98 protein-coding genes and 5 tRNA genes (2 of these 103 cut by a window edge) are annotated in these 115,343 nt (G+C 61.3%); 66 read left to right on the forward strand and 37 right to left on the reverse strand.

The genetic code is table 11. The features are described 5' to 3' along the window. From tssI to DESUT3_RS00520, 11 genes are all read left to right on the forward strand, one after another. Positions 1-1,030 carry the 3' end of a type VI secretion system tip protein TssI/VgrG gene (gene tssI, locus DESUT3_RS00470; protein ID WP_221250508.1) on the forward strand. Its footprint begins 2,219 nt before the window's first position, so 1,030 of the gene's 3,249 nt are visible here — the last part of the coding sequence; its start codon lies off the left edge, out of view; its stop codon occupies positions 1,028-1,030. 82 nt (positions 1,031-1,112) lie between these two features. Continuing rightward, positions 1,113-1,778, forward strand: a complete 666-nt coding sequence (locus DESUT3_RS00475; RefSeq protein ID WP_221250509.1) for an ankyrin repeat domain-containing protein — start codon at positions 1,113-1,115, stop codon at positions 1,776-1,778. 55 nt (positions 1,779-1,833) lie between these two features. Further along, complete coding sequence (locus DESUT3_RS00480) at positions 1,834-3,906, forward strand: type VI secretion system Vgr family protein (protein WP_221250510.1); 2,073 nt, start codon at positions 1,834-1,836, stop codon at positions 3,904-3,906. 214 nt (positions 3,907-4,120) lie between these two features. Beyond that, the gene (locus tag DESUT3_RS00485) at positions 4,121-4,558 is read left to right on the forward strand and encodes a hypothetical protein (RefSeq protein WP_221250511.1); all 438 of its coding nucleotides are present in this window, start codon (positions 4,121-4,123) and stop codon (positions 4,556-4,558) included. A gap of 7 nt (positions 4,559-4,565) precedes the next feature. Next, positions 4,566-5,831 (forward strand): hypothetical protein, encoded by a 1,266-nt coding sequence (locus DESUT3_RS00490; protein WP_221250512.1) that lies wholly within the window; start codon positions 4,566-4,568, stop codon positions 5,829-5,831. Then, positions 5,824-6,861 (forward strand): DUF2169 family type VI secretion system accessory protein, encoded by a 1,038-nt coding sequence (locus DESUT3_RS00495; RefSeq protein WP_221250513.1) that lies wholly within the window; start codon positions 5,824-5,826, stop codon positions 6,859-6,861. The genes DESUT3_RS00490 and DESUT3_RS00495 overlap by 8 nt, the downstream gene beginning before the upstream one ends. Continuing rightward, a complete protein-coding gene (locus DESUT3_RS00500) occupies positions 6,858-8,030 on the forward strand; it encodes a hypothetical protein (protein ID WP_221250514.1) in 1,173 nt (390 codons plus the stop codon). The genes DESUT3_RS00495 and DESUT3_RS00500 overlap by 4 nt, the downstream gene beginning before the upstream one ends. A 108-nt stretch (positions 8,031-8,138) precedes the next feature. Beyond that, positions 8,139-8,510, forward strand: a complete 372-nt coding sequence (locus tag DESUT3_RS00505) for a GxxExxY protein (protein WP_221252421.1) — start codon at positions 8,139-8,141, stop codon at positions 8,508-8,510. A 71-nt stretch (positions 8,511-8,581) separates the two neighbouring features. Then, on the forward strand, positions 8,582-9,130 hold the full coding sequence (locus tag DESUT3_RS00510) for a DUF4150 domain-containing protein (protein ID WP_221250515.1): 549 nt from the start codon (positions 8,582-8,584) through the stop codon (positions 9,128-9,130). Beyond that, positions 9,127-12,180 (forward strand): toxin VasX, encoded by a 3,054-nt coding sequence (locus DESUT3_RS00515; RefSeq protein ID WP_221250516.1) that lies wholly within the window; start codon positions 9,127-9,129, stop codon positions 12,178-12,180. The genes DESUT3_RS00510 and DESUT3_RS00515 overlap by 4 nt, the downstream gene beginning before the upstream one ends. Then, positions 12,177-12,926 carry an Asp23/Gls24 family envelope stress response protein gene (locus tag DESUT3_RS00520; protein WP_221250517.1) on the forward strand — a complete coding sequence of 250 codons (750 nt, stop codon included), beginning with the start codon at positions 12,177-12,179 and terminating at the stop codon, positions 12,924-12,926. Before DESUT3_RS00515 ends, DESUT3_RS00520 begins: the two co-directional genes overlap by 4 nt. 128 nt (positions 12,927-13,054) lie before the next feature. Here DESUT3_RS00520 and DESUT3_RS00525 read toward each other — a convergent pair whose 3' ends face one another. Further along, a complete protein-coding gene (locus DESUT3_RS00525; RefSeq protein WP_221250518.1) occupies positions 13,055-13,282 on the reverse strand; it encodes a hypothetical protein in 228 nt (75 codons plus the stop codon). A 142-nt stretch (positions 13,283-13,424) separates the two neighbouring features. Between DESUT3_RS00525 and DESUT3_RS00530 the strand changes: the two genes are divergently transcribed. The 3 genes from DESUT3_RS00530 to DESUT3_RS00540 all read left to right on the forward strand — a co-directional run bounded on the left by DESUT3_RS00530 (position 13,425) and on the right by DESUT3_RS00540 (position 15,063). Further along, positions 13,425-14,369, forward strand: coding sequence for a DUF1848 domain-containing protein (locus tag DESUT3_RS00530; RefSeq protein WP_221250519.1), 945 nt, complete (start codon positions 13,425-13,427; stop codon positions 14,367-14,369). A gap of 144 nt (positions 14,370-14,513) precedes the next feature. Further along, complete coding sequence (locus DESUT3_RS00535) at positions 14,514-14,720, forward strand: hypothetical protein (protein ID WP_221250520.1); 207 nt, start codon at positions 14,514-14,516, stop codon at positions 14,718-14,720. Between the two features lie 154 nt (positions 14,721-14,874). Then, positions 14,875-15,063 carry a hypothetical protein gene (locus DESUT3_RS00540; protein WP_221250521.1) on the forward strand — a complete coding sequence of 63 codons (189 nt, stop codon included), beginning with the start codon at positions 14,875-14,877 and terminating at the stop codon, positions 15,061-15,063. A gap of 69 nt (positions 15,064-15,132) precedes the next feature. On the opposite strand, the gene DESUT3_RS00545 is transcribed toward DESUT3_RS00540, so the two are convergent. Both DESUT3_RS00545 and DESUT3_RS00550 read right to left on the reverse strand, forming a co-directional pair. After that, positions 15,133-15,858: a 16S rRNA (uracil(1498)-N(3))-methyltransferase gene (locus DESUT3_RS00545; RefSeq protein ID WP_221250522.1), complete on the reverse strand. Its 726-nt coding sequence runs from the start codon at positions 15,856-15,858 to the stop codon at positions 15,133-15,135. A gap of 29 nt (positions 15,859-15,887) precedes the next feature. After that, positions 15,888-16,289, reverse strand: coding sequence for an acyl-CoA thioesterase (locus tag DESUT3_RS00550; protein WP_225911583.1), 402 nt, complete (start codon positions 16,287-16,289; stop codon positions 15,888-15,890). 162 nt (positions 16,290-16,451) lie between these two features. Here DESUT3_RS00550 and DESUT3_RS00555 point away from each other — a divergent pair, with 162 nt between their 5' ends. The 3 genes from DESUT3_RS00555 to DESUT3_RS00565 all read left to right on the forward strand — a co-directional run bounded on the left by DESUT3_RS00555 (position 16,452) and on the right by DESUT3_RS00565 (position 19,017). Further along, positions 16,452-16,964 carry a hypothetical protein gene (locus DESUT3_RS00555; RefSeq protein WP_221250524.1) on the forward strand — a complete coding sequence of 171 codons (513 nt, stop codon included), beginning with the start codon at positions 16,452-16,454 and terminating at the stop codon, positions 16,962-16,964. A 133-nt stretch (positions 16,965-17,097) separates the two neighbouring features. Continuing rightward, positions 17,098-17,700 (forward strand): transcriptional repressor LexA, encoded by a 603-nt coding sequence (gene lexA / locus DESUT3_RS00560; protein WP_221250525.1) that lies wholly within the window; start codon positions 17,098-17,100, stop codon positions 17,698-17,700. A gap of 90 nt (positions 17,701-17,790) precedes the next feature. Further along, positions 17,791-19,017 (forward strand): DNA polymerase Y family protein, encoded by a 1,227-nt coding sequence (locus DESUT3_RS00565; protein WP_221250526.1) that lies wholly within the window; start codon positions 17,791-17,793, stop codon positions 19,015-19,017. A 5-nt stretch (positions 19,018-19,022) separates the two neighbouring features. Here the strand turns inward: DESUT3_RS00565 and DESUT3_RS21270 are convergent, their stop codons facing one another. Then, on the reverse strand, positions 19,023-19,511 hold the full coding sequence (locus DESUT3_RS21270; protein ID WP_404827023.1) for a hypothetical protein: 489 nt from the start codon (positions 19,509-19,511) through the stop codon (positions 19,023-19,025). On the opposite strand from DESUT3_RS21270, the gene DESUT3_RS00570 reads away from it, so the two are divergent. Next, positions 19,485-22,493, forward strand: a complete 3,009-nt coding sequence (locus DESUT3_RS00570; RefSeq protein WP_221250527.1) for a DNA polymerase III subunit alpha — start codon at positions 19,485-19,487, stop codon at positions 22,491-22,493. The two genes, DESUT3_RS21270 and DESUT3_RS00570, sit on opposite strands and share 27 nt — an antisense overlap. 51 nt (positions 22,494-22,544) lie before the next feature. Here the strand turns inward: DESUT3_RS00570 and DESUT3_RS00575 are convergent, their stop codons facing one another. The 9 genes from DESUT3_RS00575 to DESUT3_RS00615 form a co-directional block, all read right to left on the reverse strand. Beyond that, positions 22,545-23,726, reverse strand: a complete 1,182-nt coding sequence (locus DESUT3_RS00575) for a rhodanese-like domain-containing protein (protein ID WP_221250528.1) — start codon at positions 23,724-23,726, stop codon at positions 22,545-22,547. A 244-nt stretch (positions 23,727-23,970) separates the two neighbouring features. Beyond that, entirely contained in the window at positions 23,971-25,764 is a 1,794-nt protein-coding gene (locus DESUT3_RS00580) for an FG-GAP repeat domain-containing protein (protein ID WP_221250529.1), read from the reverse strand. 128 nt (positions 25,765-25,892) lie between these two features. Beyond that, positions 25,893-27,176 carry an alginate export family protein gene (locus DESUT3_RS00585; RefSeq protein ID WP_221250530.1) on the reverse strand — a complete coding sequence of 428 codons (1,284 nt, stop codon included), beginning with the start codon at positions 27,174-27,176 and terminating at the stop codon, positions 25,893-25,895. Positions 27,177-27,257: 81 nt separating this feature from the next. Next, positions 27,258-27,404 carry a YgdI/YgdR family lipoprotein gene (locus DESUT3_RS00590; RefSeq protein ID WP_221250531.1) on the reverse strand — a complete coding sequence of 49 codons (147 nt, stop codon included), beginning with the start codon at positions 27,402-27,404 and terminating at the stop codon, positions 27,258-27,260. Between the two features lie 348 nt (positions 27,405-27,752). After that, complete coding sequence (locus DESUT3_RS00595; protein ID WP_221250532.1) at positions 27,753-28,250, reverse strand: peroxiredoxin family protein; 498 nt, start codon at positions 28,248-28,250, stop codon at positions 27,753-27,755. A 225-nt stretch (positions 28,251-28,475) separates the two neighbouring features. After that, a complete protein-coding gene (gene mce / locus DESUT3_RS00600) occupies positions 28,476-28,883 on the reverse strand; it encodes a methylmalonyl-CoA epimerase (RefSeq protein WP_221250533.1) in 408 nt (135 codons plus the stop codon). Between the two features lie 62 nt (positions 28,884-28,945). Then, positions 28,946-29,926, reverse strand: a complete 981-nt coding sequence (gene meaB / locus DESUT3_RS00605; RefSeq protein WP_221250534.1) for a methylmalonyl Co-A mutase-associated GTPase MeaB — start codon at positions 29,924-29,926, stop codon at positions 28,946-28,948. 162 nt (positions 29,927-30,088) lie between these two features. After that, entirely contained in the window at positions 30,089-32,233 is a 2,145-nt protein-coding gene (scpA, locus tag DESUT3_RS00610; protein ID WP_221250535.1) for a methylmalonyl-CoA mutase, read from the reverse strand. A 162-nt stretch (positions 32,234-32,395) separates the two neighbouring features. Beyond that, entirely contained in the window at positions 32,396-32,956 is a 561-nt protein-coding gene (locus DESUT3_RS00615; RefSeq protein ID WP_221250536.1) for a helix-turn-helix domain-containing protein, read from the reverse strand. A gap of 635 nt (positions 32,957-33,591) precedes the next feature. Here DESUT3_RS00615 and DESUT3_RS00620 point away from each other — a divergent pair. The 4 genes from DESUT3_RS00620 to DESUT3_RS00635 all read left to right on the forward strand — a co-directional run bounded on the left by DESUT3_RS00620 (position 33,592) and on the right by DESUT3_RS00635 (position 36,957). Beyond that, complete coding sequence (locus DESUT3_RS00620; protein WP_221250537.1) at positions 33,592-34,674, forward strand: hypothetical protein; 1,083 nt, start codon at positions 33,592-33,594, stop codon at positions 34,672-34,674. A 97-nt stretch (positions 34,675-34,771) separates the two neighbouring features. After that, positions 34,772-35,518 (forward strand): futalosine hydrolase, encoded by a 747-nt coding sequence (gene mqnB, locus DESUT3_RS00625; RefSeq protein WP_221250538.1) that lies wholly within the window; start codon positions 34,772-34,774, stop codon positions 35,516-35,518. Beyond that, positions 35,515-36,351, forward strand: coding sequence for a menaquinone biosynthesis family protein (locus DESUT3_RS00630; protein ID WP_221250539.1), 837 nt, complete (start codon positions 35,515-35,517; stop codon positions 36,349-36,351). Before mqnB ends, DESUT3_RS00630 begins: the two co-directional genes overlap by 4 nt. A gap of 393 nt (positions 36,352-36,744) precedes the next feature. After that, positions 36,745-36,957 carry a hypothetical protein gene (locus tag DESUT3_RS00635; protein ID WP_221250540.1) on the forward strand — a complete coding sequence of 71 codons (213 nt, stop codon included), beginning with the start codon at positions 36,745-36,747 and terminating at the stop codon, positions 36,955-36,957. 119 nt (positions 36,958-37,076) lie between these two features. Here the strand turns inward: DESUT3_RS00635 and DESUT3_RS00640 are convergent, their stop codons facing one another. The 8 genes from DESUT3_RS00640 to DESUT3_RS00675 all read right to left on the reverse strand — a co-directional run bounded on the left by DESUT3_RS00640 (position 37,077) and on the right by DESUT3_RS00675 (position 49,105). Further along, positions 37,077-39,953 carry a biotin/lipoyl-containing protein gene (locus DESUT3_RS00640; protein WP_221252422.1) on the reverse strand — a complete coding sequence of 959 codons (2,877 nt, stop codon included), beginning with the start codon at positions 39,951-39,953 and terminating at the stop codon, positions 37,077-37,079. A 60-nt stretch (positions 39,954-40,013) separates the two neighbouring features. Further along, on the reverse strand, positions 40,014-41,738 hold the full coding sequence (locus tag DESUT3_RS00645; protein ID WP_221250541.1) for an acyl-CoA carboxylase subunit beta: 1,725 nt from the start codon (positions 41,736-41,738) through the stop codon (positions 40,014-40,016). A 535-nt stretch (positions 41,739-42,273) separates the two neighbouring features. Next, positions 42,274-43,866 (reverse strand): phosphoglycerate dehydrogenase, encoded by a 1,593-nt coding sequence (gene serA, locus DESUT3_RS00650; RefSeq protein WP_221250542.1) that lies wholly within the window; start codon positions 43,864-43,866, stop codon positions 42,274-42,276. Between the two features lie 119 nt (positions 43,867-43,985). After that, complete coding sequence (locus DESUT3_RS00655; protein WP_225911584.1) at positions 43,986-44,315, reverse strand: hypothetical protein; 330 nt, start codon at positions 44,313-44,315, stop codon at positions 43,986-43,988. A gap of 24 nt (positions 44,316-44,339) precedes the next feature. Further along, complete coding sequence (aroF, locus tag DESUT3_RS00660) at positions 44,340-45,359, reverse strand: 3-deoxy-7-phosphoheptulonate synthase (RefSeq protein WP_221250543.1); 1,020 nt, start codon at positions 45,357-45,359, stop codon at positions 44,340-44,342. A gap of 330 nt (positions 45,360-45,689) precedes the next feature. After that, positions 45,690-47,138, reverse strand: a complete 1,449-nt coding sequence (locus DESUT3_RS00665) for an alpha,alpha-trehalose-phosphate synthase (UDP-forming) (RefSeq protein ID WP_221250544.1) — start codon at positions 47,136-47,138, stop codon at positions 45,690-45,692. Positions 47,139-47,156: 18 nt separating this feature from the next. Next, complete coding sequence (locus DESUT3_RS00670; protein ID WP_221250545.1) at positions 47,157-48,425, reverse strand: glycosyltransferase; 1,269 nt, start codon at positions 48,423-48,425, stop codon at positions 47,157-47,159. Further along, positions 48,422-49,105 carry a DUF5752 family protein gene (locus DESUT3_RS00675; RefSeq protein ID WP_221250546.1) on the reverse strand — a complete coding sequence of 228 codons (684 nt, stop codon included), beginning with the start codon at positions 49,103-49,105 and terminating at the stop codon, positions 48,422-48,424. Before DESUT3_RS00675 ends, DESUT3_RS00670 begins: the two co-directional genes overlap by 4 nt. Before the next feature lie 205 nt (positions 49,106-49,310). Between DESUT3_RS00675 and DESUT3_RS00680 the strand changes: the two genes are divergently transcribed. From DESUT3_RS00680 to DESUT3_RS00745, 14 genes are all read left to right on the forward strand, one after another. After that, positions 49,311-49,386 (forward strand) — tRNA-Phe (locus DESUT3_RS00680). Between the two features lie 306 nt (positions 49,387-49,692). Continuing rightward, positions 49,693-50,757, forward strand: coding sequence for a tyrosine-type recombinase/integrase (locus DESUT3_RS00685; RefSeq protein WP_221250547.1), 1,065 nt, complete (start codon positions 49,693-49,695; stop codon positions 50,755-50,757). A gap of 4 nt (positions 50,758-50,761) precedes the next feature. Beyond that, positions 50,762-51,949, forward strand: coding sequence for a hypothetical protein (locus tag DESUT3_RS00690; RefSeq protein WP_221250548.1), 1,188 nt, complete (start codon positions 50,762-50,764; stop codon positions 51,947-51,949). 168 nt (positions 51,950-52,117) lie between these two features. Further along, a complete protein-coding gene (locus tag DESUT3_RS00695) occupies positions 52,118-52,351 on the forward strand; it encodes a hypothetical protein (RefSeq protein ID WP_225911585.1) in 234 nt (77 codons plus the stop codon). A 2-nt stretch (positions 52,352-52,353) separates the two neighbouring features. Beyond that, entirely contained in the window at positions 52,354-54,231 is a 1,878-nt protein-coding gene (locus DESUT3_RS00700; protein ID WP_221250549.1) for a DUF927 domain-containing protein, read from the forward strand. A gap of 595 nt (positions 54,232-54,826) precedes the next feature. Next, positions 54,827-55,147 carry a BRO-N domain-containing protein gene (locus tag DESUT3_RS00705; protein ID WP_221250550.1) on the forward strand — a complete coding sequence of 107 codons (321 nt, stop codon included), beginning with the start codon at positions 54,827-54,829 and terminating at the stop codon, positions 55,145-55,147. A gap of 122 nt (positions 55,148-55,269) precedes the next feature. Beyond that, a complete protein-coding gene (locus DESUT3_RS00710; protein WP_221250551.1) occupies positions 55,270-56,181 on the forward strand; it encodes an ArdC family protein in 912 nt (303 codons plus the stop codon). 89 nt (positions 56,182-56,270) lie between these two features. Continuing rightward, a complete protein-coding gene (locus DESUT3_RS00715) occupies positions 56,271-56,762 on the forward strand; it encodes a JAB domain-containing protein (protein ID WP_221250552.1) in 492 nt (163 codons plus the stop codon). Positions 56,763-57,247: 485 nt separating this feature from the next. Beyond that, positions 57,248-57,442: a ribbon-helix-helix domain-containing protein gene (locus DESUT3_RS00720; protein WP_221250553.1), complete on the forward strand. Its 195-nt coding sequence runs from the start codon at positions 57,248-57,250 to the stop codon at positions 57,440-57,442. 30 nt (positions 57,443-57,472) lie between these two features. After that, a complete protein-coding gene (locus DESUT3_RS21275) occupies positions 57,473-57,877 on the forward strand; it encodes a very short patch repair endonuclease (protein WP_221250554.1) in 405 nt (134 codons plus the stop codon). Between the two features lie 310 nt (positions 57,878-58,187). Continuing rightward, complete coding sequence (locus DESUT3_RS00730) at positions 58,188-59,273, forward strand: DNA cytosine methyltransferase (protein ID WP_221250555.1); 1,086 nt, start codon at positions 58,188-58,190, stop codon at positions 59,271-59,273. Between the two features lie 15 nt (positions 59,274-59,288). Then, on the forward strand, positions 59,289-60,431 hold the full coding sequence (locus DESUT3_RS00735; RefSeq protein ID WP_221250556.1) for a DNA cytosine methyltransferase: 1,143 nt from the start codon (positions 59,289-59,291) through the stop codon (positions 60,429-60,431). A gap of 15 nt (positions 60,432-60,446) precedes the next feature. Then, on the forward strand, positions 60,447-62,183 hold the full coding sequence (locus tag DESUT3_RS00740; RefSeq protein WP_221250557.1) for an McrB family protein: 1,737 nt from the start codon (positions 60,447-60,449) through the stop codon (positions 62,181-62,183). Between the two features lie 36 nt (positions 62,184-62,219). Next, the gene (locus DESUT3_RS00745) at positions 62,220-64,559 is read left to right on the forward strand and encodes a restriction endonuclease-like protein (protein WP_221250558.1); all 2,340 of its coding nucleotides are present in this window, start codon (positions 62,220-62,222) and stop codon (positions 64,557-64,559) included. Positions 64,560-64,894: 335 nt separating this feature from the next. On the opposite strand, the gene DESUT3_RS00750 is transcribed toward DESUT3_RS00745, so the two are convergent. Further along, positions 64,895-65,248, reverse strand: a complete 354-nt coding sequence (locus DESUT3_RS00750) for a winged helix-turn-helix transcriptional regulator (RefSeq protein ID WP_221250559.1) — start codon at positions 65,246-65,248, stop codon at positions 64,895-64,897. Between the two features lie 223 nt (positions 65,249-65,471). On the opposite strand from DESUT3_RS00750, the gene DESUT3_RS00755 reads away from it, so the two are divergent. The 5 genes from DESUT3_RS00755 (at position 65,472) to DESUT3_RS00775 (ending at position 72,776) form a co-directional block, all read left to right on the forward strand. Next, positions 65,472-66,473, forward strand: a complete 1,002-nt coding sequence (locus DESUT3_RS00755) for a YhdH/YhfP family quinone oxidoreductase (protein WP_221250560.1) — start codon at positions 65,472-65,474, stop codon at positions 66,471-66,473. 134 nt (positions 66,474-66,607) lie between these two features. Continuing rightward, entirely contained in the window at positions 66,608-67,777 is a 1,170-nt protein-coding gene (gene sucC, locus DESUT3_RS00760) for an ADP-forming succinate--CoA ligase subunit beta (protein ID WP_221250561.1), read from the forward strand. A gap of 78 nt (positions 67,778-67,855) precedes the next feature. Next, positions 67,856-68,725, forward strand: a complete 870-nt coding sequence (gene sucD, locus DESUT3_RS00765) for a succinate--CoA ligase subunit alpha (protein ID WP_221250562.1) — start codon at positions 67,856-67,858, stop codon at positions 68,723-68,725. Positions 68,726-69,049: 324 nt separating this feature from the next. Then, complete coding sequence (locus DESUT3_RS00770; RefSeq protein ID WP_221250563.1) at positions 69,050-71,032, forward strand: hydantoinase/oxoprolinase family protein; 1,983 nt, start codon at positions 69,050-69,052, stop codon at positions 71,030-71,032. 169 nt (positions 71,033-71,201) lie between these two features. Continuing rightward, positions 71,202-72,776: a hydantoinase B/oxoprolinase family protein gene (locus DESUT3_RS00775; protein WP_221250564.1), complete on the forward strand. Its 1,575-nt coding sequence runs from the start codon at positions 71,202-71,204 to the stop codon at positions 72,774-72,776. 99 nt (positions 72,777-72,875) lie between these two features. Here the strand turns inward: DESUT3_RS00775 and DESUT3_RS00780 are convergent, their stop codons facing one another. Beyond that, positions 72,876-73,025: a hypothetical protein gene (locus tag DESUT3_RS00780; RefSeq protein WP_221250565.1), complete on the reverse strand. Its 150-nt coding sequence runs from the start codon at positions 73,023-73,025 to the stop codon at positions 72,876-72,878. 83 nt (positions 73,026-73,108) lie between these two features. On the opposite strand from DESUT3_RS00780, the gene DESUT3_RS00785 reads away from it, so the two are divergent. From DESUT3_RS00785 to DESUT3_RS00805, 5 genes are all read left to right on the forward strand, one after another. After that, positions 73,109-74,485 (forward strand): UbiD family decarboxylase, encoded by a 1,377-nt coding sequence (locus DESUT3_RS00785; protein WP_221250566.1) that lies wholly within the window; start codon positions 73,109-73,111, stop codon positions 74,483-74,485. Positions 74,486-74,505: 20 nt separating this feature from the next. Further along, on the forward strand, positions 74,506-76,305 hold the full coding sequence (gene recQ / locus DESUT3_RS00790) for a DNA helicase RecQ (RefSeq protein ID WP_221250567.1): 1,800 nt from the start codon (positions 74,506-74,508) through the stop codon (positions 76,303-76,305). Between the two features lie 72 nt (positions 76,306-76,377). After that, entirely contained in the window at positions 76,378-76,782 is a 405-nt protein-coding gene (locus DESUT3_RS00795) for a bacteriohemerythrin (RefSeq protein WP_221250568.1), read from the forward strand. A 163-nt stretch (positions 76,783-76,945) separates the two neighbouring features. Further along, a complete protein-coding gene (locus DESUT3_RS00800) occupies positions 76,946-77,527 on the forward strand; it encodes a Slp family lipoprotein (protein WP_221250569.1) in 582 nt (193 codons plus the stop codon). 20 nt (positions 77,528-77,547) lie between these two features. Then, complete coding sequence (locus DESUT3_RS00805) at positions 77,548-78,354, forward strand: transglutaminase-like domain-containing protein (RefSeq protein ID WP_221250570.1); 807 nt, start codon at positions 77,548-77,550, stop codon at positions 78,352-78,354. Between the two features lie 39 nt (positions 78,355-78,393). Here the strand turns inward: DESUT3_RS00805 and DESUT3_RS00810 are convergent, their stop codons facing one another. The 5 genes from DESUT3_RS00810 to DESUT3_RS00830 form a co-directional block, all read right to left on the reverse strand. Beyond that, positions 78,394-80,583 carry a sensor histidine kinase gene (locus DESUT3_RS00810; RefSeq protein ID WP_221250571.1) on the reverse strand — a complete coding sequence of 730 codons (2,190 nt, stop codon included), beginning with the start codon at positions 80,581-80,583 and terminating at the stop codon, positions 78,394-78,396. Between the two features lie 104 nt (positions 80,584-80,687). Beyond that, positions 80,688-81,980, reverse strand: a complete 1,293-nt coding sequence (locus tag DESUT3_RS00815; protein ID WP_225911586.1) for a GGDEF domain-containing response regulator — start codon at positions 81,978-81,980, stop codon at positions 80,688-80,690. A gap of 81 nt (positions 81,981-82,061) precedes the next feature. Next, positions 82,062-82,514 carry a response regulator gene (locus DESUT3_RS00820; protein ID WP_221250573.1) on the reverse strand — a complete coding sequence of 151 codons (453 nt, stop codon included), beginning with the start codon at positions 82,512-82,514 and terminating at the stop codon, positions 82,062-82,064. 273 nt (positions 82,515-82,787) lie between these two features. Then, complete coding sequence (locus DESUT3_RS00825) at positions 82,788-83,243, reverse strand: YqaA family protein (protein WP_221250574.1); 456 nt, start codon at positions 83,241-83,243, stop codon at positions 82,788-82,790. Between the two features lie 49 nt (positions 83,244-83,292). Beyond that, on the reverse strand, positions 83,293-83,661 hold the full coding sequence (locus DESUT3_RS00830; protein WP_221250575.1) for a DnaJ family domain-containing protein: 369 nt from the start codon (positions 83,659-83,661) through the stop codon (positions 83,293-83,295). A 205-nt stretch (positions 83,662-83,866) separates the two neighbouring features. Here DESUT3_RS00830 and DESUT3_RS00835 point away from each other — a divergent pair, with 205 nt between their 5' ends. The 8 genes from DESUT3_RS00835 to DESUT3_RS00870 all read left to right on the forward strand — a co-directional run bounded on the left by DESUT3_RS00835 (position 83,867) and on the right by DESUT3_RS00870 (position 92,245). After that, a complete protein-coding gene (locus DESUT3_RS00835) occupies positions 83,867-84,742 on the forward strand; it encodes a UbiA-like polyprenyltransferase (RefSeq protein WP_221250576.1) in 876 nt (291 codons plus the stop codon). A 241-nt stretch (positions 84,743-84,983) separates the two neighbouring features. Beyond that, entirely contained in the window at positions 84,984-85,583 is a 600-nt protein-coding gene (locus tag DESUT3_RS00840; RefSeq protein WP_221250577.1) for a UbiX family flavin prenyltransferase, read from the forward strand. Between the two features lie 27 nt (positions 85,584-85,610). Next, on the forward strand, positions 85,611-86,690 hold the full coding sequence (mqnE, locus tag DESUT3_RS00845) for an aminofutalosine synthase MqnE (protein WP_221250578.1): 1,080 nt from the start codon (positions 85,611-85,613) through the stop codon (positions 86,688-86,690). Between the two features lie 95 nt (positions 86,691-86,785). After that, positions 86,786-87,850 (forward strand): cyclic dehypoxanthinyl futalosine synthase, encoded by a 1,065-nt coding sequence (mqnC, locus tag DESUT3_RS00850; RefSeq protein ID WP_221250579.1) that lies wholly within the window; start codon positions 86,786-86,788, stop codon positions 87,848-87,850. A gap of 25 nt (positions 87,851-87,875) precedes the next feature. Next, positions 87,876-88,448, forward strand: a complete 573-nt coding sequence (locus tag DESUT3_RS00855) for a hypothetical protein (protein WP_221250580.1) — start codon at positions 87,876-87,878, stop codon at positions 88,446-88,448. Between the two features lie 258 nt (positions 88,449-88,706). Beyond that, positions 88,707-89,750: a histidinol-phosphate transaminase gene (gene hisC / locus DESUT3_RS00860; RefSeq protein WP_221250581.1), complete on the forward strand. Its 1,044-nt coding sequence runs from the start codon at positions 88,707-88,709 to the stop codon at positions 89,748-89,750. 118 nt (positions 89,751-89,868) lie between these two features. Further along, positions 89,869-90,966, forward strand: coding sequence for an A/G-specific adenine glycosylase (gene mutY, locus DESUT3_RS00865; RefSeq protein WP_221250582.1), 1,098 nt, complete (start codon positions 89,869-89,871; stop codon positions 90,964-90,966). Positions 90,967-91,117: 151 nt separating this feature from the next. After that, complete coding sequence (locus DESUT3_RS00870; RefSeq protein WP_221250583.1) at positions 91,118-92,245, forward strand: ribonuclease D; 1,128 nt, start codon at positions 91,118-91,120, stop codon at positions 92,243-92,245. Between the two features lie 53 nt (positions 92,246-92,298). On the opposite strand, the gene DESUT3_RS00875 is transcribed toward DESUT3_RS00870, so the two are convergent. Continuing rightward, positions 92,299-93,705 carry a class II fumarate hydratase gene (locus DESUT3_RS00875; RefSeq protein WP_221250584.1) on the reverse strand — a complete coding sequence of 469 codons (1,407 nt, stop codon included), beginning with the start codon at positions 93,703-93,705 and terminating at the stop codon, positions 92,299-92,301. A gap of 180 nt (positions 93,706-93,885) precedes the next feature. Between DESUT3_RS00875 and DESUT3_RS00880 the strand changes: the two genes are divergently transcribed. From DESUT3_RS00880 to DESUT3_RS00935, 12 genes are all read left to right on the forward strand, one after another. Then, positions 93,886-94,758: an EamA family transporter gene (locus DESUT3_RS00880; RefSeq protein WP_221250585.1), complete on the forward strand. Its 873-nt coding sequence runs from the start codon at positions 93,886-93,888 to the stop codon at positions 94,756-94,758. Between the two features lie 120 nt (positions 94,759-94,878). Further along, a complete protein-coding gene (locus DESUT3_RS00885) occupies positions 94,879-95,460 on the forward strand; it encodes an HD domain-containing protein (protein ID WP_221250586.1) in 582 nt (193 codons plus the stop codon). A gap of 57 nt (positions 95,461-95,517) precedes the next feature. After that, the gene (locus DESUT3_RS00890) at positions 95,518-98,232 is read left to right on the forward strand and encodes a type VI secretion system Vgr family protein (protein WP_225911587.1); all 2,715 of its coding nucleotides are present in this window, start codon (positions 95,518-95,520) and stop codon (positions 98,230-98,232) included. Then, a complete protein-coding gene (locus DESUT3_RS00895) occupies positions 98,225-99,751 on the forward strand; it encodes an alpha/beta hydrolase (protein ID WP_221250588.1) in 1,527 nt (508 codons plus the stop codon). The genes DESUT3_RS00890 and DESUT3_RS00895 overlap by 8 nt, the downstream gene beginning before the upstream one ends. A 1-nt stretch (position 99,752) precedes the next feature. Beyond that, positions 99,753-100,937: a WD40 repeat domain-containing protein gene (locus DESUT3_RS00900; RefSeq protein WP_221250589.1), complete on the forward strand. Its 1,185-nt coding sequence runs from the start codon at positions 99,753-99,755 to the stop codon at positions 100,935-100,937. Positions 100,938-100,987: 50 nt separating this feature from the next. After that, positions 100,988-102,562, forward strand: coding sequence for a YiiX/YebB-like N1pC/P60 family cysteine hydrolase (locus DESUT3_RS00905; RefSeq protein WP_221250590.1), 1,575 nt, complete (start codon positions 100,988-100,990; stop codon positions 102,560-102,562). A 114-nt stretch (positions 102,563-102,676) separates the two neighbouring features. Continuing rightward, positions 102,677-103,948: a serine--tRNA ligase gene (serS, locus tag DESUT3_RS00910; RefSeq protein ID WP_221250591.1), complete on the forward strand. Its 1,272-nt coding sequence runs from the start codon at positions 102,677-102,679 to the stop codon at positions 103,946-103,948. Between the two features lie 12 nt (positions 103,949-103,960). After that, positions 103,961-104,046: transfer RNA gene (locus tag DESUT3_RS00915), tRNA-Ser, on the forward strand. A 78-nt stretch (positions 104,047-104,124) separates the two neighbouring features. Continuing rightward, positions 104,125-104,218 (forward strand) — tRNA-Ser (locus DESUT3_RS00920). Positions 104,219-104,462: 244 nt separating this feature from the next. Then, positions 104,463-104,539, forward strand: a tRNA-Arg gene (locus DESUT3_RS00925). A 17-nt stretch (positions 104,540-104,556) separates the two neighbouring features. Continuing rightward, complete coding sequence (tadA, locus tag DESUT3_RS00930; RefSeq protein WP_225911588.1) at positions 104,557-105,051, forward strand: tRNA adenosine(34) deaminase TadA; 495 nt, start codon at positions 104,557-104,559, stop codon at positions 105,049-105,051. Between the two features lie 5 nt (positions 105,052-105,056). Continuing rightward, a tRNA-Ser gene (locus tag DESUT3_RS00935) sits at positions 105,057-105,144 on the forward strand. 100 nt (positions 105,145-105,244) lie between these two features. Here the strand turns inward: DESUT3_RS00935 and DESUT3_RS00940 are convergent. The 8 genes from DESUT3_RS00940 to DESUT3_RS00975 all read right to left on the reverse strand — a co-directional run. Further along, the gene (locus tag DESUT3_RS00940) at positions 105,245-105,619 is read right to left on the reverse strand and encodes a hypothetical protein (protein WP_221250593.1); all 375 of its coding nucleotides are present in this window, start codon (positions 105,617-105,619) and stop codon (positions 105,245-105,247) included. Between the two features lie 42 nt (positions 105,620-105,661). Continuing rightward, the gene (locus DESUT3_RS00945) at positions 105,662-106,228 is read right to left on the reverse strand and encodes a response regulator (protein ID WP_221250594.1); all 567 of its coding nucleotides are present in this window, start codon (positions 106,226-106,228) and stop codon (positions 105,662-105,664) included. Between the two features lie 53 nt (positions 106,229-106,281). Further along, complete coding sequence (locus DESUT3_RS00950) at positions 106,282-107,601, reverse strand: HD domain-containing phosphohydrolase (RefSeq protein ID WP_221250595.1); 1,320 nt, start codon at positions 107,599-107,601, stop codon at positions 106,282-106,284. Between the two features lie 31 nt (positions 107,602-107,632). Beyond that, positions 107,633-109,279 (reverse strand): PAS domain-containing sensor histidine kinase, encoded by a 1,647-nt coding sequence (locus tag DESUT3_RS00955; RefSeq protein ID WP_221250596.1) that lies wholly within the window; start codon positions 109,277-109,279, stop codon positions 107,633-107,635. Further along, a complete protein-coding gene (locus DESUT3_RS00960; protein ID WP_221250597.1) occupies positions 109,276-109,416 on the reverse strand; it encodes a hypothetical protein in 141 nt (46 codons plus the stop codon). Before DESUT3_RS00960 ends, DESUT3_RS00955 begins: the two co-directional genes overlap by 4 nt. Beyond that, positions 109,413-110,549, reverse strand: coding sequence for an HD domain-containing phosphohydrolase (locus DESUT3_RS00965; RefSeq protein WP_221250598.1), 1,137 nt, complete (start codon positions 110,547-110,549; stop codon positions 109,413-109,415). The genes DESUT3_RS00960 and DESUT3_RS00965 overlap by 4 nt, the downstream gene beginning before the upstream one ends. Positions 110,550-110,597: 48 nt before the next feature. Continuing rightward, a complete protein-coding gene (locus DESUT3_RS21065) occupies positions 110,598-111,848 on the reverse strand; it encodes a response regulator (RefSeq protein ID WP_264082180.1) in 1,251 nt (416 codons plus the stop codon). Between the two features lie 73 nt (positions 111,849-111,921). Beyond that, positions 111,922-115,343, reverse strand: partial view of a PAS domain S-box protein gene (locus DESUT3_RS00975; protein ID WP_221250599.1) — the 3' portion only. Its footprint extends 10 nt past the window's final position; the window shows 3,422 of its 3,432 coding nt (coding positions 11-3,432); its start codon lies off the right edge, out of view; the stop codon is at positions 111,922-111,924.

The raw sequence follows: 115,343 nt of genomic DNA on the forward strand, positions 1-115,343 counted from the left end.
CGGCAGAATGGCCGTCGGAGAGCCGAGTGGTATTTCTGGCCCTGCATCATTTTCATCTCGGGCGCAGGAACTGGAGGCCAAAAAGCAACGTTTGGCGGAGCGACAAGCGTTGATACAAAAAGGCCGGGAAAAAACCAAAAACCTATCCGGGAAGGACAAAGAAAAACTTCAGGCTGCAACTGACAGGCTGGACCTTAACAACCGCGCCGTGGAGCGTGCCAGACTCGCCGATGACGTGTACAACGCGCCAGGCGAGAAGGAGCCACCAATTGGATGGAAACGCTCTAGCAACAACCCCGATGATTTGCCGGAGTCGTTAAAAGATGCGGTTTGGGAGGATCCCGATTCGGGGTTCCGGGCCGCCTTTTACGAATCCGATATTGACGGGAGTAAGGTTCTTGCTTTTCGGGGTACCGCCGACAAGGCTGGGTGGAAAAACAACCTCGCGCAGGGCCTTGGTTTTGAGTCAGTGCAATATGAGCGGTCTATAATGCTTGCATCAGACATTGAAAATGCTTATCCGAACGGTTTTGAAATCTCTGGGCATTCCTTGGGCGGTGGCCTGACCTCTGCCGCCAGTATTGTCACAGGGGCAAAGGGATTCAGTTTCAACGCCGCCGGCCTGCATCCAAATACTATAAAAGATTATGGGCTGACACGTTCAGCAGGAGAAAAATTAATCGATACCTACCAAGTCAGAGGCGAGGTCCTTACCTCTGCCCAAAGCCCGCTAGTCAATGCTTTCGCAACTCCTCTGGGAACAGGTGTTCGTTATCTCCGCCAAGCCAATCCCGTGAGTCTCTACAAGGCCGCCACAGGAGCGAAGTCTCTTAACTTGCAGCCTGTTTGGGTTTACGATGCCGTGGGAGAAACACATGAACTTCCGGCGGTTGATGAGAATGGACAGTCGCAGTCAATATTTAAGGCCGGCCCGGTCACTCGTCACGGCATGGAAAATGTCATTAATGGAATCGAAAAACAGAAAACGGATGATAAAAATGCGATTGAGATGGCCCTCAAATCAACTTAATTGTTTCAAGTGGTTTGCTCAATTATTAGCGATCATGATAATGGTGTTGTTCGGTTGTGACGACGGATATGGAGTAAATAAAATGCGTGTAGAAGATTTTTTCAACGACCCGCAAGTCCTGCTGATGATTAAAGTTGCCGAAAAAGGGGATGTTACCAAGCTTAAAAAACTCGTAGATGAGGGTGTTGATCCGAATACCTTTGGCAACGAGGGGATGACAGTGCTCATGTGGGAATTGGGGCAGCAAAACAAAAAAGCCATGAAGGCCCTTCTTGCTGTCGGAGCCGACCCGAATTTAACCGATTCAACAGGGGATTCGCCGATGTCTATGGTCGCTGCCGCCAAAGACACTGAGTTGATGAAAGTGTTATTGGAAGGCGGGGGAGATCCTGATGTAAAAAATCGTTTAGGAGAGCCAGCACTGTTTATTGCGGTTGGGCCGCGACGTCTTGCAAATGTCAAAACGCTGCTTGATTTCGGTGCGGATATCAATGCTACGGACAGAATGGGTGCTACCCCCATTCTGAAGGCAGCCACTCTAAACCAATTTGAAATTGTTGCCTACTTACTAGAGCGAGGGGCTGATTACAAAAAGGCGAATGCTACTGGTGCCACATTAGCCTGGCGGGTCCAGAAAAGCCGTGTTGACCCGAGTCTTCCCCATTATAAATGGCGCGAAAAAGTAATCAAAATGCTTGAAGAGCGAGGGGTAAAATTCCCTGTTCCGCATCCTGCGGAGTCAAAATAGCTGGTTGCGACATACAGAGAAATATAGGACATCGAAATTCAAGCATGGTTCATATATGAACTCCTTTTTGGGGAATTCAAATATTTTCTTCAATTCGGCCAACCGCAGCCAGTTCGCCTTCCGCGTGCAGGGGGTGCCGGACGAGACGTTCTCCGTCAAGAGTTTCACGGGACAGGAGCACGCCCTCTCCGAGGACTACCTGTTTCAGGTGGTTTTGCAGGCCGAGGTGCCGCTGGATCCCGGCCACTGCGTCGGTCGAAGCGCGGTGCTGGAGCTGGATTGGGGCGGGGAACCGGTATTCGTCCACGGCGTGGTCAGCGAGTTCAGCCTGGCCGGGGCGCTGCCCGGCGGCGGGTATGAGTACTTGGCGAACCTGGCCTCTCCCCTTTTTCCCCTGAAACCCTCGCGCAGCAATCGGGTGTTCCTCAACAAATCGACTCCGCAGATCATCGATGAGGTGCTGCTCGGTGTCGGCATGCCAGCCGCCGGGTTTGCACAATCCCTGAAAGGCACCTACCGGCAGCGCGAATACACCGTCCAATACGACGAAAGCGACTACGACTTTCTGCGCCGGTTGATCGATGCCGAGGGGATCTTCTTCCGCTTCGAATCCTCCCGGGAATGCGCCAAGGTCATTTTTCACGACAGCGTCGAGGCGCTGCCCAGCCTGAGGGGGGGCGGGGAGTTGCTCTATCAGGAGCAGACCGGTGCGGTGCGCAGCCTGGAGACGATCTTCGCATTCCGGCCGCGGGCCAGGCTGCTGGCCGGCGAAGTGAATCTGCGCGACTACAACTACCGTCGGCCCGCAGAGATTCTGGATGCCCACGGCGGCAGCGATGCCCGAGGCAAGGGCGCGGAGGATCGTCACGGCGAGAACGTCAAGAGCATGGAGGAGGGGGAGCGGATCGCCCGCATCCGCCAGCAGGCCAACGACTGGCAGCGCGAAACCTTCGTCGCCGAATCGGACTGCCGGGGCGTGGCGCCGGGGAAAAAAATTACCCTGTGCGGCTATCCCGAACCGGCCTGCAACGGCGAGTACCTGATCATCGAGGTCGAGCACCAGGGGGACCAGGGGACCGGTTTCGCCTTCGGCGGGCAGGCCAAGGGGATGAGCTACCGCAACAAGATGCTGCTGATCCGCGCGGGGATCCCCTTTCGCAGGCCGCTGCCCGCGCCGCGCCGGGTGCATGGCACCTTCACCGCCCGCATCGAGTCGAGCGGTGGCGAGTACGCCCACCTCGACGAGCAGGGTCGTTACCGGGTGCGGGTAGACTTTGACCGCGCCCATACCCCGGCGGCCGAGGCCAGCCATCCGGTCAGGCTGCTGCAGCCCTACGGCGGCAACAACTACGGCTGGCACCACCCGCTGCACGCCGGCACCGAGGTGGCCTTGAGCTGCATCAACGGCGACCTGGATCGCCCGGTCATCCTCGGGGTGCTCTCCAACCCGGACACCCCCGCGACCGTGAACAGCTCCAATCCCAGCCAGAACATCCTGCGCACCCGGGGAGGCAACGAACTGCTTCTGGACGACCGCAAGGGGGGGGAGAAAGTCGAGCTGTTCACCAAGGAGCGCAAGAACATCCTCTCCCTCGATGCCCACGGCGAGGGGCACCTGCTGCGCCTGGCCACCGAGGAAGGCGAGATGGAGGTGCTGGCAGGCAAGACCCTGCTGATCGAATCCGGCGACACCCAAACCCTGGAGGCCGGCAACGATCACCTGGTGACGGTGGAAAAGGCCCAGCGGCTGCTGACCCGAAAGGGGTCCATCGAGGCCAAGGCCGCAACCGACCTGCGTATGCGTGCCGGCGAACACATCCTGATGCAGGCCGAGACCGCCAACCTGGAGATGAGCGCCGGCGCCGACCTGCAGGCCGAGGTGGGAGATTCCCTGTCGGCGGCGGTGAACGGCGAGAACCTGGAGATTCTCGTCGGCCAGGGCGAAATCAGCATGCAGGCGGCGGGGGCCATCACCGTCGCCGGGCAGGGAGGCGGCACCCTGCACATCGGGCAGGGAAGCGGCGCGATCGAGATTAGCTCCGGCGGCGACCTGGCCCTGGAGGCACCGAAACTGCAGATCAACGCCACCACCATCACCATCAAGGGTGGCAGCATGGGGAACAATTAGGTTGTGGAAACCGTAAAGCATCTGGCCACGGATCAAATCTGATCAAATCGGATTTTAAGGCTAAAAAAATTCTGGTTGAATAGCCGGAAGGTTATGCCCTCAATAAGCTATGCCTTTGACCTATCAGAGTTTATCCGATCTTATCCGTGGCTAATTGAAGTCTTTGGTTCGATTGTCCGGGGAAGCTTATTCCCATAGGAAAACGGAAAAATCTATGAGCAACGTTACCAGCATCTATCGAGGAGCGCTCCCGGCGCCCGAACAGAACTGCATCGCCACTGTGGTCGAAGTGAAAGGGGGGGAAGCCGTCAGTGTCACCGGCCTGCCCGGCAGCATTGAACCTGTGGCTGTAAGCGGCCATTTCAGCGAGGTACCGCCCCTCAAGGCGGGCGACCGGGTGGCGGTGATGCTCACCGGCGCCGGGCCCATCGTCATGGCGCGCCTCAGGGCCAGGGGGGAGCAGCCCGGGCCGCGGATCGAGGACGAGGAAGGGCAGCTGGTGCTCGATGCGGAAAAAGGGATCCGCCTGCAGTGCGGCGAGAGCCGCATCGAGTTGACCCCCGACGGGCGTATCTGGGTGGACGGCAGGGAGATCTACAGCGTCGCCGCCGGCAGGATGCGCCTGCAGGGCGCCGTCATCGAGCTGAACTGATTATTCCATGCAGGTATTTTTCGCCCAGACCCACCGCGACGGCGCGGGCCTGCTGTTCCGCCAACGCAGCCAGTGGCTGGCCGCCGCAGAGGCCGACGCCGAGGCCCTCGGTCGGTTGGAGCAGCGGCTGCGTCTGCACCTGCACGTGCTGGCGCGTCTGCCCAACCATGAGACCGAACCGCGCCGGGCGCCTGAGGCCTTCGTCTCTCTGGCCGCGTGCCTCAGTTCCCCCGATTCCGAAGTGCGCGAGGCCGCCCGCCGCCAGGCCGGCGAGTGGCTGCTCGCTGGCGGACCTGCCGGCGAGGGGGCGTTTGCGGCGCTGGCCCTGTTTCCCCTCTCGGGCCAGGACGAAACCCTGCTTGGGCTATATCAGCGGTACGCCGCGCTGCGCCCGATCCTCTTCGAGCTCTGGCGTGCCCAGGGCGCGCAGGTGCCCCCTGCCCTATTCAACAATGCCGAGCTGCTGGGGCGCAGCCCCGAGCTGCAGCGGGCGGCGCTGGCCTATGCCGCGGACCAGCAGAAAATAGGCGTCGAGCTGTTTCGCGCCTATTACCGTCACCTGCTCGGCCGCACCCTGCCCAACCGGTTTCCCGCCGGGGTGATGGGCCTGGCCCTGTGGGGAGGGATGGTTCGCCGCGACCCGGAAGCACTGTCGGCCTTGCGTCGGGGTATCGAGCTGGCGACCGAACCTGCCGAGCGAGATACGCTGTTGCGACTCGCCGCCCTCAGCGGCGATTCCGAGCTTTTGCCCGTGCTGCGCAGCCACCTGCAGCAGAGCCCGGAGGGCGGCTGCCGACTCCTTGCTCTGCACGGCAGCCGGGAAGCGGCCCGCGAGCTGAGCGTCCTGCTGCAGCAGCCGCGTTTCATGGAGCCGGCGGCCCAGGCCTGGGAGCAGCTGACGGGACATCCCCTGCCGCTTCAGCCCAGGCTCAGGTTGATCGAGGGGAAAGGCGGCGGAGGCTCGACCCACAGCGTTTCGGCGACCGAGGCAGCCGGAAGGTGGCTGGAGGAAAACCAGAGCACATGGGCGCCGTCCGGGCGGATCTGCCGGGGAAGGCCCCTGCGCCAGGAATCCCTGGTCGAGTTGGCCCTGGAGCGGGTCGGCCGGCACCATCGGGACCGGTTCGACCTGCTTGCCCTGGAGCTGGGGCGCCCGCTGGGGATTCAACCGGAAAACTGGATGGCCGAGCGCCGCGAGCGACTGGGGAAATTGAAAATGTCCACGGGGCAAAGCGCCCCTGCCGCCACCCGGGAGGGACGCAGCCATGCTTGAGCTGGACAACCGATCCGGGTGGGCGGCTGGCCTTTATCCCGGCTGGAGCCGGGACGGCCGGCGGCAGATGACCGTGGTGGTCAAGGCGGCCTTCCGGTTTGAGGAGAACGGGCGCCTCGCCCCCTGCGAGGCGCCGCCCGCCATCGAAGAGGCGGATCGTTACTGGAGCGAGCCGGGGCGCTCGAGCCTGGCCGCCGCCTGCGAAACCGTCCCCTTCAAGGCCGGTGGCGAGCTGCTGGTCAGCGGCACCGCCCGTCCGGCCAGGGCCGGGGCGACGGTCATGGAGGTCGCGGTCGGTCTGCGCCGGGCTGACGACAGATTCTGGGAAAAAAAACTGCGGGTGTTCGGTCCGCGGCGCTGGGAAAAGGGCCTTCTCGGCATCTCGGCCAGCCATCCCGGGCCGCTGCAGCCGCTCCCCCTGCGCTACGAGAGCGCCTATGGCGGCATCGACCCGAACCACGAAGAGCAGCTCTACGAACTCAATCCGGCGGGCCAGGGTTACAGCCAGAAGGGGTGGCGGGTCAAGGGGATGGCGCTGCCGCAGATCGAGATCGGGCCCAGGTTCATCAGCGCGCCGACCAGTCGGCAGACGCCGGCGGGCTTCGGGCCCATCGCCCCGTTCTGGAAGCCGCGGCTGTCGCTCTTCGACAAGCTCGACCTCGAAGCCGTCGCCTGGGGCGGCTGCCCTTTCCCTCTCGAGGTGGCGCCCGAACTGTACAACGCGGCCCCGCCGGATCAGCGCTTCGACGGGCCGTTTTCCGGCGGCGAGGCCCTGCACCTCAAGGGATTGGTGGAGGGCGCCCCGCCCGAGGGGATCCTGGTTCAGGTGCCGCGGATCCTCCCCGATCTGCGGCTGGCGGTGGATGGGCGAACCGAGGCCCTGCGGGCGGCCTGCGACACCCTGCTGGTCGATACCGATGCCCGGCAGCTCTGCCTGCTCTGGCGCTCCGGCATCCCCTGGGAGCTAGGCGACAAGCGCAGCGGCTGGGTGATCCTGCGCGATCCCGAACGGCAGGAGGATGCGGCATGATCTGGCCGAAAAAGTCCAGCGTTGCGGCGCCCCAACCCGGGACTTCGACGGCCGCCGGTCCTTTTCCGGAAATCTGGGTGACCGGGATCGGCTTGATCTGCCTTGCCGGGGATCAGCCCTTCGCTCTGCTCGGCGCGGTGGGCAGCCCGCTCTCCGGCGCCCGCCCCGATCCGTTGATCAGCGTACCGGCAGTGGGGCAGGCGGGCGAACAGGCGGTTCTGACCGCTCCGATCGCTGCCCTGGAGGGGCTCGGCCACCCCGGCGAGCGGATGCAACTGCTGGCCGAAACCGCCCTTTCCCAGGTCCTCGCCGCCCTGCCGGCTGCAATTGACCGGGAGCAGACGCTGGTGGTGACCCTGGTGCCGGAGAAGACGGCTGCCCGCGGCTCGGCCTTGAACCCGGAGCAATTGGAGATTGCGGCAAAGGCGCTGGGGCTTGAAACCGCCCAGTTCCGCTTTGTCGAGGCCAACCAGGGGGGCGCGGCGTCGTTGGCCGAGGCCTGCCGAGGGCTGGCCGAGGGCACCTGGCAGACGGTGCTTTTCGGCGGCGTCGACTCGCTGGTCGATGCTGTGACCTGCACCGAGTTGGCCCTGGCCGGGCGGATCATGACGGTGGGCGGCGCGGAAGGGCTGGTCCCCGGCGAAGGGGCTGCCTACCTGGTGTTGCAGGCCCCCGGCAATACCCGGAAAGATCCCGCTCCGCCGGTTCGGGCCAGCATCAAAGGCGTCGCCCAGGCCCCCGAGCCCCATGCCGGAGATGCCGGCAGCCGCCGCATGACCGGGTTGGCGACCGCCGCCGAGCAGGTTCTGGATCAGGCCGGCCTGGGCAGGCATGCCCTGGGAGGCGTGGTTGTCCCTTTCGGCGGCGACACCGCCGGGGCGCTTGAGTGGCACCAGGCAACGCAGAAACTCTGGCCGCCTAACGGCAAGGCCGCCTCGCAAGACGGACCAGCGCTGCGGCAAGCCGAACCGCCAGCGCCGCCGGAAGAACTGCAGCCCCATCTCGCCCTGGGCAGCCTGGGGGCCGCGGCCCTGCCGATCAACATCGCCCTGGCCTGCGCCCGCTTCGAATTCAAGCACCCGAAGCTGGGCAGCATCCTGGTCTGCGAGGCTGGGGATGGGCCTTTTCGCGGGGCGGTTTTGCTTCAAACTTGGAAGGAAAAACGTTAAACCACGAAGGACACGAAGAGCACGAAGGAAAACCCAATTTCTAAGATTTTCTTCGTGTCCTTCGTGCTCTTCGTGGTGAAAGATTTTGGATTTAATAAAGGGCACGAAATGGAATTCGATCATCTTTCCAATAAGGTCATCGGCTGCGCTCTGGAGGTCCATAGAGCCTTAGGACCGGGACTGCTTGAGTCGACTTACGAGCAATGCCTTGCCCGGGAACTGATTCTGACCAAGGTGCCTTTCAGACTCCAGCACTCACTCCCCGTAGAATACAAAGGGGTGAAGCTCGATTGCGGGTACAGGGTGGATGTTCTGGTGGATGATAAGCTGATTGTTGAATTGAAGAGTGTTGAAAAGATTTCAGGAATCCACGAAGCACAACTTCTCACCTATATGAAACTTGCCCAGGTTGATGTTGGTCTGCTGATTAATTTCAACGAAGTCGTTCTAAAAAAAGGAATCAAGAGATTTGTCCTTTGATCTTTCTTCGTGCCCTTCGTGTACTTCGTGGTGAATCGCTTTTGGGGATTTCCACGCTTTGAGGAAATGAAATGAGCAATGTCCTGATCAACGGCCGCACCGCCGTCCACGCCGGCAGCGGCGGCACCCTGACCACCGTCGACGTCTGCTGGACCAAGGTCGGCAAGCCGGTCGTCCCCATCCCCTACACCAACATCGCCAGATCGGGCGACGCGGCCAAGACCGCCGGCAGCGTCCTGGTCAACGGCCAGCCCGTTTGCACCAAGTCCTCGATTTTCTCCAAAAGCACCGGCGATGAGCCCGGCGACCGCAAGGGGATCAGCTCGGGCACCATCCAGGGCAAGGCCGAGTTCATCACGGCCTCCTCCAACGTCTTCATCGAAGGGGTTCCCGCGGCCCGGCAGGGTGACCTGATGGTCTCCAACAACAAGAACACCGCCCCTGTCCCCCTGATGCAGGCTGGAGCGGGCAAACTGCCGGCGGGTGCGCTGGAGGGGGCTGATGAGACCGCCGGCGAAGATCTGCCCGACGCCGTAGAGTGGGAAGTCGCCGGCGACGAGATGCATTTCGTCAAAGGGCTGTTCGAGGGTGGAGAGTCCGATGGGGAGGGCGAGGCATGACCGGCAACCCGCAGCAGCTTGCCCCAAACCGCATTAACAAGCCCGTCGACAGCACCGAAAACCAGCAAGCCGGGCATAGAGAGGTTGTATTTTCGGTAGCGCCTGGCGAGAAAAAATTCTGGCTCAAGCTGCAGGACTCCCGCCATACTTGGAACAACATTCCCCTGGGCACGGTCAGCTCTTCCGCCAAAAGAAAGCATCCGAAAGGGGCCAACGTGCTGGTCCCGGTCATCCCCCTGCGTTACACCACCCCTGATGGCGACTCCCAGCAGTCGGTCACCCTTCGACCAGGCTGGCTCTATGTGTTCCGCAACGGCACGCTGTGGCGCGAGCTCGAAGTCGCCGACGGTGGCCACATGCGCGACGTCAATCTGCAGTACTACAAAAGCAAGGATGAGCGCGAAGCTACAGGTTATTTCGACAGCCGGGTCCTGGTGCCCTACAAGGTGTTCGGCGAAATTCAGACCATCGAGATGGCCTTCTCCGAGGTCCAGTGGAGCCGGGCGCGCATCGAAAAGCTGCAGGAAGATGCAGAGATTCGCCGGCAGCGGATGCAGGAGATCGACCTTTCCGGCTACGACACCAGGTTCGAGCCGAAGCTGCCCGAGGGGAACAAGGCACGAGTCGAGAACGTCGTCCACGCGCCGCAGCTCTACCATCTGGCGCTGCAGCGGCAGAGCAATATTCCGGTGGTTTATCTGCATGATCCGTTGGGGGTGGCGACCGCCCTGGCCGAGGCCCATGAGGCGGATTGGGCGGATATGGAAATCCTGCTCGAGTCGCTGCGCTCGGGAGTACGCCCAGCCGAATTGGAAAAACGCGCCCAGCAGGGGAACAGGGCCGCTGAACTCACGCCGGAGGAGAACGAGGCCCGGCGGCAGGTTGCGGCCCAGTTCGAAGTGGCGCTCCTGATGCAGCAGATCGGTTTCGCCTCGCCGGATAACCGCAAAAGGTACGGCGCCCATCTCAATCAGGAGCACCTGGATGTATTGCTTGGTGCAAAGGAACGCGAGAAGCAGCGTGGCCTCATAGCACGAAGCAAGCAAACCCTTGCAGAGTTCCTGTCGCGCGATCCTTACCAGCAGGCGCTCGAGGACTATCTGGAGAACCTTCCCGCCCGGGTAATCTCGGGCAAAGGGGTGGCCCTCTACCATGGCCGTTTTCTCGACCGTCCCGCCACGGCTCTGGACGCCCGGCTCGACCGGCCTGATGCTCGGCAGCCAACCCATGCGGATGCCGGCACGGCTTATATCGACGCTCTGCAAAATGGGGAAATTACCGCGGCCCGACTTCTCGACCAAGATGCCGAGGTGTTGTGCAGCCAGCAGAAAAACCGGGGCGCCGCTGCAGCGGCAAGCGTGCAGCACCTGCAGGATCCGGCAGCGCCTCTGGGACTGCGGCTCAAGGCCGTCATCGAAGACCAGAACGTACCGATTGCCATCAAGGCCGGAACCATCGGTGCCGCTCTGGTCGAAACCTTCGCCACCCGCACCACCTCGGAAATCGCCACCCTGGAATGGTTGGCACAGCGCATCAACACCATCAAAGTGCCGGGTTTTCCCGAATTCGTGGTTGCCGAGCAGAGCTTCCCCGACCTGGAAATCCCCGAGGGGTACCGTCCGGTCGAAGGCGGCACAAGCTTCCGTTTGCAAGAGGCCGTCACGGCGGGGACCCTTGCCGCCAAGCACGCCAAGACCCTCGTTTATCCCGGCACCGGAGGCTACCGCGCGGTGGTCTCTGGGCGGAGCCTGCGGATACTGCCTGTCGAATACCGGAGGGTGGATGTCGTCGTCCGACAGATCATCGCTCGCGAAGTTAAAGCGCCCCTGGCCAAGGTGGCGGCCCGGTTTCAGAGTTCCCTGGCCCGGGCCGGGGCCGTCAAGCCACTGTTCCTGGCCCTGGAGCTGGTCAACCTGCAAAGTGCCTGGCGGCAGGTGCTCGATGAATCGAAAAGCCTCGGCAGCTTCGGCATCAAGGGGATCAACCTCGCGGGCGCTGCCGGCAGCGCGGCAGAGCAATTGGCCGAGCTGAGCAATTTGTGGCTGCGGGTTGTGGGGAAGGAGGAGAGCGGGCGGTTGTTGCGGCTGGCGAGGACCGGCAAGTTCGTTGGGAATGCGGCGGCGGGGGTTTTGAATTCCTGGGACAGCATTACGAATTTTTCCGAAAAAGACAATGACGCCGGTCTTGCCTACTTGATAGGTGCAGTTGCTGCGGTTGGTGCTCTGACTTTAACTGGTCTGGGGTGGGCTCTCCTGTTCGCCACTGCAGGCATAGGTTCTGTGGTTGCCGGTGGTCTCCTGGAGGACGATCCCCTGGAGCGGTTTGCAAAAAACGGCCCTTTGAGCCGGGTTGCACCTCAAGGAAAGGACCTCTGGGCACAGATTCGAACAGGCGCCGAAACTCTGGTTGTCACCGACCATTTTGCCAAAGAGTGGGTCGATTGGACGACTATCCGGAAGGCGCTGATCGACGACTATCTTTACGCATTCCAGGCCGAGTTGTGGGCACGACGCGAGAGGGTCAGGCTGCCGGCGAAAGATCTGAACGGCGATGGAGGCATCGATTGGAAAGAAAAAACACTGGCCTTCTCGGCCAATACGTTTACTGAATTCTCCCGCGGCACAGGCGTGCAAGTTAAAATCACCCTGCCACCGTTCATCCCCTATCTCAGCGACATGGATTTCCAGTGCCGCTACTATCCAAAAGGTTTCGGTGGCCCCATGATTCTTCTAACCCAACCAGCTCATGTCGGGCAAACGATGGCTGACGACGGAGGCAAAATTGAAACCGTTCTGCTGGATTACCAACTTGATGAAGAGTTGGTTCGGCAACAGGAAACGACCGGGGAATTTCTTTTTCTCAGTCGAATTTGCTCCAGCAGGTATACAGGGCGTTTTTACCCCGCCCCTGCCGAACACGGAGAATTCCGTTATTTGGGCGTGCGACGAGCGGCCATGCAACTAGACGGGCAGGATATCACCACGAAAATACGAAAAATCGGCACTATCGCTGAACTGGAACGAAAGGACTTCTGGGAGGACAAGGCATGAGCTTCCTTGAATTCATACATCGCTACATGAGGGTACTTGACCGAGTCCGTAGCACCAAGGAATGGCTGTCTCCCAGTTATTTCAGTGAGAAGCCTCATGTTATCACGCTGGGGTTCGCCAAGAGTTCAGAAGTAATTCAACTCGACAATAACCGTTTCGTCCACGATGTAACTGAACCTCTTTGGGGAGTGCTGTTGTGGGCAGGAATCGCCGTCTTCATTCTTGCTGTTGGAATCATTCCAGGGGTTTGGGTTCTGTTTTCGGATTTTTATGGATTTGGAAGTGACCTTCCCAATAATTATGAAATTTGGGTCATTGTTATATGCAGCCTGTTTATTCTTGGGATGTCTCTACTCGCCCTCCCACCCTGCATCCTCGCCTTCGTCTATCTCTTCAAGCGCCCCAAAGAGCGCCTGATGATCTTCGACCGGGAAAACGGTACGGTAACCCTGCCGCCACGCTTCTGGGGCGAGCACGAAGTCGTGCCCTTCCACGAACTCAAGGTCAAGCGCATCCGCAACCTTGGCTCGATCGTCAATTTTTATGTCCTTGCCGCCTTTCGTCCCAGCGACGGTCAGGCCATCGAATTCGGTCTGGTGCAGGACAATTGGAAGGACTGGGCTTTCTACTGCTGGTACATGGACAAGAGCCGCCCGTTGCCGCCGGGGAAGGTCTTCGACCCCTACCGGGAGCGCGACGAGGCGCGAAGGCTCAGTTCCCGGGAGAGGCAGGCGCTTGCGAGTTAAACGCGGTGAATTCGATGACTGCTGAGGGGTTAGAAACCCATCCGACTGATCCGTCAGATCGGACCGATCGGTCGGAGCATTTGAAAAACACCAGGGGCGTTCCCCCCCCCTACCAGCCCAAACCCATCTCAAAGACAAAACCAGCCGTTTTTCTTTTTATCGAAACAGATGGTATAGAGTTGGTTGTCGTCCCCCTTGATCTTGAAAAAGTGTTTTTTCCCGGAACCCTCTCCCTCCACCCAGTTTTCAACAGTCTCCATCACTTCGATGGTTTTCCCTTCAAGGTCGAATTCCCGCGGACAGGTATCGTCAGTGAATCCCGGAAACCTGTGGACGCATATTTTCTTTTCAGCCATGACTGCTCCTCTCTGACGATATTGAATCCCGAATTCGGTCCAGGCAGTAATTATGGACCGTTCTGAACGGCCCAGTGCATGTATTGATAATATCCTAAAAATTGGTCGTGCGAATTTTTTGCCCGGGGTGTTTAATAGCGGGATGAAGCAAATCGTCTCCGTCAGCCGGCGTTCCGACATCCCCGCATTTTACGCGGACTGGTTCATGAACCGGATTCGGGAAGGCTTCGCCTGGGTACCCAACCCCTTCAACCCAGCGCAGATCTCCGCGGTCAGCCTGCATCCTCAAAAGGTCGCCTGCCTGGTGTTCTGGACCAGAGATCCCCGGCCGCTGCTGGCGCACCTGGAAGAGCTCGACCGGCGGGGCCAGCGCTACTATTTTCAGGTCACGCTGACCGGACTTCCGGATTTTCTGGAGCCGGGAGTGCCGCGAAGCGCCGAACTCGTAGCCGCTATTCGCGCCCTCAGCCGCCGCCTGGGGAGCGAGCGGGTGATCTGGCGCTTTGACCCGATCGTGCTTTGGGAAGCCGCATCCGAAGAGCGAAGCATTCAAAGCTTCGCCCGCCTGGCCGGGGCGCTGAGGGGGTATGTGCAGCGGTGCGTCTTCAGCTTCGCCCACTACTACCGGCAGGTCAAAACCCGCCTCGAAAGGGCCCCGGACACAACGAATTTGCGTTTTCTTGATCCGGGGGAGCTGTCGCCGAAGCAGGCCGGACTGCTGAAAGGACGGGTCGGTGCGGCGCTGGCGGATGAGGCGGCCAAGAACGGGATGGAGCTGTTCGCCTGCGCGGAAAAGGTGGATCTGCGCCCCTTCGGCATCCGCTCGGCGCGGTGCATCGACGGGGAGCTGATCCGCCAGTTGTTTGGTCTGGAGCTAGTGCAGCGCAAAGATCCGGGACAGCGCCCGGAGTGCGGGTGTCTGCAGAGTGTCGACATCGGCATCTACGGCAGTTGCCGACACGGTTGTCTGTATTGCTACGCCGCTGTCGACCGGGCCCTGGCGGGCGGCAAGGCGCACGATCCCCGCAGCCCGTTGCTCTTGGGGGAGGCGGAAAGGCGCAGGGATGGCCAGATGAGCCTTTTCTGAAGCATCCCCCCCCCTCCAAGGCTTGCCCAACAGCAAGCCACCAGGAGGCCGGCTCCGCCTCGCGTTGCTCTCCGGATTGGCTGACGGGTACAATAGCAGCAGGAAGAACATCGGCAAAACACACATTTTCTCAAGGAGAGAGTCATGAAAGACGCCGAATTCGAAGTAATGTGCCTCTCCCTGCAAAAAGGCCAAGAGCACTTCGTGGAGAACCTGCAAAACCACCACGCCGGGAAGTTGATCGCCTGCCATGGCAACCAGGTGGAGGTGGATATTTTCGGCAAGCGGGAAACCTGGAGCAGAGGCGAATGCCGGGAGTTCCCAAGGCCCGATTTCGATTATCACGACTGACGTGAGTTTGCCGCCGCAGCCGGGTTCGGGAGCATGGCGCCGAGCGAGGGGCAGGTGGCGTTGCGGCGAGGTGAATCCGCAGTTGGGCGTGCTAAAATTATTTCAGGACGTGGACGGAAGATACCCTTCCCGCGCCCGAAAGGAAAGGGGGCTGATGATGAGAACCCAGGAATACCAAAACATGTGCCAGGCGATCGGCACTGGAAAAGAGAAATTCGTGAAGCACGTCGTCACCCACCAGATCGGCAAGGTCCTGGCCTGCCACGAAGGGGAGTTCGAGGTGGATGTTGCCGGCGAGCACAAGACCTGGATCAAGGAGAACTGCAAAGAGGAGTCCCACTGATCAGGGATACGGCCGAGGGCGCACTTGAGATGAAAGATCCCCGGAAGGGGGTGCTTTGTTGCCGCTGGCTCAAGCTGCGGATCCCGGGGGTTTCAACCGCGACACCAGCACCGGCACCGCGGTTTCGACGCGCAGGATGCGCTCGCCCAGAGAAACCGGGGTGAAGCCGCCGGCCTGCAGCAGTTCGACCTCGTAGGGGATAAAGCCCCCCTCGGGGCCGATGGCCAGGGTCACCGGGCCCGCAACGCCGGGCGGGCAGGGTTGTTCGGCAACCGGGTGAGCGACCAGCGGCAGGGTGTCGCGGATCAGCTGCGGCAGTTCGTCCTCGACAAAGGGCTTGAAGCGCGGCCGCAGATGAACCTGGGGCATGAGGGTGTCGCGGGCTTGCTCCAGGCCGAGCACCAGGTGCTCCCGCAGCTTTTCCGGCTGCAGCAGCGGGCTGCCCCAGAAGCTTTTTTCGACCCGGTAGCTGTTGACCAGGTAGATCTGCTTCACCCCCAGGGAGGTGACGGCCTGCAGCACCCGCTTGAGCATCTTCGGGCGTGGCAGCGCCAGCACCAGGCAAAGCAACAGCGGCCGCGGCGGCTCCTGGTCGAGGCGCACCTCGAGCAGCAGCTGTTCGTCGCTCAGTTCCACCACCCGCCCCTCGCCCATGCGGCCGCCGACCCTGCCCACCCGCAGCAGATCGCCGACCCCGGCGCGGTGCACGGCGCGCACATGCTGCAGCCGCCGGCCGGTCAGCCGCACCCGCTGCTCCGCAACAAAATCCTCGTCAAACAGCAGAATCAGGTTCATCAGCTCGGGCTATTCATGAATAATCCGGGTTAACGGCTCAAGGCCTCTTCGATCTGTTTCGGCAGCTTGGGCCGGCCCCGCTCGTTGAGCGCGGTGCCGATGACCTTGGCCTGCAGGACCAGTTCCTCGTCCGGGTGCCGGTAGATGTCCTGGAAAAAGGCGAAGCGCATTTTCGAGATCCGCTCCAGGCGGGTGGCGACCCGGAAGCGGTCGCCGCTGCGCAGGGGGCGCTTGTAGTCGAGCTCGGCGCGCACCACCACCAGGTTGACCTGCTGCCGGGTCAGTTCGGCGAAATCGAGCCCCAGCTGTTTGATGAACTCGTGGCGGGTGTGTTCGAGATAGTTCTGGTAGACCGCGTTGTTGACCACCCCCTGCATGTCGCATTCGTAGTCGCGGACCTGGAATTCCAGCGTGAAATCGTAGTCGGTCACGGGTTTTTGCCTCCTCGGGTGATGCGGGACGCCCCCAAAATAACGGAAAAGGCCGCGGGGCACAACCGGCATCGGGTTTTCCGGCCCACCGCTTGCATCTTCTTTCTTGGCCCGTAAGTGTCCTTGTGTTGAATCAATGGGAAAACCGCGGCTGGAGGAACCATGAACATCGACGAGTTCTGCCAGAAACTGGAAACGCAGCTGGCGGCCAAACCGGCCGGCGAGGAGCGGCTCAAGGCGGTCGCCCAGGCGCTCAGCCAGGCGTTTCGCGTCACGGTCGACGAGGTTGCGGTCTTTGTGCTCGATGCCGAGACGCAGGTGCTGCGTTTTCGGTGGCCGCTCAAGCTGAAGACCTCCGGGCTGGTCCCCCTCTCCTCCGCCGAGTCCCTGGTGGCGCGCACCGCCCGGGAGAACAAGGCGTTTCTCAACAACCGCTTCGCTTCGGCCGCGCATACCTCGATCTTCGAGCACTTCCGGCTCGGTTCGGAGGAGGGCGGCAGGCCCCTGCCGATCCAGAAGATCATCAGCGCGCCCCTGGCGGCGGACGGCGGGATCCGCGGCGTTGTCCAGGTCTGCCGCAAGGGGGCCGATGCGGCGGCCGCCGGCGGCGATTTCGGCAAGCCCGAGTTGTCCGCCCTGGTCAAGATCGCGCGGGTGGTTGCCCGGCATATCTGACTCTTATCGACAGCCCCGTTTTGCGACGGGGCTTTTTTGCGTGCTTGACATACGCAAAACTTACGCATATAAGTTCAGTGAGGAGTGAGGAGTGAGGAGTGAGGAGTGAGGAGTGAGGAGTGAGGAGTAGCCCGTGAGTCCGTTGACGCCGAAACAGAAGAAGATACTCGATTTCATCGAGGGGCACATCGAGCGGGAGGGGTATCCGCCGTCGCAGCAGGAGATTGCCGCCGCCTTCGGCTTCCGCTCCCTCGGCACGGTGCAGAACTACCTGGTGCGCCTCGAGCGGGAAGGGGCCCTGGCCCGGGACTGGAACGCCCGGCGCGGCATGCGGGTGATGCGCCCGGTGAGCCGGGGGCTTGAGCTGCCGCTGGTCGGCACGGTGGCGGCGGGCCGGCCCATCGAAGCCATCGAAACGCCCGACACCCTGGAAGTCCCCGCCTCCATGGTCGGCCGCGGCGAGAATTTCGTGCTGCGGGTCAAGGGCGACTCGATGATCGGCGACGGCATCCTCGACGGCGACTACGTGGTGGTGCGCAAAACCGCCGCCGCCGACAACGGCCAGACCGTGGTCGCTCTCATCGCCGGCGAGGCGACCGTCAAGCGGCTTTACCGCAAGGGTGAACGAATCGAACTCCACCCTGCCAATCCAACGATGCAGCCGATTGTCGTCGAAGATGAAGAGTCGTTTCGCATCGAGGGAGTTGTGGTGGGGGTCATTCGCCATTGCTTGTAAACCAGTGACGAGTAATGAGTGATAAGTGATGAGTAACATCGGAACTGGCTTTTACTAATTACTGATCACTGATTACTCATTACTTGCCTTATGAACCGCGACATACTTCACTTCACCATCCCCGACTTCCCCATAGCCGTCGCCCGCGTCATCGACGCCACACTGCGCGAGCGCCCGCTGGCGGTGGTGCCGGGCAACTCGGGCCGGGCCCTGCTGCAATCGGTCTCCGCCGAGGCCCGGGCCGAAGGAGTGCGCGAGGGGATGCCGGTCTACCGCGCGCAGCGCTGCTGCCCGGGGTTGCGGCTGCTCACCCCCGACCCGGCGCGAGTGGGCCGGGCGATGCAGGCCCTGGTGGAGCTGACCCGCGGCTACACGCCGCTCTGGGAGCCGGAGCAGGGCGGCCAGCTCTACCTCGATTTGACCGGCTGCGGGCGGCTGTTTGGTCCCGGGCGCGACGTGGCGGCGCGGCTCGAAAAGGAAGTGGCCGCCCGGCTGCGGCTGCACGGCGCGGTGGGGGTGGCCGGCAACAAGCTGGTCTCGCGCATCGCCTCCCATTACCTGCGCCGCCCCGGGGTCTGCGACGTGCTGCGCGGCAGCGAGCGCAGCTTCATCGGGCCGCTGGCGGTTTCGGTGCTGCCGGGCATCGGCGCCACCCGCGAAGAACTGCTGCTGCTCGAGCTAAATCTGCGCCGGGTGGAGGAGCTGGCTGCCCTCTCCCTGCCCCAGCTGCGGCTGGTCTTCGGCGCCTTCGCGCCGCTGGCGCGGCAGCGGGCGCAGGGGGTCGACCCTTCGCCGGTGCAGCCGCCGCGCCGCCGCCCCGAGGTGGCGGAGGAGACATTTCTCGCCGAGGAGGAGAACGACGACGCGGTGCTGCTTGCCGAGCTCTGCCGGCTGGTGGAGGGGTGCGGGCTGCGCCTGCGGCAACTCGGTCGGGGGGCGCGGCAATTGGTCTTCTCCCTGCACTATGCCGATGGGGTCAATGAGCGGCGAACTGCTGCGTTGGCTGCGCCGGAAAACCAGGATCTCGCCTTGCTGGCGGCGGCCGAGGGGCTGTTCTTTCAGGCTTGCCAGCGGCGGGTGCGGGTCAAGGGGATGAAGCTGGTCTGCCGGCAGCTCTCTGAGGCGAGTGCGCAGTTGGAGCTGTTCGGTTGCGGCGGGGCAGCGGCTTCGGCGCAAGATGAGGCCTTGCAGCGGGCGCTTGATGCGCTTCGGGAGCGGCATGGGATGGGGGTGGTGCGGAGGGGGCGGAGCCTTCCTGGGCTGCCGGAAATGGCTGAAAGGCAAAACCTTAGGAGACCGCAGGGGCACGGTCTCTGAAAACCTCAGGACCGCGGGGTCGCGGCCCCGCTCGCCGCCCAAACTTTTGTTCGCCCAAAAGTTTGGATCAAAAGGGCGCCCCCGTTGCCCCCGCCCGCCTGCGGCGGGTTCCCTCCGCTGCGCAGACGTTTCGCGGACGGGCAAAAGGGCAAACACATAGGTTTGCCCCTACAAAAAATTTGCCCGTCTTTTTCGCAAAACGTCCACTTCGCTCCGGCGGGGGCAAAGGGGGATACTTTTACTGACCACTGACCACTGACCACTGACCACTGACCACTGACCACTGACCACTGACCACTGACCACTGACCACTGACCACTGACCACTGACCACTGACCACTGACCACTGACCACTGACCACTGACCACTGACCACTGACCACTGACCACTGACCACTGACCACTGACCACTGACCACTGACCACTGACCACTGACCACTGACCACTGACCACTGACCACTGACCACCATGCCCTTCACCCATCTCCACACCCATTCCACTTTCTCCCCCGGCTGGGGAGTGCGTACGCCGGCGGAGCTGTGTGCGCGGGCGCGGGGGTTGGGGATGACGCACCTGGCGTTGACCGACCGCAACGGGCTTTACGGCATTCCGCTGTTTCTGGAGGCGGCGGCGGAGCACGGCATCCGGCCGCTGATCGGCGCCGAGGCGGTGACGGCGCGGCACCGGGCGGTGCTGCTGGCGCGGGATGCCGAGGGGTACGCCAATCTCTGCCGGTTGCTCTCCGAGTTGCACTGTCGCGAGGGCTTCGAGCTGCCTGCCGGCCTGCGCCGCTTCCGCGGCGGGCTGGTGGTGCTCAGCGACGATGCGGAGCTGCTCGGCGCGCTGTGCCGCGACGAGCGCGAGGGGCTCTACGCCGAGCTGTCGCCGGGGCATAATCTGCACCGCGCCCTGGCCTGCGCGCGGCAGCTGCGGCTGCCGCCGGTGGCGACCAGCCGGGCGACCCTGCTCGAGCCGGACGATCTGGAACTGCACCGGGTACTGCGGGCCATCCAGCTCAACACCAAGCTTTGCCGGCTGGAGGCCGAGGCGGTCGCCCGCCCCTGGGACCTGCTGCTTGCCGAGTCCGAACTGGCCGACCACTTTCCCCACTGCCCCGAGGCGCTGGAGAACACCGCGCACATCGCCGAGCTCTGCCAGAGCGACTGGGACTTTTCCGCCACCATCTTCCCCGCTTTCCGCGGCCTCGGCGAGGCCGAGGCCTTCGCCGCGTTGGAGCGGCGCGCCCGCGCCGGGGCGCTGCGGCGCTACGGGGGCATCGACGGGCGGGTCGAGGCGCGGCTGGGCAAGGAGCTCGGCATCATCCGCACCAAGGGCTTCGCCCACTACTTTCTGGTGGTGGAGGAGCTCGCCGCCCAGTCGCCGCGCACCTGCGGCCGGGGCAGCGCGGCGGCCTCGCTGGTCGCCTACTGCCTGGGGATCACCCACGTCGACCCGATCCGCCACAACCTCTTCTTCGAGCGTTTCCTCAACCCCGGGCGCATCGACCCGCCGGACATCGACATCGACTTCCCCTGGGACGAGCGCGACGCCGTGCTCGACTTCGCCTTCGCCCGCTACGGCAGTCGCCGCGCCGCCATGGTCGCCAACCAGATCGGCTTCAAGGGGCGCGCGGCGCTGCGCGAGGTGGCCAAGGTCTACGGCATGCCCGAAGGGGAGATCAAGACGATGACCTCGCGCATCTCCGGCTACTGGAAAGCCGAGCAGAGCGCCCGGGCGGTGGAGGAGCATCCGCTTTTCGAGGGGGAGGCGCTCAGCGAGGACTGGCGCAGCATCCTCGCCGTCGCCCGGCGCCTCTCCGGGCACCTCCGCCATCTCTCGCTGCACTGCGGCGGGCTGGTGGTGGTCCCCGACGAGATCCGCCGCTACGTCCCCGTCGAGGTCGCCGCCAAAGGGCTGCCGGTCATCCAGTGGGAGAAGGACCAGGCAGAAAGCGCCGGACTGGTGAAGATCGACATCCTCGGCAACCGCTCGCTGGCGGTGATCCGCGACGCTCTCGCCGCCATTCAGGCCAACACGGGGCGGGAGATCGACTACGCCAGCTGGGATCCCCTCGCCGACGAGGCGACCAAGGCGCTTTTGCGCTCGGGGCGGACCATGGGTTGCTTCTACATCGAGTCGCCGGCCACCCGGCAGCTGCTGCAGAAGATGTGGGGCGATCCGCCCGACCCGCGCACCCTGCATTGCGACGTCTTCGAGCACCTGGTGATGGCCTCGTCCATCATTCGGCCGGCGGCCAACAACTTCATCCGCGAGTTCGTCGCCCGCATGCGCGGCAAGCCCTGGCAGGCCCTGCACCCGCGGCTCGACGCGGTGCTCGCCGAGACCTACGGCATCGCCGTCTACCAGGAGCAGATCACCCAGATGGCCATGGCGCTGGCGGGATTTTCCGCCTTCGACGGCGACCAGCTGCGCAAGATCATCAGCAAGAAACACAAGGGGAAGAAGCTCGAGGACTACCGGCGGATGTTCTTCGCCGGCGCCGCCGAGAACGGCATCGGCGAAGAGATCGTCGCCAAGGCCTGGGCGCAGATCCTCTCCTTCGGCGGTTACTCCTTCTGCAAGCCCCACTCGGCCTCCTACGCCCTGGTCAGCTGCAAGTCGGCCTGGCTGCGCAGCCACTACCCCGCCGAATTCATCGCCGCGGTCATCTCCAACCAGGGGGGCTTCTACTCGCCGCTGGCCTACCTCTCCGAGGCGCGGCGCATGGGTCTGCAGGTGCTGGCGCCCGACATCAACGCCAGCGAGCGCGCCTACAGCGGCCGCGAGCGGGAGGTGCGGGTCGGGCTGATGCAGCTGCAGGGGCTCACCCGCAAGGGGCTCGACGAGCTGCTGCGCGAACGACAGCGAGGCGGCCCTTACCGGGATTTCCAGGAGTTTCTGCGCCGCACCCGCCTCGATCCGGCCGACATCCGCCTGCTGATCAAGGCCGGCTGCTTCGACGCCCTGGAGGGGAAGCAGAAACGCCCGCGGCTGCTTTGGGAGCTGCTCAGCCGCGAGGCTCCCGCCGCGCAGGCGACCGGTTCGCTGTTCGAGGCGGCGCGCCCGGCGCTCCCCTCCCCGCCCGGCTACGACGACGCCACCGTGCTGCGCCAGGAGCTGGAGACCCTCGGCATGCTGGTCTCCTGCCACCCGCTGGTCCCCTACCGGCGGCAGCTGGGCGCCTTGCGGCGCATCGAGGCGGCGCAACTCGGCAACTGGGTCGGGCGCTACGTCACCCTGGTCGGCTGGTGGGTGACGGGCAAGGTGGTGCAGACCCACCGCGGCGAGCCGATGGAGTTCATCAGCTTCGAGGACACCAGCGCCAGCTTCGACACCACCTTCTTCCCCCGCGCCTACACCCGCTTCTGCCGCAAGCTCTCGCGGGCCCGGCCCTATGTACTCAAGGGAAAGGTGGACGAGGAGTTCGGCGTGGCGACCCTCAACGTGGAGTGGGTGGGGTTTCTGGACGAGGAGTGAAAAAAGCCCCCTCGATGGCGAGGGGGCTTTTGAGTCTGTGACCTGAGCAGGCTAGTCAGCGACGAAGGAGCCGTCGGGCAAGTAGTCGACCACGCAGTCGAGGTACTGCAGGCGCTTTTTGTTGGGGTAGTCCGATTCGCCGAGGATGGCGTAGTAGGCGCTGGCGCTGCGGGCTCCGGTGGAGCAGACCAAGACCACCCGTTTGTCGGTGGCCAGTTGGGCCACGGCCTCCCTGGTTTTGAAGATGAAATCCTCGTCGTAGATATTGATCGACCCGGGGATGTGTCCTTCACCGAACTCCTTGGGGGCGCGCACGTCGATGACCTGGATCTTGCCCTTCTGCAGCAACTGCTTGAATTCGGCGGCGGCGATAGCCTCGGGCAGTGCCCCTTCTTCCTTGGGCGCCGCCTTGGTGACCGCACCGCTCGGCTCATCCCCCCACAGGGGCAAACCGGCTTCCTGCCAGGCCGGTTCGCCGGCGGCGAAGACCGAAACATTCTTATAGCCAAGCTCCAGGGCAAGTTTCGCCGATTCGTGGCTCAATTCGCACTTGTAGCCGCCGCAGTAGAAAATGACCGGAAGGTCTTTATCCGTGGGGAGCAGGCCTTTCTTCAAATCGAATTCGGCTTTGGGGATGGAGACGGCGCCGGGGATGAAGGCCTTGTTGTATTTGACCGCGGGGCGCGAATCGACCAGCAGGAAGGGCTTGTCGCTCCCCTGGGTGACCAGTTTCTCCACGTAAGGCAGTTCGGTGACGGCGTAGTTGCCGGCTTCGGTCCAGCCCGGCATCCCCTCGTACCAGACCTTGAGGTTGCTGAAACCGTTCTGCCTGGCGATTTCCGCCGATTCGGGGCTGAGCGCGCAGTGCAGGCCACCGCAGTAGAAGATGATGGTCTCGTCTTTGGGCAGTTTGTCGAGGTTCTGCGACAACAGCGGTTTGGGGATGCTGACGGCGTGGGGGACGTGGCCTTCCTGGTACTTGACCTCCGGACGGGCATCGACCAGAAAGAAGTGGCCCAATTCCGGCCCGAGGGCGACCAAATGCATTACCTCTGCCGTGGTGATGCGCAAGGCGGGGTCCTGCTCCACGGCCTTTTCGATTTTTCCCGGGGCCTGGGCCGTGGCCTGCCCGGCAGGATCTGCCGGTGGCTGGGGTTGAACGGCCGCGCTGCAGCCAGCGGCCAAAAGAGCCAAGAGAAACATGGCTTTCTGCAAAGCAAAACGTCCGATCATGTCGCGCGCCTCCTGGGTTCAGGGTTCAGGGCGTCCCTCCTCAAGCTTCCAAAAGCTAATCGGCAGGTACAGTACAAAACCACATAACAAACCGGGGAAAGACAAGTCGGATTCTACGTGAGAAGTGACTTAATGTAAATCGGTTTGGATTGCAGAAACCGAAAAAAATTCCGAAGGGCAGGCAAAAAACAGCCCGACATAAGCCGGGCTGTTTTTCGAAGCTTTTGACCGGGGATCGAAGCGGTCAATTCAACTCGTAGCCGATCAGGACCGAACGGCCCTTGGAGGAAATCCCTTCCCGAGAGAAGACCACACCGGTCAGGACCTCAAGTTTGCCGTCGTTGTCGTAGTCGGCGAGCCGGAAGTCGGCCATGTAGCCTTCCTGGGGCTGGGTGTGCCAGGCCTCGCGCAGGGTGTGGCCGTCCCAGGCCATGGCCACCAGGCGGCTTTTCTTGTATTGGCGGCTCTGGCCGAAGAGGCGCGATCCCTCGTTGGCCGGAACCAGGATCTCGCCTTGGGGGCCGGGTTCGATGCGCACCTGGGGGAACACGTTGCGGGTGTTGATCAGGGTTTCGGAGCGCAGCGTGGGATCAGGTCGCTCGATGAAGGCCTCGCTTCCGCCGAAGCGCTCTTCACCCTCCCAGAGAAGGTCCCCGACGGTGGTGAGAACCTGCAGCCGGTCGCGCTCGGTGAGATGAGCCAGGATCTTCTTGCCCCCTGCCGGTGGCATGGGGAGGAACCCGAACAGGTTGGCTTTGGAAGGCAGGTCGACGGCTGCGCCCTCGCCCGGTTCCCCGCCGGCGTTCACCACGCGGAAGACGGAGCCGTAAAAGTCGTTCTTCCCCGGGCCCATTCGCTGGCCGAGCAACACCCGCCCTTCGCCGGGAAGGGTGACGGCCCTGAAGTACATGGAAATGCCGCTCTTCGCCACCCGGTAGGCCCCACCCTGGTGGCCGACGACCAGAGAGGCCAGATTTCCCCCTCCGCTGGCGGTGACATACAGTTCGCTGCGGCCGTCCTGGTCCAGGTCGACTCCGTCAAGGGAGATGGCCTTCTGGGCGAAACCCAGATCCACCTGGGCAATGCTCTGATACTGGCCGCCGCTGTTTCGCCCGATTTCGATCCGGTGGGGGAAGGCGGTGGCGATTTCCAGTTGGCCGTCGCCATCGAGGTCGGCAGCTTCCACGCCGACGACCTGGTCCGTGAATTCGGGACCGTACCAGAGCCCCTCGGGAGCCTCGGCCTTCTGCCGGACGATGGCGCCTGCGGCTGGAGCGGCGGAGATGGCGGGTGCCGGGGCCGGACGGACGATGGCGCCGGGCTGGAGTGCGGAAACCGGGCCGGGGCCGGCCGCAGGCGCGGCGGATGGGGCCTGAACCGTCGGCTGCGGGGCAGTCTGGGGAGCCGCTGTTGCCACGAGCGAACTCGGTGCCGGATAGGCCTGCAGCACCTGGAATCCGGGCCCGCGAACGCTAAGCTCGTTGTATTGCAGGACGAAAATCAGCAGTGGGCCTCCCTGCGCTGGGGCGCTCGGGGTCTGCGGGCGGTTAAGCTGGGCGGAGCTGTAGTCCTGCCAGTCGAGGGTCGGCAGGGCGGCCTTCAGATCGGCAAAGAAGGCCTCTCCTTTCCCGGTGTAGTCCCAGAAGGTGGCGGAGATGTTTTCGAAGCGCCGGACGGCGTCGCCGCGTTCGATGCTGGTGGCCTCGGTGATTGCCCTGGCATAGGAGTATCCCGACTTGATGCGGGTGACCTGGAGGATCCCCTTGACCTCGTCGAGGGTGCCGAGCATCTCGCCGGTGATGGGGTGCACTACCTTGTCCCCGGGGCGAACCACCGCGATCAGGTCGCCGGTGCGCAGGCCCTTGGAGGCGTCCAGGTCGATGAGGTATCCCTCCTGCTGTACCGGCATGACTATCACGCCGGCTACGGGCTTAAAGTCCCGTGCCACGTCCTCGGCAACCCCGGCATGGGCGGCCAGGGGGAGGAAAACCATGCTCAGGGCAAGGACCAACCGTCTGCAAAAACCGAAAAACTTCACAGGCCAAACCTCCTGGCAAAAGGAGCGGATAAGGGTTGGGTTGCGGGAACAACCCCGTTAAGGAAAAAAAAGAGGCCGGGCACAGGGCCCGGCCATGAAATTAGCATAATCAGCTTGGTTCGGCAATCTTAGAACTTGTAGGTCAGAGCGGTACCGACCTTCCAAGCGTCGTCTTCCGAAGCAGCATCCGCAGCAGCGATAGCAGCGGCGAGGTTGCTGCCGTCGGCCAGCAGGGTGGCGTCGAAGGCTTTGGCCTGAGCGAACTCCTCGTCAACGAAGAGGTAGCCGCCGCCCAGGGTCAGGGACAGGCCCTTCATGAAGTTCCAGTTGTAGTAGGCGTCGACCTCGTGGCCGAAGGTGATGGTGTCAGGCACCCGGAAAGCACCGTCCTCGGCGGACTCGGCATAGATGTAGGCGAAATCCATGCTGTGCTTGTCGTTGAACTTGAGGCCGGCGGTGAGTTTGCCGTAGAGCCAGTTCATGGCGGTGTCGCTGACAGCCTGGGCGCCGATGGTGCCGCGGCCGTCGAACTTGCCGCCGGTCAGGACTTCGGCGAAGTTGTTGTAGTTGCTGACGTCGACGAACTGGCCGTCGGCGGAGTCGCTGTCGCCCATGTAGCCGATTTCGGCACCGAAGGTGGCCATCCCGGCCGCCAGGCTGGCGTTGGCGAAGCCGACGTAACCATTCCCATCAGTGTTGCCGTCTTTCCAGTCGTTGGCGATCAGGGTAACGCCCAGACCCACGGGGCCTGCTTTGCCGTCGACACTGAAGCCGACGTAGCCGACGCGGTCGGAGTCCTGGCGGTCCCAGTAGCCGATGAAGGGAACGACCGACCAGCCGCCAGCAGCGAAGTCCATCTGAACGCTGTAGTAGTCGCCGTCGGCGCTGTCGTCGAACTTGTCGCCTTCTTCGGTCTTCAGCCAGTACAGGGCCAGGTTGCCGTTGACGCCGGGGAGGGCCTTGATGACCTTGAGGCCGGCGCCGTCGTCGCCGATGATGTAGCCACGGCCCTGATCCCAGCCCTGGGTACCGGCGATGAACTTGGTGTCGAGTTCGGGAACATTGAAGTCGAGGTAGACATGCTTGATCTCGATGGCGCCGGTAGCGTCGGCCCCGACCGCACCGACGTCGCCGCCGGAGCGCTTACCGAAGGGGCTTCTACCCCAGACGTTGTCGACCTCGATGGCGAAAACGGCTTTCACGTTTTCGGTGAGGGCGGCGTTGGTCCAGAGGCGGAAACGCTGGTCGACGCCGCGGGCGTTGTCGTCCGTCACGTCAGTAGCATCCAGATTGTCGTAGGCAATGCCGCGGGCCTGGAAGAAGCCCTTGAAGTCGGCGTCGATGGCGAGCGCCGGGGTCGCCATTGCGGCGGTAGCCAGCAACGCAACCAGAATCTTGGTAAATTTACTCACTTTTGCCTCCTGAATGAAAAATAAAGATGTGTTTCTCTGCTGCGGCTTGGTCCCTGCCGCCGAGGGCGTCAACTTGCGTGATTAGTTGCCCGGAGTAGCGGGAACTTCGAACTCGTACCCGCAGGCGGGGCACTTCACGCGAGCTTTGTCACCACCTTTCGTGGTGGCGCAGGCCGACAGGGAAAGAGCCAGCATGGAAACCAGAACCAGAGTGATCAGCTTTTTCATCCTTTCACCTCCTTCCATTCAAAAAATGAGTCGGAACAAGTGGCCTTAGAGCAAGACCGATTACCTGACATCATGTAACAGACAGCCAACTGCGCTGTTTTTCTGTCTACAACAACAGTGCCGACTTTTAAAAATTCGGGCAAAAAAAAATCTCGAAGCTAACCTGTTGAAATCACATGGAATTGAAAAATGTATCGCAAATACCGAATATTTTAATGAATCCGTAAGCCTGTGGACTCTTTGCCACAGTGTAGCCTTTGCGCAACGCTAAAACAGCCACTCACTCTATGAACAACCGCCAATAAAATTGCAGTCCGTTTACCAATTGTCAACAAAAAAGCGGGTCCGTCAGTTGCTGCCTGCCGCAAGTTTCTCGATGCGCCGGGTAAGGTCGTAGGCGGTGATCAGGCTGCCGTCGCGTTGGATCTTGAAATCCTGGTCGATGAGCAGCACCCTGGGGATCAGGTACACGTTGTAGGCTTTGCGGGCAGGCCCGTTATCGATGAGTTTGACGATGGGCACCGTGGATTCCTGCCCCTTGAAGTACTCACGGATCATTTCCTCGGAGTCCTGGAGGAAAACTTCGACGACGGCGACATTGTTCTTTTCCAGGTCGTCCGCTGCCTGGCGGAACTCATTCGACTGCTGCTTGCAGGTCGGGCACCAGGTGGTGGCCAGTTTGAGCAGGATGATCTGGCCCTTGAAGTCAGAGAGCCTGACCTTCTTTCCTTCGAGCGAAGGCAGTTCGAAATCGGGAGCGGCGGTGCCTTTTTCCAGGGCGAGGGACAGCGGGGGCAGGGCGAGTATCGAGAGGAGGGTGAGGAGGGCGAGCGCGGTTTTTTTCATCTTGATTCCTCCGTGGTCAAGCAGAACTGGAAAGTCTATCGAATCCAGTCTAGCAATCCCCCCTGCCAAGTCAAGCCCGCCAGACATCACCCTGTTTTATTTTTGAGTGATCTCAGTATATTTTTTCCTGACAGGCTGTCAAGGCAAAAAAATAATGAAAGATTTAATTGTCTGAAAACAAATATGAAAGCTCCAAGCAGCAGACAAACAAACAGCGTTTTGCAGCTAGTGGTCTGCAGCTTGGCACAGCTCGGTAAGAACCCCGCCGGTTGCCTTGGGGTGGAGAAAGGCAATCAGGCTGTTGTGGGCGCCGCGCCGGGGTTTTTCATCGATCAGGCGCACGCCATCGGCTTTGAGCTGCTCCAGGGCCCGTTCGAGATCCTCGACCTGGTAGGCGAGGTGATGAATGCCCTCGCCATTTTTTTCCAGAAATTTGGCCACCGGAGAATCTGCTGAAGTGGGTTCGAGCAATTCGATGCGGGATTCGCCGATGGCGAGGAAGGCCACACGGACTTTCTGTTCGGCGACTTCTTCGGTTCCCTCGAAAGTCATGCCGAAAACGTCCCGGTAGAGGGGGAGAGCAGTCTCGAGACTTTTTACCGCGATACCGATGTGATTGATTTTTCTGGTCATGGTGTCCCCTTTTTGTAAGCAAACGGTTAGGTTGGGATTAAAATTTCCAGGCCCCATGATTTTCAATGCCCTCTTTTGAAGACCTCGATGAGGCGCCGGGAGGCGGCCCCCGGGGTTGTGATCCCCTGCGCCACTGCCTGCTGCATCTGGGTGAGCAGGGCGGCGACGTTCCGATCGTGCATAAACAGATCTTTCAGATCGTTCATGGTCAGGGTCCACATCCAGTCGGTGGCCTGCAGGCGGCGTTTCTGTTCGAATTCGCCGCTGGCCTTCATCGCCTGGGTGAAATCGTGCACGGTCTGCCAGGCTTCGGCGATCCCCTGCTTGTGCAGGGCACTGCAGAGCCGAACCGGTACCTGCCAATTGGTGCTCTTGGGTTTGAGCAGGTGCAGGGCGTTGAGGTACTGCTGTCGGGCCAGTTCGGCCTTGGGGCGATTGTCCCCTTCGGCCTTGTTGATGAAGATGGCGTCGGCGATCTCCATGACCCCTTTTTTGATCCCCTGCAGCTCGTCGCCGGCTCCCGGCAGCTGCAGCAGCATGAAGAAATCGACCATGGAGGCGACGGTGATCTCCGATTGGCCGACGCCGACGGTCTCGACGATGATCACATCGTAGCCGGCGGCCTCGCAGACGAGCATGGTTTCGCGGGTCTTGCGGGCGACCCCGCCGAGGGTGTCTCCGGAGGGGGAGGGGCGGATGAAGGCGTTGGGGTCGCGGGAAAGAGCCTCCATGCGGGTCTTGTCGCCGAGGATGCTGCCCCCCGAGAGCTGCGAAGTGGGGTCGACGGCGAGTACCGCCACCTTGTGGCCGAGGCCTGTCAGGTGCAGGCCGAGGGCCTCGATGATGGTGCTCTTGCCGGCGCCGGGGACGCCGGAGATGCCGAGGCGGATGGAGTTGCCCGAGGCGGGCAGCAGTTCGTCGAGCAGGGTGGTGGCGGCGACCGAGTGGTCGATATTGCGGCTCTCGACCAGGGTGATGGCCTTGGCCAGGGCGCGCAGCTGACCTTTTTTGACCCCCTCGGCGATGTCGTGGAGTTTGATCATAAAGTCAAGGTCTCTGAACCGGAAAGGGGCGGGTCTTAAACCCGCCCCTTCCTAACGAATGCATTGTAGGGGCGATCCTTGTGATCGCCCGTTGTCTCCCGTTGATTTCCCCCTGTCGGAAAGGGGGAGGGCACATGCCGCGGGCGAATAATGTATTCGCCCCTACGAGCGTTTTTCCTCGATCGCCTCGAGGGTCTCGCCGGCCGAGATGGTGATCGGGGTGCCCGGTCCGAAGATGCGGGAGGCGCCGGCGGCGTAGAGGGCCTCGTAGTCCTGGCGGGGGATGACCCCGCCGCAGACGATGACGATGTCCTCGGCGCCGAGTTTTTTCAGTTCGGCGGCGAGCTGCGGCACCAGGGTCTTGTGCCCGGCGGCGAGGCTGGATACGCCGACCACGTGGACGTCGTTCTCCACGGCCATCTTGGCGGCCTCTTCCGGCGTCTGGAAGAGCGGGCCCACATCGACGTCGAAGCCGACGTCGGCGTAGGCGGTGGCCACCACCTTGGCGCCGCGATCGTGGCCGTCCTGGCCCATCTTGGCGATGAGGATGCGCGGGCGGCGTCCCTCGCCGGCGGCGAAGGCGTCGATGCGCTTTTTCAGTTCGGCGAAGTCCTTGTCCGATTCCACCACGGATCCGTAAGCTCCCGAGACCAGCTTGATTTCCGCCCGGTGGCGGCCGAAGACCTTCTCCATGGCATCGGAGATCTCACCCACCGAGGCGCGCTGGCGTGCGGCTTCGACACAGAGGCCGAGCAGGTTCTCCTTGCCATTCTGGCATGCCGCGGTGATGGCGGCAAGCGCCTTTTGGCAGGCGGCTTCGTCGCGGCCGGCGCGCATCTTCTGGAGCCGGGCGATCTGCGACTCGCGCACCACGGTGTTGTCGATGTCGAGGGTCTCGATGGGATCTTCCTTGGCCAGCTTGTACTTGTTGACGCCGACGATGACGTCGCGCCCCGAATCGATGGCGGCCTGCTTCTTGGCGGCCGACTCCTCGATGCGCAGCTTGGGCATCCCCGACTCGATGGCCTTGGTCATGCCGCCGAGGGCATCGATCTCGTCCAGAATCTTCTGTGCCTCCTCGATCAGCGAAGCGGTCAGCGACTCGACGTAGTAGGAGCCGCCCAGAGGATCGACGACCTTGGTGATGCCGGTCTCCTCCTGGATGATCAGCTGGGTGTTGCGGGCGATGCGCGCCGACTGGTCGGTGGGCAGGGCGATCGCCTCGTCCAGAGCGTTGGTGTGCAGCGACTGGGTGCCGCCGAGCACCGCGGCCAGCGCCTCGAGGGTGGTGCGGATGACGTTGTTGTAGGGGTCCTGCTCGGTGAGGCTCCACCCCGAGGTCTGGCAGTGGGTGCGCAGCATCAGCGACTTGGGGTTCTTCGGGTTGAAGCGGCTGATCAGCTTCGCCCAGAGGAAGCGGGCGGCGCGCAGCTTGGCGGCTTCCATGAAGAAGTTCATGCCGATGCCGAAGAAGAAGGAGAGCCGCGGCGCGAAGGCGTCGATGTCGAGCCCGCGGGCCAGGGCGGCCTTGACGTACTCGAGGCCGTCGGCCAGGGTGAAGGCCAGCTCGAGCGCCGCATTGGCGCCGGCCTCCTGGATGTGGTAGCCGGAGATGGAGATCGAGTTGAAGCGCGGCATGTACTTGCTGGTGTAGTCGATGATGTCGGAGATGATCCGCATCGAAGGCTCGGGCGGGTAGATGTAGGTGTTGCGGACCATGAACTCCTTGAGGATGTCGTTCTGGATGGTCCCGGCGAGCTGCTCCTGTTTGACCCCTTGCTCCTCGGCGGCGACGATGTAGTTGGCCATGATCGGCAGCACCGCGCCGTTCATGGTCATCGACACCGAGACCTGGTCGAGGGGGATGCTGTCGAAGAGGATCTTCATGTCCTCCACCGAGTCGATGGCCACCCCGGCCTTGCCGACGTCGCCGACCACTCGCGGGTGGTCAGAATCGTAGCCGCGGTGGGTGGCCAGGTCGAAGGCGACTGAAAGCCCCTGCTGGCCGGCGGCGAGGTTGCGCTTGTAGAAGGCGTTGGACTCCTCGGCGGTGGAAAAGCCGGCGTACTGGCGCACCGTCCAGGGGCGGCCGGCGTACATGGACGCCATCGGCCCGCGCACGAAGGGGGCGATGCCCGGCAGGGTGTCGGCGGTCTCCAGGTTTTCGGTGTCGGCCCGGGTGTAGAGGGGCTTGACCTGGATCCCCTCGGGGGTGTCCCAGTTCAGCCGGGAGAGGTCGTCGGACTTGATTTCCTTCCGGACCAGCGACTCCCAGTCGGGCAGAGCTTTTTTCTTGAAATCACTCATAGTTTGACCCTCGTTTGCTGAGCTTCACGTTGTTGTCCCGGCCTGGCCTACGGCCCGCCGGAAGCCTCGAAAATCAAGGGAGGACCGACCCGTCCGGGCGATCCTCTTCGCTGCCTGTCCGGTGAATCACTGTCCGCTGCTGGCCAGCCCGCCCGCCGCGCTTCAGCGGGTGACCACCGCCAAGACCTGGACCTCCTCGCCGTCGTAGGAGAGCAGGCGGTGGCGCAGGGAGGAGTCGAAATAGACCGCATCCCCCTCCTCGAGAATCAGCCGTTCCTCGTCGAGCAGCACCTCGGCGCGGCCTTTGAGGATCAACAGGAACTCCTCGCCGTCATGATTGTAGAGGGTTTCCTCGCCGGCACGTTCGGAGACCGTCACCATGAACGGTTCCATCTTCTTGTTGCGCTTGCGGAAGGAGAGCGCCTCGTAGGTGTAGCCGTGGCCGGTGCCGGCCTTGGAGATGACCCGGCTGACCACCCGCCGTTCGCCGCGCTTGACGACCTCGAACTTGCGCTCCTCCTCCTCGTCCTCGAAAAAGTGCCCCATCTTCACGTCGAAAAAACGCGCGATCTTGGAGAGGGTGGCGATGGGAGGGGAGACGTTGTTGTTTTCGATCTGCGAAATCAGCGCCGGGGAAAAGCCGGTTTCGCGGGCCACGTCCTGCAGGGTGAGTTTGCGGGCCTTGCGCAATTTTTTGATTTTCGACCCGATGTTGAAATCCATATGCCAGCTCTGGTAAAAAATAAAAAATAGTTTTATTGAGAGTTGGATATATACAGAATCTCGTTGGTTTGTCAATAAGAATAATTTATTTTCGATAAAAAGAACACCCTAAATTTTAGGCTCACTGTCTGGGCTGGTTTTCCTCCTGCCGGGTGAAAATCAGGAGATGGGACAGGTTTTTTTCCAGAGTCAAATTTCGTTTTAAATCGGAAATTATCCGGCCGACTCCGAACAGCATCCCTGGGACTTTTTCCGGGGGGAGTGCGCTGCAGCTCTGATATGTCGTCATCGCCCTCCTGCGCCTGCCCCCCGTATTGACTTTTCCGGCCAAATCCACTAGGTTCTACCCTGTACGAAATTCTGCCGCACGGGCAGGGGCAGGGTACTTAGGACATGACCCGGCTCATCCGGCCACGCCCGTGAATCCCTTTTATTAGGAGCCTCTTGCAAAAGTCGAAATCTATTGCGATCGGCTGCCAACGCCCTGCGCGGCGTCTTGGTCGAAAAATCGTCCTCTATGTGGCTATTGCCACGCTTCCGGCGATTTTGCTCCTCATCCTTGCGCAGAACGTTTTCGCTTGATCTCATATCAAATGACAATTCCGACTTTTGCAAACGGCTCAAAGGATCGCTGCTTGTCCAGAAAAAACTTTGATTTTCCATTGGGGATTCGCCTCTGGCCAAACGAGGGCCAGGGACGCACCCGCCGCATTGCCGAAGGTTATAGCTTCTCTCCCCTGGAGAATTCCACCGACTCCTTCCGCTTCAGTGCCATGGTTGGCTCCCACAAGGTCGAGCCCCTGTTTCGCTCCATGGCGCAGAGCCTGCCCGAAGAGTCGTTCTTCATCCTCGAGTTCTATCAGGAGGAGATGCAGGCCCAGGCGGACGAACAGCCCTCGCCCGTCATCTATTACTCGCCCTACCTGGAGACCTCCGAGATCCTGGATACCATCGCTCCGTACCTGCCGCGCCTGATTCACGACGGCTTTGTCGGTTTCGGCCTGGCCAACAACCGGGCGGGGATGGAAATTTTTTATTCGGAAGAAAAGGTCTTCACCTGTTTCACCGGGAACCACATCCGAGCCATGGATCTTTTCTCCCGCAACGGTCTGCGGCACAACCCCGAGCAGCTGTTCCCCACCGATTTCGGCCATGACCACCTTTCGCTGCTCTGCCACGCTCGCGGCACCCTTCCCGAGCCTTTCCGCTCGATGGGCGAAGTCGAGCTCGATTATGATAATTTCTGTGCCGATTTGACGGATCTGCTCGACATGTATCCGGTGGAGGATAATCTGTCCTTCTTCCTGTCCAAGAAGGAGCAGGACCTGATCGAGGAGCGGCTTCTCTCCCACGAGGAGTTTTCCCTGTTCGCCGAGGAGGATTTCGGCAGTCTCCTGCTCGACTGGAACGACTTCGTCGGCGAATGCGAGACGGGCTTCACCGGGGACCTCTGGGAATACCGGGAGGGACTCAAGCTGCGGGACATGATCCAGTTCGTCATCGAGGGGATTTCCTCTGCGCTGCAGCACAAGATCCTCGACATCATCGCCGATGCGGACGCCAAGCTGCAGAAAAACCTGGTCGACCGGCGCAAGCGGCTCGATCCGCCCCTGGCCCTTCCGGCCAGCCAGGAGCGGTTCTGGTACGCCGGCATGGTCCGCAATCAGGGGGCCGACCTGCGCCGCGATCTCATCCGGGTCGGATGGTACAAGCCCTGAAAAACCTGTTCGACGTTCGCTGTTCCGCGTTCGCGGTTGAAAATTCTTGAACCCGGAACACCGAACCTCGAGCCTCCAACCCCGAACTTCTCCCCCCATGCTCGCTCTTATCGCCGCCGTACCGATGGAAACCGAACTGCTGCGTCAGCAGCTGTTTCCCTGCGAGGTGCGTGAATGCGGCCGCCGCGAACTGCTGCAGGGGCGGCTTTCCGGCCGGCCGGTAGCACTGCTGCACAGCGGGGTCGGCAAGGCCGGCGCCGCCGCGGCGACCCAAGCGCTTCTCGAAAAGCTGCGCCCCGCAGCGGTGATCAACTTCGGCTGCGGCGGGGCCTATCCCGGCAGCGGGCTGCGGGTGGGCGACCTGGCCCTGGCCAACGAAGAGGTGTTCGGCGATGAGGGGGTGATCGCTCCCGCGGGGTTTCTGGACATGGAGCAGCTAGGGTTTCCCCTGCTGGAAAAAGGCGGGCGTCGGCTGTTCAACCGTTTTCCCGTCGATGGCCAGCTGCTCGGGTCCGCCAGGCGCCTGCTGGCCGACTTCGCTCTGGCCCAGGGGTGCAAAATGGCGGTGGGGCCGCTGGTGACCGTATCGAGCTGCTCGGGACTAGAGCGGCTGGGCTGGGAGCTGGCCGAGCGCACCGGCGGGATCTGCGAAAACATGGAAGGCGCCGCCGTGGCCCAGCAGTGCGCGTTGTATGACACTCCGCTGGTCGCTCTGCGCGGCATTTCCAACCTGGTGGAAGATCGGGACATGAAGCGCTGGGATCTCAAGCTGGCGGCCCGCAATGCCCAGTTGGCCGTCCAGACCCTGCTCGCACACTGGCCCCTGGTCAAGGAGACGGCATGACGCGGACCCTGAGCCTGGGCTATTCCCCCTGCCCCAACGACACCTTTATCTTCTATGCCCTCGTCCACGGCCGGATTCCCCTGGAGGGTATTCAATTGCGGGAGCGCCTTGAGGATGTCGAGACTCTTAACCGCCTGGCCCTCGATGCGGTGCTCGACCTGACCAAGATCTCCTATCACGCCCTGGGGCATCTGCGCCGGGACTACGCCCTGCTGCGCAGCGGCGGTGCCCTCGGCCGGGGCTGCGGGCCGCTGGTCGTCACCCGCCAGGCCGCTTCCATGGAGGCGCTGCGCGGCTGCACAATTGCCATCCCGGGGGAGTTGACCACCGCCAACCTGCTGCTTCAGCTCTACGGCGCCGGCTACGAGAACACTTCGATCATGCCCTTCGACCGGATCATGGCAGCGGTGCAGCGCGGGGAGGTGGATGCCGGGGTGATCATCCACGAGTCGCGCTTTACCTTCCCCTCCTACGGGCTGGTTCAGGTGGCGGACCTGGGAGCCTGGTGGGAGCGGGAAACGGGTCATCCCATCCCCCTGGGCGGAATCCTGGCCCGGCGCTCCCTCGGCCCCGAGCTGATCTCCCGCATCGACGGCGCCATCCGGAGCAGCATCGAGTATGCCTTTGCCCACCCCGAAGAAACCAAAGGCTATATCAAGCGCCACTCCCAGGAGCTGTCCGATCCGGTGATCGAAAGCCATATCGGGCTGTATGTCAACGAGTTTTCCCTCGATCTCGGTGTCGCTGGCCAGGCGGCGATCGAAGAGCTGTTTCAGCGTGCCGAGCGGCGCGGCATCATCCCCTCCTGCCAGTTGCCCCTGTTTGTCGATTGACCCCCCGAAACCGCCGTTCCGGCGTACACTCCCCCTGAAAACTTCTGTTTGGCAAGGCCTTGTTGCATTTTTTTGCAATTTTTTTTCCTGGCCTGCCCATCAACCCCGGCAGAATGGCTGGGTTGGACCTGATTCATTTAAAATATCGGTATATTCCTGGCCGTGGAATTAACTTGAATAATTTCAAGGCATTGTCGCTTGGAAAGCCGGGTTGAAAAAATATAATTTAGTGACATTTTAAACTTTCGGTATGCAGAGCAAAACAGGCCCGACGTGTAACATATTGTTTTATAATAGGAAATCAGAATTTTTTTGTTGCTGCCAAAATTTCAGACGGTATACTGACTACGCTTAGTGTTAGTTTTGACCATATCGGGGGAAAGGAGAATCGCCATGAGGTGCCCTGTCTGCAAAAGCCATAAAATTTCGGGAATGGATCTTTACACCGAGGGATTCGCAGAAAACCTTAACGAGTGTTCGATCTGCGGAACTCTCTGGTCGGTGAACCACGGCATGATGGAAGTGGTTCGGGACGCTCAGGACAAATCGTTTCTGGGAGCCATCACCGAATGTGTTGAAGGCGACGATTACTGCCTGGTAGCCTGATACCCGCCCCGGCTGAAACCGCCACAACCGTCGAAAAAAGCGCTGCAACGCAAAAGCCCTGCCGGGTTACGGCAGGGCTTTTGCGTTTTGCGGTAAAGCGGATTTTTTCCCCTGAATGCTTACAGAATCGCCTCAAGGTACTTGCCGGTGGTCTCGCGCTTCATCTTTTCCAGCTCCTTGGGATCGACCTCGACGAACTTCTCGTCCGGGGTGACCTTGAAGATCGGCTGGCCCTTCTGCACGATGATCCCCTCGGTGCCGTCGATGAGGATCTTGTCGACGGTCCCGGAGAATGGGGCGGGGACCTTGTTGAACATCTTCATGACTTCGAGGATGAACAGGGGCTGGCCCTTTTCGAAGTGCTCTCCTTCCTTGACGAAGGCGGGTAGCCCCGGGGCCTCCTGGGCGTAATACATGCCGCCGCCCGGGGTGACGATCTCGTCGGCCTTGGTGGCCGGCGGCGGCACCAGCACCTTCTTCATGGCCGCTTGCAGGTCGGGGTCGGTCAGGTAGCCGGGGATGGTGACCTCGAGGTCGTCCTCGACGCGGAAATCAAAGAACTCGGTGCGGTCGGCGATCAGGAACAGGATGCCGAACAGTTCGTTGCCGATCTCGTAGCCCTGGTGGGCCGCCTGGATCTTTTCCCAGGTCTCCTTGTCGAAGCCCCCCTGGGGCTTGTCCTTGCCGAGCATGTCGTTGAGCTTGGCGTAGTCTTCCTTGGCCAGGCCGAACTTCTCGCGCAGGTCGGCGTAGAACTGCAGGGCGTTCTGCAGCAGTTCGTTGTCGTGCGACCAGATCACCTCGGCGGAAGGGCGCGCCGGGTCGAAGCTCATGTTCAGGTACTCGTAGGTCTCCTCGAGCACCACCAGCGGGTTGCGCAGCCAGACCAGTTTGCCTTTTTCGAGCTTGAAGTTCTTCTTGTTGATGCTCAGCCAGCCGGCAAGCAGGTGGGGATCCTTGAGCAGAACCTCCATCGGCCGGGTCAGCAGGGTCCCTTTGCGGTCGAGAATCTCCGAGACGCTCTTGGCGACCTCGGGATCGCCGGCGTAGAGCTTGGCGAAGTGCTTTTTCATCGCCAGGAAGGCGAAGACTACGTCGAGCTTGTTGGCCTCTTCCTTGAGCTTGCCGACCAGGGTCAGGTAGGGGACGACGAAGCGGGTGGTCGGCTTGGCCATGACGTTCTGGCCGAGGAACCAGTTGACCAGCCCGTAATGGAACTCGAGGTTGGTGGCCAGGTTGGTGCCGCGCAGCACGGTGGAGCGCAGGACCTTGGCCAAGTGGTTGTAGCTATCGAGGCGGTCCTCACCCTTGGTGAGCAGCAGGGCGATGTTGGAGTCGTAGGCCCCGGCCAGGGTGTAGCGCATGAACAGCCCGGTGTCGGGGTTGGGGATGCAGATCCCCTGGTCGTCGCGGATCTCGCCCTCGATGGGGGTGGACCAGTAGCGGATCACCCCGCCGGCGCTCGGCGAAAGGGAGCAGTCGGTGGCGTTGAGACGGGCCTCGGCGCCGGCGCCGAAACGGGCAATCCGCTCGGGGCGGGGCAGGCGCTCTTTGTGCAGAGCGAGCAGGGCCATGGCCTCGACCAGCGACTCGACGACGAAGAAGTCGTTCTTGTCCTTGGGGTTGGTGAACTTGAGGCTGTAGACCAACTCGGTGACCCGGTGCTCGACCTGGATGCGAGTGTTGACCTCCATGAAGTAGTGGCGGTCGCGGTCGACGATGCACTCGAAGGTCGAGGCCGAGTCGAGGCCGACGGCCTTGCCGAAGCGCTCGGACTCCTCCTCCATGCGCTTGAGGACCTTGAGGTCGGACTCCAGCGCCTTGACCTGGGCCTTGAGCCCGGCCTTCTTGGCTTGGTCGATCTCGTGGGCGAGCCCTTCCTGGGTGACGGAGATCTCGAGCAGCTTCTGCTCGTGCATCTGCAGCGAGCAGTCGCGGCCGCCCAGGGCGATGCACCAGTCGCCGTTGCCGAGCAGCTGGATCTCGTTGTGGCGGGTCTGCTCGATGTTGAGCTCGATCAGCACGTTCTTGTTGTCGCCGACGCCGGTGGCCTTGACCTCGCCAAGCACCTCGCGCACCAGGCCCGGGGCGTTGGCGGCGGCTTTCTCGATATCGGCGGCGCTGGGGTTTTTCTTGGTCAGCAGCGAGGCGCCGAGGATGCGCTGGCCTTTGCCGCCGCCGCCACCGATGGCCTTGAGGCGGATGCGGCTGCCCGGGTAGTTTTTGAACATCTCGGCGCATTCGGTCTTGACCTGCTGGCAGAGCTCCTCGATGGAGAACAGGTCGAGGCCCTTTTCGTAGGAGGCCATGAGGATCTTGTCGGCCAGCTCCTCGAGGGAGAGCTTCTTGTTGTCGAGGACCTTTTTGTCGACCTTCAGCCCCTCGGCCTTGACCACCGCCACCAGCGCCTCGCGGCTGGGGTGCTTCTTGATCAGGGTGCGGGCGGTGACGTTGTCGATGCCCGGGGTGACCGAAACGTTGACCGTGAGCGCGGTGCGCTTGGCCTCGTCCTTTTTACCGGCGCCGCGCTGGGTGGCCGAGCAGGGACCGATGAACTTGAGACCGGCCTTTTCGATGGCGGCGACGAACTCGTCATCCTCGGCCATGAAGCCGTAGCCGGCGAAGATCGAGTCGTAGCCGTTGTCCTTGGCGATCTGGATGATCTGGCCGATGCGCTCGACGCGCTCTTCCTTGCTGGCCCCGGTGTAGTCGGGCACCCGGTGCACGCGGTTGTTGTCGGTGAGCTTGCGCAGCTCGGGCGACAGGGCGTTGGGATAGACGATGGAGTCCTTTTCCGAGAGCAGGATCCCGTAGTGGCTGATCCCCATCTCTTCGTAGACGGTCATCGCCTCCATGCGGATCGGCCCGCGGCAGACGATCAGCGGCTTGAGCTCCACGCAGGAGAAGGAGCGGACCCACTCGGAGGAGGACAGGCCCAAGCGGCGATCGCGGTGGATCAGCGGATTGTTGCTGTACAGGTCGGTGGTCTGTGCCATGGGTTTTATCTCCAGATCGAAATCTTTATTCGCCTTCATTCAATTAACTCCTCCAGCCGATTAATGGAATTCGCGCTGCACCGCCTGCCAGGCGCAGGGCTTGTAGTGGCGCAGCAGGAAGTTCATGTTTTTGCCGAGCACCTCGCGCAGGTCGGTCGGCATGACGATGGAGGAGATGGAGCCCAGCGCGAGACCTTCCTTGGGATTCATCAGTTCCTTCTCGTAGCGCAGGTTGAGAGCGCCCTCCTCGGCCTTGAGCCACTCGGCGGCCTCCTTCTCGGCGTCCTTTTTGGCGTCCACCCCGTCCATGCCGGCGGCGATGCGCTCGGCGGCGCCTTTCTTGACCATGTCGGCCACGGTGCCGCGGATCTTGCGCAGCTCGTTCTTGTAGACGAACTCCTTGCCGGCCGGGCCCATGACCGCCAGGCGGGTGGTGGGCAGGGCCAGCACCAGGTCGGCGCCGGTGGGGTAGTTGTTGTAAGAGGCGTAGGCGCCGCCGAAGGCGTTGCGCAGGATCAGCAGGATGCGCGGGGTGCGCACGTCGACGATCGAGTCGAGCATCGAGCGGCCGGCCTGGACGATGCCGCGGGCTTCCTGCTCGCGACCGGGGAGGAAGCCGGTGGTGTCTTCCATGAAGATCAGCGGGATGTTGTAGATGTTGCAGAAACGCACGAAGCGGGCGATCTTCAGCGCCGAGTCGCAGTCGATCTGGCCCGAGGCGACCGCCGAGTTGTTGGCGACGAAACCGACCACGTTGCCGCCGAGGCGGCCGAAGGCGGTGATCGCCTCGCGGGCGCGGGTCGGCTGGATTTCGAAATAGTCGCCGTGGTCGCAGATCTGCTGGATGATGATCGAGACGTCGAAGGGGGTGTTGAACCCGGTCGGCGAGTTGAAGGCCTTTTTCAGCAGGGTGTTGATCTCCCAGGTCTTGCGGTCGAGCGGATCGCTGGTCTCCTGGAAGGGGGCCATGCTGAAGTTGTTGTCGGGGATGTAGCTGAGCAGGCGCACCGCGGTGCGCAGGGCGGCGGTTTCATCGGCCACGGCCAGGTCGGTGACGCCCGAGGCGCTGTGGACCTTGGGGCCGCCGAGCTCCTCGGGGGTGATGTCCTCGCCGAGCACCGACTTGACCACGCCGGGGCCGGTCAGGCCGAAGAAGGTGTCCTCGGGCTGGATGACGAAGCTGCCCTGGCGCGGCAGGTAGGAGCCGCCGCCGGCGTTGAAGCCGAACATGCACATGATCGAGGGGACCACGCCGCTGATCTTGCGCAAGGCGGTAAAGGCCTCGGCGTAGCCGTCGAGGCCGCCGACCCCGGCGGGGACGAAGGCGCCGGCCGAGTCGTTCATGCCGATCAGCGGGATCCCCTTCTCGCCGGCCATGTACATGAGACGGGCCAGCTTCTGGCCGTTGGTGGCGTCGATGGAACCGGCGCGCACGGTGAAGTCATGGCCGTAGAGGGCCACGTCGCGGCCGTTGACGTTGAGGATGCCGGTGACCAGCGAGGCGCCGTCGAGGTTCTTGCCCCAGTTCTGGAACAGGATGTTCGGCTCGCTCTCGGTGAGGACCTTGATCCGCTCCCAGACGGTCATGCGGTTCTTGAAGTGCTGCTTCTCGATCTGGCTGACCTGGACCGATTTGATCGGGCGCTCGATCAGGTCGTGGCCTTCCTTCATGACTTCTTCATACGGGCCGGTCTTGCCGGCGATCTCCCCGGGAATGGTGAATTCGACTTTTTCTGCTGTGGCCAAAGGGTTCTTCAGTGATGGTTTAATCGTTTTTTTGGACATCTCGCGTATCCCTCTGATGAGTGAGAATTGGTCTCCCGGAAAGCGGCGTCAGGCACCGTCGACCGCTCTGCCTGATGACTGCAACAGCTTGCTGTGAAGGCGAAAAAGCTTAAAACGATGTTTCTCGAGCACCCCGCTACAAAACAAAAATCTCATCAAATTGTCAAGCAAATTTTTTATTTAGGATAAAAAACAACAGATGTCTCGAAAGACATTTTTGACTGCTACCGAAACCACTTAGCTATCTCGGCAAGTTCCCCGGGGTTTCCGGGAAGGCCTTGGAAGCGCCGCTGGATGAATCGCATATCCCGGTGAATTCAGAAATAAAATCGGGTTTTGTGAATCAAGCTGAGGCGGGCGGGGCGAAGGGGCGGGGGGCGCCGGCCGGGGCGCGGCCGCGCCCCGGCGCCGATGAACGGCGGCTTAGATAATTCTGGGTAAAATTTTTCCCGGGGCGGGGACAGGGCGAAAAAAACAGGGGCGCCGGAGGGCGCCCCTGGGGGGTGTGGCGGGAATCGGCTTGGCGAGCGGGAGGCTACCCTCGCATGTGGACCGCTTTGATGAAGTGGGCGTCCACCGCCTCGGCAAGGCGCCTGATGGTCGCCTCGTCCGCGGGGGTGTCGAGGGAGAGTACCACCATGGCCTCGCCGGCCTTGGCGCGACGCCCGAGGTTGAGCGAGCCGATGTTGATGCCCGCTTCGCCGAGGATGGTGCCGATTTTGCCGATCAGCCCCGGGCGGTCGGCGTAGGTGATCACCAGCATGTGCTCCTCGGGGGAGAAGTCGGTGAGGAAGTCGCGCATCTTGACGATCTTGGGGATCCCCTCGAACATGGTCCCGGCGATGGTGCGCTTGCCCTCGGGGGTCTCGAGCACCAGGGTGACCATGTTGGAGAAGGACTCGGATTCGGTGGTGCGCACCTCCTCGACGACCATCCCCTTGTTGCGGGCGACCAGGCGCGCATTGACCATGTTGACCTCCTGGTCGGTATGGCGGCCGAGCAGGGCGGCCAGGCCGCAGACGGTCAGGGGGGCACAGTCGAAGCGGGCCAGCTTGCCGTTGTAGGCGAAGGTGACCTTGCTGGGGTTGGAGGGGGCCAGCTGGGAGACGAATTCGCCGATCTTGCTGACCAGGCCCATGAAGGGGCGCATGTGCTCCATCAGGTCGGGGTCGAACTTGGGGATGTTGACCGCGCTCTCCATCGGCAACCCGTCGAGATAGTGGATGATCTCGCGGCCGACATCCACCGCCACGTTCTTCTGCGCTTCGAAGGTGTTGGCGCCCAGGTGCGGGGTGACCACCATGCGCGGGTGGGCGATGAGCTTTTTCAGGGTGTCGGTGGCCGGCGGTTCCTCGCTCCAGACGTCGAAGGCGGCCCCGGCGGCCTTGCCGCTTTCCAGGGCGGCGAGCATCGCCTCTTCGTTGATGATGCCGCCGCGGGCGCAGTTGATGAGGATCACTCCGTCCTTCATCCTGTCGAAGTGCGCGGCGTTGATCAGGTCGCGGGTCTCCTCGTTGAGCGGCGTGTGCACGGTGATGATGTCCGAGTAGCGCACGATGTCCTCCAGGGGAACCAGGCGCACCCCCAGGTCTTCGGCCCGCTTTTCGGCGATGTAGGGGTCGCAGGCGATCACCTCGGCTTCGAAGGCCTTGGCGCGCAGAGCGACCCGGCCGCCGACCTTGCCCAGGCCGATGACGCCGATGGTCTTGCCCTTGAGCTCGTAACCGGTGAAGGGGGCGCGTTTCCATTCGCCGCTCTTGAGGCTGGAATTGGCAATCGTCACCTTGCGGCACAGCGACAGCAGAATCGCCAGGGTGTGCTCGGCCGCCGAGTTGACGTTGCCGAAGGGGGCGTTGACCACGATGATCCCCTTGTTGCTGGCGGCCTCGACGTCGACATTGTCGATGCCGACCCCGGCGCGGGCGACGATCTTCAGCCCGTGGGCGTGGTCGAGCAGGGCCTGGTCGACGCGGGTGCCGCTGCGGGTGATGATCGCCTCGTAGCCGCCGACCAGCTTGTGCAGCTCATCGACCGGCAGGCCGAGCTTGATGTCGAGTTCGATGCGGGGATCGTTGAGCAGGGGCTGCAGCCCCTCCTGGGAAATTTCATCGGTGACGAGAACTTTCATCGGCATTCCTTCCCTTGCCTGGTTTTGCTGGGCCTGTTCGGACCCTGGGGGCGAAAAAACGTTAGAGTCTAAACCGTACGTAACGGACTGTCAACGCCGTATACCCGCTGGCCTCCGGGTTACTTGACCACCTTGAGACGCCCTGGCCGGGGTGGCTCGGCGGGGGCCTGGGGTTCGGGGTCGGGGGCGTCCTCCTCCATGCCGAGGCTGGGCAGGGTGCCGGCCTCGACCATCCTCGCCACCGAGTCGGCGATGGCCAGACACTGCTTCATGCAGACCTTGCGTGCCGGGCAGCCGGAGCAGTCGGCCTGCCCGCCGGCGACCCGCAGGGCATGGATGACCAGATCGACACTCATGGGATGGTTCAGGGGGATGAAGAACATCGGAAACTCCTGTTCGAGGTTCGACGTTCGCAGTTCGACGTTGCGAGGCGTTTTAACCTCGAACATCGAACTGCGAACCGCGAACGGCTTTTACAAGCTCTTGCCCGCCACCTTGGCGAACTCGGCGAGTTTTTTCATCATGGCGGCGAATTCCGCCGGGCGCAGGGACTGGGGCCCGTCGCTGGCGGCCTTTTCCGGGTGGGGGTGCACCTCGACGATCAGCCCGTCGCAGCCGGCAGCCACCGCAGCGTAGCTCATGGAGGGGACCAGGTGGGCGTGCCCGGTGGCGTGGGAGGGGTCGATGATCACCGGCAGGTGGGTCTGCCCCTTGAGCACCGGCACCGCCGAGATGTCCAGGGTGTTGCGGGTGGCGGTCTCGAAGGTGCGGATGCCGCGCTCGCAGAGCATCACCCGGCGGTTGCCCTCGGCCAGGATGTACTCGGCGCTCATCAGGAACTCCTGGATGGTGGTGGCCATGCCGCGCTTGAGCAGCACCGGCTTGTCGAGCTGGCCGAGCATCTTGAGCAGGGCGAAGTTCTGCACGTTGCGCGCCCCGACCTGCATGATGTCGGCATAGCGGGCCACCAGCTCCACGTCGCGGGGATTGACCACCTCGGTGATGATCGGCAGCCCGGTGGCCTCCCGGGCCAGGGCCAGCAGCTTGAGCCCCTCTTCTTCCATCCCCTGGAAGGAGTAGGGGCTGGTGCGGGGCTTGAAGGCGCCGCCGCGCAGCACCGTCGCCCCGGACTGCTTGACCGCGTGGGCGGTCTCCAGAATCTGCTCCTCGCTCTCCACCGAGCACGGCCCGGCCATGACCACCATCTTGTCGCCGCCGACCTGCAGCCCCGGGGCGATCTCCACCACGCTCGGCTCGGGTTTCACCTCGCGGCTGGCCAGCTTGTAGGGCTTGAGGATGGGGACCACGTTCTCCACCCCGGGCATCGATTCGAGCGACTGCAGCACCGACTTGCCCCGCTCGTCGCCCACCGCGCCGATGACGTTGCGGGTTTCGCCGTGGATCACGTGGGGCTTGTAGCCCAGCTCGCGGATACGTTTTTTGACTTCAGCCAGTTGCTCTTTGCTCGCGCCCTGCATCATAACGATGATCATGCCTTGTTCTCCCTTTTGATCGATAGAGGTTAACCGCGAAAAACGATGAAGGCCGCCCGGAGTTTCCCGACGGCCTTTTTATCGATCAAAAACGAAAGACCATGGGCGATCCGGAAACGGTCTGCCCATGGTCCCTGGTCTGTTTATCGGTGGCTTGCTACGCCAACAGACCTTCACCCCAGGCAGACGGCCTAAAATAAAAGCCGAACCAGAAGTAAAAGCTGCTGAAGATGGCAAAGCGTGCGAACATCGGAGGGTCTCCCAAAGAAACTTCCTCTCTATTAGCAAAGATAAAGATAAATAGCAAGAAAATAATTGAAATTCCCACCCTCAGGGAAGCTGCGTCCCGGTGCTCAGAGCGCCGAGGAAACTGCGCACCCAGTGGTGCACGTCGTAGCGGCGCACCTGGGTGCGCAGCATCCCCATGCGCCGTCGCCGCTCCTCGCCGGGCATGGTGAAGGCCCGGTGCATGGCGTCCGCGGTCCCCTCCACGTCGTAGGGGTTGACCAGCAGGGCGTGCTTGCCGAGCTGGTCGGCGGCCCCGGCGAACTCGCTGAGGATCAGCACCCCGTTGTTCTCCACCGAGGCGGCGCAGTATTCCTTGGCCACCAGGTTCATGCCGTCGCGCAGCGGAGTCACCAGGGCGATTTCCGAGGTGCGGTAATGGGCCAGCAGCTGGGTTCTCTCCAGGCTGCGGAAAACGTAATGGATGGGGATCCATCCGGGTTCGCCGAAGCGGGAATTGATCCGCCCCGAGAGCCGGTCGAGGGTTTGCTTGAGGTCCTGATAGTCGGGGACCTGGGTGCGGCTGGGCACCACCACCTGCAGCAGGCTGATGTTGCGGTGCAGGTCGGGGTACTTCTCCAGCGCCCGTTCGAAGGCCCGGAAACGCTCGGGGATCCCCTTGGTGTAGTCGAGCCGGTCGACGCCGAGCATCACCTGGCGTCCTTCGAGGTTCTCGTGCAGGTACCAGGCGGCATCGGCCACCTCCTGGGATCGGGCGGCATCGTTGAACTCGGCGAAATCGATACTGATGGGGAAATGCCCCACCCGCACGATCCGCCCCTGGTAGCGGATCAGGGTCTGCGCGCGCTGGCGGCGCTCGACCTGCAACTCGGGGATCAGGGCGATGGCGCTGTTGACGAAGTTGCGCCGGTCGCGCAGGGTCTGGAAACCGACCAGGTCGTAGGCCAGCAGGGCGGTGAGGATCTCGCGGTTCCAGGGCAGGCGGCGGAACAGGTCGTGGGTGGGGAAGGGGATGTGCAGGAAAAAGGCCAGCTTCTGGCGCAGTCCCAGCTCGCGCAGCTGGGCGCCGACCATGATCAGCTGGTAGTCCTGGACCCAGACCAGGTCGTCTTCGCCGGTGCGCGAGGCCACCACGTCGGCGAAGCGGCGGTTGACCTCCAGGTAGGTCTGCCAGTCATCGCCGCGGAAGCGGCAGTTGCCGAGCAGGTCGTGAAACAGCGGCCAGAGCGCCGAGTTGGAAAACCCCCGGTAGTAGCGCTCTTCCTCCTCCTCGCTCAAGGGGACCGCGGCCAGCCGGTAGCCCTGCTCGCGGCCGAAGTTGTCGAACAGCTCATCGAGGGGCGGCCCTTCGCCGCACCCCGGCCAGCCGATCCACAACCCCTGGCGCGCCTTGATCACCGGCGCCAGGGCCGTCACCAGCCCGCCGGATCCCGGCTTGATCCGCCACTGGCCGGCCTCTTCGCCGACCGCGATGGGCAGGCGGTTGGAGACCACCACCAGGCGCTTGTCGTCGCTTTGCGTTTTTTCCGTCATCTTGTCGCCTTCCGTCGGTTACATCCCCACCTCGATGCGCTCCTGGCTGCCGTGCAGCAGACCGACCATCAGGGTCAGGTACTCGCGCAGGTGGCGGGTGATCAGGTAGTTTTCCCAGATGAAGCGGCGGGCCCGCTCGCCCATCGCCTTGAGCAGCTCGCGGCGGTGCAGCAGGTAGCGGATGCGCAGCGCCGCCCCTTCGGGCGAGCGCACCAGGAAGCCGGTGTAGTGGTTGACCACCTGCAGGCGGATGCCGCCGGTGTCGCCGCCGATCACCGGCTTGCCCTTCCACATCCCCTCGGCCACGGTCAGGCCGAACCCCTCGCGCAGCGATTTCTGCAGCACGATGTCACTGGCCCGCTGCAGGGCGTTGATGGTGCGGTGGGCGTCGGCGGGCAGCTGCAGCACGTGGATGCGCGCATCACCCTCGGCGGCCTGGCGCACTTCGCCGAGCACCGCCTCGCCCTCCGGGTCGTCGCTGGCGCCGCCGCCGGCCAGCACCAACTGCAGCGGCACCAGCCGGCTTGCCAGCCGGTAGGACTCGATCACCCCCAGCGGGTCCTTGAAGCGATCGAAGCGCGAAACCTGCAGCACCATCGGCAGCTGCGGGTCGAGGCCGAAGCCGGTACAGGTCTGCTGCACCTCGCTGGCGGTCAGGTCGCGGTTCTTTTCGCTGAGCGGGTCGATGCTCGGGGCGATGATGTACTGGGGGTGGGGCAGGGGCTGGGCGAACTCGGGGAGCGAGAAGATGCTCGAGTCGTAGGGGGTGACCCATTTTTTCAGGTGCTTCCAGACCGGCCGGTGGGGGTGGCTGACGTCGATGTGGCAGCGCCAGATCCATTTGCCCTTGCGGTTGGGGCAAAACGCGAGCAGGGGGGCCGGCTGCGGGTCGTGGATGACGACGAAGTCGGCCTCCTCCAGGCTCTGGCGCAGCGCCTCAGCGTTGTCGCGGTTGGTCTGCTCGTAGGCCTGCAGCGCCTGTTCGGGGAGGTTTTGTGGCAGCCCCTGCAGGGCGTTGTGAAAGCCCTTGGTGCAGCGGTAGAAGGGGGCATCGCCGGAGATGGTTTCCCAGCGCGCCTCGATGCCGAAGGCCTGCTTGAGCGGGACCAGCTTGCGCAGAATCTCGGCCACCCCACCCCCCTCGCGGGTGGAGTTGACGTGCACCACCCGCGCTCCCTTGAGCGGAGCGGCCAACTGCTCCAGGTGATGGATGACGCCGCGCCCGGTGACCGCGGTGTAGGCGTCGATCAGCTCCCGGCCGCCCGTCTCTTCCCGCGTGGGGTTCATGCCCGAACCTCGAAATATTCCTGAAAGACCTCGCTGAGGATCTGGCGGATCTCCTTCAGCGAGGAGAAGTAGGGATCGACGCTGCGCAGCTGCCCGACCAGCGGCTGGTAGGCGGCGCCGAAACCCTCCAGCCAGGCGCTGAAATCGTCGCAGCGCTGCGCGGTGCGTTTGCGGGCGTCGATGAAGTGATAGTAGATGCTGCCGGTGGACAGTGACGGCAGGTAGGGGACCAGCCCCTCGGGGGTGCGAAAGTGCAGCCCGGAATCGAAGACCACGATCTGCGAGTGCAGAAAATGAAACTGCTGATCCGCCCTGGCCCAGGGGACCAGCTCGCTCTCCTCCAGGCGCTGTTCGACGATCTCGATCAGCTCCTGGCGCAGCGCCTCGAGGTCGTCGAAATCGGTGGGGCTGATCACGCTGAGCTGCTCGGCCAGGCGTTTTTCGTGCAGGCCGTGGTAGGTCCAGGAGGCGAAGTCGCTGTTGTACTCCGGTTCGTCGAACTGGGGCCGCAGCAGCCGACCCCAGAAATGGTGGTAGATGCTACCGGCCGGAACCCGCTGCAGCCCGTCGCGAAACTCGCGCAGGTTCTGGGCCTTGATGCCGGTGGCGATGGTAATCAGGGCGCAATCCCTGACCGCGAAGGGGATGGCATCGTTATGCGGGGAGCCCGGCTGCTCCATCCGATCCTCTTTTCCGACAGCAATTTCACCTTAATCCACCGGGCGGGAGTCCATCGCTGCGCCCGAATCCATGGGTTTACTTATAACACAGCCTAATCCGACCCGCAAAAAACCGGGTGCCGTTCCCGGCTGCGGGCCCCATTTGGTAGGCCATTATTTTTTCTTGACATCACCTGGCGCTTCCGTTATAAACGGGGCTCTCTTCGCCCAGATAGCTCAGTCGGTAGAGCAGAGGACTGAAAATCCTCGTGTCGGCAGTTCGATTCTGTCTCTGGGCACCATAAGAAACAAGGGGTTACGTCACTGGCGTAGCCCCTTTTTCTTTTCTTGGCACACTCCTGGTACACTCACCAACAAACAACCCCCGCAAACCACAACAATCATGGGAGTTTCAACCGCAGGCTTTTAAAGGGCTTCGCGGTCTTTTTTTGTCCTCTCACTGTACCGCCAGTGTACCATTCTGCATGCATCCCAATGCAAGCAATCAACAATACACAACAATCTGCAATAGACACGGTGAATTATAGTCATCGTTGATATTTCAGAAGCATTTCTGTATGCTCACCCAATCGCACAGGAGGTGAATTATGGCTGTCATCCAGGAGCGCAAAACCAAGGACGGGAAAATCAAGTATCGCGTGCTTGTCCGCATGAAGGGGTGCCCTCCCCAGTCGGCAACCTTTACCCGCAAAACTGATGCTAAGAAATGGGCTCAGGACACCGAATCTGCTATCCGTGACGGGCGACACTTCAAAACAGCAGAAGCCAAAAAGCACACCCTCGGAGAGCTAATCGACCGCTACCTGAGGGATGTCCTGCCCCACAAATCGTCAATCATGTCGAAGCAGAAGGTTCAGTATGAATGGTGGAAAGAGCAGCTAGGGTACAGCTTGCTGTCTGACTTGACGCCTGCCCTGGTTACTGAGTACCGGGATAAGCTTCTCAGGACACCGACTCCTACTGGAGACCAGCGTAGCCCTGCAACCGTGAACCGGTACATGGCTGCGCTATCTCATGCGCTAAATGTTGCCGTTAAGGAGTGGGGCTGGATTGAAGATTCGCCTATGCGGAAGATCAGCAAGCTGCGGGAGTCAAAAGGTGTGGTTCGCTATCTGGACGATGATGAGCGTGAAAGGCTGCTCAAGGCTTGCCAGAAGAGCGACAACAAGCAGCTCTATACTGTAGTGGTGCTTGCTCTTTCTACGGGGGCTCGAAAGATGGAGATCCTTGGGCTTACGTGGAAGGATGTGGATCTCAACGCGGGGGTGATCCGGTTGACCAAGACCAAAAACGGCGAGTGCAGAGTTCTGCCGTTACGTGGCCACGCAAAGGAGCTTGTCGTTGAGCTATCCAAGGTGCGCAGACTTGACACTGCACTTTTGTTCCCTGGAAACAATCCGAAATCACCGATGGAGATCCGGAAGCCCTGGGTTGCTGCTTTAGAGCAGGCGAGTATTGAAGATTTTCGCTTCCATGACCTGCGACACACAGCGGCCTCGTACCTTGCCATGAACGGTGCGACTTTGGCAGAGATTGCAGAGGTCTTAGGGCATAAGACCTTGGCCATGGTAAAGCGCTACTCGCATCTGTCAGAGGCACATACTGCAGGTGTTGTTGAGAGAATGAACGAGAAGATTTTTGGGGAGGGGTAAGCCTGTGAACAAGCAATACGCTGCCCCCTTGGAGGGCGCAATGAATCAACAATTTTGGTCATTTGACGAGATTGTTGAAGTTGCAACGAGCAATTGCCCTGAGGGGTCGGCAGGAAACACTGAGTACGATATTTCAAAATTCAAGGCAACTGTCGCCGATACTGTTCTCAAGGCAGCAAGGGACGGAAGGATAGCTCGCATAAAAGCGAACAAGCGCGGGGTCCTTTTTGACCCGGACAACCCAAATCACGAGATGCTGGCCAATTTGGGCCGCGGGGCTTTTCCCTTGGCGATGCTGGCATTTTTTTACCTGCTTGCCGAAATGGCCCCCGACGGTTTTCTGAAAGAGGGAATCTCGCCAGTTAAAGCGGCATTTGTTACCGTTACGTTGCCTTTGGGCTTCTTTTTCCTAGTGCCACCTTTCATCAGCATTTGGTTTACCCTTCAAAGCAGGCGGGCCAAGACACCTGGTGCAAAGCTGAAGCACACCATGAATTTGGCAGATTTCCATGGTGCAAGAGAAGACCTGTATGACTCGGACAACGCCATTTGCTTCCTTAACCAGCAGTTTAAGTTGAATATTCCGAGAGACCCCTTCCGGGCCTGGTCCGATCCATTCTTTAGGCGCAACGGGGATATCTGGATTGTCGGCTTTGAGGGCAAACAAGTTCTCCTGAGATCCGACAAGAAGACCCAAGACAGAAATGAGCGAATAGCCCATCTTCTGCGGGCTCCGTTCAAGGACTTCCCATGTGAGCAACTGGTTTCAAAGGGCTTGCCAGAAACGGACATGCCCCTGCATGAAAAAGACGTTGATGATGGATTTTCTCAACTCAAAAGCAACATAGGGGAAAGGGGGTTGACCCTCTCGCAAGTAGAAGCTGCCGCCAAAGAGTTGCAGGCTAGGGTTGAGAGGGCTCAGTCCGAGGGGAACATCGAACTCCTGGACGAACTGAAGGGACAACACCAACACCTTACGCGCTACCTCGAGGAAAGCAGAAAGGGAAAGCCCGACAGGAGCGCAGGCATTCGAGCACGGGATTCTCTTAAGAAGAACAAGGAGGCATTGGTAAAAGATGTCCTCGGGCGAAACCCTGAACTCGGAGAACATTTAAAAAATTACATCAATTTTTCTGGCACATCAGTAAGCTACAGGCCACCAGATGACGTGACCTGGGACATTGAATTTTAAAAACAGGGCTTGCCTTAGGGCGGGCCCTTTTTTTCTGAAAAAACAGCAAGATAAGGGTTAATTCCCCCCAAGGGACAGGTTCCTTCCCCCCTTTAGGGAGTGAACGCGGACAGGTCGAATCGGTTGATCGACCCACCCCGCAAAACCACTTTCCTAAAGGAGTTCACAATGTCAGAAACAATGCAGATTGAAGAAAGTCATGCCCCTCAGTCCCGTTTGATTCCTGTTGCAAAATGGAATGACTACCACCCCTGGCCACCCCAGGGCGGTCTCCGTTACCTCATCTTCCACGAAAAGACCAACGGCTTTGACTCCGTGGTTATTCGCATTGGCCGCGCTGTCCTGATCGACGAGGAAGCCTTCTTTGTCTGGGCACGCTCTCATCGGAAAGGGGGCAAGTAGCCATGAGCAATCATGACGAAAAAGCGTTGATGGTTTCGTGTGGTGCTATTCCTGAGCAAGCAGAGCTTGTGAATCAAATCGATTCGGAGGAATACGAATACATGGAAGAAGAAATTATCAGCGAAGATCCGTGGGAGGCGACTCGCACGTTCACCTCCCCCCTGACAGGACACAGCTTTGAGTTGAACCCTCAGGGCGTTTACTGGGTGCACAACAAAAAAGTGGTCAGCGAGTGGGAGGATGTCACGGAACCCCTCTGCGGTCCCTTGCGGGTTCTCGGAGTTGCACGCGACAGCGAGAACCGTGGCTGGAGCATCCTTCTGTTGGTCAAAGACCCTGAAGGCTTCGAGCACCCGCTTACCATTCGGAAAGACCAACTTGATGGCGAAACCATCACTCAGGCGCTGCGCTCCGCTGGCCTTACTGTTGTCGCCAGCTACAAGGCAAAAGAAATGCTGGTGACCTTTCTTCAGGAGTGTCCGCCCGAAGAGGAAAACCCGTTCAGGCTTACTGACAAAACAGGCTGGCATGACAAGGCATTTATTCTGCCTGACGGCAGAACTCTCGGACACGCTGAAGAAAACTACATCCTGACGAAAGGCAAACCGAAAGACCGGATGACCTTCACGCCATCGGGAAGGCATCAGGACTGGATCGATAATGTCAGCTATCTTTGCAACGGCAACGGTCGCCTTCTCTTTGCGGTGTCGGTTGCGTTTGTCGCGCCACTCTTGAGGTTGACGGGGAGTGAAGGCGGTGGATTCAACTTCGTTGGCGACAGCAGTACCGGCAAGTCGACGGCAATCACGGTCGGGGCTTCCGCCTACGGCCATCCCAAGCATTATGTTCAAAGCTGGCGAGCCACAAGTAACGGCCTGGAGTTTCTAGCCCAGCGGCACAACGACATGCTCATGGCGATCGATGAGATGGGACAAATGGCACCAAAAGAGATCGGTGAAGCTGCATATATGCTGGCTAACGGGCAAGGCAAGCAACGGATGAGTTCGTCAGTCGATATGCGCGACCGGCTGGAATGGACGACAATGATTCTCTCCTCGGGGGAGATTACCTTGGCAGAACACATGAGCGAGGGCGGCAAGAAAACCAAGGCGGGCCAGGAAGTCCGCCTGGCAGACATCCCTGCCGATGCGGGCAAGGGTCACGGACTCTTTGAAGAGCTGCACCACTGCACCAACGGTGCTGACTTTTCAAATACGTTGAAAGAAAACGCGCTCAAATATCACGGAACGGCCGTCCCCCTCTTTCTGCGTGGCATTACAACCAACATGGAGGGTTTTCACGAAGGCTATCGGCAAATCAAGGAAAGGTTCCTTGAAGAAAGCATGCCGACCGGATCGAGCAGTCAGGTGCGACGCCTGGCGGAAAAAATGGCCCTGATTGCTGCAGCTGGCGAGTTCGCTACCCATCTCGGCATTACCGGCTGGACTGAGACTGATGCTACCTGGGCGGCGGTAAAGTGCTTTGGAGACTGGATCAAGCTTCGCGGCGGAACGGATCGTCAGGAGGTTAATCAGATCATCAACCAAGCACGCAGCTTTATCGAGCGGCACGGCGATGCGCGGTTTGTCGAGATGAACTGGAACGGGAACCGGTATCTGGTAGATGAGGCGCGGACGGTTCACAATCGCGCTGGGTACAAACGCACCAAAGATGGCGAGACCGACTACCTGATCATGCCTTCGGCGTTCAATGAAGAAATCTGTGAAGGAATCAGTCGGGTGTCAGCCGTAAAGGTTCTGATCGATGCCGGCATTCTCATCCCGGGCAAAGGGGGGAACGCGACCACGACTCACCGGGTGCCAGATGTCGGGGTCATGAAGCTCTACCACTTCTCCGGGACTGTTCTTGCCGAGGAGTAGTGCTATTTTTGAGGTAACGAAGGTAACAGGGTAACGGTTGAAGCGAAGGCCGATTTAATGGGCTTTCGTAATCGCCACAAAGGTAACATCGATAGACGGAAAGGGTAACGGGGTTACGGCAAAAACGTAACCTTGTTGCCCTTTTGTCGTTTGGGGGAGCTGATGTGGGGTAACAAAAAATAGATCAGTTTTTCGGCGGGTTGCCGCTGCTGTTACCGCGCAACCGATGTTACCCAGAAAATAGGGGCAAGGTGTCAGGCGCGAGCAGAGACGCAAAAAATACAAAGTGTGAAAAGTGCAAACACTCTGAAAAACGGGGTTAAAAACCCCTTCTCATATAGCTCCAAAACCAAGCGAAAACAGCCATAAAGCAACGTGAAAACGTGATGTTACAGCCGCCTGGGCGTATGCAAAACACTCTGAAGTCGTGGTGCTATTTTCGGGCCCCAAAGATACCCACCCTGGCTTGTGTAAATGGCCAGAACTAAAGTCAAAATCACTTGGAGAGGGGAAAACAGAATAGGTAATCGGAGAATCGGTTCTGTGCCTATTTCCAACCCCAGGGGTCAAATCTGAAGAAAGGAGGATAACAGTCATGAATATTGAACAGTTAACAGGTATCGACATGAACCTCGTTGAACAGGTCGTTCACGAAGGTCGTCGCTACTACAAAGCCAAGGACATTTGCGGATTCCTCGGGATGCGCAATCCGAGCTATGCCATGCGCTACCTGAAGCCTGAAGAAAAAATCAAGGCCCGAAGCAACAATGGTGTTCGGAATTTCAGCATGTGGTTTGTGTCCGAATCTGGTGTCTACAAGCTGGTCCTGAAAAGCCGCTCACGTCGGGCTGCAAGGATTCGTAATCTTATCTGCGAAAGTCTGCTGCCGCAGATGACGGCAATGCGCACAAGTTAGGGCAGCAAGCATTGCCCATGAACCAATGAGGCGGACATCCCAGGCGGGGTGTTCCGCCTTTTTTTCTTTCTGCGCTGGCCAGCGTGTAACCAACACCCTAACCGCAGAAAGGAAGAATCACCATGAGTGCCTACGTGCAAAAGAGGCTGGATGCGATCGTCGCAGGGTTTGTCGAACAGCTTGAAAACGGGACTGCGCCCTGGATTAAGCCCTATGCCGGTGACGGAGCACTGCAGCTCCCCAAAAACCGATTGACCCGCAGGCCCTACAAAGGATTGAACGTGCTAATCCTGTGGGACGCTATGCTCAAGAACGGCTGGAGTGAGCCCTATTTCCTGACCTACAAGCAGTGCCAGATGATGGAGGGCCATGTGAAGTCGGGCAGTAAGGGAGTCACTGTCATCTTCTGGGGGCCAAAGGAGCGTGACGAAGACCAGGTTGATGAGGAGACCGGGGAGATCAAGCAGACCTTTATCCGCAAGTGCTATACGGTTTTCAACATCGGGCAGTGTGAGGGCATTCAACCAATCCCTAAGGCCCATATTTCACAGGAGCTTGGTGCTGCGGACAGAAATCCATTTGTGAATGAGTTTGTCGAGAGAGCAGGGGCCACAGTCGTTACTCGCAAGGGGGCAACACCCGCCTATGTGCCCAGTGCTGATTACATCATCATGCCGCCAGAGAGCGAGTTTATCAGGTTGCCCGAGTACCATGCTGCGGTGAGCCATGAGCTTGTTCACTGGTCAGGAGCAAAGCATCGGTTGGATCGTATGCAGGTGTGCAAGTATGGAGATAGGCAATACGCTTACGAGGAATTGGTTGCGGAACTAGGGGCTGCGTTTCTGTGTGCCTATCTGCAGGTGCCATTGCATCAGGTGCAGCATGCCGAGTATCTCGGTGCGTGGGTGTCGGTGCTCAAGGAGCACCCATCGGTATTGTGGAGTGCAGCGAGTAAGGCGACTCAGGCGTTCGAGTATCTGAAGGAGCTTGCGAAGTATGAGCTTCCAGAGGACCAGGAGGCCATAAGCCAGTAAGAGCACCTGGAGATTTCAAACGAACCAGCGAAAAGGGGCTTTGCTAGTAACGGCAGGCCCCTTCTGCTTTTTACAGAGGAGAGTTCACTATGACTTTACATACGCTGTTCAATAAAAAATCCGCCCCTGCATCCCTCAGGCTAAAGGTCATTCGCCCTGTCTATCAGCGCCTAACCATCAGCGAGCCCCAGGCTGACTACCTGCAGAACAGACGAATAACCTGCTCCAACGATGTCTACCAGCTGTTCCGGTTTCTCGCCCAGGAGAGCAAGGAACACTTCCTCTGCCTGCATTTGGACTCCAAGAACAAAATTCTCTGCGTTGACCTGGTTTCGAGCGGCTCCCTGAGTGCCTGTGTCGTGCATCCACGCGAGGTGCTGAAATCGTGTCTCCTCTCAAGCTGCGCAGCGCTGCTGTTACTGCACAACCATCCGAGCGGCAATGCCGAGCCATCACGAGAGGATATGGAGATTACGACACGCATCAAGGAAGGTGCCGAGATCATCGGTCTCAAGCTGCTTGATCATCTGGTCATTGGAGAGGGCGAGTACGTATCGCTTGCGGATCGTGGGATGCTCTGAATTCATGAGGTTCAGGTAACGGCATTCTTCTGGACAGGTTGCTATGAATGCACTAAAATAATTGGCTGAAGTTTTCGTGATTTCAGCTAGTTGCGAGAATTGTGTGAGGCTATGACGGGAGGGGCATCGCACCCCTAGATGCTCACCAGCTGACGCTGGCTCGTGTAGATCATTCTTTCAGAATCTATTTCAAGACACCTGCATGGCTTATCGCCACACAGTAAGAACCAGATGTATTGTGAGGTCGCTCGGCTTTGCACGTTTCGCTCGCTGGCGCTCGCCGCATAAGGCCGCCTTATGCGACATGCTTTTTTCTGGCGTAAAAAGTCCCAAAGCCTCCCTGAATATAACAGGTTTGTTATGTTGCCCCTCACAAGCCGTGAGACATATTCTGTCGCAGACTGCGTAGAGCATGTAGATACGTGGTGTAAAATGCATCACTTTGGTGTAGGGTGAGGCAAAATATTTGAGGAGGCTTCAGTTTCATGTCACCGAAAAAAAAGGTTGCCAGGATAACCGTCAGCCTGACTCAGGAAGAATATCTTGAGCTTGAGGCCGTTGCCCGCAGCAATGATGTCTCATTGAGCTGGGTTACGAGGCGTGCAATCAACGAGTACCTTGAAAGAAATGGTAAGGGCAGCGAATTGAGTCTGCCTTTTGATCCGAGACAATCTTCCTGATTTCTGAAGTGTTGATTTAGATTCGCGAGTATGGGTGACATATATTCGAGGGAGAAGAGAAGTGAAATCATGTCACGGGTCCGCAGTACGGACTCAGTGGCGGAAAGAAAAGTGCGCTCCGCTCTTCACAGAGCAGGATATCGCTTTAGATTGCACCGGAAGGACTTGCCAGGCAAGCCGGACATTGTGCTTACAAAGCACAAGCTGATTGTTTTTGTCCATGGTTGTTTTTGGCATAGACATGAAGGTTGTTCAAGGGCAACCATACCAAAAACTAATAGAGACTTTTGGGTGGAAAAATTTTCTCAGAATGTCGCACGAGACATGCGAGTTCGTAAAGAGCTCGAAGCTGCCGGATGGAAGGTTAGAATCGTCTGGGAGTGCGAAACAACGACGGGAAAGTTGCCCAGTGTTTTGTCCAAAATATTTGATTGAGCAGTAGATGGATTTGGAAAAGGGCATGACTTCTTATATGAAACTGGACAACAAAACAGGACCAATGACCGAATTGCAAATAAAAATTCAGAGCTCAACAACTCAGAGCGATTCTCCCCAAGCGGCCCTCTCCTTGGCTCCCACAAGGTCCTCGCATGATGCTGTGCCTGTTCGGTATAAGCCGAATAACGATGGCAGCTTAATTCGCGAGGTTCTGTGCGGATCCGAGTCGGTAACGAGCAGTTGCCAAGCGGTGTCTTTCAACCATTCCCATTTCACTCCGGACGAGGCATTCGACAAGGCTTGGCTTATGAGCGCTAGTAGACCTCAATGGTCTGGGCGGAGGGGAGATGTCCGAATTGCCGACCTCTTTTGCGGATGCGGGGGGATCAGTCTTGGTCTGATGGAGACGTGCCGTGCCTTGGGGAAAAGGCCAGATTATGTTTTCGCCTGCGAAATGATGCCGGACTACCTTGACGTATACTCAAGAAATTTCGATCCAGATTACAGCATTTCTGAACCGATAGAGAAAATATTCAATCGGGATGTGGGCGCCAGAGCTTCGGACAAAGAAAAGGAGTGGGGCAAAAAAATCGGGAACCTGACGATTGCTGTCGGCGGGCCTCCTTGCCAGGGACATTCGGATCTCAATAACTATACTCGACGCAGCGATCCAAGGAATTCACTGTACATGAAGATGGCCAGGTTCGCTGAAATCGTTGAACCGGAACACGTAATCATTGAAAATGTCCTTGGAGTCCGGCATGACAAGAATGGTGTTTTCGACACAACCGTGGAAGCACTGCTGAAGCTAGGGTACAGCGTAGACACACCATTGGTTAAGGGGGAAATGATCGGAGTTCCTCAGAGAAGACACAGGGCATTCATCGTGGCTTCTAAAACCAAGCCGCTTCATCAGGGGTACTTCGATTCGGCTCTTAAGGCACAGTATGTTCGGGAGCGCTCCGTGAGATGGGCCTGTGAGGACCTGCTGGATCTTGAGCAGCATTCCCCGATGGACGTTGAGTCCAAGCTGTCCGGCGTGAGCAAGGAAAGAGTTGACTGGATGTTTGAGAATGGCGCTTACGACTTGCCAGACCGCTTTCGTCCATCCTGCCACCGCGACAAGGACCATACCTACAAGTCGGTATATGGCAGGCTGTACTGGGACAAACCCGCGTGGACAATTACCACCGGATTCCTCGTCATGGGACAGGGCAGGTTCCTCCACCCCTTGAGGCGACGCGTTATTACTCCCCATGAAGCCGCCAGGCTCCAGTTTTTTCCCGACTTCTTCGACTTCGGGGTCCAGAAAAGGGGGGGGTATGCCAAGATGATCGGCAATGCCGTCCCAGCGAAAATGGCCTACGCAGTGGCCCTTGAACTGCTTAGATAATAACGTGGAGAGCAGATGAAGTCAGTTGGTTTGTTCGCCGGCATCGGCGGTGTTGAGCTGGGATTCGAACGCGCGGGCATACAATGCGTTCATCTTTGCGAAATCAATGAGGGCGCAGCTGAAGTGTTGAAAAGGGGGTTTCCAGGGGTCCCTTTGTCCTACGACGTAAAAAAGCTTACAACCATTCCGGATGTCGATATCGTCGCCGGCGGGTTTCCATGCCAGAACCTCAGCCTGGTGGGTGACAACAAGGGAATTCACGGAGAGAAGTCGGGTCTTGTCAATGATTTCTTTCGGTTGATTGAATCCAAGCGCAAGAAGCCTACGTGGATAGTACTTGAAAACGTGCCATTCATGCTCTGGCAGCGCAAAGGAGAGGCTATGCGATATGTCATCGGCTTACTTGAAGGCCTTGGCTATCGCTGGGCTTATCGGGTTGTCGATGCGCGCGCCTTCGGTCGTCCCCAAAGAAGAAGGAGGGTCCTGTTTGCCGCATCGAGAACGGAGGATCCTCGAACCGTTCTTTTTTCCGATGAGGCTTTCGCGGATTACGACACCGATCACGGAAACTCGCCGTGCGGATTCTATTGGACCGAAGGGAGGGCCGGTCTTGGTTGGGCGCCAAACGCGACACCGACACTTAAGGGCGGATCGTCGGTGGGGATTCCATCTCTTCCGGCAATCTGGTTCAGAAGAACAGGCGAACTGGCCACACCTCATATCTGCGATGCCGAAAGGCTCCAGGGGTTTCGAGCCGGTTGGACCGATGTGGAAGTAAACGGAAAGCCCATCAGATTGGGATTCAGATGTGGGATGGTGGGCAATGCGGTGTCCGTTCCGATGGCAAAATGGCTGGGAGGGCGCCTGGTCAAACCCGGCACATACGAGTCCGATCGCACAATGCCGCAATACGACGGCGGTGTCTGGCCGAATGCCGCATGGGGAGAGAAGGGCAAGGTCTTTCCAGTAGAAATAACCGAGTACCCGAAGAAATACAAATATAAGGGCCTTGAGGAATTTTTAAAGTACCCGACCAAGCCTCTTTCCGAAAGGGCCGCTTCCGGTTTCCTGAAGCGCGCCCGGTCGGGAAAGTTGCGCTTCGCTGAGGGTTTTCTCGAAGCTGTTGAGGCGCACATATATGAGTCTCAAGAGGTATAAACAGGGGAGGGGACCATGGACAAGGATGAACTCGTAGAACTGTTTAAACCAACGCCGACCCAAAGGGAGGGGAGGGCTCAGGTCGATAACGCAAAAGTTTCGGCTGCCTATCGGGAGCTCTCAAGTCGCACAGGCATCCCCGAGCAGTGCTTTGACTATCGGGCGGTAAGCGAGCCAAATGCCGTAACTCGCGCTCCTTCAGAAAGCATTGGCAAGCGCTTCTACCAGACCGCAGGTGGTAACGACATAAACGAATGGGTCTTCTTTGCCCGTGTCGGCGTTGAGATAACAAGTCTTGAAGCAATTGCAAGTAGCCTCCGCCAGAAGTTGGTAGGAGCGTGCTCCTTGGCCATCCTCTTTGCCACCCAGCAGGACTGGCGGGTATATAAAATTTTTTATGCGCAAGGCCATCGCGGAAAGGCAGAAAAGATAGCCGAAATTTTTGAGGTAGAAGGTGATGCCCTAGTGGAGCTGGGCCCTTTCATCTCTTTCAGGACCGCGCCCCAAATACCCGGCGGCGCATCGGTGCCCGATCTTTCGGGCGCGATTCGAATTCCCAAGCCATTCATGCTGCTGGCTGGCATTTCCGGAACTGGCAAAACCCGATTTGTTAGAGAACAAGCCAAGTTGTCATCGGATGCGCATGGACTGAAGCTTGGCGATAATTACCGCTTGATCCCTGTTCGGCCGGATTGGCATGAGCCTTCTGACTTGCTCGGATACATATCCCGAATTGGCCAGAACGGCGCACGTTACATCGTCAGTGATCTGTTGAGGTTCATTGTGTCTGCGTGGAAGGCATCTGCTCAGTCGGCCAATGAGGCAGGCATTGTTTGTAAAGACCCCGGAGAAATGTGCCCTTTCTGGCTTTGTCTTGACGAGATGAATCTCGCACCTGTCGAACAATACTTTGCTGATTACCTTTCGATTCTGGAAACACGAAACTGGACAGATGGCAAATACGCATGTGAACCGCTGCTTAAATCATCGAAGATTTTGGAATTGTGTGCCGATGGCCAGAAAGATCTCTGGAAAGACTTGGGAATTGATGGTGACGATGGATTGTCCGTCGGATTTCGGGAATATTTCGTTTCAGAAAATGGAGGTATTTCGTTGCCGCCAAATTTGATAATTGCCGGCACAGTTAATATGGACGAAACTACCCATGGGTTCTCCCGTAAGGTCATCGACCGGGCGTTGACAATCGATTTCGGCGAATTTTATCCGAACGACTACGCAGAGTTTTATGAACCTAAGTTTCAACCCAAGCCCTTGTCTTTTCCAATACTTTCACAGGTTGAGAAAGCGTGTCTTTCCGGGGTTGAAGCCGATCCGGATGGCAGCAAAACAATTGCCTTCTTGTCGGCTTTAAACGACGTCCTTTCCGGTACCCCTTTCGAGTTGGCGTATCGTGCGCTCAATGAAGCCTTGCTTTCGGTTGTTTGCTTTGCCCCTTCCGGTGACGAACAGCTCCAGGCTGTCTGGGATGATTTTCTGATGATGAAGGTTCTGCCCAGAATTGAGGGCGATCGGGAAAAACTCCAAGACGACGGTGCGCAAAGCCTTTTGACGCGGCTTTCTGAAACCTTGGAAGCTCAGCTCCCCCTGGTATGGAATTCTGAGCGCACCGATCTTCTGCGGGAAACGATAGCAGGCGAGCAGTCAAAGTTGGAGTCGTGCCGCAGCAGAAAAAAGATTGAGTGGATGCGGGAAAAGCTCAATAACAACGGCGTTACGGCCTTCTGGCCCTGATCAATCAACGATTATTTTCAGATCGTATCAGACGGTATGCCTGAGATACTGAAACTCATAACCCATGATTGGACTCTAGCTGTTTGGACCAAAGATGTCGAAACGCCACGAAACAGGCTTTCCGACACTTTGGCTACGCGCGGCAAAATCTTGCCGGTCGGTGCGGTCAGGCTGACGCCGCCTGTGGCATCCCTTAAATACATCATCGAAGACCGCGGGACAGAAGAAACCGCTCCGGGAAACGCCGTACCCCTACCCTCACCCATATTTTTCGAGAATCGCACCTACGAGTTTGATTTTCAGTTTTCTTCTAGCGTCGATGGTTCGTTTCAGCCCGAAATCCTTCATCGGTTGAATTCAGTCGTCGCAGGCTTTCGTTTCACCGGTTCGAGCCTGAGGGGTACCATCAATTTCGGCAATGATGTCGGATGGGTTCGCCTCGGCTTGAAATACGCGACATGTTCAAAAGTAGTCGAACAATTTGTTACCTTTGAGGTCCTCCCGACCAAAATGGACCTGGAGGGAGATTTCAATCTCATCCATCGGGTCATAGATGAAACATATCCGCTCTGGCGTTTCTCCTTCGCACAGAAAACGGATCAGACCCTCTCCAGAATTAGAAAGCCTCACGAGCGATTCTTCCTTCTCTGGCTGGCCAACTTTAATAGCCTCCGTGCGGAATTGGAAGATGCCACCATGTTGATCTGTCGATCTCCTCACTCGAGGTTGCTCCCTGAGGAGCGTTTCCTGAGAGCGGATCGACTTAAGGGCAGGATATCCCCGAAACTTGAAGAGCGTGTAGCTCGACAGTTAAGAGAAGGAGAGTCACACCGTCGTCACAGGGTTGAAACGAAAAAACTATCCGTTGATACGCCAGAGAACAGATTCGTAAAAATGGTCCTGAACCGCTGTGCCAGAGACCTGTCCGTATTCATAGGCAAGTCAAGGCATATGAATAGCCAAACGGATAAGCCGCGACTCAGTGAGGCCTTTTTTGGGGAACTCGACGGGTGGTACAAAACGTTGCGGCAACGTTTGGCCGATCCTTTGTTTAGAGAAGTTGGCGACTTCAACGGGCTCTCAAGTGAATCGCTGGTTTTGCATCACCGGGCAGGTTATGCGAAAGCATATCGAATCTGGCAGGAGCTCAAACTTTATCTTGATCTCTTTGGCCGGCACGCCTCAATTTCTTTGAAATCCATTTCAGAGTTATATGAAGTCTGGTGTTTTCTGGAAATTCGCCGAATCCTACTTGAAAGGCTCGACTTCAAGGAAGTTAAATCGAAAAAAGCATTGCTGAAATTCAAGGATTTTGAAAAAAGTATGAGGGATGGTATCGGTGCCGCCTTCGAATTCGAACGTCCCGATGGCCTCCGAATAAGGCTGGCCCATGAACCGAGTTTCTCAACCGCTTCAAACCCGAAGGCGGGAAAGATCTATTCTTGGACAACCACGCAAGAACCGGACATCTTTCTTGAAGCCTCTTTTCCGTCCGGTGATCGTATTCACTGGGTATTTGATGCCAAGTATAGGATAGAGGACGCTGAAGAAAGCCTCGACTTGATACCTGAAGAAGCAATCAACCAAATGCATCGTTATAGGGATGCCCTGATTTATCTGTCCGAAGCAGACGATGGCACCTTGGAAAAGAGTCGCCCCGTTGTAGGGGCCTTCGTGCTCTACCCCGGGTGGTTTGATGACGGGGAAAAGGAGAATCCCTATACCGGAGCGATTGACGCTGTCGGTATTGGTGGTTTCCCCCTACTGCCGGGTGCGAATAATCTCTGGCTGGAGTCTTTCTTGCGCGAACGTTTGGGAGACCTGTCCGGGATGGAAAAACCTTATCCTGAGGCTTCGCCGGATATTCATTACTTGAGGGAACCGGTGCGTATCTATTCTACTGGTTTAGCCGGTGGCCACTACCAAGATCTAACACTTGTCGCACAACCTAAAAATCACAATAAAGAGTATATAAATAGGTTCAGGAGTGGTGGTCCACGGTGGTATCACGTCCCCGTCGACACAACTGTTAAAAAACAGATTTCGCGTGCAATGATGCGTGAAATCAGAAATTGTGCCTTTGCAGTTCACCATCCTGGCGAACCTAATCGTCGTATTGAGTATCTTTATGATGTCCTGTCGGTGAAAGTTGTAAAACGTAAAGAATTGACACATGAACAGGCGGGGCTGGTTAAACCAGGGGACGAGTCTGATTATTGGTTGCTGGAACTCGGCTCATCCCGGTGTTTGCAATCGCCCGTAATTGTTCCGGGTTTAAGGGGCTTCAGATTTCGACTAACCGGAGCGAAAGAGCTTCTAATGGCTGCAGACTGGGGAGAGTTGCCGGTCAGATATGCCTTGGATAGATTCTTTTAATAGTGAGGCAACTACCCAACTCCAAAACACATAAATAGGTCGCTACAATACTGCTTACTAGTGATCTTTAGCTTTTGGGGTGGAGACTTTATGGTACACTCCTGGTACACTTGAAATCAAAAGTTGGCAAAAAACACCAATGGTCCACAAAAAAGAAAGCCTCTAAGGCGCCGATTTCTTTAAGTTCTTTTATTGGTGGGAGTTTCCTTTTTTTGCATTTCCATGACTGAAAATCCTCGTGTCGGCAGTTCGATTCTGTCTCTGGGCACCATAAAGAAACAAGGGGTTGCGGCTTGCGCTGCAACCCCTTTTTCTTTTTTCTGGCAGGCCGGGTTTCACGAGGCCTGCGCCATCTCCTTCTCCTCCTGCCGGCCCTGCAGGCGGGCCGTTCCCCACTGGCACATCAGCTCGAGTATCGGCACCACTTCCCAGCCGGTTTTGGTCAGCGAATACTCCACCCGCGGCGGCACCTCGGGAAAAACCTCGCGGTGCACCATGCCGTCGCGCTCCAGTTCGCGCAGCTGCTGGGTGAGCATCTTCTGCGTCACCCCCGGCAGGCGCCGCCGCAGCTGGCTGAAGCGCAGGGTCTTGCGCTTCAGGTGCCAGAGGATCACCCCTTTCCATTTCCCGCCGATGACCTCGAGGGTCACCTCGACGCCGCACTTGTAGTCTGGTTCCGTAGCCTGCATATATTTTCCTTCCAAATGGCCGAAAATACTTAAAGGTATCTTTTTGGTATCTACATTACTAAAAAGTCAGTACTTGATAAAAGAAACTATACCTGTTTAATTATGCCCAGGCAAGAGACAATTCCAAACGCCGCCGCGGCGCGCTTGTTCTTCGGCGAACCCATGGTTAACTATGGGGGTTGATGACCAGCCGCATGGCGGACCACCCCAGAGGAGGAAGCGAATGACGCCCGAAACCTTTACCGCCCTGATTGTCGAGCAGCCCGAGCCGAAAAAATTCACCCGCCGCATAGGCAGGAAAAAAATCAGCGAGCTGCCCGAGGGCGAGCTGCTGGTCAAGGTCCATTATTCGTCGCTGAACTTCAAGGACGCCCTGTCGGCCACCGGCAACCCGGGGGTGACCCGCAACTTCCCCCACACCCCGGGCATCGACGCCGCCGGCGAGGTGGTGGAGTGCGCCGACGGCAGCTTCGCCCCGGGCGACAAGGTCATCGTCACCAGCTATGATCTGGGGATGGAGACCGACGGCGGCTACGGCCAGTACATCCGCGTCCCCGCCAAGTGGGCGGTGCGGCTGCCGGCGGGGCTGTCGCTGCGCGAGAGCATGATCCTCGGCACCGCCGGGTTCACCGCCGGGCTTTCGGTGCTGCGGTTGGCGGAGAAGGTCCAGCCCGGCGACGGCGACATCCTGGTCACCGGAGCTACCGGCGGGGTGGGGAGCCTGGCGGTGGACATCCTGGCCAAGGCCGGCTACCGCGTGGTGGCCGCCACCGGCAAGGCGAGCGAGGCGGATTTTCTCAAAAAGCTCGGCGCCGCCGAGGTGATCGGCCGCGAGGAGGTCACAGCTGGTTCTGAACGGCCGATGATGAAGACCCGCTGGGCCGGGGTGGTCGATGCCGTCGGCGGGGACATCCTGGCCGCCGCCATCAAGTCCACCAAGTACGGCGGGGTGGTGACCTGCTGCGGACTGGTCGCCTCGCCCGAGCTGAATATCAACGTTTTCCCCTTTATCCTGCGCGGGGTCAGCCTGCACGGCATCGACAGCGCCGAGTGCCCCATGGAACCGCGCCGCCAGGTCTGGGAAAAGCTGGCCGGCCCCTGGAAACTGGACAATCTCGAGGCAACCGCCACCGAGGTGACCCTGGCCGGTCTCGAAGAGAAGATCGCCGCCATCCTCAAGGGGCAGGTTCGCGGCCGCACCCTGGTCAACCTGCTGGGGAGTTGATGAATCGCTCATAAGTGGTAAAATTGCTCCAATGAAAACCGGAAGGACTTGTTGTTCTTCCGGTTTTCACCTGTCTGGGGAAGGTGGACCATGCCGCGGCGGAGGGCTGCTTCGACCGCGGGGCGAGGAGCGCTATGAACATTCACGAGTACCAGGCCAAGGAGATCCTCACCAGCTACGACATCCCGGTGCCGCGGGGGCGGGTGGCGATGACCGCCGACCAGGTGGAGCGGGCGGCCAAGATGCTGGGCGGCCGCTGCATGGTCAAGGCGCAGATCTACGCCGGCGGCCGCGGCAAGGCGGGCGGGGTGAAGCTGGTGCACCACCCGGAGCAGGCCCACGAGCTGGCCAAGGACCTCTTCGGCAGGCGCCTGGTGACCCCCCAGACCGGTCCGGAGGGGCTCAAGGTGCGGCGTATCCTGGTCGAGGAGACGGTGGAGGTGGCCCGCGAGTTCTACCTCTCCATCACCCTGGATCGCTCCAGCAGCCGCTACTGCATCATCGCTTCGGCCGAAGGCGGGGTGGACATCGAGGAGACCGCCGCCCGCCACCCGGAGAAGATCCACAAGCTCACCATCGACCCCTTCACCGGGCTGCGCCCCTTCCAGGCGCGCAAGATCGCCCTCGGCCTGGGGCTCACCGGGGCCCTGGCCGAGGACTGCGTCACCCTGGTCCTCAATCTCTACCGCTGCTGCCAGGAAAAAGACTGCTCACTGGTGGAGATCAACCCCCTGGTGGTGACCAAGGCCGAGTGGCTGCTGGCCATGGACGCCAAGATCAATTTCGACGACAACGCGCTGTTTCGCCACTGGGAGTACAACGACATGGTCGATTACTCGCAGATGGACCCGCTGGAGATCAGCGCCGGCAAGTTCGACCTGGCCTACATCAAGCTGGCCGGCGACATCGGCTGCATGGTCAACGGCGCGGGGCTGGCCATGGCCACCCTCGACGTGCTCCATGAATGCGGCGGCGAGCCGGCCAACTTCCTCGACGTCGGCGGCGGGGCGACCCGCGAGAAGGTGGCCGAGGCCTTCAAGATCATCCTCCAGGACCAGGCCGTGAGGGGGGTGTTCGTCAACATCTTCGGCGGCATCATGCGCTGCGACGTCATCGCCCAGGGGATCATCGAGGCCGCCGCCGAGGTGCACTGCACCCTGCCCATTGTGGTGCGCATGGACGGCTCGCAGGTCGAGGAGGGGAAACAGCTGCTGCTCGGCTCGGGGCTCAACGTGCAGTGCGTCGACACCCTGGGGGCGGGGGCAAGCCGCATCGTCGAGATGGTGCGAGGAGGGCAGGCGTAGGGGCAGGCCTGGTGCCTGCCCGGATTCGGAGGATCTCAGCAGTTTTCGGAGCCAGGAACGTTCCTCAGGAGAAAACACATGTCCATCCTCATCAACCGGGATTCGAAGATCGTCGTCCAGGGGATTACCGGCAAGGCCGGCCTGTTCCATACCCGCCAGTGCCGCCAGTATGGCAGCCGGATCGTCGCCGGGGTCACCCCGGGCAAGGGGGGGATGCATATCGAGGGGATCCCGGTGTTTGACACCATGAACGAGGCCGTGGAGTTCACCGGGGCCAACGTCTCGATGATCTTCGTTCCTCCCCCCGGGGCCGCCGACGCCATCCTCGAGGCCTGCGAGGCGCGCATCGACCTGGCGGTCTGCATCACCGAGGGGGTGCCGATCCGCGACATGGTCATGGCCAAGCGCTACCTCAACACCAGCCGCACCCGATTGATCGGCCCCAACTGCCCGGGGCTGATCACCCCCGGCGAGTGCAAGGTCGGCATCATGCCCGGCTACATCCACAAACCGGGCAAAATCGGCGTGGTTTCGCGCAGCGGCACCCTGACCTACGAGGCGGTCAAGCAACTCAGCGACGCGGGGCTCGGCCAGTCGACCTGCGTCGGTATCGGCGGCGACCCGATCATCGGCATGAAGTTCATCGACGTGCTGGAACTGTTCAACGAGGATCCGCAGACCGAGGGGGTGTTCATGATCGGCGAGATCGGCGGCAGCGCCGAGGAAGACGCCGCCCACTGGATCCGCGACAACATGAAAAAGCCGGTGGCGGCCTTCATCGCCGGGGTCACCGCCCCGCCCGGGCGGCGCATGGGGCACGCCGGGGCGATCATCTCCGGTGGCAAGGGGATGGCCGCCGACAAGATCGCCGCCCTGCGCGAGTGCGGGGTCACCGTGGCGGAAAGTCCGACGCGGATGGGGGAGGCGATGATTGCGGCGTTGAATTAATTGGAGACCTCCCCCTTTGCCTCCGCCGGAGCGGAGTGGAGTGGAGGTTTTGGGAAACAGCCGTGAGGTTGAGCGAAGCGAATGTGAACGGCCCCAAAACGTCTGCGCAGCGGAGGGCACCCGCCGCAGGCGGGCGGGGACAATGGGGGTGCCCTTTTGATCCAAACTTTTTGGGCAAGCAAAAGTTTGGTCGCCGTCAGAGGGCGAGTCCCCTGTTGCAGTTTGCTTCGCTCCGGCGGGGGGCGAGGGAGGGGCAGAGGCTGGAACGGCGGCACGCCAATTAGGGTTGGCCAACCCTGCGGGGATGAGGTAGACTCCTCATTCATGAACTCTTCCGCTCCCAACCTTTCCTTGCTCGGCGTCGACACCGGCGGCACCTTCACCGACCTGGTGCTGGTCGACGGCGAGACCGTCGCCACCTGGAAGCTCCCCTCCACCCCCGATGACCCCTCGCGGGCGGTGCTCGAGGGCGTGCGCCAGTTGCTCGGCGAGCGCCCCGGGCTGGTCTTTCACGGCTCCACCGTGGCCACCAACGCCCTGCTCGAGGGCAAGGGGGCGCGCCTCGCGCTGGTGGTTACCGAGGGCTTTCGCGACCTGCTGCTGATCGGCCGGCAGAACCGGCCCGCGCTCTACGCCCTGCACCCGGTGCGCCACCGGGCGCTGGTGAGCCGCGAGCTGGTGGTCGAGGCGGCCGAGCGGACCCTGGCCGACGGCACCGTCGAGACCCCGCTGGTCGCGGAAGAGATCGCGCGGGTGGTCGCGGCGGCCCAGGCGACCGGCTGCGAGTCGGTGGCGATTTGTCTTTTGCACTCCTACGCCAATCCCGGCCACGAGGCCGCCCTGGCCGCGGCCCTCGAAGCGGCCGGGCTGAAGGTCAGCGCCTCCCACCAGATCCTCCCCGAATACCGCGAATTCGAGCGCGCCTCGACCACCGCGGTCAACGCCGCGGTCTCGCCGGTCATGACCCGCTACCTGGGGCGCCTGCAGCAGGGTCTGGGGCAAAGCCTGCTGCGCATCATGCAGAGCAACGGCGGCTCGATCATGGCCGGAACCGCCGGCAGCGAGGCGGTGCGCACCATCCTCTCGGGCCCGGCCGGCGGCATGGTTGGCGCCTTCGAGACCGCCCGGGCGGCCGGCTTCGAGCGGATCATCACCTTCGACATGGGCGGCACCAGCACCGATGTGGGCCTCTGTCCCGGGCAGATCCCCTTTACCGCCGAGACGGTCATCGCCGATTGGCCGGTCAAGGTGCCGATGATCGATATCCACACCGTCGGCGCCGGCGGCGGCTCCATCGCCCGCCTCGACGCCGGCGGCGCGCTGCGGGTCGGACCCGAGAGCGCCGGGGCGGACCCGGGGCCGATCTGCTACGGCCGAGGCGAGCAGGTCACGGTCACCGACGCCAACCTCTACCTCGGGCGGTTGCTCCCGGAGCGCTTTCTCGGCGGGCGGATGCCTTTGCACCTGGAGCGCTGCCGCGAAGGAGTCGAGGCGCTGGCCCGCCTGGCCGGCATCGACCCGGTGCATCTCGCCGAAGGGGTGCTCGAGGTGGCCGAGGCGACCATGGCCGGGGCCCTGCGGGTGGTCTCGGTGCAGCGCGGCCACGACCCCCGCGACTTCGCCCTGCTCCCCTTCGGCGGCGCCGGCGGCCTGCACGCCTGCGCCTTGGCCGAGAAGCTCGCCATCCCGCGCATCCTCATCCCGGTCCACCCGGGGCTGCTCTCGGCGGTGGGCCTGGTGCTCTCCGACGTGATCCGCGACTATTCCCACTCGGTGCTCTGCTCCGCCGACACCCCCCAGGACGCCCTGATGGGCTTCTACCGGCCTCTCGAGGAGCAGGCCCGCGCCGACATGGCCGGCGAGGGGATCGAAGGCGCGGCGCTGCTCCTGGAGCACTCCCTCGATCTGCGCTATCGCGGCCAGTCCTTCGAGGTCAACGTCCCCTGGGAGGGGGATTTCGCCGCCGCCTTCCACGCCCGCCACCAGGAGCTCTACGGCTACCAGGATGAGGCCCGCGAGCTGGAGATCGTCACTTTGCGGCTGCGCGCCGTCGGCCGGGGTCCGCGCCCCGACCTGACCCTGGGGCACTGCAGCGGCGACGAGCTGCAGCCGGCGCAGGCGGTTGCGGTGATCCTTGACGGCAAGGCCAGCGAGATCCCCCTCTACCAGCGCGAGGAGCTCCCCTGCGGGGTGGCCTTCACCGGCCCGGCGCTGGTGGTGGAGGAGACCGCCACCCACCTGGTGCGCCCCGGGTGGTCGGTGCGGGTCGACCAGCGGGCGAATCTGGTACTGGAAAAGAAGGCGTAAAAGCAAAAAAAGGACTGCAATTGGACACGGATAAAATCTGATAAGGTCGGATTTAAGGGAAAAACTACAAAACCAAGGCCCTCTCCGAGCTCTTTGCGAGCGCACGCGCCGCCGGCCCCGGGTTTTCGCCCTTACCAGTCACGAGTCACGAATCACCAGTCACGGATTTATGCAAAAAGCCATCGATCCCATCCGCCTCGAAGTGCTCAAGAACCGCTTCACCTCGCTGACCGAGGAGATGGGGGCGGTGCTGATGCGCACCGCGTTTTCGCCCAACATCAAGGAGCGCCGGGACTTCTCCTGCGCCCTGTTCGATCGTAGCGGGCAGATGATCGCCCAGGCCGCCCACATCCCGGTGCACCTGGGCTCCATGCCGCTGTCGGTGGCCGCGGCCCTGGAGCGCAACGACCTGGCCCCCGGCGACATGATCCTGCTCAACGACCCCTACCGCGGCGGCACCCACCTTCCGGACGTGACCCTGGTGACGCCGGTGTTTCTCGGCGAGGACGCTCCCGAGTTCTTCCTCGCCAATCGCGCCCACCACGCCGATGTCGGCGGCATGAGCGCCGGGTCGCTGCCGCTGTCCACGGAGATCTTTCAGGAGGGGCTGCGCATACCGCCGGTGAAGATCGTGCGCGGCGGCCAGCTCGATCGCGAGCTGCTGGCCATGTTTCTGGCCAACGTGCGCACGCCGGTGGAGCGCGAGGGGGACCTGACCGCCCAGCTGGCCGCCAACCGGGTCGGTGAGCGGCGCCTGCGCGAGATCGTCGGCCAGTACGGCCTGGCCGAGGCCGAGTGCTATTGCGGCGCCCTGCTCGACTACGGGGCGAAGTTGATGGCCGAGGTGATCGCCGCCATCCCCGACGGCAGCTACCGCTTCGAGGATTTTCTCGACGACGACGGGGTGGGCGAGGCACCGGTGCCGATCCGCTGCACCCTGACCGTGGAAGGAGAGCGGGCAACGGTCGATTTTTCCGAGAGCTCAACCCAGGTCGCAGGCTGCGTCAACGCGGTGCGGGCCATTACCCTCTCGGCGGTGTTCTACGTCTTTCGCCTGCTGGCGCCGGAGGAGATCCCCAACAACGCCGGCTGCATGCGCCCGGTGGAGGTGATCACCAAACCGGGCACGGTGGTCGACTGCCGCTTCCCCGCGGCGGTGGCCGGCGGCAATGTCGAGACCAGTCAGCGCCTGGTCGACGTGCTGCTCGGCGCCCTGGCCCGGGCCTTGCCCGAGCGGATCCCGGCGGCCAGCGGCGGCTCGATGAACAACCTGACCATCGGCGGGGTGGACCCGCGTTCGGGGGAGCTGTTCGCCTACTACGAGACCATCGCCGGCGGGGCCGGAGCGGGGCCGGCAGGCATCGGGGCAAGCGGCATCCAGACCCACATGACCAACACCCTCAACACCCCGGTGGAGGCCCTCGAACATGCCTATCCCCTGCGGGCGCGCCGCTACCGGCTACGCGACGGCTCGGGAGGGAGCGGCCGGCACCGCGGCGGCGACGGGGTGGTCAAGGAGTGGGAGCTACTGGGGGATGCGCGCATCACGCTGATCAGCGAGCGGCGCCGCACGGCTCCCTACGGTCTGCAGGGGGGCGCCGCGGGCGCAAGGGGCCGCAACCGTCTGCTGCGCAACGGCAAGGTCACGGAACTGCCCGGAAAATGCTCCATCGAGGGGAAGGCCGGTGACCGGCTGATCGTCGAAACCCCCGGCGGCGGTGGGTGGGGGGGATTAAAATCCTGATACGGAAAAACCCCCGCCCGTTTCCTGCGGAGATCAACGCACGAAACCGGGCGGGAGTCTACCAGCCTCAGGCCGACTTAAAAGGAATCCCCTGCTTCGCTAGTTGCCCGGAGAGGTATGGGGGGTAAACTCATAACCGCAGGCCGGGCACTTCACTTTGGCCTTTTCGCCAGTGGCTGTGGAGGTCGCGCAGGCGGCGAGGGAAAGGACGAGCAGGGCGGTAGTGATGTAAGCAGCCAGTTTTCGCATTGTTTCCATCCTTTCACGGGGTTGGGGGCTTGTCCGAAGCAACTATCTTACACCTGAAGTATAACATGTCAACGGGTTATGCAATGTCCGGGGAAGAATTCAGAAAATTTGTGCGCAGCCTCGAGGCGCGGGGCGAATTGACCCGGGTGAGGGTTCCCGTCGACCCGCTGCTGGAAATCGCCGCGATCACCGACCGGGTCTGCAAATCCCCCGGCGGCGGCCCGGCGCTGCTCTTCGAGCAGGTTAAGGGGGTGCGCTTGCCGGTGCTGACCAACCTGTTTGGTTCTCCCGGACGCATGGCCGCCGCCCTGGGCGTCGAAGATCTCGAGGAGCCGGGGCGGCGTCTCGCCGCCGCCATCGCCCCGCTGGCCGGAAGCGGGGCCGAGCGGCTCCAGCGCCTGCTGGCCGAAAGCCACCTGCAGCCGGTCATGGTGGGGGAGGCGGCTTGCCGCGAGGTGCGCGACGAGTCCCCCGACCTGCGCTGCCTGCCGGCCCTCAAGGGCTGGCCCGGCGACGGCGGGCGCTTTTTCACGCAACCGCTGGTATTCACCCGCCACCCCGAAAGCGGCGCGGTCAACTGCGGCTTGTACCGGGTGCAGGTGTTCGATGCTCGCGGCGCCGCTCTGCATTGGTCCCCCGGCTCCGGCGGGGCCGCCCATTACGCGGCCTGGCAGGCCAGGGGGGAGCGGATGCCGGTGGCCATCGCCCTGGGTGCCGATCCCGCCCTGGTGCTGGCCGCGGCGGCCCCCCTGCCGGCGGGGATCGACGAGGCGGTGTTTGCCGGGTGGCTGCGCGGCAGGCCCCTGGAGATGACCTTTAGTCTTGCCGGGGAACTGGCGGTGCCGGCGGCGGCCGAAATCCTCATCGAGGGGTACCTGGAGCCCGGCGAAATGCGCCCCGAGGGGCCCTTTGGGAACCACACCGGGTACTACGCCCCGGCCGCCCCCTGCCCGCTGCTGCACGTTACCGCCGTCAGCCACCGGCGCGACCCCCTCTGCCCGGCCACCGTGGTCGGCCGCCCGCCCATGGAAAACTGTTGGCTGGGGCGGGCCATCGAGCGGCTGTTTCTGCCCCTGCTGCAGGTGGATGTCCCCGAATTGGCCGATTTTCGCTTCATCCTCGAGGGGATGTTTCACGGCTGCGCCCTGGCCTCGGTGGCCGCCGGCGACGATCCCGAGCGGGGCAAGAAACTGCTGCGCCGCCTCTGGTCGGGGGGGCTGCTGAAAAAGGCCCGCATGCTGGCGGCCTTCGACGCGGAGGTCGACCTGCGCGACGGCTCGCTCTGCCTGTGGCGGGCGTTCAACAACGTCGACCCGGGCCTTGACCTGCTGGTGGATAAAGGCCGGCTCGGCATCGACGCCACCCACCGCGACGGCCGCCCCGCCGTCGAGCCCGATCCGGCCACCGCGGCCCTGGTCGCGGCACGCTGGGCGGAGTACGGAATCAAACTGGACGATTGAATTTACCAAAGGAACCCGTTTTGCCCCCTTCCCCCATCGAAACCCTCCGCGAAGTCTTCGGCTTCAGTGAATTTCGTCCCCACCAGCAGCAGATCGTCGAATCCCTGGTCGCCGGGGAGGACGCCTTCGTGCTGATGCCCACCGGCGGCGGCAAGTCGCTCTGCTACCAGGTGCCGGCCCTGTGTCGGGAGGGGGTGGCGATCGTGGTGTCGCCGCTGATCTCGCTGATGAAGGACCAGGTCGACGCCCTCACCGCCAACGGCGTGGCGGCTGCCTTCTACAACTCCTCGCTGGCCAGCGCCGAGGCGCGCCGGGTGCTGGCGCGGCTCCACGCCGGCGAGCTCGACTTGCTCTACATCGCCCCCGAGCGGCTGATGAGCGAGGAGTTCCTAACCCGGCTGCGGGAGATCCCCCTGGCCCTGTTCGCCATCGACGAGGCCCACTGCGTCTCCCAGTGGGGGCACGATTTTCGCCCCGAGTACATCCAGCTGGGACAGCTGCGCCGGCATTTCCCCGGGGTGCCGCTGGTCGCTCTGACCGCCACCGCCGACCCCCAGACCCGCGCCGACATCCTCGAGCGCCTCGGGCTGCGCCAGGCGCAGGTGTTCGTCGCCGGCTTCGATCGGCCCAACATCCGCTACAGCGTCGCCGACAAGCTCAAGCCGGCCAGCCAGCTGGCCGCTTTTCTCAAAACCCGCCGCAGCGAGTCGGGGATCGTGTACGCCCTCTCCCGCAAGCGGGTCGAGGAGGTGGCGGCGCGCCTGGCGGCCGCCGGTTACCGGGCCGCCCCCTACCACGCGGGGCTGCCCGACGAGGAACGGCGCCGGGTGCAGGAGGCGTTTCTGCGCGACGACCTGCAGGTGGTGGTGGCCACCGTCGCCTTCGGCATGGGGATCGACAAGCCCAACGTGCGCTTCGTGGTGCACTACGATCTGCCCAAGAACATCGAGAGCTACTACCAGGAGACCGGCCGCGCCGGCCGCGACGGCCTGCCCGCCGAGGCGCTGCTGCTGTTCGGCTTCGGCGACGTGGCCATCGCCCGGGGGCTGATCGACAAGGGGGGCAACCCGGAGCAGAAGCGCATCGAACTGCACAAGCTGAATGCCATGGTCGGTTTCGCCGAGGCGCAGAACTGCCGGCGCCGGGTGCTGCTCGGCTATTTCGGCGAGCCGCTGGAGGAGGATTGCGGCAACTGCGACGTCTGCCTCAACCCGCCCGAGACCTACGACGCCACCGTCGATGCGCAAAAGGCCCTCTCCTGCGTTTACCGGGTCGGGCAGCGCTTCGGCGTCGGCCATGTCATCGAGGTGCTGCGCGGCGCCAACACCCAGCGACTGCGGGAGCTGGGGCACGACCGGCTCTCCACCTACGGCATCGGCGCCGACCACCCCGCCGAGATCTGGGGGAACCTGATCCGCCAGCTGATCCACCTCGGCTACCTGCGCCAGGACGTCGCCAACTACTCGGTGCTCAAGCTCACCGAGGCGGCCCGCCCCCTGCTGCGCGGCGAGAAGGCCCTGGTGCTGCCCAAGCCGCGGCTCAAGGCGGTGGCCGAGAAGAAGGCGCCGCGCAAAAAGGCCGGTGAGCTCGACTACGACCCGGAGCTGTTCGACGCCCTGCGCGCCCTGCGCAAGCGCCTGGCCGACGAGGCCGGGGTCCCTCCCTACGTGATTTTCGGCGACGCCACCCTGGCCGAGATGGCCGCCTACCTGCCCACCGGACGCGACGAGCTGCTGCGCATCAACGGGGTCGGCAAGCTCAAGCTGCAGAAGTACGGCGCCCAGTTTCTCGAGGAGATCGTCAGTTTTCTCCACCGCTGAGCTGGCGTCAAATTTGCTTGCAGGTAAGGCGGGGAGTTCGGCTCCCGAAAATCGAATCCAAGGAGACAGCGCATGGCCCTGCAGTGGAAAGCCGAATATTCAGTCGGGGTAGAGATCATCGACGCCCAGCATCAGGAGCTGTTTCGGCGCTTCGGCGCCCTGACCGAGGCCTGCAAGCAGGCCAGGGGGAAGGAACAGCTTGCGGAACTTCTGGACTTTCTCAGTGATTACATAGTCTTTCACTTCAACGACGAAGAGTCTCAAATGCTGCGCTACGGCTATCCCGGTTTTGCCGGGCACCGGGAGGAACACCGCAGCTTCATGGGCAGGATCGAGGCGCTGAGAAAACAGCTGGCCGAGGGGGGGAGTTCCTTTCCCCTGCTGGTAGAAACCAATGAAGCGGTGCTGCGCTGGCTGATCATGCATATCCGGAAAGTTGACACGGCTTTTGGCGAATACCTCCAGGGTCGGTCCTGATTCCCCCTCGGAGCTGCCGTTTCTTCGCCAAAAGGCGGCAGCCCCTTCGCCCTCCCCCGATCTTCTCCCTCGTGAAGATTCGGCCGGAAGATCGCTCCCTTTTCTGCGGCTGGGCAGAACATTGCCCATTTGACGAACCTGGCGGGGCGGCTAAACTGGACCCATGGGTTCGTTATTCGGCCGTGTCATTTTTCCCCGGGTGCAGCCTTGGCTCAAATCCGGCTGCCTGCTGGTGGGAGCCACGCTGCTGGCCGGCTGGCACCACGTCCTTTCCGAAGAGGCCTTTTTCTCGGTGGACCCTGGTGCCCGCTACAGCGAGGTGCGCGCCAACCCTCAGGCCTGGCTGGGGAGCACCCTGCTGCTGGCGGGGGTGATTTCCGACTACCGTGCGACGTCTGCCGGGACGACCCTGGAGATTCTCTGCTACAGCCGCGATGAACAGGACGCGCCGCAGGAATTCGACGCCAACTGCGGACGGTTTCTGGCCCGCACCTCGGGGGAGCTCGACCCCGAGGCCTATCGCAAGGGGCGCCGCGTCACCCTGACCGGCCTGGTGGCAGGCAAGCAAGTCTTTCCCGGCGGTGAATTCGGCGAAGAGGTGCTGGTGTTCGAGATCGGCGAAATCTACCTCTGGCCCCTCCCCGAAAAGCGCCGCTATTATCCCGCCTACCCCTGGTACGATCCCTGGTACGACCCCTTCTACCATCGGCCCTACTGGCATCGGTATCCCTACAGGCACTGGTAGCCTGTCGGCAAGGTGGTCCCATGCTGATTCGCATCGGTTACGATATCCGTTTCGATTTTCCCGGTCCGACCCCCCTGCTGCTCCTGCTCTTCGTCCACCCCTCGCGCTGCGCCGACCTGGAGCGGCCGGACCGGCTCCGCTCGGCCCCTGCCCTGCAGATCGAGGAGTTCCTGGACGGCTTCGGCAACCGCTGTGCCCGGACCCTGGCCCCGGCGGGTCCGCTGCGCCTGTCCGCCGACACCCTGGTTCGCGACGACGGCCTGCCAGAACCCGCCTTCCCGGAACTGCGCCAGCATCCGGTCAGCGAACTGCCCGTGGAAACGCTCCCCTTTCTGCTCGGCAGCCGCTACTGCGAAACCGATCTGCTCGCCCCCGTGGCCTGGCGCCTGTTCGGGGCCTGTCCTGAGGGTTGGCCGCGGGTTCAGGCGGTCTGTGACTGGGTCCATGAGCACATACGCTTCGGTTACGAGCACGCCCGCGCCGACAAGGGGGCCTGGGAGGTGTTTCGCGACCGGCGCGGGGTGTGCCGGGACATGGCCCACCTGGCGGTGGCCTTCTGCCGTTGTCTTCATATCCCCGCCCGCTACGCCAGCGGCTATCTGGGGGATATCGGCATCCCCCCCGATCCCCTGCCGATGGATTTCAACGCCTGGTTTGAGGCCTACCTCGGCGGAGCCTGGCACACCTTCGACCCCCGGCACAACACCCGGCGCATCGGGCGGGTGTTGATGAGCCTCGGACGCGACGCCACCGACACCGCGCTGACCACCGCCTTCGGGCGAAATAACCTGACAGGTTTCCGGGTGATCACCGAGGAGGTCGGCTAGGAGGGGGGCCCGGCCGCATGCGGCCCGGGGGATTCGGGGTCAGGGGCCGGGTGTCTTGGCGGGAAGCAGGACAAAGAAAGTCGTCTCCCGGTCGAGTTGCGACTCGCACCAGATGCGCCCACCCAGGCGCCTCACCAGGGCCCGCACGTAGGCCAGGCCCATGCCGTCCCCCTTGACGTCCTGTTTCCCTGAGCGGCGGAAGATGGCGAAAACCTTTTCCAGATCCTCTGCGGCGATGCCCCGGCCGTTGTCCCGGAAGGCAAAGCGGATAAAGGGCCCCTGGTTTTCGGCGTTCACTTCCAGGAGCCCTTTTCGCGAGGGATCAAGGTATTTGACGGCGTTGTCGAGCAGGTTGCCGAAAATCTGTTCCATGGCCAGGGGGTCTGCGGCAACCGGGGGCAGTTTTCCCAGGACCACCTCGACCTGGCGGGTTTCGAGCTGGTGGGCCAGGGTTTTGAGAATTTTTTCCACCAGGGCCCGGGTATCGACGGTTTCCATGGAGAGTTCCCGGTGGCCGACCCGGGAGAGTTTGAGAATCTCGTCGATCTGAAAACTCATCCGGGCCACCGAGGAGTTGATGAAGTCGAGGGCCTCGGGGACGTCCTGTCTGAGTATCAGCTCCAGCTCGTGGCGCCTGGATTCATCGAGCTGCGCCAGGTATTCCTGAAGCTGCTCGTCGAGATCGCCCAACGCGGCGGTCAGCTCTGCGGAGAACCCCTTGATGTTGACCAGCGGGGCGCGCAGGTCGTGGGAGACGATATAGGTAAAGCTCTTGAGCTCCTCGTTGATCTGCTGCAGCTCGCCGGCGAAGTGTTCGGCCTTTTCCTTGGCGGCGGCGATCTCGTTGCGGGCTTTCTCCAGGGTGAGGATTTCGTGCTGCTGGCGGTGCTGGGTTTCGAGCAGCCTGGCGTTGCCGATGCGGATGCCGATGATCGGTGCCAGTCCCATCAGCAGGCTGATGTCCCCCTGGGTCAATGGCCGGTTGCCCCGGTGGTTTTCCACCGCCAGCACGCCGATGGCCTCGTCGCCGCTGATGATGGGGCAGGCGATGAAGGATTTGACCCCCAGTTGGCGGAGCATTTCCAGCCCTTCGGCAGAGAGCCGATCGGCGATTTCCTCGATGCGGTTGACCATCTGCGGTGTCTTTTCCAGAAACGCCCTGGCCAGCGGTCCATGGCCGCCGGGCAGCCGGTACGGAACTGGAGATGCCTCCAGGCTCCGGCGATGTTCCTCAGCCCATCCGTAGCCTTCCCTGAACACGAGCTTTTCCTCTGCCTCATCGGCGAGCATGATGACCCCGCGGTCGAAGTCGAGGCGTTTTTCAAGGATCCGCAGGATGCCGTGGAGGATATCGCCGATCTGGGTCTTTTGGCTGATGGCCTGACCGACTTCGTTGGTGATCAGGGCGTTGTTGTAGTTGGTGTTGATCTGCTGGATGAGCTGGTCGGCCGGATCGCTCAGGCTGCTCAGGTGCCCGCGCAATCCCCGCTTTTCGAGGTTCTCGGCGAGCAGGGTCAGGCCCAGGACGCTCAGCAGGGAAAACGGCAGGGCCCACTGCAGGGCGAATTCAGGATCATGGAAATACACCGCCAGGGTGCCGCAGGCGAGCAGCGGGCCCGCCAGATTGCGGACCAGTTTGAGCTGGCTCCAGGCAGGTTTCTTCCAGGACAGCAGGTAGCGGCAGCAGCTGTCGCCCTGGAACAGGCACTCGGGGTGCTCGAGGGCGTCGAGCCGGCAGCCGAAGATCTGCAGGATGGCTTCAAAGGTGCCGAAGCGGTTCTGGCACTGATAGGGCTGCTCTTCCACTCCGGGGTGGGGGGTGACGAGCAGCTCGAAGCGGTTTTTCCCCAGGCGACGAGAGCTGTATTGCGCCGAGCGGGAAAAGCTGACCGCCGCCTTGCCGACCAATTCGAAGGCTCTGGCGGGACCGAGCAAGCCGAGTATGTACTGGCGGGCAAAGCCCATCGCCTCGGGCGAGGCGCAATAACGTCCCGCCTCCCGGGCCACCCCCGGGCTGCCGGTGAGCTCCTCGATTTTCTGGTAGAAGCGGTTGGTCTGCTCCTGGGTGAACCAGCAGCCCTGGTCAGCTACCTGGTGCGGGGTGACACCTGCATAGCGCAGCACCTCTTCCCGGTCGACCTCGGGGTAGTGGCGCTTGAGAAAGCGCAGGTAGGTGTCGAATATGCGGCTGTTGTACAGCGGGGTGTCGCGGTCGATCCTGGCTGCCATGGATACTCTCGATTTCGGGTGTATCGCCTGTTGCCCGGCAGCGCCGGCCGGGTTCGGTGACGGCACCCGGCCATTTCACCGGGGCAATCGATTTCCCCTTTGGATCATGCCGGGGCGAAGACCTGGTAGGTTCCCCTGCCGGCTTTTTTGGCCTGGTACATGGCCATGTCGGAATGGCGCAGCAGGTCCTCGGGGGATTCCCCGTGCAGCGGAAAAACCGCGATACCCACGCTGGCACTCAGGGAAAACTCCTGCCCCTTCAGGACGAACGGCTTTTCCAGTGATTCGATGATCTTTTCGGCCACCAGGCTTGCATTGGGCGGTTCGTGCATCCGCGAAAGGATGATGGTGAACTCGTCCCCGCCCATCCGGGCCACGGTATCGCTGGCGCGCACCAGTTCGTTGAGGCGACGGGCGGTTTCCTTGAGAACCAGGTCGCCGATTTCGTGACCCTGCGTGTCGTTGATCTGCTTGAAGCGATCCAGATCCAGAAACAGCAGGGCGAAATGGTGCCTGTAGCGCTTGGCCTGCAGGAATGCCTGGCCAAGGCGATCGAAGAACAGCACCCGGTTGGGCAGACCGGTCAGGGGGTCGAAATGGGCCATCTGTTCCAAGCGTGCCTGGGCCTGCTTGCGGTCGGTGATGTCGCGGAAGATGGTCAGCACCGCACGGTGCCCCTGGAACTGAAACGGAAGGCCGGAGATCTCCACTTCCACCTTGCTGCCGTCGGCCCTGGCCAGTTTCCCCTCCACCCAGGGGACGCTGTCCTTGGCCCGGGAGAGCTGGCGGAAATGTTCCTGCAGGGCGCTTTGCCCATCCTTGGTCACGAAGTCGATCAGGCACCTGCCGAGCAGCTCCCGGGCATTGGAACAGCCGAGCAGAAAGGTCCCCGCCGGGTTGACGAATTCGAGGCGGTCGTCGACGCTTACGGCGATGCCGTCGGGGGTCAGCTCCACCAGCTTGCGGTAGCGTTCTTCGCTTTCGCGGATGGTGCCCAGCATCTGCTCGCGCTCCCGCAGCAGGTGGGTGCGCTCCAGGACCTGGTCGATGACCAGGGGGAGCAGCTCCAGGTAACTGAGCTCCACGTCTTTGACCAGATAGTCGGTGGCCCCCTCCTTCATCGCTTCGACGGCGACTCCCTCGTTGCCGTTGCCGGTCACCATAATGGTCGGGATAGGGTTCTGGTCCGCTCGCAGCCGGCGGATCACCTCCAGGCCGCTGATCCCGGGCATATGGTAATCCACCAGGACAATGTCGAAGCCCTCCCGGGCCAGCATCGCCAGGCCATCTTCGCCGCTGGTGGCGACATCGACCTGGTAGCCTCGACGTTCCAGCCGTTTTTTCAGCAACCTGGCCAGGCCAGGCTCGTCTTCCATGTAGAGAATGCGGGTTGCCATTGTTCCAGTCATAGGGAAATCTACGCTCCAAATGCCACGATCAAGGAAAAACTGGTGCCCTGCCCGAAGTGCCCGGGTGAATCAAGCGGGTCCGCTTTTCGGCGGCAGATTAATCACCGATAGAAAAAGGCCGAGACTGCGGATTGCTTCGCAGAACCTGGCGTAATCCACGGGTTTGGTGACAAAAATGTTGCAGCCGAGTTCGTAACAGCGGGCGACCTCCTGCGGATTGTCCGTGGTGGTGAGGATGACGACCGGGATGGTGCGGGTGCGCTCGGTGGCTTTGATCCGCTGCAGCACCTGGAATCCGTCGAGGTCGGGCAGGTTCAGATCGAGCAGCACCAGCAAAGGCCGGGTCCAGGGTTGCCCGACCTCGCCCTGCTGCCCGAAGAGAGCATCGACAGCCTTCTGGCCGCTATCCAGGTGCCGGATGGAGTTGGAAACTCCGGCGCGGCGCAGGTTTTTTTCGATCAGCCGCGCATGGCCGGGATCGTCCTCGACCAGCAGGATAGTGGCCGGCGTGGTTTCCTTCATGGTGGTATCCCCGGAAAAATTGTTTCAGAGTGGGTTTTTTACCCGCATTGCGCGGGCCATCCGCCCTTGCAGCCAAATACCCGGGAGGTCCGGCCGATTGGCGAAATTCGCGGGGGGGGGCCACGCAGGGATGTCATTGAATGCCAAGAGTCGGATACTGCAGGGGAGATTGATGCAAGAAGTGTACTGAGTTTGCACCTGAATCCTTTGCTGGGAAACAATCCAGGAGGGGCGCCATGGGGGTGTGCGGAAAAATTGCCGGCTTTCGCAGGGTCAACCCGGAAAGCTGCCAGCATTTTTTACCAGCATTGCCAAAACGGCGTAGCGAGCCAGTTTTCCCGACCCGGCCAACAGGACGAAGCGCAGGGGGGCGACCCGCAGGATCCCTCCGGCCAGGCACAGCGGATCGCCGATCACCGGCAACCAGCTCAGCAGCAGCGACCAGCTGCCGAAGCGGGCGTAGAGGCGCTCGGCGCGTTGCCGGGAGCTGGCATCGATGCGCAGTACCCGCTCGATGAGAAAGGTTCCGCCCCACAGTCCCACCGCGTAGGTGGTCAGCGCCCCGAGGGTGTTGCCGGCGGTGGCCAGCGAGACCGCGAGCAGCGCATCGCCGCCGTTGAGCAGCAGGGTGGCGAGCAGCCATTCCGAACCGAGGGGAATCAGGGTCGCGGCAAGAAAGCTCAGCAGAAACAGGGCGAGATGGCCGTGTTGGGCGATGAATTCATCCATGGCGGGGGAACTCGAAGGAATTGGGCGGATCCGTGTGGCCTGAAATCGCTCAGAGCCCCATCTTGGCGGCCAGCCTGGTTTCGTACTCCTCGAAGGCGGCGCTGCGGCCCCGCTTCTCCATCAGCAGGTTGAAGCGCAGGGCTTTTTCGGTGAGCTGTTTCTTCAGCTCCGTCCGTTCCTCGACATTCTGGCAGCAATCGACGAGATTACGCAGGGTGACCAATTCGCGGCTGATGGCCACTTCTTCGGGGACCATCCCGGCGTTTTTCAGCACCTTGTAGGCCATGCGCAACTCCGCGGGGACCTCGCCGCACTCGTCCCGGGCGATCGGCTGGCCCTTGAGGGCCAGGTTGTCGAAGTCGCCGCGCTGCATGGCCTCGAGAATCCTGCGCTCAGCGATCAGGGCAAAGACATCCATCCACATCTCCCGGCCCGGAGGAAGGCTTGAGCTGGGGCGGTGACGGACCGGCCCCGTTTGCTGAGGAAACTATAGCAGAAACCGCTGTCGGCCCGCCAGCCCCCAGCGGTTGGCGGCAAAAGGGCTTGAACCCTTGCCATCCCGGGTGTAGACTGCGTGGTTCGAGGGAGAATCCCGCAACCCCCTGCATCCCGGACTGATTTCGATGACCAAGGCCGAATTTTTCGAAAAGACCAAAACCCTGCTGGAGATGATCAAGTTCTCCCACACCATCTTCGCCTTCCCCTTTGCGCTGATGGGGGTGGTGCTGGCCTCGCTCGCCAGCGGGGCGCCGCCCAGCTTCGGGCAGGTCTTCTGGATCTGCGTGGCGATGGTCGGGGCCCGCTCGGGGGCCATGGGCCTGAACCGCATCATCGACGCGCGCATCGACGCGCGCAACCCCCGTACCGCCGAGCGTCACATCCCGGCGGGCAAGGTCTCGCGGCTCGAGGCCTGGCTGTTCGTGCTCGGCTCCTTCGCGCTGCTGCTCTTCGCCGCCTGGATGCTCAACCCCCTCTGCTTCTACCTGGCCCCGGTGGCGCTGTTTTTCCTGGCGCTCTATTCCTTCTGCAAGCGCTTCACGGCCCTGGCCCACGTGGTGCTGGGCATCTGCCTGGCCGCCGCTCCCATCGGCGCCTGGATCGCCCTGCGCGGCGACGTCAGCTGGCAGATCATCGCCCTGGGGTTGGCGGTGCTGTTCTGGGTGGCCGGCTTCGATATCTTCTACGCGCTGCAGGATTTGGAGTTCGACCGCGAAATGGGGCTGCATTCCATCCCCGCCAAGCTCGGCGTGGAACGCTCGATCCTGCTGGTGCGCGCTTTTCATGGTATGATGCTGTTTCTGCTGCTGCTGCTTTTGATCGGCACCGGCCTGGGCTGGATCTATTTCTGCGGGGTGCTGGTGGTGGCCGGCCTGCTTGCCTACGAGCACCTGCTGGTCAAGCCCGACGACCTCTCCAAGCTCGACGCGGCCTTTTTCAACATGAACGGCTACATCAGCGTGACCATCTTCGCCTTTACGCTGGTCGATGCGTTGCTCTAGGCCTTAAGGTGAAAGACTGATTCACCACGAAGAGCACGAAGAGCACGAAGAGCACGAAGAAAAGCTGCTTGCAGGATCTCAAGGATTTTAAAACTTCGTGGTCTTCGTGTCCTTCGTGGTAAATGAAAGTATCGCTTTTTTTCCTGTACTCGGCGCCCTCGGGCAAGCAAAGCGAACAGGCGATAGGCTGCTTTTCGATTTTAAGGTTTTGACCAATCACGAGTCACCAGTCACGGCCCTTATGAAACAAATCGTCGTCGCCATAACCGGAGCCTCCGGGTCGATCTACGGCCTGCGCCTGGTCGAGGAGCTGCTCAAGTCCCAGTGCCGGGTGGCGCTGCTGCTGACCCGCTCGGGGCTCGAGGTGCTGCGCTACGAGACGGGGCTGGAGTGGGAAGGGTCCACCTCGGCGCGCAAGCAGCTGATGCGCGACTATTTCGGCGGCAGCCACAGGCTCGATCACTACGACGCCGATGACCTGTTCGCGCCGGTGGCCAGCGGCTCATCGGCTCCCGACGCCATGGTCGTCGTCCCCTGCTCCATGGGCACCGCCGGGCGCATCGCCGCCGGCATCGGCAGCAACCTGGTGGAGCGAGCGGCCGACGTGGCGCTCAAAGAGCGCCGCGAGCTGATCCTGGTGCCCCGCGAATCCCCCTTCAACCCGATTCATCTCGAGAACCTGCTGAAACTCTCCCGGGCCGGCGCCCATATTCTGCCGGCTATGCCGGGTTTCTACCATCGGCCGAAAACCATCGACGACCTGGTCGACTTCGTGGTCGGCAAGATCCTCGACAGCCTGCAGATCAAGCACTCCCTGTTCCAGCGTTGGGGCGAGGGGTAGGCAAAAACATTCCCATTCCGAAATGCCATGATCAAACTGTTTGAAAACATTCGCGCCAAGATCGAAAATGGCGCCCGTATCTCCGATGGCGAGGCCCTGGAGCTGTTCGAATCCAACGACCTGCTGGCCATCGGCGAACTGGCGGCCCGGGCCAATCGCAAGAAAAACGGCGAGCGGGTCTACTTCAACGTCAACCGGCACATCAACTACACCAACATCTGTGTCAACCGCTGCACCTTCTGCGCCTTTTCCAAGACCGCCGAGGACGAGGGGTGCTACACCCTGGCGCTCAACGACATCCTGGCCAAGGCCGCCGAGGCGGCGGCCGCCGGCGCCACCGAGATCCACATGGTGGGCGGACTGCACCCCGATCTGCCCTTCGACTTCTACCTGGAGATGATCGCCGCCATCCGCGCCGACAGCCCGCAGCTGCACATCAAGGCCTTCACCGCGGTGGAGATCGACTACTTCGCCCGGCTCACCGGGCAGAGCATCGAGCAGGTCATCGCCGAGCTCAAGGAGGCCGGTCTTGGCTCCATGCCCGGCGGCGGTGCGGAGATCTTCGCCGAGGAGGTGCGCGAGCAGATCTGCCCCGAGAAGATCTCCGGCGAGCGCTGGCTCGAGGTCACCGAGAAGGTGCACCGCGCCGGGCTGCGCACCAACGCCACCATGCTCTTCGGGCACCTGGAGAGCCACAAGGACCGCATCGACCATCTCGGCCGGCTGCGCCGGCTGCAGGATCGCACCGGGGGCTTCCAGACCTTCATCCCGCTGGCCTTTCAGCCCGACAATACCCGGGTCCCCGGCGCCCGGGGGGTGGGTGGGGTCGACGCCCTCAAGACCCTGGCGATCAGCCGCATCTACCTCGACAACTTCCGCCACGTCAAGGCCTACTGGGTGATGCTCGGGCTGAAGATCGCCCAGGTGGCCCTGGCCTTCGGCGTCAACGACCTCGACGGCACGGTGGTCGAGGAGAAGATCGGCCACGACGCCGGCGCCGATTCGCCCCAGGCGCTGGCCAAGGAGCAGATCGTCGAGCTGATCCGCAAATCGGGGCGGGTGCCGGTGGAGCGCGACACGCTGTACCGGGAACTGCGGGTTTATTGAGAAAACCTTTTTCACCACGAAGGACACGAAGGGCACGAAGAAGGGCAGATTTCTTCGGTTTTCTTCGTGTTCTTCGTGAGCTTCGTGGTTGATTGATGCTTGAACAGATTAAGAAGAAACTTGCCAAGGGCAATGCCATCAACCGGGAGCAGGCCCTTTACCTGCTGACCCGGGCCGACCTGCTCGAGGTGGGGAAGCTGGCCGACGGCCTTCGCCGGGCCAAGCACCCCCACAACCGGGTGACCTTCGTCGTCGACCGCAACGTCAACTACACCAACGTCTGCCAGTCCGAGTGCCGCTTCTGCGCCTTCTACCGCAGAGCCGACGCCGCCGACGCCTACCTGCTCGATTACCAGGCGATTTTCGCCAAGATCCAGGAGCTGGTCGATCACGGCGGCACCCAGCTGCTGATGCAGGGGGGGCTGCACCCCGAGCTGAAGATCGACTGGTTCGAGGAGCTGTTCCGGCAGCTCAAGCAGCGCTTTCCCGGCGTGCGGGTCCACTCCCTCTCGCCCGCCGAGGTGATCCACATTGCCAAGCTCTCAGGGCTCTCCATGGAAGAGTGCCTGGGGCGGCTGCAGAGCGCCGGGCTCGACTCGGTCCCCGGCGGCGGGGCCGAGGTGCTGGTGGACGAAGTGCGCCAGGAGATCTCGCCCAACAAGATCGGCTGGCGCGACTGGGCCGCGGTCATGGAGGCCGCCCACGGCCTGGGGATGCGCACCACCGCCACCATGATGTTCGGCTCGAAGGAAAAGCCGGCGGACATCGTCGAGCACCTGTTTCGCATCCGCGAGATCCAGGCCCGCACCGGCGGCTTCACCGCCTTCATCCCCTGGACCTTTCAGCCGGCCAACACCGAACTGGGCGGCGAAACCGCCAGCGGCGTCGAGTACCTGAAGGTGCTGGCCCTCTCGCGCATCGTGCTCGACAACGTCGAGAACATCCAGGCGAGCTGGGTCACCCAAGGGGCGCGCATGGCCCAGGTGGCGCTGTTTTTCGGCGCCAACGACCTGGGCGGCACCATGCTCGAGGAGAACGTGGTCGCCGCCGCCGGGGTCTCCTTCCGGCTGTCGCAGGAAGAGATCGTCGAGATGGCCCGCGAGGCCGGGTTCATCCCCGCCAAGCGCAGCACCACCTATGATATAATTACCACTTATTAGGCTCTTTTTCCGGCTGGAGGCGGGTATGGCTCGGTTTCGCTTGGCTGGTCTGGCATTGCTGGTACTGCTCTCGCTGTCAGCGCCCGCGGCGGCCCAGGTGAGCGTCTCCTTCGGCTGGGAACGGCCGGTCCAGTTCAAGGTGGTCGACGCCGAAACCGGCGAGGCGGTGGCCCGGCCGCTGCTGGTGGTGGCGACCAGCAAGGAGTATCCGGGAGCCCCGGCGCCGGTGAAGTCCTACGACGTGTACCGCGGCAACGCGGTCGGCGTGGTCGACTACAAGGCCTCGGAGAAGGTGCCTGGAGTCGAGTTGCGGGTGGTCGCCTCGGGATACTCCTTTCTGACCAAGCAGGTGCACTGGAAGGACCTTCCGCAGCGCAAGCGTGACAGCGACGGTCTGGATCTGGGTCCTCCCCCGGTGGTGACCATCGAACTGAAAAACCTCGAGCGCAGCGGCGAATGGGCGCGCAATTTCAAGCTCAACATCGGCCCCGCCCTCGAGGAGTTCCTGGAGATCGGCCCGCCGGCCATGTCCCGCGACGGCAAAAAGCTCATTGGCGATTTTCTCGACAAGGAGCGCGGCAAGCTGCTTGGGTTCTGAGGGGGATTCCCTCTGAAGATCACAGCTGATTTTTTCTCTGTGCTTTACCGTGGTGAGGCTTTGTCTTTAAACCCGGGAAAAGCCTTTAGCCACGGATCAAATCTGATCAAGTCTGATAATTCAGCACCTAAAGAGCTCAGATCCAAATCCAGCAACCCCTGAAGAAAGTCCAGACCCTTGATTTATCGGAATCTATCAGATTTTATCCGTGGCTGATTGAGATCTTTATATTTTATTCATTCATCGAGCGGAGGCTCCATGATCCCCCTGCGCAAGAACATCGCCCTGATGGCCGGCTATGTCCCGGGCTTTCAGCCCAAGGACGAAAAGGCCTGGATCAAGCTCAACACCAACGAAAATCCCTACCCGCCGTCGCCGAAGGTGATCGAGGCGATTCTGGCCGAGGTGGGCGAGGGGCTGCGCAAGTATCCCGACCCGGCCAGCCAGGCCGGCCGCGAGGAGGCGGCGCGGCTCTACGGCTTCGATCCCGAGTGGCTGATCATGGCCAACGGCTCGGACGAGCTGCTCAACAACCTGATCCGCGCCTTCGCCGGGGAAGGCGAAGAGATCGCCTACGTGCACCCGTCCTACTCCTACTATTCGACGTTGGCCGAAATCCAGGGGGCCAGGGTGCACACCTTCCGGCTGACCCAGGACTGGCGGCTGGCCGATTTTCCCGAGTGTTACCAAGGCAAGCTGTTCTTCCTCACCAACCCCAACGCGCCCCTCGGTTTCACCTACCCCCTGGACTTTATCGAGGAGCTGGCCGGGCGGGTCGAGGGGATGCTGGTGGTGGACGAGGCCTATGCTGATTTTGCCGATGAGAACGCCCTGGAACTGGTGCGCAAATACCAAAACGTCATCGTCACCCGCACCTTCTCCAAGAGCTATTCGCTGGCCGGCATGCGCCTGGGGCTGGCGGTGGCGCGCCCCGAGGTGATCGCCGCGCTGGACAAGATCCGCGACCACTACAACCTCGACCGGCTGGCCCAGGCCGCGGCGGTGGCCGCCCTGCGCGACCAGGACTATTTCCGCGAGTGCGTGCGCAAGATCCGCGAAACCCGTGAATGGTTCAGCGGCGAGCTGCGGGTGCTCGACTACGGGGTGATCCCTTCGAGCGGCAACTACGTCTTCGCCTCGCCCCCCGACCGCGACGGCAAGCGGGTCTACGACGCTCTCTACCAGCGGCGCATCCTGGTGCGCTACTTCTCCGACCCGACCCTCGCCCACGGCCTGCGCATCACCATCGGCACCCGCGAGGAGATGGAGAAGCTGGTGGCGGCGCTGGCGGAAATCGGTTGAGCTGAAAATACGTAACCACCCACTCACTTCGTTCGCTGAAGGACACGAAGTCCACGAAGTATTTTCCTGGTGGTTCTTCGTGTCCTTCGCGTTGTTCGTGGTGAAATAATTCGCTTATATGTCCTCGCCTGTTTACCCGAAGCCCGCCGAGGTCTCCCGCCGCCTGCTGGCCTGGTACGGCCGCCACGGCCGCGACCTGCCCTGGCGCGGCACCCGCGATCCCTACCGCATCTGGCTCTCGGAGGTCATGCTGCAGCAGACCGGGGTGACCACGGTCATCCCCTACTACGAGAGATTCCTGGGGCGCTTCCCCACGGTGTCCGATCTGGCCGCGGCGCCTCTGGAGGAACTCATCGAGCTGTGGGCCGGGCTGGGTTACTATTCGCGGGCCCGCAACCTGCACGCGGCGGCCCGCCGGGTGGTCGAGGTCTTCGACGGATCATTTCCGGCCGAACTGGAGGCGCTGATCAGCCTGCCGGGGGTGGGGCGTTCGACCGCCGGGGCGATCCGCTCCATCGCCTTTGACCTCAAGGGGCCGATCCTCGACGGCAACGTGCGCCGGGTGCTCTGCCGGCTGTATGCCCTCGAGCAGGACCCGCGCGCCAGCGCCGCCGAGCGCTTTCTTTGGGCGCGGGCGGAGGAGCTGACCCCGGCCGAGCGCCCCCACGACTATGCCCAGGCGATCATGGACCTGGGCGCCACGGTCTGCACCCCGCGCAGTCCCGACTGCCCGGCCTGCCCCCTCGAAGGTCTCTGCCTGGCCCGGGCCCGGGGGCTGGAAAAGGCTCTGCCGCTGCGGGGGCGCAAAAAGGCCGTCCCCACCCGCACCCAGGTGGCGCTGCTGCTCGAGCGCCAAGGCCGCTGGCTGGTGCGCCGCCGCCCCTATGCGGGGATGCTCGGCGGACTCTGGGAATTTCCCGCTGCCGAAGTGCCCGAGGGGGACGAGCCGGGGCGGATCGCGGAAGCCCTGCTTGACGAGTTGGGTTTTTCCGCTTCGCTGCGCCATGCCGGCCGGGTGGCCCACGCCTACAGCCATTTCAAGCTCGACCTGCACCTGTTCGCCGCGAAGGTCTCCCGGCAGGGGAGAGCGGCCGAAAACCAGGATAGCTGTTGGGCCGATCTGCCCGACTTGGCGGCGATGCCCCTGCACGGGGCGCACAAAAAGGCCCTCGCCTGCTTGCCAGGCTCTGCCGGAACTGGCAAGATGGATTTTTAATCACTGCATTGAACCTGAGGAATCCAGCAGTCAGAATTCAGAAGAAATGCCGAGGTCTTGCCTTGGCTGTTCTGCTGGCTCCTGGATTCTGAATTCTGGCTTCTGCTGCCTGCGGCGGAACCAATTCATCTGAAAGATAACTGGAGTCTTCATGCCCAACACCCCGATCCTCACCGACAGCGCCGCCATCACCCGCCTCGCCGAAGAATTGCATCGCCAGCCGGCCATTGCCGTCGATCTCGAAGCCGATTCCATGCACTGCTACCGGGACAAGGTCTGCCTGCTGCAGTTCTCCACCGCCGGGCGCACGGTGCTCGTCGACCCGCTGGCGGTCGCCGACCTCGAGCCCCTCAAAGCGGTGCTGGCCGACCCGCAGGTGCGCAAGATCTTCCATGCCGCCGATTACGACATCCGCTGCCTGCACCGGGATTTCGGCATCGAGATCCGCGGCCTGTTCGACACCATGGTGAGCTGCCAGTTTCTCGGTGAGGAGAAGGTGGGGCTGGCCGATGTGCTCGGCAAGCATTTCGGGGTGGAGCTGGACAAGCGCTACCAGCGGGCCGACTGGTCGGTGCGGCCGTTGACCCCGGAGATGATCAGCTACGCGGCGGAGGACACCCGCCACCTGCATCGCCTGGTGGCGCTTCTGGAAGGCCGGCTCGAGGAGAAGGGGCGGCTGGCCTGGGTGGCGGAGGAGTTTGCCCTGCTCGAGCAGGTGCGCCACAGCGAAGCGGAGGGTCCGCTGTTTCTGCGGGCCAAGGGGGCCGGAACCCTGGACCGCCGCCAGCTGGCGGTGCTCGAGGAGCTGCTGCAGTGGCGCGACCGCGAAGCCCAGCGGCGGGATTGCCCCCTGTTTCGGGTGGTGGGGAACAAGTCGCTGCTCGATCTGGCCCGCAACACGCCCCGCTCTCATCAGGGCCTGGTCGCCATCGAAGGAATTTCACCGCGGCTCGCCGACCGCTATGGCAAGCAGATGCTCCAGGCCATCGAACGGGGTCTGAACCTCCCCCAGGATCAGTTGCCGGTCTATCCGCGCAGCCCCCGTCCCGAGCGCGACCCCGAAGCCGACCGGCGCCTGGCGCTGCTCAAGGAGATGCGCACCGCCAAGGCCGGCGCCCTGGGGATGGACCCCGGCATCCTCATCAACAACACCCTGCTCGAACTGATCTCCCGCAACCCGCCGCGCAAAACCGCCGACCTCGAGGGTTTCGACGGCATGAAGAACTGGCAGCGGGAGGTGCTGGGGGAGGAAATTGTGAAAACCCTGGGTAAGGAGTGAGGAGTGAGGAGTGAGAATATACCTCTCACCCCTCACGCTTCACGTTTCACTCCTCACCTGGTTTTCCCCGGCACCCCCGGTTCGGTCATCGGCCGGGGGTCGAGGATCCTCTGCAGTTCGTCCTCGGGCAGCACTTTCTGCTCCAGCGCCACCTCCCTGACGGTTTTCCCCAATGCATAGGCCTGTTTGGCGATCTGCGCGGCCCGGTCGTAGCCGATGACCGGGGCCAGCGCGGTGCACATGGCCAGGCTCTGCTCCACGGTCTGTTCGCAGCGTCGGCGGTCTGCCTCGAGCCCCCGCACACAGCGGTGAGTAAACTGGGTGCCGGCGGTTGCGAGCAGGGCGATGGATTCGAGCAGGTTGCGGGTGATGACCGGCATCATCACGTTGAGCTCGAAATTCCCGGCAAGCCCGCCCAGGGTGATGGCGGCATCGTTGCCGATGACCTGGGCGCAGACCTGCATCAGGCTCTCGGCCATCACCGGGTTGACCTTGCCGGGCATGATCGAGCTACCCGGCTGCACCGGCGGCAGGACCAGTTCACCCAGCCCGCAGCGCGGGCCGCTGCCCAGAAAACGGATGTCGTTGGCGATCTTGAACAGCGCCGTGGCGCAAACTTTCAGGGCTCCGCTGGCGGCCACCGCAGCGTCCCTGGCCCCCTGCGCCTCGAAATGATTGGCCGCCTCCTTGAAAGGCAGGCCGGTCACCTCGGCCAGACCGTCGATGACCTTGGCGGCGAAGCGCGGATGGGTGTTGATGCCGGTCCCGACCGCGGTCCCGCCGAGGGGCAGCTCGAGCAGCCCTTCCAGGCTGTTTTCCAGGCGGCGGATCGACAGGGCGACCTGGCGGGCGTAGCCGGAGAAGACCTGGCCGAGGCGCACCGGGGTGGCGTCCTGCAGGTGGGTGCGGCCGATCTTGACGATGTCGTCGAATTCGCCGGCCTTTTCGCCCAGGGCCTCCTGCAGGGCGAACAGGGCGGGGATGAGGCTGTGGCGGATCTCCACGGCGGCGGCCAGGTGCATGGCGGTGGGGATGACGTCGTTGCTCGACTGGCCCAGGTTGACGTGGTCATTGGGGTGGACGGTTCGCTTCTCCGGGGGCTCTTCAAGCAGCTGGGAGGCGCGGTGGGCGATGACCTCGTTGGCGTTCATGTTGGTGCTGGTCCCCGATCCGGTCTGAAAGATGTCCAGCACGAACTCGCCGTCCAGGGTTCCCTGGATGACCTCTTCGGCGGCTTCCATGATGGCCATGGCCCGGTCGCGGTCGAGCAGCTCCAGCTCCATGTTGACCCGCGCCGCCCGCTCCTTGATCATCCCCAGGGCACGAATAAAGGGGCGCGGAAAGCGCACCCCGCTGATGGGAAAGTTTTGCAGGGCCCGGGCGGTCTGGGCGCCGTAGAGGGCCGTCGCGGGGACCTGCATTTCGCCCATGGAATCGCGTTCGATCCGTTTGTCGTTCATCGATCCTCCCCTGGCTGCGGAGCCTCTCCGCTGCCGCAAGAAAAACAGTTTTTCCTCCTGATAATAGCAAGTTGCGCCATGCTGTCAATGTCGCCTCCGAATGAGTTTTAATCTCACTAATATTTTCCCCACATGTTTTATCGTCGCTAATTTCTCGGGGTTCGGCTAGAATGCGTCTCCATGAGCACCCTGGCCTTTTCACTGATCCTGTTCTCCGCCCTGATGCACGCCCTGTGGAACCTGCTGGTCAAGCGCAGCAGGGACAAGACCGTGTTCATCTGGTGGATGTTCGTCTGTTCGGGCGGGATGCTCAATCTGCTGCTCCCTTTCATGCCCGAGCCCTTTCCGCTGCCTTCGGGGCAGGTCCTGCTGCTGGGGGCCGGCGGCGCCGCCTGCTTCGTGTTCTATCACCTGTTCAACGGGCGCGCCTATCGGGCGGGCGATCTGTCATTGACTTATCCTCTTTCGCAGACGGCCATGGTCTATGTTCCGGTCTGGGGAGTGCTGCTGCTCGGCGAACAACTCTCGCCCCTGGGGGTGGGGGGGATCCTGCTGATTCTCTGCGGCGCCTATTGCGTTCAGCTGCGCCGGCTCAGCAGCTCGGAAATCCTGCGCCCGTTCCGCAATTTGAGCGACCCTTCGGTGCAGGCCGCGCTAATTGCTGGATTCATCTATTCCGTGGGGGCGGTGATCGACAAATCGGGCGTCACCATCTACCCGGCCTTCCATTTCACCTACCTGCTGGTCATGTTCATGCTGGCCTTTCTTACTCTGAATTTGCTGCGTCCATCCTACCGTGGCCGGGTACTGGAGGAGTTCCGGCACAGCCGGATGCTGGTGGCGGTTTCCGGGCCGGTGATGATGGGCTCGTTCCTGACCTTCCGATTCGGACTCAAGCTGGCGCCAATGAGCTATGCGGTTCCGGTGCGCCAGGTCAGCCTGCTGATCGGGGTGCTGATCGGCACCCTGTTTCTCGGCGAGTCCTGCGGCCGCATCCGCTTTATCGCCGCCATGCTGATCCTCGCCGGGGTCTGCCTGGTGCGGCTGGGGTGAAAGGCCGTAACGCGTGATGCGTAAGGCGTAAGGCGTAAGATCCCTTCTCTTTTCACCGATTACGTATTACGCTTTACCCATTACGATTCCTTCCACTGACCACGGACCACGGATTTTAAGATGAAAAATCTTGCCAATTTCTTTTTCGAAGTGGGGATGCTCAAGCGCACGCCGCGCACCGGGTTCCAGTTTCTCGGTTCGGGGGCGGAGTCGGTGGCCGAGCATATCTTCCGCACCGCGATCATCGGTTACACCCTGGCGCGCCTCGATGACGAGGCCGACGTCGGGCGGGTGCTGGAGCTGTGCCTGTTCCACGACGTCCCCGAGGCGCGCACCGGCGACCTCAACTACGTCAACAAAAAGTACGTCAAGGCCGACGAGGCCAAGGCGGTGGAGGACCTGGCCCGCACCCTGCCTTTCGGCGACCACTACCGCAGCGCTCTGCAGGAGTTCGCCGCGGCCGGCAGCCGCGAGGCCCTCATTGCCCACGACGCCGACCAGCTGGAGATGATCCTGGCGCTCAAGGAGTACAAGGACCTCGGCAATCGCTACGCTGACGAGTGGTATCCCTTCGCCGTGCGGCGGCTGAAAACCGAACCCGCCCAGCGCCTGGCGGAGACGATCTGGGCCACCGATTCGAGCCGCTGGTGGTTCGACGATGATGCCGAGTGGTGGGTCAAGGGGCGAAAAGACCAGCTCTAGTTTCGGGCATTTGGGCTTGACATTCTCTTCTCCATGGCGTTTATTTAAAGCCCTTAAATGGGGGAAATTAAATGTCATGCAGGGAGGGACACCTTGGAGCTCGCCGCCAGCCGGGCTCGGTTGTCTTTTTGCCTCGGGGATATCGCCTTGCCGGTACTGTCCCTCGATGGCGAGGAGACCCTGTCCGAGCCTTTTCACTTCCGTATCGAAACCCTTTGTCCTGAAGGTCACCCCATATCCGGCATGCCGGGCCAGCCGGGTCAGGTCGGCCTGACCGGCCGCGACGGGGCGCAGCGAAAGCTGGCCGGGGTGGTGACCGGCGCCGAGGAGCTCGGCCGGCACGGCGACGGTCGGCGTCGCGTCCTGGTCTGTTTCGAATCACGCCTGGCGCTGCTGCGCCTGCAGAGCGACACCCGCCTGGTCCTGTCCCGATCCACTCCCGAAATCGTTCGCGATACCCTGTTGCAGCACGGTTTTTCCCCCAATCAGCTCCGCTTTCACCTGACCCGTACCTGCCGCGTGCGCCCCTCGACTTTGCAGGCCGCGGAGACTGACCTTGCCTTCGTCCTGAGGCTGCTGGCCCGCGAGGGGATCTTCTTCTGGTCGGACCAGGAGCAGGGGCGCGAGGTGGTGCATTTTGCCGACCACAACTCCCATTGCCCCGCCCTCGAACGCCCCCCGGTCCGTTACCGTCCCGGTGGCGGGCTCGCCGCCGGCCAGCCGCAGACGGCCTTCGATCGGCTTCGGGTGGTTCAGCAGATGGTGCCGGCCAACTGCCTGATGCACAACACCTGCGAGCTGCAGCCCGGGGTCGCCCTGGAAGCGCTGCGCGCAGTGGGCGCTGCCCAGAGCTCCGGCCCCCTTGCCCGCGTGGATTTCGCCGGCGGCTTCCGCTCGGCCGAGGACGCCGAAAGGCACGCCCAGCAGCGGGCCGAGCGCGCCCGGGTCGATAGCTGGCGTCTCGCTGCCGGTGGCGAGGTGGCCGGACTTTCCGCGGGGGGAACCCTGACTCTGGATGCCTCGCGGCTGGCCGGCGACTACAGCGGCGACTACCTGGTGGTGAGCCTGCGCCACAGCGCCAGCCAGTACGCCGGGCAGGGGGTGGCCGGGGAAGATCGCCCCTATCGCTGCGAGGCGCAGCTGATCCGCCGCGAAACCCCCTTTCGTCCAACCCTGCCGCCGCGGCCCGAACTGCCGCTGACCTTCAGCGCCCGCATCGAGGCGGCCGGCGAGTATGCCCAACTCGACGAGCAGGGGCGCTACCGGATCAAGCTGCTGGCCGACCGCGAAGACAAGCCCCACAGCGAGGCGAGCCTGCCGATCCGGCGCCTGGCGCCCTGCGGCGGCCCGCCGGGAGAACTGCCTGTCGGTTTCCATGCGCCGCTGCACGACGGCGCCGAGGTGCTACTCTCCTGCCTCAACGGCGATCCCGACCGGCCGATGCTGGTCGGCACCCTGCCCAATCCCGACACCCCGTCGCCGGTGACCAGCGCCAATCCCCAACAGAATATTCTACGCAGCGCCTCGGGCAACGAGCTGTGCCTGGACGACAAGCGCCAGGCCGAGGCCATCACCCTGCAGACCTGGGGCGGGCAGAACATCCTGCGGATGGATGCCGAAGCGGTGGGGCACAGGCTGCGCCTGGCCACCGAGCAGGGCGCCATGCAGTGGCAGGCGAACAAAACTATGGACATCCGCAGCGGCGGCACCCTCACCGAGCGCAGCGGAAACGACCGCATCCAGACCGTGGAGAACCGCCACCGCACCGAGACCCGCAGCGGCGAAATCCACCACCAGGCCGCCACCGACGCCGGCCTGAGTGCTGCGAAAAACCTGCAGATGCGCGCCGGCAGAAACCTCGAGTTCACCGCCGGCAAGCATCTGCGTCTCGATGTCGAGCAGGGCCAGCAGGTCACGGTGAAGCGCGGCGACGCCAGCTTCACCGTCCGCGACGGCCAGGTGCACATCCAGGCCGCGCGAGAGATCCGCATCGAGGGGCGCGGCGGCGGCGATATCCACTTCGGCCAGAGCGGCGGCGGCTTCGTCATTGCTGCCGACGGCGCGGTGAAGCTGTTCGGCAAACAGGTCAGCCTCAAGGGGAGCGGCGGCGTGTCCCTGAACGGGACGGTGAATTACCGGGTGGGTTCGCCACAGGCGATGCCGGCCACTTCAGCGGAAAAAACACTTGTCCCGCGGGTCATCGGAGAGCTCACAGATGGGGGCGAACCCTGTATCTTCGACCTGAACTGGAGCCGTAATCCTGTCGGTGTCGGCCACGCCGTGAATGCGGAGTTTTCAGTGAAAAACTTCTCCAGCGGCGAAGCTGCGACGGTTACCGTGTTTGACATTTCCCACGAAGAGCAGTTCGAGGTGGTGGATACCCTGACCCTCGTCCTGAACGATGGGATGGGGCGTCATGCCCTTGTTTGGCAACGCCAGGAAGAGCAGGTCCAGGAGGATCTGCTTCGAGAAGAGCAAAACGGCCCTGTCGGGGTTCTTTCCTATGCATTCCAGGTTGAGGTCGCCGGAAGGCGGTCAGGCTTTTCGGACGCCCTGAATCTGACCACTTCGGTGACTCTCGCTCCCGAATATGTCGATGGTAATCCATTGGAAGGCGGAGAGCAGATTTTGCTCGAAGATGCCGCAGGCGGAAGATACGTTGCGAAGGTTGTCGAAGGGAAAGCGCATTTTGAAGGGGTTGTAATTGGCCCCTGGCGGTGGAATATCGTAGGAGAACCTTTTGCGTTCGCTGGGAAGAAAACTCATGAATAACACCCTTTACCATGCTCCCAGCAGCACCACCCCCTGGTTGCTTCCCGGAGCCATTAAGGCGCACTATCAGATCAAAATGCCGCTGCTCTTTCCCCCGGTGATCGTCAATCTGCGCGAAGACCGTACGACCGCAGACCCCGCGGCCCGTGATTTGCTAAGCATTCGCGAACTTGATTACTTTCGCAACAACGGAAACAATGCCACCATCTTTATCCACGGGTTCAATGTGCCCTATGGAGATTTTGGGCGCCAGGTTAACGCCGTTAACCAACCCAAGGTAATCAGTTGCACCTCCGGTGAGCGACCGGTCTTGGATATTGAATATGGCCAGGCCGCAACGATCTTCCGCGATCTCAGTAGTTTGGGAAAGCGATTTCCTTTGCTCCAGGATGCGCGTTTTGCCTGGCCATCCCATTTCACCGAGGAGGAGCTCAACGGCCAGGCGGCCCACTCCTGGGTCGTTAATCTCGAGGATGGCCTCAATCGCGCTGCCGGGTTCAACCGGCACGATTACAGCAAATTCACCCGACTCATTCATGTTGCCTGGTCCGGCGATGTCTTCCAACTCAACTACATCCATGCCGAACTGCACGCCAACCGCGCGGGAGCAAAACTGGCCCGCCTCATCCAGCAACTCGTCGATGCCGGCATTCGCATCAACATCATCGCCCACAGCCTTGGTAATCGGGTGTTGCTCGTTGCCATGAATCTTCTCGGCCAGATGCCCGGGCGCAAGGAGTGTATCGACAACGTTTTCATGTGGCAGCCGGCGGTTCCCGATACGGCGCTCTCCAACGATCCGTCCAAAGACACCAGCGTGATGCGCAACTGGAATTTCATCCACGCCAATCGCACCGCCAAAACCATCATGGTGCTCTATTCCCAGCAGGACAACATCCTCGGACCGCACCGCAATGACCAAGACCGGCAAAGGGATAGGGATAACCTGACCGAGGCGGCCGCCGGCAGGGTAGGCGGTCTTTACACCTTGGCCCAGGCGACAGGGGTGCCCCTCGCCACGGAGATCGACAAAGACATGCTCTTTGCACCTTGGGGTATCCAGGGTTTGTACTTGAGTTGGCAAAAGAACTTTGTTGGCGATTCACTGGATTCGTTCGAAAAAGCCTTGATGGAGGAAATTAACCAGGACAGGGATGGGCTGTTCACCGACCATCTCAGGATTCTCGATTATGAAAAAGCTCTGCCTCTGGCTTATGTCCTACGCGTTCGCCAACAGATGGTCGAGGATTACATGAAAACCCTCCGAGCGCTTGGCAAGATGGAGATCAGTGCTCGAATGCCGAGGCCTGCGATGGGGTATGGGGGGCCTATGAGATTCCAAAATGACAATTTTGTCGAAAGCTTGATTGGTCAAGGGAAGATTGTCCTTGTAGACCAAACCCAATGGTTGTTCAATCACTCCGGCATGAAGGTGCCAAGCAAAATTTTGTTCGAAGAAGTGTACCGAAAGCGTATTCTGCTCCAGATCCTGAGAACCTCTGGTTTCGGAAAATATTGATATGTCACAGAACTTATTTGGTTTTATCGCCAAACTCTTTTGTCTTTTTGCAATTTTTTCTTTCCTGGGCTGCCAGCGAAGTGATGCCGGCAAGAAAGCATCAGAGGGCTTTAGCCAGAGAGCGATTGTCGTCTCGGTCTCCAGCGATGGTCGTCATGCGCTAAGTTCTCACCAAGACCACAGGTTGGTCCTTTGGGATCTTGAAAGCCGGACCAAAGCGACTATCTCAGACCAGAGCAATATTTACAGTGCTTATTTTATAAAAGGGACAGATACGTTCATTTGGCAGGATTTAGATGACGTCGTTCATGTTCAGAGATCAACCGGTGAGACCGTCAAAACTTTCAGTCACTTTCCTACCTATGGCCATGTCATGGGAAAGGATTTGAAAACCTATTTCAGCTCGGATCAGGATTGGAATATTTTTTCCGGTTTTGGAAAAGAAATGAAAACCGTGAAGCAGGATGGAAATTCTCCCAATTTTTTTTCTGGAAAGTTGCTTAATTTGTCACTTTTAGAAGAAAATTCGATTCTTCTGAGTGCTGGAGATGGCCAAAAGGAATCAGATAACAACCCAATTAAAAAATCCTCGCCAATAAATCCCGAATCAAGGTTTTCCTATTATGCGGGGGTGGTTCTTTGGAGTACAACCACAATGAACCCAATTGCCAAGCTTGCTGGAAATACCTCTAAAACCCATGCATCAGTGAGCCCTGATGGGAAATATGTCGTCACTGGAAGCGAGAATGGGGTGGGGTTTGTTTGGCAATTGGCCAAACCCGAGAGTGAACCCCAAACTGCAGGCAATCCAGGGCTCGGAATTCGTACAGCAATAGGTTGGGACAATACCGGAGGGATTAGTCTGCCTCCGGATTTTGACGGTGGGCATCATGGATCCATTTTGGGACACTATTTTGTAGATTGTTTACACTATATTCGCATTTACACTTACGAACCTTATGCTTTTTTCTACGATGTAAATAACCCTCTCCCTCTGAAGTATTTTCCTTTGGGCCAAGATCCTTTTCCTTCGGTCAGTGACTATTCGCGCAACGCCGCCATCGATACCGCGCCCGAGGCCGGCATTCTGGTGACCGGTCAGCGCGATGGCGGGGGAATCATCGTTTACAAGTATGACTCTGCTGCCCAAACTCTAAAGAAAGTGTGGGTTGCGGATCGAGATTGAAATTTTTTTTCGGCGGAAAGGGAGATAGCAGCATCCCTTACGGAGTCAACATGGAACAACCTATGGACGTGCTTTCGTATCCAATCTTGTTCGTGAAAAAGATGGCCATCCTTTGTATTCTTCTGTTCCTGCTGGTGCCGGCAATGGCGGGAGCCCAGGAGTCGTTTGAACAACAATTGCAGGAAGACGCCTTAGCCATTTTCCATGCCCGTGCCGAACTGCAGCGGGTTATGTCTTTTGTCGGGTCCAGGCCGGATATTTTCGCTGTCGAAAAGGTCAAAGACGCCCGAATCCTCGATCGTCAGCAGCGAATGGCCGCCTGGAGCGCCTGGGCCAGCCTGCTGGATGCGGTGGCGACCCTCGATTCTCTGGGGAAAGAACATAAGGGTTTCTGGCGCCTGGGTGATGACCGGCAGAAGAGGGCTTCTTTCAGACTTTTCCAGGCGAGCTTTCTTACGGCATATCGTTACGGCCTCGAGTTTATCCACCTGGCCGACAAGGATCCGGGGTTCGACACCCTGCTCAACGAAGCGGTCCCGGAATTCGGCCTGCCTGACCGCACCTTCGCATCCTTCAAATTTCGCATTCTGAACCTGGGGCGCGGCACCGAGTTTGCCGCGTTGCAGGCGCTGTCGCTGACCTTTTCCGAGGGTGAATCCGCCGCCCTGAGCGAGGCGATTGCCGAAGATTCCGCTTACATCTGGAAAATGGGCGAGGGTCGCGGGGAGGCGCTGACGGTCCAGAACGCTCTCAAGGTGGTCGAGGATTTTGGTCGGATGGCCTGGTTCCCGGTGCAGAAGGGGGTTTCCAACTGGATGGGCGCGACGCGGGTGCGGCGCAAGGGCGACGCCCTGATTTCGCTCGAGCAGATCAAAGCACTGCAGCCCAAGCTGCAGCCTGGCGATATCCTGCTGCAGCGCCGCGAGTGGTACATGTCCAACCTCGGTCTGCCCGGGTTCTGGACCCACGTGGCGCTCTATGTGGGAACTCCCGAGGAGCGAAAAACCTTTTTCACTGGGGACCAGGTGCAGCAATGGGTTCGCAGCCTGGGTCAGGCCGACGGGGAATTTGAATCGCTGCTTCAGGCGCAGTACCCTACCGCCTATGCTCGCAGCCTGCAGACAGACAAGCTGGGGGATGCTCCGCGGGTGGTCGAGGCTATCGCCGAAGGGGTGAGTTTCACCACCCTCGAACACTCGGCCGCCGCCGATTCCCTGGCGGTTTTGCGGCCGCGACTTCCTCTGGTCGCCAAGGCCGCGGCGGTCAAGCGGGCCTTCCAGTACAGCGGCCGCCCCTACGATTTCGAGTTCGATTTCCGCACCGATTCCGCCTTGGTCTGTTCGGAGTTGGTCTTCAAGGCCTACGAAGGGGGTGGGGAGCTGCCGCGTTACCGGTTCCCGCTGGTGGAGATCCTGGGCAGACCCCTGACCCCGCCCAATGAGATGGCGCGGCAGTTCGACGCCGAATGGGGGACCGAGAGCGCCCAGGGTGAACTGGTGGTGTTTCTGGATGGCTATGAAAAGGCCGGGCTGGCCGTCGAGGCTCCGGTTGCTGAGTTCCGGCAGAGCTGGCGCCGGCCCAAATGGCACGTGCTGCTGCAGGATGCCCCTCTGCCGGGCGGTTAGGGGCTTGACGGTGCAGGAAAGAAGTGCTACAAGAAACCCCTTGATTTCAGGGGGCAGGCTCGCAAGTGGGCCGAATCTTCACTCCTTGCGCCTGCGGGCATAAAGGATTGCCACATGTTCGACATCAAGTACCTGCGGGAAAATCTGGATGCGGTCGAAAAGTTGCTCGCCAACCGAGGCGGGGCGATCGACCTGTCGGCCTTTCGCCAGCTCGATCTGCGCCGCCGGGAGCTGCTCGGCGAGTCCGAAGCGCTCAAGGCGGAGAAGAACCGGGTCTCGGCCGTCATCGGCAAGACCAAGGACAAGAGCCAGGTGCAGGGTGAAATCGCCCGGATGAAGGAAGTCTCCGCCCGCATCAAGGAACTCGACGACGAACTCAAGGCGGTGGAGGAGAAGCTGCAGGGTCTGCTGCTCACCATCCCCAACGTTCCCCATGAAAAGTGCCCGGTCGGCGCCTCCGAGGAGGACAACCGCGAGGTGCGTCGCTGGGGGACTCCGCCGCAGTTCGCTTTTGAACCCCAGGCACACTGGGATATCGGCGAAGGGCTGGGGATCCTCGATTTCGAGACTGCTGCCAAGCTGACCGGGGCCCGTTTTTCCCTCTGTCGCGGGGCGGGGGCGCGGCTGGAGCGAGCGCTGATCAACTTCATGCTCGACCTGCACACCGGCGCCCATAAATATGTTGAAATTCTTCCGCCCTTTATGGTAAACAGGGACTCCATGACGGGGACGGGACAGCTCCCCAAGTTTGAAAACGATCTTTTTCATCTGGACGAACCGGACTTTTTCCTGATCCCCACGGCCGAGGTTCCGGTAACCAATATTCACCGGGAAGAGATCCTGGCGCCCGGGAGTCTGCCGATCTGCTACACGGCTTACACCCCCTGTTTTCGCAAGGAGGCCGGGGCCCACGGCAAGGACACCCGCGGGCTGATCCGCCAGCACCAGTTCAACAAGGTCGAACTGGTCAAGTTCACCCTCCCCGAGGAGTCGGACGCGGAACTCGAGAAGCTGCTGGACAACGCCGAAGAGGTACTGCGTCAGCTCAAGCTGCCTTACCGCGTGGTGGATCTCTGCACGGGTGATCTGGGCTTCAGTGCCGCCCGCACCTTCGATATCGAAGTCTGGCTGCCGGCGCAACAGACCTATCGCGAGATCTCTTCCTGTTCCAATTTCAGGGATTTCCAGGCCCGCCGGGCCGGCATCCGCTTCCGCCGCGAAGAGGGCGCCAAGCCTGAATTTGTGCACACCCTAAATGGCTCGGGACTGGCCGTCGGCCGGACCCTGGTAGCCATTCTGGAGAATTATCAGCAGGCCGACGGTTCGGTGGTGATCCCCGAAGTTCTGCGCCCCTACATGGGCGGCCTGGAACGGATCAGCGCCTGAGAAAAGCTCCACGGAGGAGTGGCCGAGTGGCTTAAGGCGGCGGTCTTGAAAACCGTTGTGCGAAAGCACCGTGGGTTCGAATCCTACCTCCTCCGCCAGATATTAAGGATATTTGGTAGGATTCGAAGCGTAGGCTGTGGCGAAATTGCAAGCGCTTCAGGAATAGTGTTAAATACGGAGAGGTGGCCGAGTCGGCTGAAGGCGCTCGCCTGCTAAGCGAGTGTACGGGGTAAACCCGTACCGAGGGTTCGAATCCCTCCCTCTCCGCCATTTAAATTTATCCGCACCGGGTCTTGAGGGATTCGAAGCGGAGCGAGCGCTGCCAGTGGCAGATAAGCGGACAGGATGTCCGCGGCAGCGAGCGTAGGGGAGCCGACGCCGGAGTCGCCGTGATGGCGACGACAGAGTGGGCGAATCCCTCCCTCTCCGCCATTTAAATTTTTCCGGGTCCAATTGGAAAAAAAAGATTGACAATAGCAAGGTTTTGAGCGATAAATTGCAGCCTTGTTGATGCGCGCCGCTAGCTCAGCTGGATAGAGCGTCTGACTACGGATCAGAAGGCCGGGAGTTCGAATCTCTCGCGGCGCGCCATTTTAAAAAACGACCCCGTGACTCTTGCTCAAGAACAAGACAGGGGCTTTATGCAGAAGGCCCTGGTGGAAGCCGCAGCCGCTGAGAGGCTGGGCGAGGTTCCCATCGGGGCCGTTGTCGTTCATGGGGGGGAGATCGTCGGCCGCGGGCACAACCTACGCGAGACCAGCAACGATCCCACCACCCACGCCGAAATGATCGCGATCCGCGAGGCGGCAGCGACCATCGGCCACTGGCGGCTACTCGACTGCACCCTGTACGTTACCCTGGAACCCTGCGTGATGTGCATGGGGGCCATCATCCTGGCTCGTATCCCGAGGCTGGTGTATGCCTGCCGGGATCCTAGGGTGGGGGCAGTAGGTTCGATCTACGATTTCTCCAAGGACGACCGCTTCAACCACCGGGTCGAGGTGGCCGAGGGCGTTCTTGCAGAAGAGTGCAGCAGCATGCTGAGCGGGTTTTTCAAAAAACTCCGCGAAAAGAAGAAAGAGCTGAAAGCAGGAAACAACTGACTTTCGGAGGGGTGTCCGAGAGGTCGAAGGTGACAGACTCGAAATCTGTTGTACCGCAAGGTACCGTGGGTTCGAATCCCACCCCCTCCGCCAAATAAAGGGCCCGCCGGTTTTTCCGGCGGGCCCTTTCATTTTCCGGGTGGGATTCGAAGCGAAGCGAGCGTTGCCTGTGGCAGAAAAGCTGCCCGGAACCCTAGCTCTCTGAGCCCGCGGCTTGTCTTTCCATTATGGTCTGGATGATCTCCCTGACAAATGCACATTCACAGAAGGCTTCGCAGCGGTTCAGATTTGTTTCGTCCAAACAAAACTTGGGACAGGTTTCGCTGTTGGTCTTTTTTTCGGGATACTTGTCCTTTGTGTATAGGTGAAAGAAGTCTCCGGCCTCAATGGCCAGGGTGCTGTGACAACCGGGGGATTGGTGCGTGAACAGGAAAAGGCCATATTCAATTCTCTCGAAATCAGCCTTGTAGCCGTTGAGGCTTAAATTGGACTCCTTAAGAAAATCCTCTACCGTCGTCCAACCCGTGAAACAGAAGGGACAGGTTTTAAAAGCTGTTTCTCTCGCCATTGCCGCACCCAAGTTTTAGAGGGAAAGACTGCTTGAATAAGGTTATTTCACGTCACCAATACCGCATTCGTTGAGCAACTCGCTGATCTCCTGTTCGGTCAGTTCCTTCAGGTGGAAGCTTCCATCGGAGCAGCGTCCCTCGGCCTTTGGCAAGGGCAGGGCCTCGCCTTTCAGGGCACGGAGTTTCAGTTCCTGGCTGCGCACCAGAGAGAGGAGCTTGCGGTTTTTTACTTCAAGGTCATGCTTTTCGATCCCCGAGCGGATGGCCATCCGCAGTTCGGCATCATTCCAGGGTTTCATCAGGAAGCGGTAAATTTCACCCTCGTTCACTGCCCGCACCGCGGCCTCCAGGCTCGCCTGGCCGGTAAGCAGAATGCGGACGGTTTCCGGCCAGCGCAGGCTGATGGTCGACAGCAGCTCCGAGCCTTGCATCCCGGGCATTCTTTCATCCGAAACGACGACCTTGAAGTGTTCATCTGCCAGCAGTTTCAGCGCCTCCGACGCGCTGGGCGCGGTCAGGATTTCGTAATCCTCGTCCAGCAGCGCGCGCTGCACGGCCTTGCGGACATGGGCCTCATCATCGACAACAAGGATTCGGTTCTGGTTCATGCAGGTCCCTCTCTATGGCGTAGATTTTCTCGCGATGGGGTGATCCATCAGGATCATTCACCCTTGACCATGACCACCACAGCCCCTTTGATCGGGTCGATTTTCTGGTAGCGTCCTATTGCCTGTATGCTTTTCTCATCGAGCACCGAGCCTTCCTTCAGCAACAACAGGCCGGTGCCGCTGAGCAGGTTCTGCATCAGGACCATGCCGATGCGCAATTCGGCTGGGGGCAAGGTCTTGCGGACCATTCCCTGCTTGGTGTTGTCGTGGCGATAGTGCTTGCGCAGCGGTTTTTCCAGCAGGGGCACAAGCTCCGGATCGAATTTGGTCCCGGCCAACTCGCGGGCCTTCAGCAAGGTTTTGTCCACCGAAGAGGTATGTTCGCGGTTGATTTCCCGGTCGACGAAATCGGCCAGGGCCAGGATGCGGGCCCCCTGCGGGATGGCGCTCCCCTGGAGGCCGTCGGGAAAGCCGCTGCCGTTGAAATTTTCGTGGTGGTGGCGGATGAGCAGGCCTGCCGGGCGCAGGATGGAGATGGCGTCGATAGTGGCCTGGCCGCGGATGGTGTGTTGCATGTAAACCTCGAGTTCCTCGGGATCACACTGGCTGAGCGGCTTATTGAGCAGCTCATCGGGGATGCCGATCTCGCCGATGTCATGGAGCAGGCCGGCCACCCGCACCACCTCGACCTGCTGCGGCGTCATTCCGCGGGCCTCGGCCATGTCGACCGCAAGTCTGGTCACGTTGCCCGAGTGATCCCTCAGCTTCTTCGCCCGCAGCTCGATCAGCCGGGAGAGGGCCTCGATGGTGTCGCGGAACATCTCCTGCAATTTGAGGTTCTTGGTGCGGAGGCTGGCATTTTTTTCTCGGATCTCAGCGGTCTGCTCCAGCACCCTCGCCTTGAGCTTTTTATTCCAGTCTTTCAGCTCCTCGTTCTGGCGGCCGATGATGGCGCCGAGGCGTTCGTTTTCCTTAACCAGCTGATAGGACTTCAGTTCCTCGCGGATGGCCCGAAGCAGGTCCGCGTCGTCCCAGGGCTTGGTGATGAACCGGTGCGCCCCGCCCTTGTTGATGGCGTCGATGGTTGCCGACAGGTCGGAATAGCCGGTCAGCATGATGCGGTGCACGTCGGGGCGGATTTCCCGGGCCCTGGCCAGAAAATCCGCTCCGTTCATGCCGGGCATCCGCTGGTCCGAGACGATCAGGCCGATGTTCGGCGAGGCCTGCAGCAGCTCCAGCCCCTCCGGCCCGGAGGCGGCGGTCAATGCTTCGATGTCCTCCCGGTGCATCAGGCGCCTGAGAGAAGCCAGGATGTTTTTCTCGTCATCGACAAACAGGACGGTCGGTGCGTCCGGTAGGTGGTTTTCGATCATGGGTTAAAGTCTCCGTGATGTTCAGAGAGGATCAGGCTAACTGGTGGGGATTCTGCACCACCGGGAGGCGGATCGTGAAGGTGGTTCCCTCTCCGGGTTGGCTGGCGACGGTGATTTCCCCGCCGTGGTCCTTGATGATGTCGCAGGTGATGCTCAGGCCCAGTCCCGTCCCTTTGCCGGCTTCCTTGGTGGTGAAAAAGGGTTCGAACAGCCGATCAAGGTTTTCCGGCGGGATCCCGCACCCCGTATCCGCCACCGAAACCAGCACTTCCCCCGGCTCCTGCCAGGTGCGAATCCTGATGGTGCCTTTGCGTTCGATGGCCTGCCCGGCATTGACCAGCAGGTTCATGAACACCTGGTTGAGCCGGTTGGGGTGGCAGAGCACCGGCGAAACCTCGCCGTATTCTTTGACCAGTTCGGCTTTGAACTTGAGCTCGTTCCAGACCATGTTGATGGTGCTGTCGAGGCAGTGGTTGATGTCGGCCAGGGTCTTCTCGGCACTGTCCACCCGGGAGAAGGTCCTGAAATCCTGGACGATCTTCGCAACCCGCGAGGCTCCCTCCAGTGACTCTTCGAGCAGGGCCGGAACATCCTCGAGGATGAAGCCGAGCTTGCTGCTGCTCTCCAGCTCCTCGAGCATCTGCCGGCTCTCGGCCGTCACCTGGTTCTCCCGGATGACCGAGTGCTGGGCCTTCAGCACCTGGGTGAGGCGTTCCACGTATTTCTGCAGGGTAGTCAGGTTGCTGGTGATGAAACCCATGGGGTTGTTGATCTCGTGGGCGATGCCGGCCGCCAGCTGGCCGATGGTGGCCAGCTTTTCCTGCTGGACCACCCGGCTTTGGGTGGCCTGCAGCTCGGCATAGGCGTTTTCCAGCTCCTGGTTAGCTTCATGAAGCTGGTTGTTGATCTGCTTGGTTTCCGTGATGTCCCGGGCGGTCAGCACCGCGCCGTTCACCTGCCCCTTTTCGTCGATGAAGGGGTAGGTATCCAAGGCAAGCCAGCGGCCGTTGACCTCATGGCAGACCTCGAGGCTTTGCGAGCCCTCGAGCCTCAGACCGATCTGCAATTCCGCCAGGTGATCCGCCAAGGGGGAACCCTTGAGCTCCTGGAAGTCCCTGCCGATAAATTCGCGAAAGGCATTGTTGCAGCGCCGGATGCGCCCTGCATCGTCCAGCAGCACCAGCCAGTCGCCGATGCAGTCCATCGTTCGCTCGGCCTCGTTTTTGATGGCCGCTACCTGCTGGAAAAGCCGATTGAGTTTGTCGTGCTGCTGGAACAACTGGACCTGGCTCTTGGCCAGCCTGGTCTCCACATCCTTGCGTCCGGAAATGTCCGATATCGAAATGACGGACCGGCTTGCGCCATCGATACGGGCCGCCGAGATCAGTACATGGCGTACGTTGCCGGCAATATCCTGCATCTGCGCCTCGTAGGTCTGGGGTGCGAGGCCCTCGCCGGCGAGGCAGGCCTGCTGGTACTCGGCGACCCGCGGCCGGTCGATGTCGGCGACGAAATCGAGAAGCTTTCGCCGCCCCTCGGTCTGCGCCTTGGGAACCCCGAAAAGGGTTTCGAATTCGGGGTTGACCAGGGCCAGGGTCAGATCGTCCTCGAGGACGGCCAGTGCTGAATTGGTCGTTTCGAAAATGACCCGGTAAAGCTCGTTGCCGGTGCTGTTCATTCGTTGACCTCGGTGCTGCGAAAATGGAACCGGTTCAGGCTTGCGGCAGGTGCCGTCCATTTCAGGGTGCGATTCCAGTTTTTGAGAGGAACGCCCCCGGTGGAACCTGCTGCGGATAAGCCCTGCAGGTAATTCATCCTGCCCCGCCTGTGTAAAGGAGCCGACCTGTCAAGGGGGACTCGCCGCGGTCGTCGTCCAGGGCGGAAAATATCTCGTTCAGCTGGGGAGAGACCCTGATGAAGGCCTCGAGGACCTGCGGATCAAAGTGCTCGGGGCGCGTCCGGCCATCGCCCTGGATGATGATCCGGAAGGTGGTTTCGTGGTCGAAGGCCGGTTTGTACACCCGCTTGTTGCGCAGTGCATCGTACTGGTCGGCGAGAATGACGATGCGCCCCTCGATAGGGATCTGCTCTGCCTTGAGCCCCCCGGGGTAGCCGGTGCCGTCCCAGCGCTCGTGGTGGGTATGGGCGATGCTGGCGGCCATTTGCAGCAGAGGGTGCTGAGAGCCGTCGAGAAGCTCGTGGCCGATGGAGGTGTGGGCCTTGACGATCTTGAACTCCACCTCGGTCAAGGGCCCTCGCTTTAAGAGGATGGCATCGGGGATGCCGATCTTGCCCACGTCGTGCATGGTGCTCGCCAGGGTGATGGTTTCCACAAATTCCTCGGGCATCTGCAGGGCCCGGGCAATGGCCCCCGCGTACTTGCCGATGCGGGCATTGTGGCGCCCGGTGTCGTCATCGCGCAGTTCGGCCGCCGCGGCCAGCCGTTCGATCACCTCGCGGCTCATCCCTTCGAGCCGGTTCAGGGCGATGCCCAGGTCCCGGGTCCTTTGCTCCACCGTCCTCTCCAACTCAGCCTTGTAGTTCTTTTCCAGCTGGTTCAGCCGCTTGAGTTTGATCGCCTTTTCCAGGGCGTTGACCAGGTACAGGGGTTCGTAGGGCTTGAGGATGAAGTCGAAGGCCCCTTTCTGGATGGCGGCGATGGCCGTGTCAAGTTCGGCATAGCCGGTGACCAGGATCACCGGCATCTCCGGGTCGAGGGCGCGGATCCGGTCGAGCAGCTCGATACCGGTGATTTTCGGCATTTTGATGTCCGAGAGCACGGCATCCGCGTCCTCATCCCGAAATCGCTCCAGGGCCTCGTGGCCGTTGCTGAACGGGCAGGGCGAAAAACCGAATTCCTGCAGGATTCTCACCGTGCTGCTCAGGACATAAGGGTCGTCATCGACCACGATGATCTTCCCGCGTGCTGCAGCGTTCTCCTCTAGCATTTTCAATCTCCCTTTTTGCGCTGCCGCCTGAATCCGCCAGGCAGCCCATCACCCCTGGTGCAACGGCAGTCTGACCACAAAGGTGGTCCCCTTGCCCGGAGAGCTCTCCAGGCTGATCTCGCCCCGGTGCTTCCTGACGATGTCGCAGGCGATGCTCAGGCCCAGGCCGGTCCCTTTCCCCGATTCCTTGGTGGTGAAGAAAGGGTCGAAGATTTTGTCCCGGATGCTTTCCGGGATTCCGCAGCCGGTATCGGCAATGGAGACGAAGATGGCCCCGTCGTCGTGCCAGGTCTTCACCGTGATTTCCCCCTGGCCCTCGATGGCGTGGGCGGCATTTACCAGCAGGTTCATGAAGACCTGGTTCAGCTGCTGGGGGTAAACCCGTGCCATGGGCAGTTCGCCGAATTCCCTGTTCAGGGTGGCGACATACTTGATCTCGTTCCAGCAGATGTTGATGGTGCTCTCCAGGCCGGCGTTGATGTCGGCGGGAATGAACTCGGCATCATCCACCCGGGAAAAGGTCTTCAGGCTCAGCACCAGCTTTTTTATCCGGTCGGTCCCCTCGATGGATTCGGCCAGCAGGGGCCGGATGTCTTCGCGGATGTGGTCCAGCTTGAGCCTGCGACGCTCCTGGTCGAGGGTTTCCCGTGTCTGGTCCGGGCAGCATGCGGTCAGCGCCTGCTCCTGCGCTGCGATATAGGCGACCAGCCGCTCCACGTAGTTGCTCAGGGTGCTCAGGTTGCTGGCGATAAAGCCCACCGGGTTGTTGATCTCATGGGCGACCCCGGCCGCCAGCTGGCCGATGGAGGCCATTTTTTCGCCCTGCAGCATCTTTTCGTGGGTGGCCTGAAGCTCCTGCGTGGCCTGCTCCACCCGTGCCTCGAGTTCGGCCTGGTAGTTTTGTTCGATCTGTCGCAGGCGCCTCATGTCGATGGCTTTTTCCACCGAGTGGAGCAGCTGCGGCGGGTTGTAGGGCTTGAGTATGAAATCGAAGACCCCCTTCTGGATGGCCGCTACGGCCATCTCGACCTCGGCGTAGCCGGTCATCAGGATCACCGGGGTCTGCTGGTCGAAGGCGCGGATCTCCTCGAGCAGCTGGATGCCGCTCATCCCCGGCATCTTGATGTCGGAGAGGACCATGTCGACTTCGGCACCACTGCGCAGCAGATCGAGCGCCGCCTGGCCGCTCTCGAAGGGCTGGACGGAATAGCCGGCCTCGCCCAGCAGCCTGACGCCCACCTCTCTTACCAGGGGGTCATCGTCCACCAGAATCACGGTTGCCGTCTGTTTTCTGCTCATCTGCACCGCTCCTGCCTGTGTTTAAGGTTTGCAGGTTTTTTGAAACGCCTGCCCGGGTCGAACCCCGACCCACTCAGATGCGATAGTCCTTTTCGGCTTCCTGGACAGGTTCCAGTTCCCAGGTCGGGCTCTCCAGGCTGGACAACTCCTGCTCCAGCCGCGAGCCCCGGTTCAGGGGGAGCAGGATGCGGAAAGTGGTGCCCTGGCCCGGCTGGCTGCCGCAGGTGATGAAGCCTTTATGCTGCTTGACGATGCCGTAAATGATCGACAGCCCCAGGCCGGTCCCCTTGTTCACCTCCTTGGTGGTGAAAAACGGCTCGAAAATCCGCTCGACCGTCTCGCGGCTCATGCCGCACCCCGAGTCGGAAACCGAGAGCTGGGCATAGTCGCCGGGGATGCCGTAGCCGTGCCTGGCCACAAATTGCTGGTCGAGGTGCACCTTTTGGCTTTGCAGGCAGAGCCGGCCACCCTGGGGCATGGCGTCCCTGGCGTTGGTGCCCAGGTTGAGCAGGACCTGCTCGAGGTTGTGGCGGTCGGCGCGGACGGGTAGTTTCTCTGGACTGAGCTCGACGACCAGCTCGATATCCTCGCCGATCAGCCTCTTCAGCAGTTCGCAGCCCCGCTCGATGATGTCGTTCAGGTCCAGGGCGTCCGGTCTCGGGAGTTCGAGATCGGGATTGCGCTTGCGGCTGAAGGCCAGCAGGTCTTTGGTCAGCCGGGTGCCGCGGTTGGCGGCGGCGATGATCCCGGCCAGGTCCGATTTCAGGGAGCTGCCTTCTGCAGCCTTGAACTGCTGGATGCTGGCGTAGCCGATTATGGCGGTGAGCAGGTTGTTGAAGTCGTGGGCGATCCCTCCGGCAAGCTGGCCGATGGCCTCCATTTTCTGAACATGGCGAAGCTGCTGGGCGAGGGCCCTGCTTTCGGTAATATCCTCGGCGACCTTGACGAAATGCGTGGTGGTCCCCGCCGGGTTCTTCACCGGCGAGATGGCCGCCGCCTCGTAGAAAACCTCTCCCGATTTCTTCTTGTTGCGGAACTCCCCCTGCCACTCCTCGCCGGCCGAGAGGGCCAGCCACATGTTCTCCCGGTCCAGGGGATCCTGGTCGCCCAGCTCCGCCGCGTTGCGGCCCACCAGCTCCTCCGCGGCATAGCCTGTCACCTGCTCGTACCTGGGGTTGAGGTACTGGATGAGGCCGCCGGTGTCGGTGATCATGACCAGGGCGGGGCTCTGCTCGACGGCCAGCGAAAGCATGCGGATCCGCTCCTCGCTCTGCTTGCGCTCGGTGACGTCCTCCTTGATGGCGATATAGTGGGTGATCTTCCCGGCGGCATCCAGGATCGGCGCGATCAGGGCCTGCTCCCAATAGAGTTCGCCGTTCTTCTTGCGGTTCTGGAACTCGCCCCGCCAGCTCTCCTTGCGGCCGAGGGTCTGCCACAGCTGCTGGTAGACTTCCCGCGGGGTGTTGCCCGAGGCCACCAGGCTGGGGGTGTCGCCAATGACCTCTTCGGGGCGATAGCCGGTGAGCTCGGTGACGCGGGGGTTGACGTACTGGATTCTCGCCTGCGGGTCGGTGATCACGATACACACCGGGCTCTGCTTGACCGCCTCGGAGAGGATGCGCAGCTGCTCCTCGGCCTGCCTGCGCTCGGTGATGTCCTGGCAGGTCCCGATCAGCCGCAGCGGTGCGCCGGCCTCGTCGTAGATGACCCTGCCGATGGCCTGCATGATCCGCGTGGTGCCGTCGGGGCGGATGATGGTGTGTTCGAATTCGTATTCCCCGGTCTCTTCGATGGCCTCCCGCACGGCCTGGTCGATCCGGCTTCGGTCCTCAGGGGGATTGAAGGCGAAAATCGTTTCATAGGTCACCGGGGTTCCCGGGGGCAGCTGGTGGATCCGGTAGAGCTCCTCCGACCAGGTCTGCTCGAAGGTTTTCAAATCCAGGTCGAAGCTGCCGATCCCCGCGATGCGCTGTGTCTCCGAAAGCAGGTGCTCACTTTTTCGCAGGCGCTCCTCGGCCGTCTTGCGGGCGGTGACGTCCCTGACGATCTCGACTCCACCCACGATCTTTCCGTCGCTGTCACGGATGGGGGAGGCTGTAATTTCCACCCAAATAGTTTTCCCGCCGATCTCAGTGATATGCTCTTGAATGTGTATCCGGCCATCCCGGAAGGTTCCTGCTATGGCGCATCCGGGGCAGGGCTCTTTGCGCTGGTGAATGGCCTGATAACAGTCTTCCCCGATCCGGTCGCCGATCAGATCCCGGGTAACCTGGTTCTGATAAAGGATCTTGAAATCGCGGTCTATGATGTTGAGGCCATCGCCGATTCCGGCGATGACCGCCTCGGATCTGGCCCGCTCTTTTTCCGCCTCTTCCTTGGCCTCTACCAAGGTTTGCTGATATCGCCCCTGCTCGTTCACGAAGGCGTTGAATGCCTGGGCAAGAATGCCGATTTCGTCTTTTCCGCCGATGGGGAGTTGCTTTTCCGGCCCCTGCTTCTGCGGCAGGCGTTGCACATGTCGGGTGAGGCTCTGCAGTCGGCGCAGCAACAGGTGGATGAGGCCGAGGGTGGCTGCCAGAATCGGCAGGGTGATCATCAGCAGGCCTTGCCAGACCGCAGTTCTTGCCTGCGTGATGAAGGCATAGGCTTCATCCACCGGGAAATTGGCCGCCATGATCCAGTTGGTCTTTTTCAGGCGCTTGAAGGAGGAGAGGGTCCGCAGACCCAGGGAGTTGATCGTCTCCCCGGTCCCCTCGAAACCCTCCAGGGCCCGGTCGAAAAGGGGGTTCACCCCCGGCGGGACGTCCTGCTGGAGGATCCGGCTCGGGTCCGGGTGGACGATGATGGTCCGGTCGGTATTGTAAACATAGACATAGCCGCTCAGGCCGATCTTGACCGTGGCGATCTGCGCCAGAAAGCTTTTGCCAAGCAGGTCCATGGCGCCGCCCATGACCGCAATGAGTTTTCCCTCCTTGTTGTGAATGGGGGCAGTCAGGATAATCGAGGGAGCACGGTCTTCTCGGCTGGAGAAATAAGGTTCGGAAATAACTGGCAGGCCGCTGGTGACCGTCTCACGGAAGTATTCGCGAAAAGCGAAGTTTTTCCCGCGCTGATCCGGGGCGAATGGCGTCGCAGCAACCAGGTCCCCTTCGGGAGAGAACAGACAAAGCCCCCGGTCGAATAGCTCCCGCAGCCCGTAGAGGTCGTCGAGGAACTCCTGCACCCCCTCGGGGTCGCTGCCATCATGCTGAAAATGAGGGGCAGCCGCCACCAAGGCGGCCTGGGCCAACTCGAGTTTTTCGTCGATACTTTCGGCCAGGGCGCTGACCAGGGAAAACTGCTGGTGATAGAGGTTCTGTTGCAGTTGCCGTTCGAAATTGTGGAACAGGAAGCTGGCGATGATTCCCGTCAAGGCGAGCACCAGCCCCGATGCCAGCAGGGCGATCTTGATCTTCAGACTGATGTCCGCCCAAAGCCGCTGCAGCTTTGCCGCAA

The sequence above is a fragment of the Desulfuromonas versatilis genome (assembly GCF_019704135.1).
GTDB lineage: Bacteria > Desulfobacterota > Desulfuromonadia > Desulfuromonadales > NIT-T3 > Desulfuromonas_A > Desulfuromonas_A versatilis.

Bases quoted from the DNA above. Each gene is read 5' to 3' on its own strand.
- mce (WP_221250533.1), bottom strand. From the start codon at position 28,883: ATGACCAGAAAAATCAATCACATCGGTATCGCGGTAAAAAGTCTCGAG.
- DESUT3_RS00710 (WP_221250551.1), top strand. From the start codon at position 55,270: ATGAGTGCCTACGTGCAAAAGAGGCTGGATGCGATCGTCGCAGGGTTT.
- DESUT3_RS00950 (WP_221250595.1), bottom strand. From the start codon at position 107,601: ATGATCGAAAACCACCTACCGGACGCACCGACCGTCCTGTTTGTCGAT.
- DESUT3_RS00480 (WP_221250510.1), top strand. From the start codon at position 1,834: ATGAACTCCTTTTTGGGGAATTCAAATATTTTCTTCAATTCGGCCAAC.
- DESUT3_RS00495 (WP_221250513.1), top strand. From the start codon at position 5,824: ATGCTTGAGCTGGACAACCGATCCGGGTGGGCGGCTGGCCTTTATCCC.
- mqnE (WP_221250578.1), top strand. From the start codon at position 85,611: ATGATCAAACTGTTTGAAAACATTCGCGCCAAGATCGAAAATGGCGCC.
- DESUT3_RS00960 (WP_221250597.1), bottom strand. From the start codon at position 109,416: ATGAATTACCTGCAGGGCTTATCCGCAGCAGGTTCCACCGGGGGCGTT.
- DESUT3_RS00535 (WP_221250520.1), top strand. From the start codon at position 14,514: ATGAAAGACGCCGAATTCGAAGTAATGTGCCTCTCCCTGCAAAAAGGC.
- DESUT3_RS00835 (WP_221250576.1), top strand. From the start codon at position 83,867: ATGACCAAGGCCGAATTTTTCGAAAAGACCAAAACCCTGCTGGAGATG.
- DESUT3_RS21065 (WP_264082180.1), bottom strand. From the start codon at position 111,848: ATGAGCAGAAAACAGACGGCAACCGTGATTCTGGTGGACGATGACCCC.
- DESUT3_RS00705 (WP_221250550.1), top strand. From the start codon at position 54,827: ATGAATATTGAACAGTTAACAGGTATCGACATGAACCTCGTTGAACAG.
- mutY (WP_221250582.1), top strand. From the start codon at position 89,869: ATGTCCTCGCCTGTTTACCCGAAGCCCGCCGAGGTCTCCCGCCGCCTG.
- DESUT3_RS00655 (WP_225911584.1), bottom strand. From the start codon at position 44,315: ATGTTCGAGGTTAAAACGCCTCGCAACGTCGAACTGCGAACGTCGAAC.
- DESUT3_RS00505 (WP_221252421.1), top strand. From the start codon at position 8,139: ATGGAATTCGATCATCTTTCCAATAAGGTCATCGGCTGCGCTCTGGAG.
- DESUT3_RS00645 (WP_221250541.1), bottom strand. From the start codon at position 41,738: ATGTCCAAAAAAACGATTAAACCATCACTGAAGAACCCTTTGGCCACA.
- DESUT3_RS00590 (WP_221250531.1), bottom strand. From the start codon at position 27,404: ATGAAAAAGCTGATCACTCTGGTTCTGGTTTCCATGCTGGCTCTTTCC.
- DESUT3_RS00640 (WP_221252422.1), bottom strand. From the start codon at position 39,953: ATGGCACAGACCACCGACCTGTACAGCAACAATCCGCTGATCCACCGC.
- serA (WP_221250542.1), bottom strand. From the start codon at position 43,866: ATGAAAGTTCTCGTCACCGATGAAATTTCCCAGGAGGGGCTGCAGCCC.
- DESUT3_RS00740 (WP_221250557.1), top strand. From the start codon at position 60,447: ATGGACAAGGATGAACTCGTAGAACTGTTTAAACCAACGCCGACCCAA.
- DESUT3_RS00510 (WP_221250515.1), top strand. From the start codon at position 8,582: ATGAGCAATGTCCTGATCAACGGCCGCACCGCCGTCCACGCCGGCAGC.
- DESUT3_RS00855 (WP_221250580.1), top strand. From the start codon at position 87,876: ATGGCTCGGTTTCGCTTGGCTGGTCTGGCATTGCTGGTACTGCTCTCG.
- DESUT3_RS00875 (WP_221250584.1), bottom strand. From the start codon at position 93,705: ATGAACGACAAACGGATCGAACGCGATTCCATGGGCGAAATGCAGGTC.
- mqnC (WP_221250579.1), top strand. From the start codon at position 86,786: ATGCTTGAACAGATTAAGAAGAAACTTGCCAAGGGCAATGCCATCAAC.
- DESUT3_RS00675 (WP_221250546.1), bottom strand. From the start codon at position 49,105: ATGGAGCAGCCGGGCTCCCCGCATAACGATGCCATCCCCTTCGCGGTC.
- DESUT3_RS21270 (WP_404827023.1), bottom strand. From the start codon at position 19,511: ATGGGTGTGGAGATGGGTGAAGGGCATGGTGGTCAGTGGTCAGTGGTC.
- DESUT3_RS00685 (WP_221250547.1), top strand. From the start codon at position 49,693: ATGGCTGTCATCCAGGAGCGCAAAACCAAGGACGGGAAAATCAAGTAT.
- DESUT3_RS00540 (WP_221250521.1), top strand. From the start codon at position 14,875: ATGATGAGAACCCAGGAATACCAAAACATGTGCCAGGCGATCGGCACT.
- DESUT3_RS00775 (WP_221250564.1), top strand. From the start codon at position 71,202: ATGCAAAAAGCCATCGATCCCATCCGCCTCGAAGTGCTCAAGAACCGC.
- DESUT3_RS00820 (WP_221250573.1), bottom strand. From the start codon at position 82,514: ATGAAGGAAACCACGCCGGCCACTATCCTGCTGGTCGAGGACGATCCC.
- DESUT3_RS00545 (WP_221250522.1), bottom strand. From the start codon at position 15,858: ATGAACCTGATTCTGCTGTTTGACGAGGATTTTGTTGCGGAGCAGCGG.
- DESUT3_RS00955 (WP_221250596.1), bottom strand. From the start codon at position 109,279: ATGAACAGCACCGGCAACGAGCTTTACCGGGTCATTTTCGAAACGACC.
- DESUT3_RS21275 (WP_221250554.1), top strand. From the start codon at position 57,473: ATGGGTGACATATATTCGAGGGAGAAGAGAAGTGAAATCATGTCACGG.
- DESUT3_RS00720 (WP_221250553.1), top strand. From the start codon at position 57,248: ATGTCACCGAAAAAAAAGGTTGCCAGGATAACCGTCAGCCTGACTCAG.
- DESUT3_RS00780 (WP_221250565.1), bottom strand. From the start codon at position 73,025: ATGCGAAAACTGGCTGCTTACATCACTACCGCCCTGCTCGTCCTTTCC.
- DESUT3_RS00630 (WP_221250539.1), top strand. From the start codon at position 35,515: ATGACGCGGACCCTGAGCCTGGGCTATTCCCCCTGCCCCAACGACACC.
- DESUT3_RS00825 (WP_221250574.1), bottom strand. From the start codon at position 83,243: ATGGATGAATTCATCGCCCAACACGGCCATCTCGCCCTGTTTCTGCTG.
- DESUT3_RS00750 (WP_221250559.1), bottom strand. From the start codon at position 65,248: ATGCAGGCTACGGAACCAGACTACAAGTGCGGCGTCGAGGTGACCCTC.
- DESUT3_RS00830 (WP_221250575.1), bottom strand. From the start codon at position 83,661: ATGGATGTCTTTGCCCTGATCGCTGAGCGCAGGATTCTCGAGGCCATG.
- DESUT3_RS00945 (WP_221250594.1), bottom strand. From the start codon at position 106,228: ATGAACCAGAACCGAATCCTTGTTGTCGATGATGAGGCCCATGTCCGC.
- DESUT3_RS00525 (WP_221250518.1), bottom strand. From the start codon at position 13,282: ATGGCTGAAAAGAAAATATGCGTCCACAGGTTTCCGGGATTCACTGAC.
- DESUT3_RS00615 (WP_221250536.1), bottom strand. From the start codon at position 32,956: ATGGATTTCAACATCGGGTCGAAAATCAAAAAATTGCGCAAGGCCCGC.
- DESUT3_RS00485 (WP_221250511.1), top strand. From the start codon at position 4,121: ATGAGCAACGTTACCAGCATCTATCGAGGAGCGCTCCCGGCGCCCGAA.
- DESUT3_RS00900 (WP_221250589.1), top strand. From the start codon at position 99,753: ATGTCACAGAACTTATTTGGTTTTATCGCCAAACTCTTTTGTCTTTTT.
- DESUT3_RS00475 (WP_221250509.1), top strand. From the start codon at position 1,113: ATGCGTGTAGAAGATTTTTTCAACGACCCGCAAGTCCTGCTGATGATT.
- DESUT3_RS00800 (WP_221250569.1), top strand. From the start codon at position 76,946: ATGGGTTCGTTATTCGGCCGTGTCATTTTTCCCCGGGTGCAGCCTTGG.
- DESUT3_RS00905 (WP_221250590.1), top strand. From the start codon at position 100,988: ATGGAACAACCTATGGACGTGCTTTCGTATCCAATCTTGTTCGTGAAA.
- DESUT3_RS00530 (WP_221250519.1), top strand. From the start codon at position 13,425: ATGAAGCAAATCGTCTCCGTCAGCCGGCGTTCCGACATCCCCGCATTT.
- DESUT3_RS00570 (WP_221250527.1), top strand. From the start codon at position 19,485: ATGCCCTTCACCCATCTCCACACCCATTCCACTTTCTCCCCCGGCTGG.
- DESUT3_RS00700 (WP_221250549.1), top strand. From the start codon at position 52,354: ATGAGCAATCATGACGAAAAAGCGTTGATGGTTTCGTGTGGTGCTATT.
- DESUT3_RS00795 (WP_221250568.1), top strand. From the start codon at position 76,378: ATGGCCCTGCAGTGGAAAGCCGAATATTCAGTCGGGGTAGAGATCATC.
- serS (WP_221250591.1), top strand. From the start codon at position 102,677: ATGTTCGACATCAAGTACCTGCGGGAAAATCTGGATGCGGTCGAAAAG.
- DESUT3_RS00715 (WP_221250552.1), top strand. From the start codon at position 56,271: ATGACTTTACATACGCTGTTCAATAAAAAATCCGCCCCTGCATCCCTC.
- DESUT3_RS00840 (WP_221250577.1), top strand. From the start codon at position 84,984: ATGAAACAAATCGTCGTCGCCATAACCGGAGCCTCCGGGTCGATCTAC.
- DESUT3_RS00635 (WP_221250540.1), top strand. From the start codon at position 36,745: ATGAGGTGCCCTGTCTGCAAAAGCCATAAAATTTCGGGAATGGATCTT.
- DESUT3_RS00555 (WP_221250524.1), top strand. From the start codon at position 16,452: ATGAACATCGACGAGTTCTGCCAGAAACTGGAAACGCAGCTGGCGGCC.
- DESUT3_RS00695 (WP_225911585.1), top strand. From the start codon at position 52,118: ATGTCAGAAACAATGCAGATTGAAGAAAGTCATGCCCCTCAGTCCCGT.
- DESUT3_RS00595 (WP_221250532.1), bottom strand. From the start codon at position 28,250: ATGAAAAAAACCGCGCTCGCCCTCCTCACCCTCCTCTCGATACTCGCC.
- meaB (WP_221250534.1), bottom strand. From the start codon at position 29,926: ATGATCAAACTCCACGACATCGCCGAGGGGGTCAAAAAAGGTCAGCTG.
- hisC (WP_221250581.1), top strand. From the start codon at position 88,707: ATGATCCCCCTGCGCAAGAACATCGCCCTGATGGCCGGCTATGTCCCG.
- sucC (WP_221250561.1), top strand. From the start codon at position 66,608: ATGAACATTCACGAGTACCAGGCCAAGGAGATCCTCACCAGCTACGAC.
- sucD (WP_221250562.1), top strand. From the start codon at position 67,856: ATGTCCATCCTCATCAACCGGGATTCGAAGATCGTCGTCCAGGGGATT.
- DESUT3_RS00870 (WP_221250583.1), top strand. From the start codon at position 91,118: ATGCCCAACACCCCGATCCTCACCGACAGCGCCGCCATCACCCGCCTC.
- DESUT3_RS00755 (WP_221250560.1), top strand. From the start codon at position 65,472: ATGACGCCCGAAACCTTTACCGCCCTGATTGTCGAGCAGCCCGAGCCG.
- DESUT3_RS00500 (WP_221250514.1), top strand. From the start codon at position 6,858: ATGATCTGGCCGAAAAAGTCCAGCGTTGCGGCGCCCCAACCCGGGACT.
- DESUT3_RS00895 (WP_221250588.1), top strand. From the start codon at position 98,225: ATGAATAACACCCTTTACCATGCTCCCAGCAGCACCACCCCCTGGTTG.
- DESUT3_RS00940 (WP_221250593.1), bottom strand. From the start codon at position 105,619: ATGGCGAGAGAAACAGCTTTTAAAACCTGTCCCTTCTGTTTCACGGGT.
- DESUT3_RS00490 (WP_221250512.1), top strand. From the start codon at position 4,566: ATGCAGGTATTTTTCGCCCAGACCCACCGCGACGGCGCGGGCCTGCTG.
- DESUT3_RS00565 (WP_221250526.1), top strand. From the start codon at position 17,791: ATGAACCGCGACATACTTCACTTCACCATCCCCGACTTCCCCATAGCC.
- DESUT3_RS00785 (WP_221250566.1), top strand. From the start codon at position 73,109: ATGTCCGGGGAAGAATTCAGAAAATTTGTGCGCAGCCTCGAGGCGCGG.
- DESUT3_RS00745 (WP_221250558.1), top strand. From the start codon at position 62,220: ATGCCTGAGATACTGAAACTCATAACCCATGATTGGACTCTAGCTGTT.
- DESUT3_RS00515 (WP_221250516.1), top strand. From the start codon at position 9,127: ATGACCGGCAACCCGCAGCAGCTTGCCCCAAACCGCATTAACAAGCCC.
- DESUT3_RS00520 (WP_221250517.1), top strand. From the start codon at position 12,177: ATGAGCTTCCTTGAATTCATACATCGCTACATGAGGGTACTTGACCGA.
- DESUT3_RS00735 (WP_221250556.1), top strand. From the start codon at position 59,289: ATGAAGTCAGTTGGTTTGTTCGCCGGCATCGGCGGTGTTGAGCTGGGA.
- DESUT3_RS00670 (WP_221250545.1), bottom strand. From the start codon at position 48,425: ATGAACCCCACGCGGGAAGAGACGGGCGGCCGGGAGCTGATCGACGCC.
- aroF (WP_221250543.1), bottom strand. From the start codon at position 45,359: ATGATCATCGTTATGATGCAGGGCGCGAGCAAAGAGCAACTGGCTGAA.
- DESUT3_RS00730 (WP_221250555.1), top strand. From the start codon at position 58,188: ATGAGCGCTAGTAGACCTCAATGGTCTGGGCGGAGGGGAGATGTCCGA.
- scpA (WP_221250535.1), bottom strand. From the start codon at position 32,233: ATGAGTGATTTCAAGAAAAAAGCTCTGCCCGACTGGGAGTCGCTGGTC.
- DESUT3_RS00665 (WP_221250544.1), bottom strand. From the start codon at position 47,138: ATGACGGAAAAAACGCAAAGCGACGACAAGCGCCTGGTGGTGGTCTCC.
- DESUT3_RS00770 (WP_221250563.1), top strand. From the start codon at position 69,050: ATGAACTCTTCCGCTCCCAACCTTTCCTTGCTCGGCGTCGACACCGGC.
- DESUT3_RS00885 (WP_221250586.1), top strand. From the start codon at position 94,879: ATGAAAAATCTTGCCAATTTCTTTTTCGAAGTGGGGATGCTCAAGCGC.
- DESUT3_RS00805 (WP_221250570.1), top strand. From the start codon at position 77,548: ATGCTGATTCGCATCGGTTACGATATCCGTTTCGATTTTCCCGGTCCG.
- DESUT3_RS00965 (WP_221250598.1), bottom strand. From the start codon at position 110,549: ATGCTAGAGGAGAACGCTGCAGCACGCGGGAAGATCATCGTGGTCGAT.
- DESUT3_RS00815 (WP_225911586.1), bottom strand. From the start codon at position 81,980: ATGGCAACCCGCATTCTCTACATGGAAGACGAGCCTGGCCTGGCCAGG.
- DESUT3_RS00890 (WP_225911587.1), top strand. From the start codon at position 95,518: ATGGGGGAAATTAAATGTCATGCAGGGAGGGACACCTTGGAGCTCGCC.
- DESUT3_RS00575 (WP_221250528.1), bottom strand. From the start codon at position 23,726: ATGATCGGACGTTTTGCTTTGCAGAAAGCCATGTTTCTCTTGGCTCTT.
- DESUT3_RS00880 (WP_221250585.1), top strand. From the start codon at position 93,886: ATGAGCACCCTGGCCTTTTCACTGATCCTGTTCTCCGCCCTGATGCAC.
- mqnB (WP_221250538.1), top strand. From the start codon at position 34,772: ATGCTCGCTCTTATCGCCGCCGTACCGATGGAAACCGAACTGCTGCGT.
- DESUT3_RS00810 (WP_221250571.1), bottom strand. From the start codon at position 80,583: ATGGCAGCCAGGATCGACCGCGACACCCCGCTGTACAACAGCCGCATA.